Below are 113,361 nucleotides of genomic sequence, written 5' to 3' on the forward strand. Positions count from 1 at the left end.
CGGCGACCCGTCCCTCGCGCACGACCAGGTCGAGGGCTCGGGTGAGGCGCAGCACGGTCACGCCGCGGGTGGCGAGCCGGGCCTCCAGCGCGGCGGCGAGCCGGGCCATGCCGCCGGTGATGGTCCAGGCGTCGAAGCGCTGCTCGAGGTAGGCGTGCAGGCCGGCCCAGGCCGGCACGTTGCGCAGGTCGTGACCGGCGGCGACGAACGGGTGCCCGGCGACCAGCGCGAGCCGGTCGTCGCGGAACGCGCGGCGCAGCCGCTTGTGCAGGGTCTCGCGGCTGTGCAGCCGCGCCGCGACCTGCTTCGGCAGGCGGTCGCGGTCCCACGGGACCTCGAAGTAGCCGCGGCGCAGGACCTCCCAGTCGTCCGCGAAGGAGGCGACGTGGTCGACCCAGGCCTGGCCGAGCCCGGGCCCGAGCTCGTCGAACGCCGCGAGCTGGGCACCGCGGGTGCCCCCGGGCAGCCGCACCGACGTGCCGTCCACGAAGCGGTGCTCGCGGATCACGTCCAGCGGGACCAGGTCGAGCTCCCGCTCGACGGGCCGCCCGGACTTGCGGAACAGGTCGCGGATCACCGCGGGCAGCAGGGTCGCGGTGGCCGCCGCGTCCCAGGTGTAGCCGGCCTCCGACTCGGTCCCGAGCGCGCCGCCCAGGGTGTCGGTGGCCTCGAGCAGGGTCACCTCGTGGCCGAGCTTGGCGAGCCGCGCGGCCGAGGCGAGCCCGCCGTAGCCACCCCCGACCACCACCACCCGCGCCATGCGGCCAACCTACCGACCTAGCGGCGTACCTCGGGGGCGGGCTCGACCGCGCCGAAGCCGGTGCCGTACTCGCGGTCCATCAGGCGCAGCAGCCCGGCCGTCACCGTCGCCAGGCGCTGCCCGCGGACGAGGGCGGCACACGGGTCGACCTTGGCGAACAGCCCGGTCACGGTGTCGGCGGCGACCAAGGTGTGGCCGGTGTCGCCCTCGCCGACCGAGAAGTCCCGGCCGTCCCAGTCGAGTGGCCGCGTGACGCTGCCGCCCACCGTGGCCGGGCCCTCGTGCACCGCGACCGCCTTGCCGGCTCGCGACTCGTCCATCAGCGACACCAGCGACTCGAGGTCCTCGGGGGTGAGCCCGGTGTCGAGGCCCAGCACCAGGTGCGACTGCAGCAGCGTGAAGAGGCCGCGGTCCACCTCGGCGACCAGCGTCGCGCCCGCCGACATCCGGGTGTTGAGCTCGGTGGGCAGGAAGCCGTCGGCGGTGAGCACGCCGTCGACCCCGAACGCGCCGCGGTAGCCGTGGGCCTGCGCGAGGTGCGCGCCCACCCGGCGTACGACGTCGCGCATGGCCTCGCGGTCGTCGTCCGGCGGGTCCCACGTGGTGCCGATGCCGCCGTAGACGAAGCGCCGCGTCGTGGGGTCGCGCAGCGTCGCGATCTCGACCGGCCGGAACGCCGCGGTCCCGCCGGGGAGCACGACGCCGTGGATCGAGCACGGCACCCCTTCGAGGAACGGCATCACCCGCACCCGGTCGCACCGCGGCCGGAAGAACCCCAGCGCCGCCTCCCGGTCGCGCTCGTCGCGCACCCACCGCACGTAGTTGCCCGAGCCGTTGAACCCGTCGCGCGCGTCGCCCGACCACACCGCGCCGAGCGGCCCGGCGAGCGCCTCGGTCGCCGCGGCGAGCGCGGCGCGCTCGTTGACGACCACCGCGTACGGCGCCCGGTCGACGCCGGCCGCGTCCCAGAGGCCGTCGGCGAGCATCTTGTCCTCGAGCGCGAGGTAGGCCGCCGGGCGGCCGTAGAGCACCGGGCGGCCGTCGATCGGCTCGTCGGTCGTGACGAACGGGTTGGCGAACCACGCGCCGCGCCGCTCGGGGTCGAAGCGCTCGACAGCGCTCCGGGCGCCCGGCGGCAGCTCGCGGGCCATCCGGTCCATGAGGCGCAGCTCGTCGGTGACCGAGTCGGCGGCGGGAGCGAGGATCTCCACGAGCCGCGAGTCCTCGAGCTCGGGCACCGTGCCGGCGCCGGTGCCGGTGGAGACGACCAGCACCGGGCAGCCCAACCCGCGCAGCCAGCTGACCGTGGCGGCGACGCCCGCCAGGACGGCGGGGCCCACGACGATCGGCCGGCCGGCGTACAGCGCGGCGAGCCGCTCGGTCACCGCGGCGCGCGTCCGGGGGTCGGCGAGATCCGGCATGCGAGGACGCTAGGCGACCGCGCGCGGACTCGCGACCTGTTTGCCGCGCAGCCGCCGCCACCCGCGGCGGATGAGCCGGGCGGCGAGGAGGAGCACGACCAGCCCGACGGCCAGCAGCACCCCGGCGACCGCGGCGGCCGCGGCGGGGTGCTCGATCGCGAACCACACCAGCGCCAGCACCACCACGTCCTCGGTGATGCTGGCGCCGATGTTGGTGACCGGCTCGGGGGAGGAGTTGATCGCCAGCCGGCTGCCGGCCTTGACCAGGTGCGAGAGGAGCGCCGTGCCGCCGCCGACCGCGCCGTTGACCGCCTGGGCGAGCGAGTCGGCATCTCCGGCGAGGAGCACCCCGATGACGGCACCGGCTGTGGGGCGGATCACCGTGGACACGACGTCCCAGCCGGAGTCGACGAACGGGATCTTGTCGGCCACGAACTCCATCGCGTAGAGGAAGCCCGCGACCGCCAGCACCTCCCACGCCCCAGCACGTCCGGGATCTCGCTCGACCCGCTCACCCTCTCGGCGATGCCGAGCACCAGCACGACCAGGTAGGCGTTGACGCCGCTGGCCCAGCCGCTCGAGAACGCCAGGGGGAGGGACTCCATCCCCGGAGGCTAGCCCGCCGGAGACGGCTCCACGCCCGGCGACATCGGGCCCGTGTCGCCGGCCGGGCCCCCGTCGCCGCCCTCGGCGTCCGGCTCGTCGAAGGTCCCGCAGGTGACGGTGCCCGGCAGCACGAAGCCGGGGCAGCCGCTGGCCGGGTCCGGCTCGGGGGCCGGGATGACCACCTGCGGGTCGGTCCCGAGCTCCGCGAGGTCGGCCTGGGGCACCTGGAACGCCGCCCGCGCCGCCTGCTCCGACGACGCCTTGACCGTCTCGCTCACGTAGGTCACGAAGGTCTCGGACTTGATGACCTTCACCCGCCGCTCGAACCACAGCCGGTCGGGGTCGATCGTCGCCAGCTGGTCGCGCTCGACGGCCATGAACGTGGCGCCGCCGTACGGCCGCAGCGCCCACAGGTTGCTGATGACGACGCTCCCGTCGTCGCGCACGTCGACCGCGCACTCCAGGTAGAAGCCGCCCTCCAGGCTCTCCTCGCAGTACCTCTGTGCGCTGCCCTCGGCCTCGCTCCGGGCATGCGCGAGGTCGACGGAGAGCCGGTGGTCGGAGGTGCCGCCGTAGGAGAGCGTCATCCCGCTCGCGCGGTCCCACCACTTCGGCGGGAGGGCGGCACCCTGGTTGTCGCCGGCGTGGAACGTCGCCTCGCCGAGGTCCTCGACGCTGCGCTCGAACACCGCCCGCGACTCCTCCTCGAGGATCCGCGGCATCTGGGCGGCGTCGTAGTCCTCCAGGAAGGCCGCCGTGGCGGGGTCGACGGCGGTCGAGTGCCCGCGGGCCGTGTCGCCGTCGAGGACCTGGGGCACGGTGATCGCGCCGACGGCGAGGACGGCGAGCGCGGCGCCGCCCGCGGCCAGGCGCCGGTGGCGGACGGTACGGCGCCCGCCCCGCACGACGGTGTCGGGGGAGAGGGCGAAGGGCGGCTCGTCGGAGGCGACGTGGTCGCGGACGAGGGTGGTCAGGTCGTGCTCGGTCATCGGGGCTCCTCGGTGAGGACGAGATCGGGAAGGTGGGTGCGCAGGGTGTCGAGCGCGCGCGAGGTCTGGCTCTTCACGGTGCCCTCGGCGATGGACAGGGTCCGGGCCACGTCGGCGACCGAGAGGTCGTCGAGGAAGCGCAGCGCGACGATCGCGCGCTGCCGCGGCGGCAGGAGCGCCAAGGCCCGGCCCACGTCCAGCGGGCCTTCGCCCGTCGGCTGGACCCGTTCCGGCAGCACCTCGGTGGGGTGCTCCGGGGCGTGGCGGCGCAGGTGGCTCAGGCACTGGTTCACCACGGTCCTGCGGGCGTAGGCCTCGGCCGACTCCCGCCGGATGCGCGGCCAGGCGGCGTACAGCTTCACGAACGCCTGCTGGGTGAGGTCCTCGGCCGTGTGCCAGTCGCGCACGATGAGGTAGGCGGTCCGCCTCAGGGCGGGCCCGCGGGCGAGGAAGAACTCCGAGAAGTCCTGCTCGCGTCGGTCACGTCGCATCGCTGCTCCGTCGGGTCGGTGTCAGGTCACCCTCTCTACGCCGCGCGAGACCTGCGGGGTTCGCACGGCGGCGGAGTTTCTCACTCCGCGGCGATGACCCGCGCCAGCGACTGAGGGTCGCGGCCGACGACGGTGGTGCCGTCGGCGGCGGTGACGATGGGGCGCTGCAGGGCGCGCGGATGGGCGGCGAGCGCCTCGAGCCAGGCGTCGCGGTGGGCCGCCTCGCGCGGCAGGTCGATGCCCTCCTCGGCCGCCTCCTTCGACCGCGCCACGTCCCAGGGCTCCAGGCCGAGCCGGCCCACGACCTCGGCGAGCTCGGCGGCGCTCGGCGGGTCCTCGAGGTAGCGGCGCACGGTGTAGCCGACGCCCGCGGCGTCCAGCTCGGCGACCGCGGTGCGGCACTTCGAGCACGCCGGGTTGAGCCAGATCTCCATCACTCCACCTCCACCGCCGTCGCGCCGGTGAGCGCGACGAGCTCGTCGTAGCTCGTCGAGAAGACCGCGGCCGGGTGGCCGGCGGCGGCCCACACGACGTCGTAGCGCCGCAGCCAGGTGTCGAGGTACGTCGGCACCGGCGCCGGGTGGCCGATCGGGGACACCCCGCCGATCACCTGACCGGTGTGCTCGCGCACGAAGTCCGGCTTCGCCCGCGTCAGCCCGGGCACGCCGATGCGCTCGGCGACCAGTGCGGTGTCCACCCGGTGGGCGCCCGAGGTGAGGATCAGGACCGGGGTGCCGGCCGCGTCGAAGAGCAGGCTGTTGGCGATCGCGCCCACCTCGCATCCCAGGGCCTCGGCGGCGAGTGCGGCGGTGTGCACGGAGTCGGGCAGAATGACGATGTTTCCCGTCCCGCCGCGGTTGGCATGCTCCGTGCGGAACCGGGCGATGCTCGGGTGCTCCGTCGTCATGTCCGCGACCCTAGCGACCACCACCGCCACAGAGAGACCAGGTTTCCCATGGACCACCAGCTGGACGAGCTGCCGGCTGCGCCGCGCTCGGTGAACCTCGTCGTCTGGCTCGTCGTGGTCCTCGTGGTCGTCGGGGCCGCGGTGACCGTGCTGACGGCGCTCGAGCGCGATGCGCTGATCGAGGCCTGGTCCGTGGGTCACCCCGAGGACAGCGCGATCCAGCCGCCGGCGTTCGTGCCGGTGGCGGTCGTCCTGTACGTCGTGTTCGCCGGCCTGCTCCTGGTGCTGCTGCCGTTCCTCAAGACCGCCCACAACTGGGCCCGGTGGTCGTTGGTGTCGCTGGTCGTCGTGATCGTGCTGGCCACCGTGGCCAGCCTGCGCACGGACCCGCCGATGCTGTTCGTCCTGTGCGCCGTGGCCTCGCTGCCGCTCAACGCGGCGATCCTCTACGCCTTGCTGCACCGCGACACGGGCGCGTTCGTGCACGCCGACCACCACGCCCCCGCCCGCCTCTGACGCAGTCCGAGACGTCTCCGGCCGCGCTCTTGACGCGCTGTCGGTGGGCGGGTGTACCTTGAGGGCGTTCGAACATCTGTTCGAACACGTCGGCGGGGACGACCTCGACCCCCGTCCCCGCCGGCACCCGGGGTCACGGTGCGAGGAGGACGAGCGTGAGGCGCTACGACGACCCGGTCGAGGTCCGCAGGGGCGGGGACGGCCCCGAGCAGTTCCTCTGGCACGGCCGGCTCTGGAAGGTCCGTGCGGTGCTCGCGCACTGGGTGGAGACCGGGCCGTGGTGGCAGGGCTCCGTGGCGCGGGCCGCGATCGGCTCCGACGAGCCCGGCTCCGAGCCGACGCCGGTGGGCGACCTCCTGGGCGAGCGTGAGCTGTGGCGGGTCGAGGCGGGTCGCGGTGCGGACGGTGGGCTCGACGGTGGCGGGGTCTTCGACCTCTCCTTCGACTGGGCCGACGGTCGCTGGCAGCTCGTCGGCTGCGAGGACTGAGATGAGCCTCAACCCCTACGCCCTCCCGGCCACCACCCACTCCTACCTCGCCCGCGCCGCCGAGTCGCTGAGCGAGGCGGTCGCCGCCACCGACGTCCCCACCCGCTACGCCGCCGCCCACGTCGCCGCGCTGCGGGCCGCGGCCGCGCTGCTCGCCGCGCGGGCGCGTCCGGCGCCGGCGCGGCGACGTCCCCAGAAGAACGCCTGGGTCCTGCTCGCCGAGGTGGCGCCCGAGCTGGGGGAGTGGGCCACGTTCTTCGCCGCCGGCGCGGCCAAGCGCGCCGCGGCCGAGGCCGGCTCCACCCGTGCGGTCACCGAGCGCGACGCCGACGACCTGGTGCGCGACGCCGACCGGTTCCTCGGTGTCGTGGAGCAGTCCCTCGGCCTGGTGCCGCACGCGCCGCTGGGCCAGACCCTCGCCCAGGCACGGGTCGTCCCGCCTGCGCGCTCGGCTTGACGCGCCAGCGGGGGCCTGTCCTACACTCAACTCGTTCGAACATCTGTTCGAACATCCAGTCAGGGGTCGAGCCGGCTGAGGAGGCTTCGACCGTGTCCGATCCGTTCGTCCATCTGCAGGTGGCCTCGGGCTACTCGCTGCAGTACGGCGCCTCCCACCCGCACGTGCTCGTGGAGCGCGCGGCCGAGCAGGAGATGGACACCCTCGCACTGACCGACCGCGACGGCACCTACGGGGCGGTCAAGTTCGCCCGGGCCTGCGGCCAGGCCGGGATCCGCCCCGTCCTGGGGGTCAACCTCGCCTACCGCACCGGCGGGCTGCCGGCACCGGGGCGGACCAGGACCCCGGTGCGCGGCGGCGCGTTCCGCGACCTCCCGGCCGAGCGGGGCGGCCTGCCCCGGGTGAGCGTGCTGGCCAGCGCGGACACCGGCGGCGGCCGGGCCGGGTGGGCGGCGCTGTGCCGGCTGGTCTCCGCGACCCACCTGTCCGGCGAGCGCGGCAGCCCGGTGCTCGACCTGGACGACCTGCCCGACGAGGTGGTCGGACTGCTCGGCAGCGGCGACCTGACCGTGCTGCTCGGCCCCGGCTCCGCGCTCGGGGTGGCAGCCACCCGGCGCCGCGACGACCTGGCGCTGGCCGCGCTGGCGCCCTGGCGCGCGCTGGTGCCGCGCTCGCACCTCGTGGTGGAGCTGGTCTCCCACCGGCTGCCCGGCGGCGGCCCGGGCTGGGGCCCCGGCACCACCCCCCACGCCGCCCGCCTGGCCGGGGTCGCCCGGCAGGCCGGGCTGACGGCCGTGCTCAGCAACGCCGTGCGCTACGCCGACCGCCGCGACGCGGTCACCGTCGACGTGCTCGACGCCGCGCGCCGGCTGGTCGCGCTCGACCGGCGCCACCTCGACCGCCGCAACGCCGAGGGCTTCTTGAAGTCCGGCAAGCAGATGGCCGAGATCGCCGAGGAGGTCAGCCGCGCCGCCGGGATGAGCGAGCGCGACGCGGCCCGGCTGCTGGCCGACACCCGCAAGGTCGCCGACCGCTGCGCCCTCGACCCGCGCGCGGACCTCGGGCTCGGCGAGGTGCACTTCCCGGAGTTCGAGCTCTCCACCCAGCACGCCAGCGCCGACATCGCCCTGCGTCAGCGCTGCGAGGGCGCGATCGGCGATCGCTACGGCTCCGCTCCGCGGCAGGTGATCTGGAAGCGGCTCGACGACGAGCTGGAGACCATCCGCAGCCTGGGCTACGCGCCGTACTTCCTCACCGTCGGCGACGTCACCGACCTGATCCGGGAGATGGGGGTGCGCTGCGCGGCGCGCGGGTCCGGCGCCGGCAGCCTGGTCAACTACCTGCTCGGGATCTCCGGGGTCGACCCGATTCGCCACGGGCTGCTCATGGAGCGCTTCCTCTCGCCGCTGCGCCGTGCCCTGCCCGACATCGACGTCGACGTCGAGTCCGCGCGCCGGCTGGAGGTCTACGAGGCGATCCTCGACAAGTACGGCGGCGAGCGCTGCGTGTGCGTCTCGATGATGGACACCTACCGGGTGCGCCACGCCGTGCGCGACGTCGGGGCCGCGCTCGGGATGCCGCCGGGGGAGACCGACGCGATCGCCAAGGCGTTCCCGCACATCCGGGCCCGCGACGCGCGGATCGCCCTGCGCGACCTGCCCGAGCTGCGCGCCAGCGGGCTGACCGACCAGCGGCTGGACCTGATGTTCCAGCTCGTGGAGCGCCTCGACGGACTGCCGCGCCACGTCGCGGTCCACCCCTGCGGGGTGCTGCTCTCCGACGTGACCCTGCTGGACCGCACCCCGGTGGAGGCGAGCTTCGCGGGGTTCCCGATGAGCCAGTTCGACAAGGACGACGTCGAGGACCTTGGCCTGCTCAAGCTCGACGTGCTCGGCATCCGCATGCAGTCCTCGATGGCCCACGCGGTCGCCGAGATCGCGCGGGTCGACGGCGTGAACGTCGACCTCGACGACGAGGCGCAGGTGCCCTTCGACGACCCGGCGACCTTCGAGCTGATCAGCAGCGCCAAGACGCTGGGCGTCTTCCAGATCGAGTCGCCCGGCCAGCGCGAGCTGGTCGGCAAGTCCGGCATCGAGACCTTCGGCGACATCATCACCGACATCTCGCTGTTCCGACCCGGACCGGTCAAGAGCGACATGATCACGCCGTACCTCGAGGTCAAGCAGGGCTGGAAGGAGCCGGCCTACCTGCACCCCGACCTGCGCCCGATCCTCGAGGACACCCGCGGCGTGGTCGTCTTCCACGAGCAGGTGATCTTGATGATCGCGGAGTTCACCGGCATCTCCTACGCCGAGGCCGACGAGAGGCGTCGTGCCCTCGGCGACGTCGAGGGCATGGCCGAGACCAAGGTCTGGTTCTTCCCCCGCGCGCTCGCCCGGGGCTACCCGCTCTCGGTCGTCGACCGGCTGTGGCAGGTGATCGAGTCCTTCGCGTCGTTCGGGTTCTGCAAGGCCCACGCCGCGGCGTTCGCGCTGCCGACCTACCAGTCGGCCTGGCTTAAGACGCACTGGCCGGCCCACTTCCTTGCCGGCGTGCTCACCCACGACCCCGGCATGTACCCCAAACGGCTGATCCTCGACGACGTCCGCCAGCTCGGCATCGAGGTGCTCGGCCTGGACGTCAACGCCTCCGAGAAGGAGTACGTCGTGGAGCGTGCGGAGGACGGCGGCTACGGCATCCGGCTGTCCCTCTCGGAGGTCAAGGGGATCAACGAGGCCGAGGTGGAGCGCATCGTCGCCGCCCGGCCGTATGCGTCCCTGAGCGACTTCTGGCAGCGCGCGCGGGTGTCGCGCCCGGTCGTGGAGCGCCTGGTCCTGACCGGCGGGTTCGACGCCGTCTACGGCATCGGCGCGTCCGGCGGGGTGCGCCAGCGCGGCCGGGTCACCCGCCGCGACCTGCTGCTCCAGGTGGCCCAGCTCGAGCGCCACGGCAAGGCCCTCGAGAAGGCCGCACGCGGTCGCGGCCTGGCCTCCCGGCGGCCGGCCGCGACCGCGCGGGCGCGCGCCGACGACGCCGTGGTCCGCAACAGCACCGACTCGCGGGCGCGCGAGCAGGCGGCGCCGCTGGAGCGGCACCCGCTGGGCGAGCAGGGGGTCTGGGCCAAGGCCGCGGCGCAGAGCCGGGCCACCCCGGCGCCGCCGCCGGTCACCTCGGTGCAGCTCGCCCTCGACCTGGGCGACGGCCCCCGCGAGGGCGAGGTGTCCGGGCTGCCGGAGATGACGGCGGCCGAGTCGATGGCCGCCGAGCTGGAGATCCTCGGCCTCGACGTCAGCCGTCACGTCGTGGACGACTACGCCGACTTCCTCGACGAGCTCGGGGTGGTCCGGAGCAAGGACCTGCTGGCGCAGCGCAGCCGCGCCGAGCTGCTGGTCGCCGGGGTCAAGGTCGCCACCCAGACCCCGCCGATCCGGTCGGGGCGCCGGGTGGTCTTCCTGACCCTGGACGACGCGACCGGCCCCGTCGACGCGACGTTCTTCGAGGACGCGCAGGGACCCTACGCCGAGACGGTCTTCCACTCCTGGCTGCTGGTCGTGCGCGGCGAGCTGCGCCGCACCGGCTACCGCGGCGTCTCGCTGCGCGCCACCGGCTGCTGGGAGCTGCCGCTGCTGCACGCGGTCTGGCAGCGCGAGGGCATCGACGCCGTACGCCGCCACCTCGCGACCGTCCCCGACGGGTTCGCCCCGCCGGAGCAGCGCCGCGTGCTGGTGCACTCGAGCGGCTTCCAGATGTCGCCCTACGCCGACATCAAGCCCGCCGGCGAGGACACCAAGGGCGTGGCCCGCAAGCTGTGGCACCGCTCCCCGGGGAGCGCGGGATGACCCGACTAGGGTTGGCGCCATGTCAGCCAGCGAGCGCCGAGGCGCCACCCGGACCGCCGTGGTGTGGGACGTCCTGCGCCCGATCCTGGGCGCCGGCTCCCGCGACGTCCTCGACATCGGCGGCGGCACCGGCGGCTTCGCGGTCAAGGTGGCAGAGCTCGGCCACCGGGTCTCGGTCGTCGACCCCAGTCCCGACGCGCTCGCCGCGCTGTCTCGCCGGGCTCGCGAGGTCGGTGTCGAGGTCGACGCCCAGCAGGGCGACCTGTCCAGCCTGGTCGAGGCCGTGGGGCCCGACAGCGCCGACGTCGTGCTCTGCCACGGCGTGCTCGAGGTCGTCGATGACCCCGCCGCCGCCCTGGCCACGATCCGCGAGGTGCTCCGGCCCGGCGGCACCCTCAGCCTGCTCGTCGCCCAGCGGCACGCCGCGGTGCTGGCCCGCGCCATGGCCGGCCACTTCGGCCAGGCGCTGGCGCTGCTCGACCCCGCACAGGCCCCGACCGGGCGCTCCGGCCACCGGTTCACCGCCGAGGAGACCACCGAGCTGCTCACCGGGGCCGGCTTCGAGATCGCCTCGGTCCACGGCATCCGGGTCTTCGCCGACCTGGTCCCCGGCTCCCTGCTCGAGCTGGAGCCCGGTGCCGCCTCCGCCCTCGTCGAGCTCGAGCGCGCCGTCGCCGAGCGACCCGAGTACCTCCCCCTCGCCACGCAGCTGCACGTCATCGCGACCTGACCTCGGGAGCCGGCCGTGAGCGCCGCTCCCACCACCACCACGCCGATCCTGCACGTCGACATGGACGCCTTCTACGCGTCGGTGGCCACGCGCGAGCGACCGGACCTGCAGGGCGTGCCGGTGATCGTCGGCGGCGGCCACCGCGGGGTGGTGCTGTCGGCCAACTACGTCGCCCGCCAGTACGGCGTTCGGTCGGCGATGACCGGGACCCGGGCCCGGCGGCTGTGCCCGCACGCGGTGGTGCTCGCGCCCGACTACGACACCTTCACCACGGTGTCGACCGCGGTGATGGAGACCTTCCGCCGGGTCACCCCGCTGGTGGAGGCGATGTCGCTGGACGAGGCGTTCCTCGACGTCCGCGGCTCGATGCGCCGGCTCGGCCCGCCCGTGCGGATCGCCGAGGAGCTGCGCGCGCGGATCCACGACGAGCAGGGCATCACCTGCTCGGTCGGGGTGGCCGCGTCGGTGTCGGTGGCCAAGCTGGCCAGTCGCCGGGCCAAGCCCGACGGGGTGGTCGTCGTCCCGCCCGAGCAGATCACCTCCTTCCTGCACCCGCTCGACGTGGGCGAGCTCTACGGCGTGGGGGAGAAGACCCAGGCGATGCTGCACCGGCTGGGACTGGTCCGGGTCGGCGACGTCGCGCACACGCCGCTGCGCACCCTGCAGCGCGCGGTCGGCGACGCGCTCGGCCGGCAGCTGCACGACCTGGCCTGGGGGACCGACCGGCGCGAGATCGTGGCCCGCACCGCGTCGGCGTTCGGCCTCGGCGGCGGGGAGCCCGACAAGTCGATGGGCGCCCAGGAGACGTTCGGGCGTGACACCGACGACCGCGAGGTGGTGCTGCGCGAGGTGCTGAAGCTGACCGCGAAGGTCACCGGGCGGATGCGGGTGGCCAAGGTGGCCGGCCGCACCGTCTCGATCACCGTCCGCTTCGCCGACTTCACGACGATCACCCGCGCCCGCACCCTGGCCGAGGCGACCGACGTGACCCAGGAGGTCTACCGCGCCGCGGTGGGGCTCTACGACGCCCTCGGGCTGCAGCGCGCGCGGATCCGGCTGGTGGGGGTCCGGGTGGAGGGCCTGATGCCGCGCGAGCGCGTCCATCGCCAGCTGGTGCTGGGCGAACGGGAGCGCGGCTGGGCCGACGCCGATCAGGCCGTCGACCGGGCCACACGCCGGTTCGGGGCGTCCGCCGTCCGACCCGCCAGCCTGCTCACCTGACGAAATGTCGAGTGCGCCTACCGCGATCAGGAAGGGCTGCCTAGACTTGGCCCAGGACGACCAGGTTGGAGGACAAGGTGCCACTCTCGGAAGAGGAGTTGCGACTGCTCGAGCAGATGGAACGCGCCCTGGTCGAAGAGGATCCGAAGTTCGCGTCGACTCTGCGCGGCACGTCGCTGCGCCGTAGCGCCCGACGTCGCGCGATCCTCGCCGGCGTCGTGTTCGTGGTCGGCATCGTCGTCCTCATGACCGGCGTCATCAGCCAGGTCATCCCGCTCGGCATCGCCGGGTTCGTGATCATGCTCGTCTCCGCCACCGTCTCGCTGACCGCGATCCGCGGCCAGGCAGCGGTCGCCGCGGAGCCCCGCGCCACCGGCCACCCCTCCGGCTTCGCCGTCATCGACGGTGGCCGCGGCAGCCGTCTTCGCCGCCCCCGCCGCGCGAGCGCCGGCCGGCAGAGCCACGGCTCCTTCATGGAGCGCCTCGAGGAGCGGTGGCGCCGCCGCCGCGAGCAGAACGGCGGCTTCTAGCCCCGTCGAACCGGGCGGCTCCCCGCCGTCAGCCCACGTGCTCGACGACCCCGCCGCCACCGAGGGCCTCGGCGCGGCTGGAGCCGGAGCGCCGCAGCCGACGCGAGCGGCGCAGCAGCGAGCGCGGCCACCAGTGCGCGGTACGCCGCACGCGCGGCGCGGCGCCCTGCTCCAGCGCCGCCAGGCAGAGCGCGGCGTCCTCGGCGAGGGCCGGGTCGGCCGCGCCGTGGTCGCGGGCGTAGCGCAGCCGCTCGAGCCGCAGCACGATCCGGTCCAGGGCCGCGACGGCCTCGGGGGCCTGGTCGGCGCCGCGGGCCGGACGCTCCACCCCGGCCCGGCCGTCCTGGGCCCCACCCATCCGGGCGACCAGCCAGTCGCGGGTCTCGCGCGGTGAGCGCGACCGTGGCCAGGCCAGGCCGAGGTCGATCGCCGTGGCGCGCAGCTCCGCCCATGCCTCCTCGGGCCCGCCAGCCAGGCGGCGCTCGCGCGCCCGGCGGCGCAGCACCCGGGGGCTCAGGGCGGCCGCGGCCAGGACCAGCAGGGCGACGAGCCCGCCCCCGAGGCGCAGCCACGGGAACGCGGCAGCCTCGTCGTCGCCGTTGGCGTCGGCGTCCTCCTCGACCGGCGTCTCGGCGCTCGGCCGGTCCGTGGTGCGGTCGGGCAGGTCGTCGCCGGCGGTGGCCGACGGCGCCACGCTCGGGTCCGGCACGTCGGGGACGTTCTCGGTGGTGTAGTCGGGCGCCGAGCCGGCTCGGTCGGCGGGGGTGGGCTCGAAGCGCACCCAGCCGGCGCCCGGGAAGTACAGCTCCGGCCAGGCGTGCAGGTCGTGCGAGCTGTACTGGTAGACCCCGTCGCCGATGCGGTCCGGCGAGAGGAAGCCCAGCGCGACGCGGGCCGGGATGTCGAGCACGCGGGCCATCGTCGCCATCGCCGCCGCGAACTGCTCGCAGTAGCCCACGCGCCCCTCGTCGGGGTCGAGGAAGGCGGCGAGCTCGTCGCCGCTGCTGCCCTCGTCGGCCTCCTCCAGGTCGTACTCGAAGCCGCCGGTTACGCGGAACCACTGCTGCAGCGCCTGCGCCTTCTCGAAGGTGGAGTCGGCGTTCTCGGTCACGTCCACCGCCAGCTCGCGCACGAGCGGCGGGAGGTCCTCGGGCAGCTCGAGGAAGTCGAGGGTGTCGTTGGTGACGCCGGAGGGCGCCTGAGCCAGCTCCGTGGCCTCGACGTCCAGCTGGACCCCCGTCATCGAGTAGTCCATCCCCGCGGTGGTCAGGTCGTCGTTGCCGGCGTTCCCGGCCAGGAAGTCCATCGTCCGGGGGTCGTAGCGCCAGTCGCCCTCGGCGCGGATGTCCGCGATCGGCGCCTGGGTCGGCAACCAGGTCGACTCGAAGTCGTCGTTGATGCTGACGTCGTACTCGAAGTAGCGGCGCGGCATCTCCGGCCACACCCCCTCCAGCGGCGGCATCTGCCCGTCGGGGACGTTCTCGGTCGGCACCTCGCGGTCACCGGAGCTCCACTCGTTGCCGCTGAAGCGGGTGAGGACGGAGATCCGCAGGTACGACGGGTCGGGGTCGTCGGTCTCCACCTGGATCAGCGGCCGGTCGCTGCCGCGCTTGAGGTCGCGGCGCAGGTCGACCATCGGGTTCTCGATCGAGATCTCGTCGTCGCCGCCGGGGCCGGTGCCGAAGTCGAGCAGGCTCAGGCTCATCGTGGGGATCAGCAGCGGTACGACGATCGCGAGCGCCGTCGCGACCGTGCCGATGGTGCCGGCACTCGCCCGGATCGCGCCGGTGCGGACCCCGAACGTGTCCGCCCCCTCGGCCTGCGGCTGGCCCAACGGGCGCCCCCAGCGAGCGACGAGGTCGCTCTCGTGGAGGAAGAGCATCGTCATGAAGCCGGCCGCGGTGAGGGCGAAGACCCACCAGGAGACGCTGGAGTCCAGGAGGCTGACCGGGACGCTGTAGACGGTGAGCAGCGGCAGTCCGGCCAGGGGCACGCGGCGCAGCGTGCACGCCAGCGCGTCGACGAGCAGCAGGCACAGCAGCCCGCCGCCCACGAGCAGCGGATGCACGCCGGGAGCGGCGTCGGGGACCGGTGCGGCGTACTGGTTGGCGCTGTCGACGGCGTTGCGGAAGGCGCTCTCGAGCTCGACCCACGCCGTGCCCAGGGGGAGTGGGGACCCGGTGAGCATCAGGCACGCGAACATCCCCGAGACCAGCACCTGCAGGGCGATGACGAGCACCGCCGGCACCCGCCACCAGCGGGCGAGGGCGCCGGTGAGCGCCACCGTGGCGCCGAGCAGCAGCAGGGGGACCAGGTAGGTCGCCGAGGTCATCGTGAAGCCGCGCCAGCAGAACGTCGCGATCCAGGTCGTGCCGGCGGCGACGAAGGCGAGCAGCATGCCGGTGCCCAGCCCGGTGCCCCGTCCCGTGCCCCGTCCGGTCCGCTGGGGGGTGCGCGTCATCGGACCACCATCCCCTCGGGTGCGGCGCCGCCGCCGGTGCGGGAGAGCTGGGAGGCGCTGCGCCCGAGCTCCTGCCACACCGCGTCGAGTCGGTCGCCGGGCCGCAGCGGGACCGCGCGCCAGCCCTGCTGGGCGAGGACGGGGGTGGCGCCGCCGGTGCCGGAGGTGGGCGAGGCCCACGCGGCGACGTCGACGGCGATGGCCAGCGCGGAGCTGGTGTGGTGCTGCATGCGGCGCAGGACCGGGATGTCGGTGGCCTCCACGCCGCCCAGGACGGCCACGGTGAGCCCGCCGTGCGACTGCTCGCCCAGCCAGCTGGCGTCCAGTCGGGGCGTGTGCACCGCCTCGATGACGGCGAGGGCCTCGAGCAGGGGCGCGGTGTCGAGGTCGGAGTCGCGGAAGTGCCAGGCGGCGGCCGGGTCCTCGCCGGCGGCGGTGACCAGCCGCACGGAGAAGCCGCGGTGGCTGAGGTGGACCGCCACCGACGCGGCCGCGGAGACCGCGGCCTCCAGCGACGAGGCGATGCCCTGGCCGCGGTGCGCCCGCATCCGGTTGTCCAGGAACAGCGTGGCCCGTGACTGCCAGGGCTGCTCCTCACGCCGCACCATCAGCTCCCCGACGCGGGCCGAGCTGCGCCAGTGCACTCGGCGCAGGTCGTCACCGCGGCGGTACTCACGCACCGTGACGTCCTCCGCCGAGCCGGACGCGAAGGCCCGGGGCCGGTTGTCTCCCGAGCCGGTCCAGCCGCCGCCGAGCGGGATGGCCGGCAGGGGGACGGTACGGGGGGTGACCGTGAGCGGGACCGTCGTACGGAACGAGCGGCCGAGCTCCACGAGCCCGAAGGGGTCGCTCACGCGCACCGCCATCGGGCCGATCTCGAAGCGGCCGCGTACGTCGGAGCGCACCTGGTAGGTCACGTGGCGGCGCCAGCCGTGGCCGATGCCCTCGAGCACGAACCGCGGACGGGTGCCGAGGACGTAGGGGACCTGGTCCTCCAGCAGCAGCACGCCGCTGGGGGTGCGGCCCTCGTTGGTGAGGGTGAGGCTGACCCGTGCCGGCTGCCCCGCCGCCACCAGCTGGGGGCTGACCGTGCGCACGAGCGCCAGGCGGTAGCGGCTGCGGCCGAGGACCACGACGGTGACCAACGGGAGCGCCAGGACCAGGATCCCGACGCGGGTCAGCGCCGGCTGACCGAGGACGACCGCGCAGACGACAGCCGTGACGCCGGCAGCCAGGAACGCCCGTCCGCGGACGGTGAGACCGGCGAGTGCCTCACGCACGGGGCTGGGCGTCGGGCACCGGCACCGAGGCCAGGATGCCGTCGAGGATCACGCTCGTGGACCGCCCGCTCATCGCCGCCTCGACGCTGGGCAGCAGCCGGTGGGCCAGGACCGGGCGGGCGAGGCTACGGACGTCGTCGGGCAGGACGTACTCGCGGCCGTGGATGGCGGCGAACGCCTTGGCCGCGCGGACCAGGTGCAGCGTGGCGCGAGGCGAGGCGCCCAGCGTCAGCTCATCGGTGCGGCGGGTGGCGCCGGTGAGGGCGACCGCGTAGCGCTGGACGGCGGGGGAGACGTAGACCGACGCGACGATCGCGGACAGCTTGCGGATCTCGGCGGCGTCGGTCACCGCCTCCAGGTCGTCGAGCGGGTTGGACTCCGCGCGGGAGTCGAGCATCGCGATCTCGGCGGCCTCCACGGGGTAGCCGATCGAGACCCGGGCCATGAAGCGGTCCCGCTGGGCCTCGGGCAGGGCGTAGGTGCCCTCCATCTCGATGGGGTTCTGGGTCGCGATGACCATGAACGGCGTCTCGAGGTGGTAGGTCGCGTTGTCGACGGTGACCTGGCGCTCCTCCATGCACTCGAGCAGGGCCGACTGGGTCTTGGGGGAGGCGCGGTTGATCTCGTCGCCCACCACGATGTTGGCGAAGATGCCGCCCGGGCGGAACTCGAACTCGCGGGTGTTCTGGTTGAAGATCGAGACGCCCGTGACGTCGGAGGGCAGCAGGTCCGGCGTGAACTGGATCCGCCGCACCGAGCAGTCGATGCTGCGCGCCAGCGCCTTGCTGAGCATCGTCTTGCCGACTCCGGGCACGTCCTCGATCAAGAGGTGACCCTCGGCGAGCAGCACGACCAGCGCCGCCGAGACCACGTCGGGCTTGCCCTCGATGACCCGCTCGATGTTGTGCCGCACCCGCGCGACCACGCGGGACAGGGTCTCGAGGTCGGCGGCCCCCGTGGGCGTCATCGACGACGCGCTGGTCTCCACGTGTGGTCCTTCCGGTCAACGGGCTGCGTGCGAACACCCTAGAACGGCCCGCAAGCCGGCGCGGCCGCCTCGGGGTGGGGCGGCGTGGAAACGCGGGGGGCGATGTGGTTGACGGTGGAGCAAAGTGGGGTAATGTGGAGCGAAGTGGAGGAAGCGACCAGTGCGGTGGGTGTCGGTGGCTGATCTAGGAGGTGCTCCATGCGGTTCATGGGCACCTTCACGCCGAAGCTCGACGAGAAGGGTCGGCTGTTCCTCCCTGCGAAGTTCCGGGACCGACTGGCGGAGGGGGTTGTCGTGACGCAGGGTCAGGAGAACTGCCTGGTCGTGTGGCCGCCGGAGGTCTTCGACCGCGAGGCCGACCGTGCTGCCGAGCGACCGATGACCAGCAAGGCCGCTCGTGGCTACCAGCGCATGTTCTTCAGCGGTGGCGACGAGGTCGTCCCCGACAAGCAGGGCCGCATCGGCATCCCCGCGCCCCTGCGCGAGTACGCCGAGCTCGAGAAGGACGTCGTCGTGATCGGCGTCCGGGACCGGCTCGAGATCTGGAACCCCGCCAGGTGGCAGGAGTACCAGGAGGCCGAGGTCCTCAAGTTCGCCGACCTCGACGAGGACGACGACGAGTAGCTCACCAACTTCACACGATCCGCAGGACGAGGTCTCGGGCCCGCTTCCTGTACTCGCCGAATTCTGGGCACCTTCCCCGGCACCAGAACGCGGCACTTCCCTCGGGAAGCGGGCAGGGACCTGGTCCTGCGGATCACCACTTCCTCAGCACCACACGCGCTTCCTTTCCTAGCGGGGTCGAAACCGATGAGCGTCACACCAGTCACACCGGTCAGGCGGGTTCGCCACCAGGCGCGCGACGCCGCCGCCGTGATGACGTTCTCGGCACTCACCTCGGTGGCGTTCGCGACGGTCTTCCTGCTGCTCGCCCACCTGGGGCGCTGATGCCCTCGCCCACCCACGACCCCGTCCTCGTCGACCGGGTCGTCGCTCTGCTGGCCCCGGCCCTGGACCACAAGGGCGCGGTCCTGGTCGACGCCACGCTCGGCCTCGGCGGTCACACCGAGGCGGTGCTCGCCACCTGCCCGCTGGCCCGCGTGGTGGGCATCGACCGCGACCCGGCGGCCCTCGAGCTGGCCGGGCGCCGACTCGCGCCGTACGGCGAGCGGTTCACCGGCGTCCACGCCGTCTACGACGAGATCCCCGACGTGCTCGCCGACCTCGGGCTGAGCGAGGTCGACGGCGTCCTGTTCGACCTGGGCGTCTCCTCCATGCAGCTGGACGTGCGCGAGCGCGGCTTCGCCTACGCGATCGACGCGCCGCTCGACATGCGCATGGACGGCACCAGCGGCCCGACGGCGGCCGACGTCCTCAACACCTACAGCGCCGCCGACCTGGCCCGGGTGCTGCGCGACTACGGCGAGGAGAAGTTCGCGCGCAAGATCGCCGCCGCCGTCGTGCGCCAGCGCGAGGCCGAGCCGTTCACCACGTCGGCCCGGCTCGTGGAGCTGCTCTACGCCGAGATCCCCGCGCCGGCTCGGCGCACCGGGGGACACCCGGCCAAGCGCACCTTCCAGGCGCTGCGCATGGAGGTCAACGACGAGCTCGCCGTCCTGCGCCGGGCGATCCCGGCGGCCATCGACGCCCTCGCGGTGGGCGGGCGCGTCGTCGTCGAGTCCTACCACTCCCTGGAGGACCGGCTGGTCAAGCAGGCCTTCACCGCCGCGACCAGGTCGCACGTCCCGGTCGACATGCCGTTCGTCCCCGAGGGCCACGAGCCGGAGCTGCGGCTGGTGACCCGCGGCGCCGAGCGGGCCGACGCCGCCGAGATCGCCGCCAACCCCCGAGCCGCCTCCGTCCGGCTGCGCGCCGTCGAACGTGTCCTTCCCCGCACCGGCAAAGGAGCCGCATAGCCATGAGCAGCCCCACCGCCTCGGTCCGGAGCCGACTCTCGTCCCCCGCACGCGGCCTCGCGGAGGCCGCGGTCCAGCGGGCCCGGCTGAGCGTCGTCCCGCGCCGCCGCACGCGCGCCCCCCGGGTGCCGTTCGTGACCCTGGTCAGCCTGCTGCTGCTCGCCGGCGTCGTCGGCCTGCTGCTGTTCAACACCTCGATGCAGCAGGCGGCGTTCACCACCACGGCCCTGGAGCAGCAGGCCACCACGCTCGCCGCGCGCGAGCAGGCGCTGGAGATGGAGCTGGAGAAGCTGCGCGACCCGCAGCGTCTCGGGGAGCGCGCCCAGCGCGCCGGCATGGTCCAGGGCTGCCCCCCGGTGTTCCTCGACCTGTCCACCGGTCGCGTGCGCGGCGAGGCCAAGCCCTGTGACGGCGCCCGGCTGCCGCTGGAGAAGCCGGGGCCCACGCGACCCGCCTTCTTCGACCCGCCGGCCACGCTCGCCCCGGGCACCGGCGCCACCGACGGCGGCCGCCCCGTCGTCTCGCACGGCCAGGGCCAGAACGCGGGCCAGAACACGGGCCAGAACACGGGGCGCGACACGGCCCGCGGCAACGGCGCGAACGCGACCGCGGCCGGTAGAACTGAGAACCAGCCGTAACATCCGCCCCAACTGACCCAGGAGCCCCAACGGTGACCTCGCCCCGACCGCAGCGCCTCCGCTCACGTGGCTCCTCGGAGTTCCGCATGCGCGTCGGGTTCGTGGTGATCGCGATGGTGCTGTCCTTCTTCGGCGCCCGCCTGGTGCAGCTGCAGGGGCTGGACCCCGACCAGTACGCGGAGATGGCGGCGGCGGACGGCACCGTCCGGGTCATCCTCCCGGCCGAGCGTGGCGACATCCTCGACCGCAACGGCGAGCCACTCGCCAACTCCGCGGACGGCCTGATGGTGGTGGCCGATCCCGCGGTGACCGCGGGGCTCGCCCCCGAGCTCGCCAAGTTCCTCTCCACCCGCCTGGCCGTCGACTACTTCTCGACGCTCGAGCGACTCCGCGTGGAGGACAGCCGCTTCCAGTACATCGCCCGCCAGGTCCCGGCCCGCATCGCCTCCGACGTGCTGGACGAGGCCAAGCGCCGTGCCGCGGCCGCCAAGGAGGACGCGGAGCAGGCGAAGGAGGACGGCGACCGCGAGGCGCTCGAAGAGTACGAGGCCATCGCCGACGCGTACGGCGGTCTGGCGACGCGTCGCGACCCGGTGCGGGTCTACCCGGGCCGTGACATCGCGGCCAACCTGGTCGGGTTCCTGGGCACGCCCAACCCCGACGGCACCGCCAAGCCCTCGGCCGGCTTCGAGGCGATGTTCAACGGCTTCCTGGCCGGCAAGGACGGCGAGGCGCGCTACCAGGTGGGCGCCGGGCACAAGATCCCGCTCGGCGACAACACCGTCACCGAGGCCGTGGACGGACACGACCTGCGCACCACGATCGACCGGGACCTGCAGTGGTACACCCAGCGGGTCCTGCACCAGACCCGGCTGAGCTCCGGCGGCGAGTCGGCCATCGCGGTGGTCATGGACAGCCGCACCGGCGACGTCCTCGCGCTGGCCGACGACCCGACGTACGACGCCAGCGAGCCGCTGCAGGCGGACGAGGATGACTTCAAGTCGCGCGCCATGAGCGACGTCTACGAGCCCGGCTCGGTGCAGAAGGTGCTCACGATGGGCGCGCTGATCGACGCGGGCAAGGTCACCGCCCGCACGAAGCTGAAGGTGCCCGGCGTGCTGCGGCGCCAGGACCGGCCGATCGGCGACTGGTTCGACCACGGCCTGATCAAGCTGACCCTGGCCGGCGTCGTCGCCAAGTCCTCCAACATCGGCACGGTGCTGGCCGCCGACCGGTTCCAGGACGGCCAGCTGCGCGACTACCTCACCCGCTTCGGCATCGGCGAGCGCACCGACATCGGCGTCGGCGGGGAGACCGCGGGCCTGCTGCCCGACGGCAGCATGTGGACCAGCCAGACCGAGGACCGGATCGCGTTCGGGCAGTCGCTGTCGGTCAACGCGGTGCAGATGGCGGCGGCGGTCAACACCATCGCCAACGGCGGGGTGCGGGTCGACCCGAGCCTGGTCAAGGGCTCGGCCTCGACGGAGCTGGGCACCGAGGTCGGCACCGACCACACGACGACCCGCCGGGTCATCAGCGAGGACGCCGCCCACCAGACGATGCTGATGATGGAGCGCGTCCTCGACCCCGAGGAGGGGGTCGCGCCGTCCGCGGCCGTGCCGGGCTACCGGGTCGCCGGCAAGACCGGCACCGCGCAGCGCGTGGACCCCGAGTGCAAGTGCTATCGCGGCACCACGGTCTCCTTCGCCGGCTTCGCCCCGGCCGACGACCCCCGCTTCACCGTCTACGTGGTCGTCCAGAACCCCAAGACCGGTGGCGGCGGCTCGGTCGGCGGCCCGGCGTTCGCCAAGCTGATGAGCTTCGCACTGCGCCGCTACGCCGTGCCCCCCACCGGCAGCGAGCCCTCCCGGCTGCCCGTCACGTGGCGATGAGCCATGATCGTCAGGTGGCCATGTCCTCGAGCCGACCCGAGCATCCCCACGTCGTCGCCCTCGCCGAGATCGTCGGCTGGTTGAGCCGGACCCACCGGGTCGAGGTCGTCGGCGACCTGGACGACGTCGAGGTCACGGGGGTCACGCTGAGCTCCCAGCGGGTCTTCCCCGGCGACCTGTACGCCGCCCTTCCGGGGGCCCGCGCCCACGGCATCGCGTTCGCGAAGGCGGCGGTCGAGGCCGGAGCGGTCGCGGTGCTCACCGACGCCGACGGGGCGGCCGCCGCCGACATCGGCGTGCCGCTGGTGGTCGTCGCGCAGCCGCGCGAGGTGCTGGGCCGGCTGGCCGCGTTCGTGTACGGCGAGCCCGCCGCCGCTCTGCGGATGATCGGGGTCACCGGCACTCAGGGCAAGACCACCACGACCCGGCTGGCCGTCGACGGCCTGGAGCGATCGGGGGTGCGGGCCGCCGTGGTCGGCACCGTCGGCACCCGCATCGACGGGGTCGACGTGCGGACCGACCTCACGACCCCGGAGGCGCCGGACCTGCACGGGCTGTTCGCCCTCATGCGCGAGCGTGGCGTCGAGGCCTGCGCCATGGAGGTCTCCAGCCACGCGCTGGTCCTGGGGCGCGTGGACGGCGTCGTCTTCGACGTGGCCGTCTTCCTCAACCTGGGCCGCGACCACCTCGACTTCCACGCCGACGTGGAGGAGTACTACGCGGCCAAGGCCTCGCTGTTCACGCCGGACCACGCCCGGCTCGCGCTGGTCAACGTCGACGACGAGCACGGCCGCCGGCTGGCCGGCGAGGCCGGCGTCCCGGTCCGCACGATGTCCTCGACCGGTCGCGAGGCCGACTGGCAGGCGGTGGACGTGGCCCTGCGCGCCGACGGCTCGTCGTTCACGGTCACGGGGCCGGGCGGGCTCCGGCTCGCCGCGGGCTGCCCCGTGCCGGGAGACTTCAACGTCGCCAACACGCTCGCCGCCGTGGCCGCCTGCGCGGAGGCCGGGTTGGACCCGGCCGCCGTCGCCGAGGGGATCCGCGCCGGCGCAGGCGTCCCGGGCCGCTTCGAACGGGTCGACGAGGGGCAGGACTTCGTGGTGGTGGTCGACTACGCCCACAAGCCGGACGCCGTCCGGGCCGCGATCGCCACGCTGCGGCCGCTGACCGAGGGCCGGGTGATCGTGGTGCTCGGCGCCGGCGGCGACCGCGACCCCGGCAAGCGACCGATCATGGCCGGCATCGCCGCCCGCCTGGCCGACGTGCTCGTCGTCACCGACGACAACCCGCGCACCGAGGACCCCGCCGCCATCCGCGCCGCGATGCTCTCCGGCGTCGAGGCCGGGGGTGCGGAGGTGCTCGAGATCGGGGACCGCCGGGCCGCGATCCACGAGGCCGTGCTCATGGCCCGGCCCGGCGACATCGTGCTGGTCGCCGGCAAGGGGCACGAGACCGGTCAGGAGATCCAGCACGTGGTGCATCCCTTCGACGACCGGGTCGTGGTCCGCGAGGCGCTGGCGGCGCGCCGATGATCCCGCTCACGCTCGCCGAGCTCGCGGCCGTCGTGGGGGGCGAGGTCCACGGCGATCCCGCCCTCGTCGTCACCGGACCGGCGTACGTCGACACGCGCGAGGCGGCGCCCGGAGGGCTGTTCGTCGCGGTGGTGGGGGAGCGGGTCGACGGCCACGACTACGCCGAGGGGGCTCATGCCGTGCTCGGCAGCCGCCCCACCGTCGCTCCGACCGTGGTCGTGCCGGACCCGGTGGTGGCGCTCGGGCGGCTCGCGCGCCACGTCGTCGACACCCTCGGCACCCCGGTGCTCGCGCTCACCGGCTCCCAGGGCAAGACCGGCACGAAGGACTACCTCGCGCACGTGCTCGCGGCGGCGGGGCCGACGGTCGCCACGGCCGCCAACAACAACAACGAGCTGGGGGTCCCGCTCACGGTCCTGCGGGCCGGACCCGAGACCGCCTACCTCGTCGTCGAGATGGGGGCCCGCGGGCTGGGCCACATCGCCTACCTGTGCGACATCGCGCCGCCGACCGTGGCCGCGGTGCTCAACGTCGGCACCGCCCACATCGGCGAGTTCGGCACCCGGGAGGCCATCGCGCAGGCCAAGGGCGAGCTGGTCGAGGCCCTGCCGGCCGAGGGCACCGCGGTGCTCAACGCCGACGACGGGCTCACCGCCGCCATGGCCGCACGCACCCGTGCCGCCACCGTGACCTTCGGGGTGTCCGGCGACGTCGCGTGGCGCGCGGTCGAGCTCGACGAGCTCGGCCGGCCCCGCTTCGAGCTGGGCTACGACGGCGCCTGGCTGCCGGTGACGCTGGCGCAGACGGGGGCGCACCAGGTCGCCAACGCGGCCGCGGCGGTCGCCATGGCCGTGGCCGTCGGCATGCCGTTCGTCGAGGCGGCCGGCGCGCTGGGATCGGCCCGGTCGGCCTCGCGCTGGCGGATGGAGCTGCACGAGCGCGGCGACGGGCTGCTGGTGGTCAACGACGCCTACAACGCCAACCCGGCCTCGATGGTCGCGGCGATCGAGGCCCTCGCCGCCATCGGCGCGCGCGCCGGGCGCCGTACCGTCGCGGTGCTGGGGGAGATGCGCGAGCTCGGTCCGGACGCCCACGCCGCGCACGACGAGGTGGGGCGGGCCGCCGCCGCCGCCGGGCTCGACGTGATCCTCGTCATCGGGGAGGCTGCCTCCGGCATTGCCGAGGGTGCTCGTCAGTCGGCGGGCTGGCAGGGTGACGTCGTCGTCACGGCGGGGCGCACCGAAGCCCTGGCCTGGTTGCGCGAGAATGTGGGCGCCCGGGATGCCGTCCTGGTCAAGGCCTCTCGCGGGGCCGCGCTCGAGGTGGTGGCCGACGGACTGCTGGCCACCGCGGCCGGCGCAGCGGAGCAAGCGGAGGGAGGGGCCACACCATGAGAGCGATCCTGCTCGGCGGCGGCCTGTCCCTGCTGATCTCCCTGCTCGGCACCCGCGTGGCGATCACCTACTTCACCCGCTGGGGCTACGGCCAGGAGATCCGCGACGACGGGCCGACCAGCCACCACACCAAGCGCGGCACGCCCACGATGGGCGGGGTGGTCATCATCCTCGCCACGGTGCTCGCCTACTTCGCCGCGAAGCTGATCACGATGAGCGCGCCGTCGGCGTCCGCGCTGCTGCTGCTCTTCCTCTTCGTCGGGATGGGCCTCGTGGGCTTCGTCGACGACTACATCAAGATCTCGCGCCAGCGCAGCCTGGGGCTGCGCAGCAAGGCCAAGATGGCCGGGCAGACCGTGATCGCCGTGGTCTTCGGGGTGCTGGCGCTCTCGCCGTGGCTCGAGGACGCCAACGGGCGGACGCCGGCGTCGGAGAAGGTGTCGTTCCTGCGCGAGATCGACTGGCTGGCCCTGCCGATGATCGTGGCGATCGCCGTGATCTGGCTGATCGTTACCGCGACCAGCAACGGGGTCAACCTCACCGACGGCCTCGACGGCCTGGCCACCGGCGCGAGTGTGATGGTGTTCGGCGCCTACATGCTGGTCAACATCTGGCAGAACAACCAGTTCTGCCAGGAGGACCCGAGCGGGCAGTGCTACAACGTCCGCGACCCGCTGGACCTGGCGGTCATCGCGGCCGCCATCACCGGGGCCTGCTTCGGCTTCCTGTGGTGGAACGCCGCGCCCGCGGCGATCTTCATGGGCGACACCGGCTCCCTCGCGCTGGGCGGCGCCCTGGCCGGTTTCGCGATCCTGACCCGCACCGAGCTGCTGCTGGTCATCCTCGGCGGCATCTTCGTGCTCGAGACCCTCTCGGTGATGATGCAGGTGACGTGGTTCAAGACCACCAAGCGGCTCACCGGCACCGGGCGACGGATCTTCCGGATCGCCCCGATCCATCACCACTTCGAGATGATGGGCTGGGACCAGGTCACCGTCGTGATCCGGTTCTGGATCATCACCGGGCTGTTCGTGGCCACCGGCCTGGGCGTCTTCTACGCCGAGTGGGTGGCGCGTCTGTGAACGTGGACCACCTCGGTCGGCTGGACTCCTGGGAGGGGGTCCACGCCGTCGTCGCCGGCTTCGGCGTGTCCGGCTTCGCGGCGGCCGACAACCTGACCCACCTCGGTGCCAGCGTCACCGCGCTCGCGGAGGGCGCGCGCAACGCCGAGGAGCTGGAGAAGGCCGAGCTGCTGGAGATCCTCGGCGCGAAGGTCCTGCTCCACGAGGGTGCGACCGCGACCCTGCCTCCCGACGTCGACCTGGTCGTCACCTCGCCCGGCTTCCGCCCCGATGCGCCGCTGCTGGTGCAGGCACAGGAGCGTGGCGTTCCGGTCTGGGGCGAGGTCGAGCTGGCCTGGCGACTGCGCGACCCGGCCCACGACACGCCCTGGCTGTGCGTCACCGGCACCAACGGCAAGACCACCACCGTCCAGATGCTCGACGCGATCCTGCGCGCGGCCGGGCTGCGCAGCCGCGCGGTGGGCAACGTCGGCACCCCGATCGTCGAGGCCGTGATGGACCCCGAGCCCTACGACGTGCTCGCCGTCGAGCTGTCCAGCTTCCAGCTGCACTACACGCACACGATGAGCCCCCAGGCCGCCGCCGTGCTCAACGTCGCGGAGGACCACCTCGACTGGTACGAGTCGATGGACGACTACGTCGCCGACAAGGGACGCATCTACCAGCGCACCCAGCTCGCGTGCGTCTACAACGTGGCCGACCCGGTCACCGAGCAGCTGGTGCGCGAGGCGGACGTCGTCGAGGGCGCCCGCGCGGTCGGGTTCACGCTGGGCATGCCCGCGGTGGGCATGGTGGGCATGGTCGAGGACATCCTCGCCGACCGGGCGTTCGTCGCCCAGCGCGACAGCAGCGCCGCGGAGCTGTGCACGGTGGGGGACCTGGCCTCCGACGCACCCCACTTCGTGCAGAACGCGCTGGCCGCGGCCGCGCTCGCCCGCGCCCACGGTGTGAGCCAGGCCGCCGTACGCGACGGGCTGCGGGAGTTCCGCCCCGACGGTCACCGGATCGCGCTCGTCGCCGAGGCCGACGGGGTGGCCTGGGTCGACGACTCCAAGGCCACCAACCCGCACGCCGCGCAGTCCTCGCTGCAGGCCTACGACCGCGTCGTGTGGGTCGCCGGTGGCCTGGCCAAGGGCGCCCGCTTCGACGACCTCGTGGTGGCCGTGCGCGAGCGGCTCCGGGGAGCCGTGCTCATCGGCCGGGACCGCCAGGTCATCGCCGAGGCGCTTTCGCGACACGCACCCGATGTGCCGGTCTTGACCGTGGACGGCGGCGAGACTGGGACCCAGGACGATGGACGGGCCCTGATGGGGCGTGTCGTGGACGCGGCGGCCGGCCTGGCCGGAGCCGGGGACACGGTGCTCCTCGCGCCGGGATGCGCCTCGATGGACCAGTTCACGAGCTATGCGGCGCGAGGCGACGCCTTCGCCGCGGCAGTCCGGGACCGGCTCGACGACCAGCGCTAGGAGGAGGTGGCACGTGACCACCGCGAACCCCGAGCGCTCCACCCGTCTGCGGCGCAGCCCGTGGCCCTCCGCCTTCGGCACCTGGCGACGCGCCGTCAGCGACGCCCTCGCGCGACCGCTGACGTCGTACTACCTGCTGATGGGCGCCGCCGCGCTGCTGCTGACCATCGGGCTGATCATGGTGCTGAGCGCCTCCAGCGTCTTCTCCTTCCGCGCCACCGGCGACTCGTTCACGATCGTGCGCCGCCAGCTGATGTGGGTGATCCTCGGGCTGCCGGCGGCGTACGTCGTCAGCCGGCTGCCCCCCCGCTGGGTGCGCCGGCTCGCCTACGTCGGCTTCTCCGTCTCGCTGCTGCTGCTCGCGCTGACCGCGAAGTTCGGCGTCGAGCGCAACGGCAACACCAACTGGCTGCCCCTCGGCCCGCTGGTCATCCAGCCCTCGGAGATCGCCAAGCTCGCCCTGGTCATCTGGGCCGCCCACATCTACGCCAACAAGGAGCGCCGCCTCGCGAGCTTCCACCAGATCGTGGTGCCGGTGGTCCCGGGCATGCTGCTCGCGACCGGCCTGGTGATCTTCGGTCGTGACCTGGGCACGGCGCTGATCCTGTTCGCGATCCTGCTCGGGATGCTGTGGGTGGTGGGCGCACCGGCCCGCTTCTTCATCATGTCGTCGCTCATCGTGGGCGTCGGCGTGTTCGCGATGGCGTCGACCAACCCCGAGCGGTTCGCCCGCATCACCACGTTCATCGACCCGTTCAAGGACTTCCACGGCACGGGCTGGCAGCCTGCCCACGGCCTCTACGCCCTCTCCAGCGGCGGCACCTTCGGACAGGGCATCGGCGCCAGCCAGCAGAAGTGGGGGGACCTGCCCGAGGCCCACACCGACTTCATCTTCGCCGTGCTCGGCGAGGAGCTCGGTCTGGTCGGCACCCTCCTGGTCGTCGGGCTGTTCCTCACCATCGCCTACGCCGCGCTGCGCATCGCGCGCGAGACCGTCGACCCGTTCGTGCGCTACTGCAGCTTCGGGATCGTGGTGTGGCTGATCGGCCAGATGATCGTCAACGTCGGCATGGTGCTCGCCCTGCTGCCGGTCATCGGCATCCCGCTCCCGCTCGTGTCCTACGGCGGGTCCAGCCTGCTGCCCACCCTCGTCGCCCTCGGCCTGCTCGTCGGGTTCGCCCGCCGCGAGCCGGAGGCCGCCCGGGCCCTGGCCCAGCGCAAGAGGGTCCGCTCCGCGGGCCTCTCCGCGCGATGAGACGATTCGGCTGATGCGCGTCCTGCTCGCCGGCGGTGGAACCGCCGGCCACACCTCACCCCTGCTCGCCACCGCCGACGCCCTGCGGCGGCTCGACCCGAGCGTGGAGATCACCTGCCTCGGCACGCCCCGCGGCCTGGAGAGCACGGTGGTCCCGGCCGCCGGCTACCCCCTCGAGCTGATCCCCCCGGTGCCGCTGCCCCGGCGCCCCAACGCCGACCTCCTGCGCGTGCCCGGGCGGCTGCGCGGCGCGGTGAAGGAGACCCTTGCGGTCTTCGACCGGGTCCGGCCCGACGTGGTCGTCGGCTACGGCGGCTACGTGTCGATGCCCGCCTACCTCGCCGCCCGCCGGCGCCGGCTGCCGCTCGTGGTCCACGAGCAGAACACCGTGCCGGGCCTGGCCAACAAGGCGGGCGCACGGGTCGCCGCGCGGGTCGCCGTCAGCTTCCCGGACACCCCGCTGCCCCGGGCCGAGTACGTCGGGCTGCCGATCCGCCGGATGATCTCCCAGCTCGACCGGGCCGCGCTGCGCGAGGAGGCCCGCGCCTTCTTCGGCCTCGACCCGGACCGGCCGACGCTCGTGGTCACCGGCGGGTCGCAGGGCGCGCGCCGGCTCAACCAGGCGGTCTCGGGCGCGGCCTCCGCCCTCGGTGACGCCGGGGTCCAGGTGCTGCACGTCGTCGGGCCCAAGGGCGAGGCCACCCCGGCCGCGCCGTCCTCGACGGGAGCGCCGTACGTCGTGGTCGGGTTCGTGGACCGCATGGACCTGGCTCTGGCCGCGGCCGATCTCATGGTGTGCCGGGCCGGTGCGTCCAGCGTCGTCGAGGCCGCGGCCACCGGCGTGCCCGCCATCTTCGTCCCGCTGCCGATCGGCAACGGCGAGCAGGTGCGCAACGCCCAGCCGGTGGTCGACGCCGGGGGAGCGCTGCTGGTCGCCGACGCCGACCTGACGCCTGAGTGGGTGGCCGGCCACGTGCCCGCCCTGGCCACCGACCCCGCGCGGCTCGCCGCCATGAGCGCGGCGGCGACCGCGCTCGTCCCACGCGACGCCGACGAGAGGCTGGCCGCGATCGTGCTCGAGGCGGCCGGCTCGTGAAGGTCCCCGTCCCCGACGTCCTCACCCCCGCGGAGCGGCTCGGCCGCGTCCACTTCGTCGGCATCGGCGGTGCGGGCCTGTCCGGCATCGCCCGGATCATGCTCGCGCGCGAGATGACGGTCAGCGGCAGCGACGGCACCGACTCGCCGACGCTGGAGGCCCTGCGTGGGCTCGGCGCCCGGGTCTGGCTCGGCCACGACGCCGCGCACGTCGCCGACGCCGACACCGTCGTGGTCTCGACCGCGGTGCGCGAGGACAACCCCGAGTACGTCGAGGCCGTACGGCGCGGGCTCCCGGTGCTGCCGCGCTCAGCGGCGGTGGCCGCGGTCATGGCCGGGCGCCGCGTGGTGGCCGTCGCCGGCACCCACGGCAAGACGACCACGACCTCGCTGCTGACCGTGGCCCTGCAGGCCGCCGGTGCGGACCCGACGTACGCGATCGGGGGCGACCTGTCGCAGACCGGCACCAACGCGGCCGAGGGCGGCGGCGAGCTGTTCGTCGCGGAGGCCGACGAGAGCGACGGCGCCTTCCTGGTCTACGAGCCGTACGCCGCGGTGGTCACCAACGTGGAGGCCGACCACCTCGACCAGTGGGGCACCGAGGAGGCCTACCGCGCCGCCTTCGACGAGTTCGCCGGGCGCGTCGACCGCGACGGGTTCCTGGTCTGCATCGTCGACGACCCGGGCGCCGCGCGGCTCGCGGACCTCGCGCGTGCCGGGGGCCTGCGCGTGGTCGGCGTCGGTGAGGGCGCCGGCGACCTGCAGGTGACCGACCTGGCCTTCGAGGGCACCACCTCGTCGTTCACCGTGGTGGACGAGGGGCGTGAGCTGGGCCGCGTCACGCTGCGCATCCCGGGGCGTCACTACGTCCTGGACGCCGCCGCCGCCCTGGCTGCCGGGCTGCGCCTGGGCTACGGCTTCGACGACCTGCGCCGGGGCCTGGAGGGCTTCGGCGGCACCCGCCGCCGCATGGAGGCCAAGGGCGAGGCCGGGGGAGTGCGGGTCTACGACAGCTACGCCCACCACCCCGCCGAGATCGCCGGCGACCTGGCCGCCGCCCGCGCGGTCGCGGGGGACGGCCGCGTCGTGGTGGCCTACCAGCCACACCTGGTCTCCCGCACCCGGATCTTCGGGACCGCGATGGGTCAGGCGCTCGGTGCGGCCGACGAGGTCGTCGTGCTGGACGTCTACCTCGCGCGCGAGGAGGCCGACCCGGACGTCACCGGGGCGCTGGTCGCCGACGCCGTGCCCCTGCCCGCGGAGCGCGTCGCGTTCGTGGCGGACCTGGACGACGCCCCCGCCGAGGTCGTGCGCCGCTCGCGGCCGGGCGACCTCGTGCTCACCCTCGGTGCCGGCACCGTGACCGAGCTCGGGCCCCGCATCCTGGCGCTGCTGGAGGGCACCGATGGCTAGGGGCGGCGGCGCCGGTCTTGACGACGAGGACCGCACTGCCCTGCAGACCCGGCGTCGCTTCGCGCGCCGCCAGTGGCGCCGCCGCTGGCTGGTGTGGAAGTACGTCGTCAGCGCGCTCGCGCTCATGCTCCTGCTCGGCGGCGGGCTCTACACCGTCTACCTCTCCGACGCCCTCGCGGTCGACGGCGTCGAGGTCACCGGCGAGACGACGCTGAGCGACGACGACGTACGCGCCGCGGCGCGCGTGCCGATGGGCGAGCCGCTCGCGCGCGTCGACCTGGACGCGATCCGGGCCCGGCTGGCGGGCCTGGCCGTCGTCCGCTCGGTCGAGGTGTCACGGCAGTGGCCGCACGAGGTGCTGATCGCCATCGAGGAGCGCACCGCCGTCGCCGTGGTGGAGATCGCCGGGTCGCTGCGCGGCCTGGACCGAGACGGCGTGGTCTTCGGCACTCTCGCCAAGGCCCCCGCTGGTCTGCCCCGGGTGCAGACGTCGGCCGAGACCAGCGGGGAGGCGCTGCGCGAGGCCGCCCTGGTCGTCGCCGCCCTGCCCGAGGACCTGGCCGGGCAGGTCGACCACGTCGAGGTGCGCACGGTGGACAGCATCACCCTCCAGCTCCGGGGCGGCCGCGAGGTGCGCTGGGGGAGCTCGGCACAGTCCGAGGACAAGGCGCGCGTCCTCGAGCAGCTCCTGGGCCAGAAGGCCGAGGAGTACTACGACGTCTCGGTTCCCGGCACCCCGACCCTGAAGTAGCGCAAGTCCATCTCCGGCGCGGCGTGTCTGCGCCGCACCCGCCGCCTCGATGCCTAGTGTCTTCTTCACGACGAGGTTGACATAACTATAACCCTCAGCCTGAGGGTCAGGGTTCTCGACCCGCCAACTTCCCCGAGCCGGACCCGTCCCACCCAAGAGCACACACCAGAGCACGTACTTCCGAGAGGTGAAGCCGCCGTGGCAGCTGCACAGAACTACCTGGCCATCATCAAGGTCGTGGGCATCGGTGGGGGCGGTGTCAACGCCGTCAACCGGATGATCGAGGTCGGCCTGAAGGGCGTCGAGTTCATCGCGATCAACACCGACGCCCAGGCACTGCTGATGAGCGACGCCGACGTCAAGCTCGACATCGGCCGTGAGCTCACCCGCGGCCTCGGTGCCGGCGCCAACCCCGACGTCGGGGCCCGCGCCGCCGAGGACCACGCCGACGAGATCGAAGAGGTCATGAAGGGCGCCGACATGGTCTTCGTGACCGCCGGCGAGGGTGGCGGCACCGGCACCGGCGGAGCGCCCGTCGTGGCCCGCATCGCGCGCTCGCTCGGCGCGCTGACCATCGGCGTGGTCACCCGCCCGTTCGCGTTCGAGGGTCGCCGCCGCGCGGGCTCGGCCGACGAGGGCATCGCGCAGCTGCGCGAGGAGGTCGACACCCTCATCGTCATCCCCAACGACCGGCTGCTCTCGATCAGCGACCGCAACGTGTCGGTGCTCGACGCGTTCAAGCAGGCCGACCAGGTCCTGCTCCAGGGCGTCTCGGGCATCACCGACCTGATCACCACCCCCGGCCTGATCAACCTCGACTTCGCCGACGTCAAGTCGGTCATGGCCAACGCCGGCTCCGCCCTCATGGGCATCGGCTCGGCCCGCGGCGAGGACCGTGCGGTCGCCGCCGCGGAGATGGCCGTGTCCAGCCCGCTGCTCGAGGCCTCCATCGACGGCGCCCACGGCGTGCTGCTCTCCATCGCCGGCGGCTCCGACCTCGGCCTGTTCGAGATCAACACCGCGGCCGCCCTCGTCGCCGACGCCGTCCACCCCGAGGCCAACATCATCTTCGGCGCCACGATCGACGACGCGCTCGGCGACGAGGTCCGCGTCACCGTGATCGCCGCGGGCTTCGACGGCGGCACGCCCAAGCGCAAGGAGGAGGGCAACGTCCTGCGCCGCGACCCCAAGCCGCAGCAGACGCAGGCCGAGACCCGCGCCGCGGCCGCCGCGGTCGCCACCCGCCGCAAGGACGAGCCCGTGGAGGCCGACCGGCCCCAGGAGACCGAGCGGGTGCTCGCCAGCGCGCGCACGACCCCGGCCGAGGCGACCACCCCGGCGCCCAAGGCGGCGCCGGCCCCGGTGGTCTACGACGACGACGACCTCGACATCCCGGACTTCCTGAAGTAGCGGCTTGTACGCCTACCGCACTGCCCTCGGCCCCGTCGAGCTGTCGTTCACCGACCGGCTCGGCGGGGTCAGCGGCGTCCCGTTCGACTCGCTCAACCTCGCCCTCGAGGGGGACGACGACCCGCAGGCGTGTGCGCGCAACCTGCGGATCGTGCTCGACGACTTCGCCCCCGGCGACCGGCTCGCCGACCTGCACCAGGTCCACGGCTGCGAGGTGGCGATCCCCGGTGAGGGGGCCGGTGAGGGCGTGCGCCCCGACGCCGACGGGATCGTCACCGACGCCCCCGGCGTGACCCTGATGGTGCGCGCCGCCGACTGCGTGCCGGTGCTCCTGGCCGACCCGGCCGCCGGCGTCGTCGGTGCCGCCCACGCCGGGCGCCCCGGGCTGGCCGCCGGCGTCGTCCCGGCCACGCTCGCGCGGATGTGCGAGCTGGGGGCCTCCGAGGTCACCGCCTGGGTCGGCCCGCACGTGTGCGGCGCCTGCTACGAGGTACCGGCCGAGATGCGCGACGAGGTGGGCACCGTGGTCCCCGAGGCGGTCGCCACCACGTCGTGGGGCACGCCGTCGCTCGACCTCGGGGCCGGGGTCCGTGCCCAGCTCGAGGCCGGCGGGGTCACGGTCGTCGACGCCGCCCGGTGCACCCGCGAGAGCGCGGACCTCTACTCCTACCGCCGTGACGGCCGGAAGGCCGGGCGCCAGGCCGGCCTGGTCAGGCTGCGCCCATGAGCGCCCGCCGCGACGAGCTCGCCGCCAACCTGGCCGTGGTGCGCGGTCGCATCGCCGACGCCTGCGAGAGCGCGGGCCGCGACGCCTCCGACGTACGACTCACGGTCGTGACCAAGTTCTTTGGAGCCTCCGACGTCCGGTTGCTGGCCGAGCTGGGGGTCACGGACGTCGGTGAGAACCGCCACCAGGAGGCGGAGGCGAAGGCCGACGAGTGCGCCGACCTCGGCCTGCGCTGGCACTTCATCGGCGGGCTGCAGAGCAACAAGGCCGCCGCCGTCGCGCGCTATGCCGACGTCGTGGAGTCCCTGGACCGGCCCAAGCTCGTCGCCGGCCTCGACCGCGGCGCGGGGGAGCGCGGCCGCGACGTCGACGTGCTCCTGCAGGTGAGCCTGGACCCGCCCGGCACCGCCCACCGCGCGGGCGCCGATCCGGCCGCGCTGGAGGACCTGGCCGCCGCCGTCGAGGCTGCCGATCACCTGTCGCTGAAGGGGCTGATGGCCGTCGCGCCCCTCGGCGCCGACCCGGCGCAGGCGTTCGCGCGGCTGGCCGAGGTGCGCGCCGACGTGCTCGCGCGCCACCCCTCCGCCACGTGGCTGTCGGCGGGCATGAGCGGCGACCTCGAGCAGGCCGTCGCGGCCGGCGCGACACACGTGCGCATAGGCTCCGCGGTGCTCGGAACCAGGCCGCGGTTCAAGTAGTGTCCAGATCAGAGATGGCGCGCCCCGACGGGGCGCCCGAGCTTCGGAGGCAAACGTCATGAGCGGTGCGATGCGCAGGATCGGTGAGTACCTCGGCCTGCTCGAGGACACCGGGCGATACGACGAGTACGACGGCGACGACTACGACACGCAGCACACGGCGCCGGTCGCGGCCGCGCCCCGCACGCAGCGTCTCAAGGAGACCCGTCCCGCCCCCGTCGCCGACCTCTCCGAGCGTCGCCGGCACGCGCCCGTCCCCTCGGGCGTCTCCGGCGTGGTGGCCGAGCTGTCGCGGATCACGACCCTGCACCCGCGCACCTACAACGAGGCGCGCACGGTCGGGGAGAACTTCCGCGAGGGCGTGCCCGTGATCATGAACCTCTCGGAGATGGACGACGCCGACGCCAAGCGCCTCGTGGACTTCGCCGCCGGGCTCGTGTTTGCGACGCGTGGCACCATCGAGCGCGTCACCAGCAAGGTGTTCCTGCTCTCCCCGCCCAACGTCACGGTCGCCGCCGAGGACAAGCAGCGGATCGCCGAGGGTGGCTTCTTCAACCAGAGCTAGGTATTCGTGGAAACTGTCGGACGGGTCATCGATGTCGTCCTCTGGATCTTCATCGGCATGCTCTGGGTCCGCTTCGTCGTGGACTGGGTGCAGGTCTTCGCACGCTCGTGGTCGCCTCGCGGGCCGATCCTGGTGGTGCTCGAGGTGGTCTACTCGATCACCGACCCGCCCATCCAGGCGCTGCGTCGGGTGATCCCACCGCTGCGGATCGGGAGCTTCGCGCTCGACCTCAGCTTCCTGATCGTGATGATCGGCGCCTACCTTCTGAGGTATCTCAACGCGGCGGTGCTCCTGCAGTAGTGACGCCACGTCACACCAGTCCCACGCAGGCGCTATTGTTTCGACGGACACATACTGCTCGAACCGAACAAGAATTGGGTGAGGTCATGCCGCTGACGCCTGAGGACGTGAGCAACAAGCGATTCACGCCTGTCCGGCTCCGTGAGGGCTACGACATGGGCGAGGTCGACCAGTTCCTCGACGAGGTGGAGGCCGAGCTCGCGCGTCTCACCAAGGAGAACGACGACCTGCGCGCCAAGCTCGCCTCGGCCCAGAGCGGGTCGTCGAGCGGTGCCTCGGCTCCGGCCGAGACCGCTCCGCAGCCGGTCGTGGTCGAGAAGGCTCCCGAGCCCGAGCCCATCCGCGAGGCGCCGGCTCCCGCACCGGCCGCCGTGGCTCCCGCCCCGGAGACCATCCGGATCGAGACCGTGCCTCAGGCCTCCAACGCCGCCGCGCGGCTGCTGGAGATCGCCACGCGCAACGCCGACGAGCTCGTCGAGGACGCCAAGAACCAGGCCGACAAGATCGTCGGCGAGGCTCGCACCAAGGCCGAGCGCCTCGAGCACGAGTCGAAGAGCAAGGCCGACCGCCTCGAGGCCGACGCCCGCACCCGCTCGCAGATGCTCGACGCCGAGACCGCGGAGCGCCGCCAGCAGCTCTTCGGCGACCTCGAGAAGGAGCGCGACAAGCTCAGCCTCGACGTCGAGAACCTGCGCTCCTTCGAGCGCGAGTACCGCTCGCGGCTCAAGAGCTACTTCACCCAGCAGCTCGAGGCGCTCCAGGGCAGCGGCGACTCGGCCGCCCCCTCGGGCGACCAGCCGCCGGCGCCCAAGCGCCTGCGCTCGATCCTGGGCGAGGACGAGGGCTGAGGCTCCTTCCAGCGTGACGAGAACGGCCGGCCCCCTCGGGCCGGCCGTTCTCTCGCATTTGCGGCGGGGCGGTTTGAGCGGCCTGCGCGCACCGGCTACCCTCCGTGCAGCCCGTGGCGTAGATCACGGTGTACCGGTCACAGGAGGCGGCATCCCATGGCTCGCAGCACCAGGAAGTCCCTGGCCGGGCAGGCCGCTTCAGCGGCCCGCAAGGTGATCTCGCGGCGGCCCGCCAAGGCCGCCGCCGCGGCGGTCAAGGCGGCGGCGCCCGCCACGAAGGCGGCACCGCCGACGAAGAAGGCGGCCCCTGCCGCGAAGAAGGCGGCACCGGCGAAGAAGGCCGCGCCCGCCGCGAAGAAGGCGGCCCCTGCCGCGAAGAAGGCGGCGCCGGCGAAGAAGGCGGCACCCGCCGCCAAGAAGGTCGCGCCCGCCGCTCAGAAGACCGCACCCGCGGCGAAGAAGGCCGCGCCGGCGAAGAAGGCCGCGCCCGCGGCGAAGAAGGCCGCGCCTGCGAAGAAGGCCGCGCCCGCCGCCAAGAAGGCGGCCCCTGCTGCGAAGAAGGCCGCGCCCGCGAAGAAGACGGCGCCCGCCAAGAGGACCGCCGCCGATCTGGTGGTCAAGGAGGGCGAGGGTGCCTGGACCAAGGCGGAGCTGAAGGAGGTGCTCGACGAGCTGCATGCCCAGCGCACCCACAGCACTGCGATCGTCGCGACCCAGGAGGAGGAGCTCTCCGATCTGCTGCGCAACGCCGGTGACGGCGCCGGCCAGGACCAGGCCGACATGGGCGCGACCAGCTTCGAGCGCGACCACGAGCTCACCGTGCTCAACAACGAGCGCGACAAGCTCGCGCAGATCGAGCGGGCCGTGGGGCGCATCGACGACGGCACCTACGGTGTCTGCGAGTCGTGCGGCAGCCCCATCGGCAAGATGCGTCTCATGGCATTCCCCCGTGCGACACTGTGCATGCCATGCAAGCAGCGCGAGGAACGTCGCTGAGCGACGACACCACGTCCCAGCCAGCCCACCAGGACCCCCGGCGTCGACGGCGCCTCTGGGCCCGGTTCGCCGCCGTCGTCCTGGTCTTCTATGCCATCGACGTCGTCAGCAAGATCGTGGCCGTGGACCGGCTCACCGGTCGTGAGGACATCCCGGTCGTCGGTGACCTGCTGGTCCTGCACCTGACCCGCAACCCGGGAGCGGCGTTCAGCGCCGGCACCGAGTTCACCGAGGTGCTCAGCTGCATCGCGATCGCGGCGGTCGGCATCGTGCTCTGGCTGAGCCGCCGCATCGGCAGCGCCGGCTGGGCGTTCGGCCTGGGGCTGCTCCTGGCCGGGGTCGCCGGCAACCTGACCGACCGCCTGCTGCGCGAGCCGGGCCCGCTGCGCGGACACGTCATCGACTTCCTGATGCTGCCCAACTGGCCGGTCTTCAACATCGCCGACATGTGCATCAACGTCGCCGCCGGGGTGATCCTCATCCAGGCGTTCCGCGGGGTGCGCATCGACGGCACCCGCGAGTCCCAAGAGCACGACGACGACCCCGAAACCCAGGAGCCCACCGAGTGAGCCAGACCGACCACCGCAGCCTGCAGGTTCCCGACGGGCTGGCCGGTGAGCGTGTGGACGCCGCGATCGCGCAGATGTTCGGGCTGTCGCGCACCCGCGCCGCCGACCTCATCTCGCAGGGCCTGGTCACCGTCGACGGTGGCGGGGTGGCCAAGAGCGACCGGGTGCTGCCCGGGGCGCGGCTGGACGTGACGATCCCGCACGAGCGCGACGCCCTCGCGGTCGTGCCCGAGATCGTCGAGGGCATCAAGATCATCCACGACGACGACTCCATCGTGGTGATCGACAAGCCCGTCGGCGTCGCGGTCCACCCCTCCCCGGGCTGGTCGGGCCCGACGGTCGTCGGGCACCTGGCCGGCGCCGGATTCCGGATCGCGACCAGCGGCGCGCCCGAGCGCCAGGGGATCGTGCAGCGTCTGGACGTGGGGACGTCGGGGGTCATGGTCATCACCAAGTCCGAGCACGCGTACTCGCTGCTCAAGAACGCGTTCCGCCGGCGCACCGTCGACAAGACCTACCACGCGCTCGTCCAGGGCCACCCCGACCCGCACGAGGGCACGATCGACGCCCCGATCGGCCGGCACCCCAAGGCCGACTACAAGTTCGCGGTCATGGCCGACGGCCGGGCCAGCATCACCCACTACTCGACGCTCGAGGCCCACCGCTTCGCCAGCCTGCTCGAGGTGCACCTCGAGACCGGTCGCACGCACCAGATCCGGGTGCACATGGCGGCGCTGAAACACCCCTGCGTCGGCGACATCACCTACGGCGCGGACCCCTCGCTGTCGCGCCGGGTCGGCCTCGAGCGTCAGTGGCTGCACGCCGTACGGCTCGGCTTCGAGCACCCCGACAGTGGCGCCTACGTGGAGTACGAGTCCACCTATCCCGACGACCTCTCGCGTGCGCTCGAGGTCATCCGGAATGCCGACTGAGCTGGTCCTGCGACCGGGCGTCGCGAGCGACGCCGCGGCCCTGGCCCTGGTGCACCTCGAGGCCCGCGCTGCGGCGCCGATGCCGCCGTCGGTGCATCCGGAGCTCGAGGTCCGGGCCTGGCTCTCCGGGCGCCTCACCACCGACGAGGTCTGGGTCGCCGAGTACGCCGGCCGGGTCGCCGGCTACGCGCGGCTGACCGACGCCTGGCTGGACGACCTGTACGTCGCGCCGGGCGATGCGCGCCGCGGCATCGGCTCGGCGCTGCTCGACCTGGCGAAGTCGCGCCGGCCCGGAGGCTTCTGCCTGTGGGTCTTCGAGTCCAACGCCCCGGCACGGGCGTTCTACGCCCGCCACGGGCTCGTGGAGCTGGAGCGCACGGACGGCTCGGCCAACGAGGAGAAGGCGCCCGACCTGCGCCTGGCCTGGCCGGGCGAGGACCCGGTGGCCTTCCTCCGCGGCCTCGCCGATGAGGTCGAGGAGCAGCTCGCGGACCTGCTCGCGCGCCGCGCGGCGCTGGCGCGGGCGCTGCGAGCCGCCACCGGCCCGTGCTGACGGCGGTCGTCCTGACGCTGCTCGGCTCCGTCGCGCACGCGGCGTGGAACCTGCTCGCGAGCCGGGCGCACGCGGAGGACGCCCGGGTGTTCGTGTGGGTCTACTCGATGTTCTCGCTGGTGGCCCTGGCCCCCGCCGCCGCCGTGGCGCTGGCACGCGGCGCGGACCTCTCCTGGACCCTCGTCGCCGCGAGCGCGCTGAGCGCCGTCCTCCACACCGCCTACGCGGTGTCGCTGCAGGCGGCGTACTCGCGCAGCGACCTCAACGTCACCTACCCGGTGGCGCGTGGGCTCGGCCCCGTGCTGGCCTCCGCCTTCGCCGTCGTGGTGCTGCAGGAGCGGCTCAGCCCGGTCGGGTGGGCCGGGATCGCCCTGATCACCGCGGGCGTGGGCGTGGTCTCCACCGGCGCGGCGCCGGCGCACCTGCAGGCGAGGCGGGCGGCCGGCGTGCGATGGGGCGTCCTGATCGCCTTCGCGATCGCCGCCTACACGCTCTGGGACGCGCACGCCGTCGCCGGGCTCGGCGTGGACCCGGTGCTGTACTACGCCGTCGGCGGGGTGTGGATGTGTGGCGTGCTCACCGTCTCCAGCGGCGCCCGGCTGCGCCTGGCCGGCGAGGTCGCCCGGCGGCACTGGCGCACGGGCGCGGCGGTGGCCGTGCTGTCGCCGGTGGCCTACGTCCTGGTGCTCGTGGCGCTGACGATGGCCCCGGTCTCGGTGGTCGCGCCGCTGCGCAGCACCAGCATCGTCATCGGCAGCCTGCTGGCCTGGTGGTGGCTCGGCGAGGCCCACGGCGCACGCCGGCTGGTGGGTGCCGTGGTGGTCACCGCCGGGGTGGCGGCGCTGGTGCTCGGCTGAGCCCGCGATGTCGGTGCGGGGTGCCACCATGCTCGAAGCGGTTCGCGTAGGCTGACGGTCTTCCCCCAGCGAGACGACCGGAGCCTGGTGCCAGCGATGGTGCCGGGATGCCGAGGCCGCTGTCGCATGCCCGATCTCGACCGGCGAGGAGCGCCCCGCAGACCATGACCACCGGCTCCGACTCCTTCGTCCACCTCCACGTCCACACCGAGTACTCCATGCTCGACGGGGCGGCCCGGCTGGGTGCGCTGACGGAGCGGGCGGCGGAGCTCGGGATGCCGGCCGTGGCGATGACCGACCACGGCAACGTCTTCGGCGCCTACGAGTTCTACTCCAAGGCGAAGAAGGCCGGCGTCAAGCCGATCATCGGCATCGAGGCCTACTTCACCCCCAACATCTCCCGCTTCGAGCGCAAGGGCGTCAACTTCTACGGTGGCGGGCCCGACGACGTCTCCGCCCGCGGCGCCTACACCCACATGACGCTGCTCTCGGAGTCGACCGAGGGCATGCACAACCTGTTCCGGCTCTCGACCGGCGCCTGGCGCGACGGCTTCTTCAAGCACCCGCGCATGGACCGTGAGCTGCTCTCGCAGCACGGCAAGGGCATCATCGGCACCACCGGCTGCCCCTCGGGGGAGGTCCAGGTCCACCTGCGCCACGGCAACTACGACGCCGCCCGCACCGTGGCCGGGGAGTTCCAGGACATCCTGGGGCGCGACAACTACTTCCTCGAGCTGATGGACCACGGCCTCGACATCGAGACCCGGGTCAAGGACGGCCTGCTGCGCCTCGCCAAGGACCTCTCGATCCCGCTGCTGGCCACCAACGACTCCCACTACGTGATGCGGGAGGACGCCAAGAGCCAGGAGCACCTGCTCTGCATCAACTCCGGCTCGACGATGGACATCCCCGCCGGCGACGGCCCGGGCCAGCGGTTCGCGTTCAACGGCGACGGCTACTACCTCAAGTCCGCCGCCGAGATGCGCGACACCTGGCGCGACTTCCCCGAGGCCTGCGACAACACCCTGCTCATCGCGGAGCGCTGCGACGTGCAGTTCACCGAGGGCAACGGCACCTTCATGCCGCGCTTCCCCTGCCCGCCGGGGGAGAACGAGGACTCCTGGCTGGTCAAGGAGGTCGAGAAAGGGCTGCGCTTCCGCTACCCCGGCGGCGTGCCCGACAAGGTCCGCAAGCAGGCCGACTTCGAGGTCGGCGTCATCACCCAGATGGGTTTCCCGGGCTACTTCCTGGTGGTCGCCGACTTCATCAACTGGGCCAAGGACAACGGCATCCGGGTCGGGCCGGGCCGTGGCTCCGGCGCCGGCTCGATGGTCGCCTACGCGATGCGCATCACCGACCTCGACCCCCTCGAGCACGGCCTGATCTTCGAGCGCTTCCTCAACCCCGACCGGGTCTCCATGCCCGACTTCGACATCGACTTCGACGAGCGCCGGCGCGGCGAGGTCATCCGCTACGTCTCCGACAAGTACGGCGACGACCGGGTCTCGATGATCGTCACCTACGGCACGATCAAGGCCAAGCAGGCCGTCAAGGACTCCAGCCGCATCCTGGGCTACCCCTTCGCCATGGGCGACCGCATCACCAAGGCCATGCCGGCCTCGGTCATGGGCAAGGACGTCCCGCTCAAGGAGATCTTCGACCCGGCCCACAAGCGCTACGGCGAGGGCGGGGAGTTCCGCAGCCTCTACGACGGCGACGCCGACGTGAAGCGCGTCGTCGACACCGCCATCGGCATCGAGGGCCTCAAGCGCCAGTGGGGCGTGCACGCGGCCGGCGTGATCATGTCCAGCGAGCCGCTGATCGACATCATCCCGATGCTCAAGCGCCCCGCCGACGGCGCGATGATCACCCAGTTCGACTACCCGACGTGCGAGGCGCTCGGGCTGATCAAGATGGACTTCCTGGGGCTGCGCAACCTCACGGTCCTCGACGACGCGGTCAAGAACATCCAGGCCAACCGCGGCGAGACCGTGGTGCTCGAGGAGCTGCCGCTCACCGACGAGGCGACCTACGGGCTGCTCCAGCGCGGCGACACCCTCGGGGTCTTCCAGCTCGACGGCGGGCCGATGCGGGCGCTGCTGCGCTCGATGAAGCCCGACACCTTCGAGGACATCTCGGCCGTCGGCGCGCTCTACCGTCCCGGCCCCATGGGCGCCGACTCGCACAACAAGTACGCCCGCCGCAAGACCGGCCGCGAGCCGGTCGACCCGCTCCACCCCGAGCTGGCCGAGGCGCTCGAGGACATCCTCGGCGAGACCTACGGCCTGATCGTGTACCAGGAGCAGGTCATGGCCATCGCCCAGAAGCTCGCGGGCTACACGCTGGGCCAGGCCGACATCCTGCGTCGCGCGATGGGCAAGAAGAAGAAGGAGGAGCTGGACAAGCAGTTCGCCGGCTTCTCGGCCGGCATGCAGGAGCGCGGCTTCTCGGCCCACGCCATCAAGACCCTGTGGGACACCCTCCTGCCGTTCTCCGACTACGCCTTCAACAAGGCGCACTCGGCGGCCTACGGGCTGGTGTCCTACTGGACGGCCTACCTCAAGGCCAACTACCCCGCCGAGTACATGGCCGCGCTGCTCACGTCCACCAAGGACGACAAGGACAAGTCGGCGATCTACCTCAACGAGTGCCGCCGGATGAAGATCCAGGTGCTCCCGCCCGACGTCAACGAGTCGGCGAGCAACTTCACCCCGGTCGGCCACGACATCCGCTTCGGCCTGACCGCCATCCGCAACGTCGGCGCCAACGTCGTCGACGGGATCGTGGCGGCTCGCGCCGAGCACGGCCGCTACGAGTCCTTCGACGACTTCCTGAGCAAGGTGCCGGCGGTCGTGTGCAACAAGCGGGTGATCGAGTCGCTGATCAAGGCCGGCGCCTTCGACGAGCTCAAGCACCGGCGCCGCGCCCTGGTCGCGATCCACGAGAGCGCCATCGACCAGTACATCGACATCAAGAAGAACGAGGCGATCGGCCAGGACTCGCTCTTCGGGGGCCTGGAGGACGAGGTCGGGGGAGGCTTCGCGATGACGGTCGCGATCCCGGACATCGAGGAGTGGGACAAGACGACCCTGCTGGGCCACGAGCGCGACATGCTCGGGCTCTACGTCTCCGACCACCCGCTGCTCGGCCTCGAGCACGTGCTCTCCAACGGCACCGACTGCACGATCGGCCAGCTGGTCCTCGACGAGGACCGAGCCGACGGGTCCACGGTCACCGTGAGCGGGCTGGTCACCTCCGTGCAGCGCAAGATCACCAAGCGCGGCGACGCCTGGGCGATGGTCAGCCTGGAGGACCTCGAGGGCGCGATCGACGTGCTGCTGTTCCCCAGCTCCTACCAGCTCGCCAGCCCCTACCTCGTCGAGGACGCCATCCTCACGGTCAAGGGCCGGCTCAGCCGCAGCAAGGACCAGCCCGAGCTGCACGGCCAGGAGGTGACCGTCCCCGACCTGTCCGACGGCCCCTCGGGCCCGGTCGTGATCAAGCTGCCGCAGACCCGGGTCAACGGCGACACCGTCGACCGGCTCAAGGACGTGCTCCGCACCCACCCCGGGGTGACCGAGGTGCACCTGAAGGTGCTGATGCGCGAGAAGACGCTGGTGATGCGCATCGGCGACCACCACCGGGTCTCCCCGAGCCCGGCGCTGTTCGCCGACCTCAAGCAGCTGCTCGGGCCCGGATGCCTCGCGGGGTGAGCCACCCGCCCGCCCCGGCCGGTCACGACCGTGCCGCCTGGCGACCGGTCGCCCGGCAGGTCGGTCTGGCGCTCGCGCTGTACGCCGTCGTGGGCGCCGCGGCCGGGTGGGTCTGGTTCCGGCTCTGGGACCCGGTGAGCGGCGTCGTCTACGACGGCACGTGGTACCGCGACTCCGCCGGGCTGCGCGGCGAGTTCACCAGCACCGGCTGGTTCGTGGTGGTGTCGGCGGTCGTGGGGCTGGTGCTCGGCGCGGCCTGCGCCTGGCTGCTCGACCGCTCCGAGCTCGCGACGCTGGTCGCGGTCCTCGTGGGCGCGGTGCTGGCGACCTACCTGATGTGGCGCGTCGGGCTGGCCCTGAGCCCGGCCGACCCCGAGGAGGTGGCGCGCACGGCCGCCGACGGGGACCGGGTCTCCTCGCGCATCGAGGTGTCGGGCGGCAGCCCGTTCCTGGTCCTGCCGCTGGCGTCCCTCGCCGCCCTGGTCGTCGTCTACGTGGGCCTGCCGAAACGCCGCGGCGAGCGCGGTTGAGCGGCCGGCGCCGAGGGTAGGCTCCCGCCGAACCACACGGCCAGGGGGCCCGTCCGGGTCCCTCTCCGCGTGCTCACCGCCTGTCCGCTTCCACCCTGGGGGTCCCCGTGTCCGACAACCTTCCGCCCGCCGGCCCGCCGTCCGGCCCCCCGTGGGGACAGCCTCCGAGCATGCAGCCCCCGCCGTACTCGCCCCCGCCTCCGCCCTACACCCCGCCGGCCGGCCGGCCCGGCGGGCCACCGGCCGGACCGCCCAGCGGCCCGCCGGTCGGACCGCCGCCGCCCGAGTACCTCGAGGCCGGTGGCGGTTACCCGCTGCCGCCGCGCCCCCGGTCGGGCGGCGGTAAGAAGAAGTACATCCTCGGCGGGGTCGGCGTCGTCGCCCTCGGCGCGGTGGGCGTCGGCGCGTGGGCCGCCGTGTCGTTCTTCAGCACCGGTGCTCAGCCCGCGGAGGCGCTCCCCGCGGGCACGATCGGCTACGTCAGCATCGACCTCGACCCGAGCGGTGGGCAGAAGATCGAGGCCATGCGCACGCTGCGCAAGTTCCCCGCGTTCAAGGACAAGGTCGGCCTCGACACCGACGACGACCTGCGCAAGAAGCTCTTCGAGCAGATGCAGGACGACGAGGTCTGCCCCGACATCGACTACGGCGAGGACATCGAGCCCTGGCTCGGCGACCGCGTGGCGGTCGCGGCCGTCGACACCGGCAAGGGCGACGACGGCGAGGACACCCCCTCCCCGGTCCTGGTGGTGCAGGTCAAGGACGCCGATGCTGCCGAGGACGGCCTCGCCAAGCTCCGTGACTGCGCCACGGGCGACAGCGCCGAGGGCTCGTCCGGGGAGGGCGAGGAGACCGAGCAGATCGGCGGCTGGTCCGTCGACGGCGACTGGGCCGTCGTCGCGGAGACGACCGAGATCGCCGAGCAGGTCGCCGACGACGCCGCCGAGAGCAGCCTGGCCGACGACGAGGACTTCCAGCGCTGGACCGACGAGGCCGGCGACCCGGGCATCCTGACGGCGTACGCCGCGCCGGAGGCCGGCAAGGTGTTGGCCGAGTCCGCGAGCGGTCTCGGCGCGCTCGGCGCCACGGTGGCCTGCGAGGCGAACCCCCTCGAGCAGGTCGAGCCCTATGACCCAAGCTCGACCGAGCTGCCCGACTACGACGACTACGACTACGACTACGACAGCGACTCCGAGTGCGAGGACGCCCTGCAGCCCGACGCGGCCGGCGAGGCGACCGACGAGCTGCAGGCGATGTTCGAGGAGTTCCAGGGCGCGGCGCTGACCGTGCGCTTCGACGACGGCTCGCTGGAGATCGAGTCCGCCACGGACACCGGGTTCATCGGCATCGACGCGCTCTACGGCAGCGACCAGGGCGGCGTCGCGATCTCGTCCCTGCCCGAGGACACCGCCGCCGCCTTCGGCGTCGGTTTCGAGGAGGGCTGGGCCGACGAGCTGATCGAGTACCTCGGTCGCTACGCCGGCGAGGAGCTGGACCTGGAGCAGCTGATCGAGCAGGCCGAGCAGGAGACCGGGCTGACGCTGCCCGAGGACGCCGAGACGCTCGCCGGCGAGTCGGCCACGGTCGCGATCGGCAGTGACGTCGACCTCGAGGCCCTCTTCGACTCCGGCGACGCCAGCGACCTGCCGGTGGGGATCAAGATCAAGGGCGACCCCGAGGCGATCGAGGGTGTGCTGGGCGACCTCACCGCCTCGCTGTCCAGCAGCGAGCCGGAGGCTGGCGAGGTGCTCGAGACCGACAGCAACGACGAGTACCTCGTCCTCGGGCCCAGCGCCGACTACCGGGCCCGGCTGCTCGACGAGGGCGGGCTCGGCGATACCGACACCTTCCAGGACGTCGTCCGCGAGGCCGACAAGTCGGGGTCGATCGTGTTCGTCAACTTCGACGCCGGCGACGGCTGGCTGGTCAACGCGGTCAGGGGCATGGGCGACGAGGACGAGCTCGTCGCCAACCTCGAGCCCCTCGAGGGCCTGGGGATCAGCGTCTGGCAGGAGGACGGGGTCGACCACTCGGTGTTCCGCCTGACCACCAACTGAGCCGGGTCAGCCGGCGGGGCGGCCGATCCGGGCGGTCGACGCGTCGGTGAGGCGCACCAGGTCGGCGGGGGCGAGCTCGAGGTCGAGCCCCCGCCGGCCGGCGGAGACGTAGACCGTGGGGTGGGTCAGTGCCGACTCGTCGACCACGGTGGGGAGCGGGCGTCGCTGCCCCAGCGGGGAGATCCCGCCGGCGACGTACCCGGTGGCGCGCTCCGCGTCGCCGCGGTCGGCCAGCTGCGCCCTGCTCCCGCCGACGGCCCGGGCGAGTGCCTTGAGGTCGAGCTGGCCCGAGACCGGCACGACCGCCACCGTGAGCCGTCCGTCCACGGTGGCGACCAGCGTCTTGAGCACCCGCTCCGGCGCCAGCCCCAACGCCTCGGCGGCCTCGAGCCCGAAGGACTCCGCGCGCGGGTCGTGGTCGTAGGCGTGCAGCGTGAACTCGACGCCGGCGTCGCTCAGCGCGACGGTCGCCCGGGTGCCGCCGGGGTTCTTCTTGGCCATGTCGCCATTCTCGTGGGTCGAGGGGCGAGGGCGTTTAGCTACGTGGTCAGCGCTCTGCGCCTCTCACCGGATCTCGACGCGCCCGTTCCGGCTTCGCAGGCTCAGCCGGAGGGCTTGCTCGATCTTCGCCGACCACGCGGCCGAGCTCGTGCCTCGCTCGGTCGCTGTCGGCTCAGTTCGGCGACCATCTGGTTCTGGCGACCTCGGTGGCGGGTAGGGACGGGATGACGTTCATGGCGCGCAGCTCGGCGCGCAGGAGGTCGGTGACCAGGAGCAGGCGCTCCGTGGCGTCGTCGGCCTCCAGCAGCGACTGGCGCTCGGGCATCGGCAGGGGAGCGCACGCCGCGAGGGTCCATGACAGGTAGCCCGGGTCGCGGGGCAGGTTGCCCTCGTAGGGGTCGGCACGGATGTCGGCAAGGGCGGTGCGGTAGGCCGTGAACGTGGCCCGGGCCCGCTCCAGCACGGCCTCGTCGACGCCGGCGTCGGGCTCGGGGAGGTCGACCACGTGGCCGACGGGGAACAGCCCGGTGGTGTCGAGGCGGTCCAGCTTGATCCGGTCCAGCCCCACCGCGACGATGTCGAAGCTGCCGTCGTCGTTGCTCTCGACCTCGCTGAGGTGCACCCGGCAGCCGACCCGGTAGAGCGACTGGGCGCCGTGGTCGCCGACCTCGTAGCCCTCGCGGATGCCGACGGAGCCGAACACCCGCTCGGTCGGGTCGGAGACCCGCAGCAGGTGGTGGACGAGCGCGCGGTAGCGGTCCTCGAACACCCGCAGCGGCACGCTGACCCCGGGGAACAGGACCGCGTTCAGGGGGAACATCGGCAGCGTGTCGGTCACTCCGCCACCGTAACGGGTGTCCCGGCCGTCCCGACGACGTCCTCGCGGGTTTCGCGCGAGCTGTCCACGGTGGGCCGTCGATGTGGGGTCGGCGTCGCGTCCTTCGTAGAATCGACCCATGATCCGCCGCATCGACCTGCGCGGGGCGGCCGACGCCGGCCCCGTGGACTACCGCGCCGCCGTGCCGCGCGCGGACTTCGACGTCGAGGCAGCGATCCCCGCCGTGCATGACATCTGCGAGGCGGTCCGAGTCCGCGGGATCGAGGCGATCCTCGAGATGTCGCAGCAGTACGACGGCGTGACCCAGGACGACATCCGGGTGCCGCGCCAAGCGCTCACCGACGCCCTCGCCGCGCTCGACCCCGACATCCGGGCCGGGCTCGAGGAGTCGGTGCGCCGGCTGCGGGCGACGTGCGAGGCCGAGCTGGAGCACGACGTGGCCACCGACCTGGGCGAGGGAGCCCGCGTGACCCACCGCAAGGTGCCGGTCGGCCGGGTGGGCCTCTACGTGCCCGGCGGCCTCGCGCCCCTGGTCTCGAGCGTCCTCATGAACGTGGTGCCGGCCCAGGTCGCGGGCGTCCGGTCGATCGCGCTCAGCTCGACGCCCCAGAAGGACTTCGGCGGCCTGCCGCACCCGACGATCCTGGCCGCCTGCGAGCTGCTCGGCGTCCACGAGGTGTACGCCGTCGGTGGCGCCCAGGCGATCGCGATGTTCGCCTACGGGGTCGGCCCCTGCGCCCGCGTCGATCTGGTCACCGGCCCCGGCAGCATCTGGACGGTCACCGCCAAGCGGCTGCTCAAGGGCCAGGTGGGGATCGACTCCGAGGCCGGCCCGACCGAGATCGCGATCCTGGCCGACGACACCGCCGAGGCGGCGTTCGTGGCGGCCGACCTGGTGAGCCAGGCCGAGCACGACCCGCTGGCCGCGGCCGTCCTGGTCACCACGTCCGAGCGGCTCGCCGACGACGTCGACGCCGAGCTCGACAAGCAGGTCATCGCGACCAAGCACACCGAGCGCATACGCACCGCCCTGAGCGGTGCGCAGTCGGCGACCGTCCTGGTGGACGACCTCGAGCAGGGTCTCGACGTGGTCAACGCCTACGGCGCCGAGCACCTGGAGATCCAGACCGCCGACGCGGCGGCCTACGCCGCGCGGGTGCAGAACGCCGGCGCCATCTTCGTCGGCCCGCACGCACCGGTGTCGCTGGGCGACTACTGCGCCGGCTCCAACCACGTGCTGCCCACCGGCGGCTGCTCGTGCCACTCCTCGGGGCTCTCGGTGCGGGCGTTCACCAAGTCGGTGCACGTCGTCGACTACAGCCGCGACGCGCTCGCCGAGGTGGCCGGTCACGTCGTCACCCTCGCGGAGGCGGAGGACCTGCCGGGCCACGGCGCCGCGGTCCGCGTGCGGTTCGGGCAGTAGCCATGCCCTTTCCGCCGCTGCGGGAGGACCTGCGCGGCCTCGAGCCGTACGGTGCCCCCCAGCTGGACGTCCCGGTCCAGCTCAACGTCAACGAGAACCCCTACGGTCCTTCGCCGGACTGCGTGGCGGACATCGCGAGCGCGGTCGCCCAGGCCGCGGCGACGCTCAACCGCTACCCGGAGCGCGAGTTCGTCGAGCTCCGCGGCGCGCTGGCGGCCTACCTCTCCCGGGACACGCCGCACGGCATCGTCCCTGCGCAGGTGTGGGCGGCCAACGGCTCCAACGAGGTGATGCTGCAGCTCCTGCAGGCCTTCGGCGGACCGGGCCGCAGCGCGATGAGCTTCGCGCCGACGTACTCGATGTATCCCGAGTACGCCCGCGACTCCAGCACCGCCTGGGTGCAGGGCCGGCGCGAGGACGACTTCTCGATCGACCTCGACGCCGCGGCCGCGCTGATCCGCGAGCAGCGGCCCGCGGTCGTGCTGCTGCCGAGCCCGAACAACCCGACCGGTACCGCGCTGCCGCCGGAGGCGGTCGGGGCCCTGTGTGCGGCGGCCGGGGACGGCCTGGTCGTCGTCGACGAGGCCTACGGGGAGTTCCGCCGCACCGGCGTGCCGAGCGCGCTGGAGCTGCTGCCGAGCCACCGCAACCTGGTCGTCACCCGCACCATGAGCAAGGCCTTCGCGGCGGCCGGTCTGCGGCTGGGCTACCTGGCCGCCGACCCGGCGATCTGCGACGCGCTCCGGCTGGTCCGGCTGCCGTACCACCTCTCGGCGGTCACCCAGGCGGCCGCGCTCGCCGCTCTGCGGCACGCCCCCGAGCTGCTCGGGAAGGTCGACGAGCTGCGCGCCGAGCGGGACGCGACCGTGACCTGGCTGCGCGAGCAGGGACACCGGGTCGCCGACAGCGACGCCAACTTCGCATTGTTCGGGACCTTCGCGGACCGGCATGCTGTGTGGCAGGGCCTCCTGGACCGGGGGGTGCTGATCCGCGAGGTCGGCCCGGAGGGCTGGCTGCGGGTGTCGATCGGCACCGCCGACGAGATGAAGACGTTCAAGCAGGCCTTGACCGAGGTCACGGAGGAGCAGAGATGAGCAGGACCGCACGCATCGAGCGCCAGACGAGCGAGTCGAAGGTGCTCGTCGAGGTCGACCTCGACGGCACCGGCCGACACGACATCTCCACCGGCATCGGCTTCTACGACCACATGCTCACCGCGCTCTCGCGGCACAGCCTGATCGACCTCACGGTGCAGTCCGAGGGCGACCACTGGATCGACGCGCACCACACCACCGAGGACACCGCGATCGCGCTCGGCCAGGCGCTGCGCCAGGCACTGGGGGACAAGGTGGGCATCCGTCGCTTCGGCGATGCGACCGTCCCCCTCGACGAGGCGCTGGTGCAGGCCGTCGTCGACGTGTCCGGGCGGCCCTACTGCGTGCACACCGGCGAGCCGGAGGGCCAGCAGTACGTCCAGCTCGGGGGCAGCACCCCCGCCTACCTGGGCTCGCTGACCCAGCACGTCTTCGAGTCGATCGCGTTCCACGCCCACTTCGCGCTGCACGTGCGGGTGCTGGCCGGCCGCGAGCCGCACCACATCGTGGAGACCCAGTTCAAGGCGTTCGCCCGGGCGCTGCGCGACGCGATCGCGCTCGACCCGCGCGAGACCGGCATCCCCTCGACCAAGGGCGCTCTTTGAGCGCTCAGCCCCGCGTCGCCGTTCTGGACTACGGCTCCGGCAACCTGCGGTCCGCGGTGCGGGCGATCGAGCGCGCCGGCGCGGAGGTCGAGCTCACCTCGGACTTCGACGCCTGCCTGGAGGCCGACGGCCTGCTGGTCCCCGGAGTCGGTGCGTACGCCGCCTGCATGGCCGGCCTGCGCGCCGTCCGGGGTGAGCGGCTGATCGGGCGCCGGCTCGCCGGCGGCCGGCCGGTCCTGGGCATCTGCGTGGGCATGCAGATCCTCTTCGAGCGCGGCGTCGAGCACGGCGTCGAGACCGCGGGCTGTGACGAGTGGCCCGGGGTCGTCGAACGGCTGCAGGCGCCGGTCGTGCCGCACATGGGCTGGAACAACGTCGACGTCCCGGAGGGCTCCAGGCTGTTCTCGGGGATCGAGGGGGAGCGGTTCTACTTCGTGCACTCCTACGGCGTGCGCGACTGGGCCCTGCGCACCAACGACCGCACCCGCGCGCCCCTGGTGACCTGGGCCGAGCACGGCGGTGACCGGTTCGTGGCCGCCGTCGAGAACGGCCCGCTCACCGCCACGCAGTTCCACCCCGAGAAGTCCGGCGACGCCGGCGCCGCGCTGCTGCACAACTGGGTGCGCTCGCTGTGAGCTCCCGATGAGCTCCCCGATGAGCCCCCGATGAGCCCCCGATGAGCTCCCGATGAGCAGGGAGCGCGCCCGCCGCCGCGAGGAGCGCGAGCGCGAGGCGGCCGTGCGCGCCGCGGCTCGCGCGGCCGCGGAGGAGCGCGCGGAGCGCCGTGCCGTCCGCCGGCGCCGAGTCACCTCGGTGCTGCCGCGGCGGCGCCCGCAGGCGACCGGCGTACTCGCCCGGCGCCGGCGCAACCAGACCCTGGCCACGCTCGCCCTGGTGGTGCTGATCAACGTCGTGTCGTTCGCGTTCCTCGAGCACTGGGCGGCACGGCTGCTCGTGATCATCGTGAGCGTGCTCGCCGCCCCCGTCCTGCACACGATGCTGTTCCGCCGCACCTAGAGAGAGATCCCATGTCCTACCTCCAGCTCCTTCCCGCCGTCGACATCACCGAGGGCCGGGCCGTCCAGCTCGCTCAGGGCGTGGCCGGCTCCGAGCGCGTGTACGGCGACCCGGTGGCCGCAGCCCGCCGCTGGCAGGACGCGGGCGCCGAGTGGCTGCACCTGGTCGACCTGGACGCGGCGTTCGGGCGCGGCCACAACCGCGAGCTCCAGGCCGAGATCGTCGGCGCGCTCGACATCCAGGTCGAGATGAGCGGCGGCATCCGCGACGACGAGTCCCTCGAGGCGGCGCTGGCCACCGGCTGCCGCCGGGTCAACATCGGCACCGCCGCTCTGGAGCAGCCCGAGTGGTGCGCGCGGATTATCGCCGAGCACGGCGACCGGATCGCGATCGGCCTCGACGTGCGCGGCACCACGCTGGCGGCCCGTGGCTGGACCAAGGACGGCGGCGACCTCTACGAGACGCTGGCGCGCCTCGACGCCGAGGGCTGCGCCCGCTACGTCGTCACCGACGTCAACAAGGACGGCATGCTCGCCGGCCCCAACCTGCAGCTGCTGCAGGACGTCTGCGCCCGCACCGACCGGCCGGTCATCGCCTCCGGCGGGGTGTCGACGCTCGCCGACATCGAGGCGCTGATGGGCCTGGTCGACAGCGGCGTGGAGGGCGCGATCGCCGGCACCGCGCTCTACGAGGGTCGCTTCACCCTCGAGGACGCGCTCGCCCTGACGAAGGGCGCCCGGGCGTGAGCCTCGCCGTACGGGTGATCCCGTGCCTGGACGTCGACGGCGGCCGGGTGGTCAAAGGCATCAACTTCCAGCGGCTGCGCGACGCCGGCGACCCGGTCGAGCTCGCGAAGGTGTACGACGCCGAGGGCGCCGACGAGCTGACCTTCCTCGACATCTCGGCCTCCCACGAGGGCCGGGCGACGACGATGGAGATCGTGTCGCGCACCGCCGAGCAGGTCTTCATCCCGCTGACCGTCGGCGGCGGCGTGTCCTCGGTCGAGGACGTCGACCGGCTGCTGCGCGCGGGGGCCGACAAGGTCGCGATGAACACCGCCGCCATCCACCGCCCGGAGCTCGTGGCCGAGGTGGCCGACCGGTTCGGCAACCAGGTGCTGGTGCTCTCCGTCGACGCCCGCCGGGCGACGGGCACCGACTCCGGCTTCGAGGTCACCACCCACGGCGGCCGGAAGTCGGCCGGCCTGGACGCGGTCGCCTGGGCGGTCCGCGCGGCCGAGCTGGGTGCGGGGGAGATCCTGCTCAACGCGATGGACGCCGACGGCACCCAGGACGGCTTCGACCTCGAGCTGATCCGCGCCGTACGCCGTGAGGTCACCATCCCGGTCATCGCCTCAGGCGGCGCGGGCGCGACCGAGCACTTCCCCCCGGCCGTCGACGCCGGCGCCGACGCGGTCCTGGCGGCCACCGTCTTCCACTTCGGCACCCTGCGCATCGCCGACGTCAAGAGCGCCCTGGCCGACGCCGGCCACCCCACCCGCTGACCCGTCAGAAACTTTCTGACGGGTCAGCGGTGCCCGGGGTGAGTTTGTGACGGGTCGGTGGGGGAGAGGCTGCTGGGGGTGAGCGACTACGACGTGTACCGGGCTCCCGGCCGCGAGACGCCCGAGTCGGCACCGGACGGGGGACCGGGCCAGCCGTGGAGGGTGCTGGTGGAGTACTCCAATGCGGGCCAGTCGAGGCCGCCGACGGCTTCCTGACCATCGTGCGCGGCGCGGTGTCGACCTTCCACTTCAGCACCCGCGTCGTGCGCTTCGTCGGCGAGGCGGACGCCTAGAGGCCCAGGTCCGCGCCGCGCAGGCGGTCGACCCGCTCGGGCGGGCCGTCGAAGGCGAGGTCGCGCACCGCGTCGCGGCCGAAGAGGAACAGCGCCACCTCGCTGGGCGGGCCCGTGACCGTCACCGGGTCATCCCCGCCGCGCAGGGTGAGCGTCTCGTCGCCTCCGGTGCGCCGGACGCGGACGGGCACCCCGGCGGGCCGGACCAGCACCCGGCCGGCCAGGCGCACCGCGCGCCAGATGCGCTCCTCGTCCTCGGGTGCCAGCGCTCGCGGCTCCCAGCCGGGCTGGCCGCGGCGCAGGTCCTCGTGGTGCACGAAGTACTCCATCGTGTTGGCCAGCCGCTCCACCGGCGGCAGCGCGTACGGCGTGAGGCCGGGGTCGCGCAGCCGCTCGACCAGGACCGCGAAGTCCCGGCGCTCCATGCGGGCCATGGCCCGGTCGGTGAGCCCGGACAGCGCGGGCACCACCAGGCCCGCGGCACCGAGGGGCCGGGTCTCGCGCACCAGCAGGTGCGCGACCAGCTCCCTCGCCGTCCATCCCGCGCAGAGCGTCGGGGCGTCGGCGCCGAGCACCAGCGCGAGGTCGCAGAGGTCGTGGCGCTCGCGCCGGGCGAAGGAGGGGGTGGGCATGGGGCCCAGCCTGCCATGCCTCCGGCTGGGGGAGTGGGCACCGGATTGGGCGATGTCCGTGGTCGGGAATAGCCTGCGAGCCTCGTCGGTTCGGCAGACGAGAAGCAGCGGTCAGGGAGACATGAGCGACGAACGAGCAGACGGACGGGGATCGACCGGAGCCGGGTTCGCCGTACTCCTGGTGGCCATCAAGCGTGAGCCCTGGGTCTTCACCCTCTCCACGCTCGGCAGCGTCCTCTTCGGCGCGCTGACCGTCGCCGACGCCTGGGTGCTGGGGTGGTCCACCGACCACGTCGTGCTGCCGGCCTTCGAGAGCGGAGAGGTCGGCACGGGCTCGCTCGTGGCCATCCTGGCCCTCTTCCTCGGTGTCGCGATCCTGCGCGCGGTGGGCATCGTCGCGCGGCGGCTCGGCGCGGGCATCATGCAGTACCGCATGCAGGCCCACACCCGCCGCGCCGTCACCCGCCAGTACCTCTCCCTGCCCATGGAGTGGCACCAGCGTCACCCCACCGGCGAGCTGCTCTCCAACGCCAACTCCGATGTCGAGGCGGCCTGGGCCCCCATCGCGCCCCTCCCGATGGCGGTCGGCACCGTCGCGATGATGGTGATCGCGGTGGCGCAGATGCTCGCGGCCGACCTGGTGCTCGCCGTGGTCGGGCTGCTGGTCTTCCCCGCGGTGATCGCCGTCAACGTGATCTACCAGCGCCGCGCCCAGGGGTGGATGACCCGCGCCCAGCAGCTGCGCGGCGAGGTCAGCGAGATCGCCCACGAGTCCTTCGACGGCGCGATGGTCGTCAAGACGCTCGGCCGCGAGCCCGAGGAGACCGCGCGGTTCGCCGCCAAGGCCGAGGAGCTGCGCGACGTCAACATCCGCGTCGGCCGCATCCGGGCCGCGTTCGACCCTGCGCTCGCGGCCCTGCCCGGGATCGGGGTCCTGTTCGTCCTCGCCGTGGGCGTCTCGCGCGTGCTCAGCGGCGCCACCGACCCCGGCGACGTCGTCACCGTCGCCTACCTGCTCACCATCGTGTCCTTCCCCATCCGCTCGATCGGCTGGGTGCTCGGCGAGTTCCCGCGCAGCGTCGTGGGCTACCGCCGGGTGACGTCGGTCCTGCGCGCCGACGGCGAGATGCCGCACGGCGACCAGGCGGCCGTCCACGGGCCCGGCGGGGCGCGCCTGGACGTCGAGTCGGTCACCTACCGCTACGAGCCCGAGCAGCCGCTGCTCGAACGCCTCACGTTCTCGGTCGAGCCCGGCCGCACGGTCGCGCTCGTGGGTGCCACCGCGTCGGGCAAGAGCACGCTGACGACCCTGCTCACGCGGCTGGTCGACCCCGACCGCGGCCGCATCTCGCTCGACGGCCTGGATCTGCGCGAGCTGGCTCCCGGCGAGCTGGCCTCCGCGGTGTCGATCGTGCCGCAGACCGCGTTCCTCTTCGACGACACCGTGCGCGGCAACATCACGCTGGGCGCGGACGTCAGCGACGCCGACGTCTGGGCCGCGCTGCGCACCGCGCAGGCCGACGGCTTCGTCGCGGCGCTTCCTGAGGGCCTCGACACCCAGCTCGGCGAGCGCGGGACGTCGCTGTCCGGCGGCCAGCGCCAGCGCATCTCGCTGGCCCGCGCGCTCGTACGCCGCCCGCGGCTGCTGATCCTCGACGACGCCACCTCGGCCGTCGACCCCGAGGTCGAGGCGCGCATCCTCGCCGGTCTGCGCGAGAGCGGCGCGGGCTCCACGCTGGTCGTCGTCGCCTACCGCAAGGCCACGATCGGCCTCGCCGACGAGGTGCTCCACCTCGAGCACGGGCGGGTGGTCGACCGCGGCACGCACGCCGAGCTGCTCGCCCGCAGCCCGTCGTACGCGCGGCTGGTCAACGCCTACGAGCAGGAGGAGGTGGCCATATGAGCACGGTGATGGACTCCGGTGAGGACATCGGCGCGATCGCCACCATCCGGCGCGGGCTGCACTTCTCGCCCGAGCTGAAGGAGGGGGTCTGGGGCACTCTCGCCCTGGCGGTACTCGCCTCGGTGGGGCAGGTGATCGTGCCGATCGCCGTCCAGCAGACCCTCGACCGCGGCCTGGGCCGCTCCGGTGGCCCCGACGTGTCGTTCACGGTGTGGATGGGCCTGGCCGCCGGCGCCGCACTCCTGGTCACGAGCTACGCCTCCTACGCGATGACGCGCCGGCTGTTCACCACCTCCGAGCGAGGCCTGGCGATGCTGCGGATCCGGGCGTTCCGCCACGTGCACGACCTGCCGCTCCTCACGCAGAACACCGAGCGCCGCGGCGCCCTCGTCTCCCGCGTCACCAGCGACGTCGACCAGGTCAGCCAGTTCCTGGTGTTCGGTGGGCTGCTGTTCGTGGTCAGCATCGGGCAGGTCCTCATCGCGACCATCGTGATGGTCTTCTACAGCTGGCAGCTCGCCCTCGTGGTGTGGCTGTGCTTCGCGCCGCTGTTCGTCTCCCTGCGGTTCTTCCAGCGCAAGCTGTCCGACGCCTACGGCACCGTCCGCCGCCAGGTCGGGGTCATGCTCTCGGCGATCTCCGAGCCGGTGGTCGGCGCCGCGGTCGTCCGCTCGTACGCCGTGGAGGCCCGCACCCAGGAGCGCATCGACCAGGCGATCACCCGTCACCAGCGGGCCAGCACCCGCGCCCAGGGCTTCACCGCGTTCTCCTTCTCGTTGGGTGGGATCTCCGCCGGTCTGGCCAACGCCGGCGTCCTCATCGTCGGCATCTGGCTCGGCTTCGCCGGCGACATCACCGCCGGCGAGGTGGTGGCCTTCGCGTTCCTGGTCACCCTGTTCGTCGGGCCGGTCCAGATGGGCACCCAGATCCTCACCGACGCGCAGAACGCCATCGCCGGCTGGCGCCGCGTCATCGGCATCCTCGACACCCCGGCCGACCTGGTCGACCCCGGCCCCGACGGGCAGGTGCTGCCGCGCGGGCCGATCGACGTGCGCTTCGAGGACGTGGAGTTCGCCTACCCCGGCGGGCCGCCGGTGCTGCGCGACATCAACCTCCACATCGATGCCGGCCGCCGGGTCGCGATCGTGGGGGAGACCGGCTCGGGCAAGTCGACCTTCGCCAAGCTGCTGACCCGCCTGATGGACCCCTCGCGGGGCTCGGTCCTGCTCGACGGCGTCGACGTGCGCGAGATCGGGGAGGCCTCGCTGCGCCGCAGCGTGGTGCTGGTGCCGCAGGAGGGTTTCCTCTTCGACGACACGCTGCGCGCGAACGTCCGCTACGGCCGGCTGGACGCCACCGACGCCGAGATCCGGGCCAGCGCCGACGAGCTGGGCCTCTCCGACTGGCTCGACGGGCTGCCCCGCGGCCTCGACACCCAGGTCGGCCAGCGCGGTGAGTCGCTCTCGGCCGGCGAGCGGCAGCTCGTCGCGCTGCTGCGCGCCCATCTCGCCGACCCCGATCTGCTCGTCCTCGACGAGGCCACCAGCGCGGTGGACCCCCAGCTGGAGATGCGGATCGGCCGTGCCCTCGAGCGCCTGATGAGCGGCCGGACGTCGGTCACCATCGCGCACCGGCTCTCCACCGCCGAGTCCGCCGACGAGGTCGTCGTCGTCGACCAGGGCCGCATCGTCCAGCGCGGACCGCACGCGGTCCTCGCCGCCGAGGCCGGCAGCGTCTACGCCGGGCTGCACCGCAGCTGGGTGTCGCAACAGGGCCCCGCCACCTCCTGAGCCACCTCCTGAGCCACCTCGTCGGGCGCCGGTGGTGGGTCCGCGCGATAATGGCTCCCATGCCCCTCGACCCCGCGATCGCCGACCGGCTCAAGCGCTCCGCCGAGGGCCTGGTGCCGGCCGTGGTGCAGCAGCACGACACCGGCGAGGTGCTGATGCTGGGCTGGATGGACGACGAGGCGCTGCAGCGCACGCTGACGACCGGCCGGGCGACGTACTGGAGCCGGTCGCGCCGCGAGTACTGGGTCAAGGGCGACACCTCCGGGCACGTGCAGTGGGTCAAGGAGGTGCGCCTCGACTGCGACGGCGACACCCTGCTGGTCAAGGTCGACCAGGTGGGCGCCGCCTGTCACACCGGCGACCGCACCTGCTTCGACGCCGCCCTGCTCGTCTCCGTGGACGGCCTGCCGGGTGACTAGGAGCGGGTTCGCGCCGCTGGTCGTGCTGGGGCTCGCCTCCGGGGTCGGAGCCGCGGTCGGGGGCAACCAGCTCTGGGTCACCTTCGACGCCGACGAGCAGCAGGACTCCTGGGGCATGGCCTTCGGCCTGTCCGAGAGCGCCAGCGTCCCGCTCGCGACCGCGCTCGGCCTGGTCGTCCTGGCCTGCTGGGGCGTCGTGCTGGTCGCGCGAGGCCGCCCGCGCCGGGTGGTGGCGGCCCTCGGCGCCCTCGCTGCCGTGGGCACGCTCGCGACGTACGTCGTGGGGTTCTTCACGGCCGCCCGGGACCTGGAGGATGAGCTCGCCGGGGTGGGCCTCACCGGCGTCGACGTCGACCACACCAGGTGGTTCTGGTTCGGGCTGGCCTGCGCCGTGGTCTCCGCCGCGGCGGCGGTGCTGGCCGTGCGGCTGGTGCCGCACTGGCCGGAGATCGGGAGCCGCTACGACGCCCCCGGCGACCAGGACCGCCAGGAGCCCGCGGCGGAGCCGTCGAACCTGGACCTGTGGAAGGCCCTCGACGAGGGTGACGATCCCACCAGATGAGCACCTGAATAGACTGGCGCCGCATCGCGCGGACGTAGCGATGCGCCACTGATCGACCACTGATCCACCACTGATTCACATTGCGAGGAGCACCGTATGTCTGACAACCACGGCAACACACCGGCCGCCTGGACGGCCGTGGTCGTCGGACTGCTGGGCTTCGTCGTGGGGGCGATCGGGCTGATGCTCGACCCGATCAACTACACCATCTTCTGGGTGGGCGTGGCGATCACGCTGGCCAGCGGCGTGCTCTTCGTCATCATGGCCAAGATGGGTCTGCACGGTTCCACGCATTGACCCACGACCCGATCGCGCCCGGCGCGCCAGTGCTCGCGCCACCGCCGTCGCGGTGGCAGCGGATGGCCGCGCCCCTGACCACGATCGGGGCCCTGGGGGCCGTCACCCTCGCGCTGCGCCTGCGTGACCCGCACGACCACGCGAGCTGGGGCCTGTGCCCGAGCGCGCTGATGGGTTTCTGGTGCCCGGGCTGCGGTGGCCTGCGGGCGGTCAACGACCTCACCCACCTGCAGCTGGTCGACGCCGCCTCGAGCAACCTGGCGCTCGTCGTCGCGCTGCCGTTCGCCCTGGCCGCACTGGCGCTGTGGACGGCCGACCGCTGGCGCGGCCGCCGTCGGGCGGTGCCGGCGAACGCGGTCGCGTGGACCGCGTTCGCCGCGGTCGCGCTGCTCGTGGTGTTCACGGTGCTGCGCAACCTCTCGGGCTCCTGGCTCGCGCCCTAGGAGCCCGCCTCCCGCCGGTCAGCTCGTGTAGGTGTCGATCTCGACCTGGCCGGTCGCGACCAGGACCCAGAACACGATGCCGAGCGCGATCCCGACGATGCCCAGGATGAAGCCCCACTGGGCCAGGCCGGCGCCCTTCTTCGCGCCGTTGGACTCCCGGATGTCCTTCTTCCCCAGCAGACCGAACACGACGGCGCCGATCCCGAAGACGAACCAGCTGCAGCAGGGGAAGACGCCGATGATGCCCAGCACCAGGCTGGTGATCGCCATCCCCGAGGTCTTCTGGGGCTGGGCGCCGTAGCCCGGGGGAGGTCCGCCGTACTGGGGACCCTCCGGCGGCGGGGGCGGGGGCGGCTGTCCGTAGCTCATGGCATTCCCTTCGATGGATGACCGGTCCAGGAGTCTGACCGATGTCAGGACCCTATGACGTCGCGTGTCAGACTCGAGGGAGCGCATCGCCCTTGAGCGCATGGTGTGCTGGGGCTGCACCGGGCCCCGGTGCCGCCCGAAAGCCTGCCCGAATCCTGCCTGAGTCCTGGAGGAAGTCATGTCCGTGCTCGACGACATCGTCGCCGGCGTGCGGATCGACCTCGCCGAGCGCGAGGCGGGGCTCCCGCTCGCCGACCTGCGCGCCGCGCTCGCCGACGCCGACCCCGTGCGCGACCCGATGCCGCACTTCCGCTCGCTCGGCTCGAGCGTGATCGCCGAGGTCAAGCGCCGCAGTCCCAGCAAGGGCGAGCTGGCCGACATCCCCGACCCGGCCTCGCTCGCCGCCGAGTACGCCGCCGGGGGAGCCGCGGCGATCAGCGTGCTGACCGAGCAGCGCCGCTTCGGCGGCAGCCTGGCCGACCTGCGCGCCGTACGCGCCGCCGTGGACGTCCCCGTGCTGCGCAAGGACTTCGTCGTGACCAGCTACCAGGTCGTCGAGGCCCGCGCGGCCGGCGCGGACCTCGTGCTCCTGATCGTCGCGGCGCTGGACGACGACACCCTGCGCCGCCTCTACGACGAGGCGCGCGAGCTCGGGCTGACCGTGCTGGTCGAGGTGCACGACGAGGCCGAGACCGAGCGGGCGGTGGCGCTGGGCGCCGAGCTCGTCGGGGTCAACGCCCGCAACCTCAAGACCCTCGCGGTCGACAACGACACCTTCTCCCGGCTGGCACCGCTGGTCCCCGACGACCGGGTGCTCGTGGCGGAGTCGGGCATCTCGGGTCCGCAGGACGTCACCCGCTTCGTGGGCGAGGGCGCGCGCGTGGTCCTCGTCGGCGAGGCGCTGGTCAAGGACGGGGCGCCGCGCGAGGCGGTCGCCGCGATGACAGGAGTCGAGGCATGACCCAGCCCGCATCCCAGCCCACCTCCAGGTACGACGCCGACGACCGCGGCTGGTTCGGCGACTTCGGCGGCCGGTTCATGCCGGAGGCGCTGGTCGCCGCGCTCGACGAGCTGACCGAGGCCTGGCAGGGCGCCATGGCCGACCCCGCGTTCGTCGCCTCCTTCGAGGAGATCTGCCGCGAGTACGCCGGCACCCCCAGCCGCCTCTACGAGGCCCGCCGGCTCTCCGACAAGGTCGGCGCCCGGATCCTGCTCAAGCGCGAGGACCTCAACCACACCGGGGCCCACAAGATCCGCAACGTCCTCGGCCAGGCGCTGCTCACCCAGCGGATGGGCAAGAAGCGGGTCATCGCCGAGACCGGTGCCGGCCAGCACGGGGTCGCCAGCGCGACCGCGGCGGCGTACTTCGGCATGGAGTGCACCGTCTACATGGGCGCGGTCGACGTGAAGCGCCAGGCGCTCAACGTCGCCCGGATGAACCTGCTCGGCGCCAAGGTCGTGCCCGTCGACGGCGGCAGCGCCACCCTCAAGGACGCGATCAACGAGGCGCTGCGCGACTGGGTCTCCAGCGTCGACCACACGGCCTACCTCTTCGGGACCGCCGCCGGGCCGCACCCGTTCCCCAGCATGGTGCGCGACTTCGCCCGCGGCATCGGCGACGAGGCGCGGGCCCAGTGCCTCGAGCAGTACGGCGTCCTGCCCGACGCCATCGCCGCCTGCGTGGGCGGCGGCTCCAACGCGATCGGGCTGTTCCAGGCGTTCCTCGACGACGAGGACGTGGCGATCTACGGCTTCGAGCCGGGCGGCGACGGCGTCGAGACCGGGCGCCACGCGGCGACCATCCACGCCGCCGACAGCGGCGTCCTCCACGGCGCGCGCACCTACGTGCTCCAGGACGAGGACGGGCAGACCATCGAGTCCCACTCGATCTCGGCCGGGCTCGACTACCCGGGCGTCGGCCCGCAGCACGCCCACCTGGCCAAGGTCGGCCGGGCGACGTACCTGCCGGTCACCGACGCGGAGGCGATGGACGCGCTGGCCCTGCTCAGCCGCACCGAGGGGATCATCCCGGCCATCGAGTCGGCCCACGCCCTCGCCGGGGCGCTGGAGGTCGCCAAGCGGCTCGGCGCCGAGAAGGGCCCGGAGGCCACCATCTTGGTGAACCTCAGCGGCCGAGGCGACAAGGACATGGAGACCGCCATGGAGTGGTTCGACCTGTGAGCACCCCGACGAACACCAGCGCGACCGCCTTTGAGAAGGCCCGCGCCGACGGCCGAGCCGCGCTGGTGGGCTACCTGCCGGCCGGCTTCCCCGACGTCCAGGGCGGCATCGACTCGCTGCGCTGCCTGGTCGACTCCGGCTGCGACGTGATCGAGATCGGCCTGCCCTACAGCGACCCGGTGATGGACGGTCCCACGATCCAGGCGGCCGCGCAGCGGGCGCTCGAGGGCGGGGTCCGCACCCGCGACGTGCTGCGCACGGTGGAGGCCGTGGCCGCGACCGGCGTACCCACCCTCGTCATGACCTACTGGAACCCCGTCGAGCGCTACGGCGTCCCGCGCTTCGCCGCCGACCTGGCCAGCGCCGGGGGCGCGGGCCTGATCACCCCCGACCTGACCCCCGACAGCGCACCGGAGTGGATCGCGGCTGCCGACGAGCACGGTCTCGACAAGGTGTTCCTGGTCGCGCCGTCCTCCACCGACGCCCGCATCGCCATGACCACCGCCGCGTGCCGCGGCTTCGTCTACGCCACCGCGGTCATGGGCGTCACCGGCACCCGCACCACCACCAGCGACCTCGCCGGCCCGCTCGTGACCCGCACCAGGAGCACGACCGACCTGCCGATCGGGGTGGGGCTCGGGGTCAGCAACGGCGACCAGGCCGCCGAGGTCGCGTCGTACGCCGACGGGGTCATCGTCGGCTCCGCCTTCGTCCGCACCCTGCTCGACCACGACCGGCCGACCGGCCTGCGTGCGCTCGCGGCCCTCACCGAGGACCTCGCCGCCGGAGTGAGGCGTGCGTAGGCTGCTGCTGCCGCTGGTCGCGCTCGTGCTCGTGCTGTCCGGCTGCAGCGACGACGAGCCGCCGGCGTTCTCGGGCACCACCCTGGAGCGCCCCTACCAGGCGCCGGACGTGGCGCTGACCGACACCGACGGACAGCCGTACTCCCTGGCCGCCGACACCGACAAGCGGCTGACGCTGGTCTTCTTCGGCTACTCCCACTGCCCCGACATCTGCCAGCAGGTCATGGGCGCGTTGGCCGGCGCCATGAACCGGCTCGACGCCGAGGACCGCGAGCAGGTCGACGTCGTCTTCGTGACCACCGACCCCGCGCGCGACACCCCGGCGGCCCTGCGCAGCTACCTGGACCGCCTGGACCCGTCGTTCATCGGCCTGACCGGTGACATCGAGTCCATCGTCGAGGCCGGCAAGCCGCTCGCCGTCTACGTCAGCAACGGCAAGGAGCTGCCCAGCGGCGGCTACGATCTGGGCGGGCACAGCACCCAGGTCATCGGCCTCGACAGCGACGACGAGGCTCCGGTCTACTGGGACCAGGAGACCAGCCAGGCGGAGTTCGCCGCCGACATCCACACCCTGCTCGCCAAGGAGGACTGACGTGTCGTTCATGGCGGTCACCGCGCTCTCGATCCCCAGCCCGGACTCGGGGGTGTGGCACCTCGGGTGGCTCCCCATCCGTGGCTACGCCTTGTCGATCATCCTCGGCATCGTGGTCGCCATCTGGATCGGCGAGCGCCGCTGGGTCGCGCGCGGCGGCCGGCCGGGCGACGTGCAGGACCTGGCGATCTGGGCGGTGCCGTTCGGGCTCGTCGGGGCCCGGCTCTACCACGTCGCGACCGACAGCGGCCTGTACTTCGGCGACGGGGAGAACCCGGTCACCGCGCTGTACATCTGGCGCGGTGGCCTCGGCATCTGGGGCGGCGTGGCGATGGGCGCGCTCGGGGTCGTCATCGGCGCCCGGCGCAAGGGGATCCGGCTGCTGCCGGTGCTCGACGCCATGGCCCCGGGCGTCCTCGTGGCGCAGGCGATCGGCCGGTGGGGCAACTGGTTCAACCAGGAGCTCTACGGGCGACCCACCGACCTGCCGTGGGGACTGGAGATCGACCCGGCCAACTGGCCCTCCGGGCTCGCCTTCGCCCCGGGCACGACCTTCCACCCGACGTTCCTCTACGAGTTCGTCTGGAACCTCGCTGCCTTCGCGCTGGTGATCTGGGCCGACCGCCGCTTCCGGCTCGGCCACGGCCGGGTCCTGGCGCTGTACGTGATGGCCTACACGGCCGGGCGCGGCTGGATCGAGTACCTCCGGATCGACACCGTCGAGCTGAACGACGTGGGCGGCCTGCGCTTCAACGTGTGGGTCTCGATCGTGCTGTTCGTGGCCGCGGCGGTCTACTTCGTCATCAGCCTGCGGCGCTGGCCCGGGCGCGAGGAGAGCGTCTGGCGAGACGGGCACGGTCCGAGCGGTGAGACGACCGAGGCCCCCGACGATGTGGCCGACGCCGACCCAGATGTGGGGGAGACCTCCGGCGCCCCGGAGGCCTCCGAGGACGCCACCACCTGACCGTCTCGTGAGACCCCCGGTGGCTGACGCGACCACGTAACCGGATGGTAATCTGACGACTCCGCCGCGTGGGCCAACGTCGTCCCTAGCGCCCAGCAGTGCAGTGGTACTCCAGGGTCACCCCTGCACACGACGACGGGAGAACCCAGTGCCTTACTCGCACGCGTTCCCGCCGCCCCAGGGTCTCTACGACCCTCGCCACGAGAAGGACGCCTGCGGCGTCGCGTTCGTGGCGACTCTCACCGGGGAGGCCAGCCACGACATCGTGGCGAAGGCACTGACCGCCCTTCGCAACCTCGAGCACCGCGGTGCCGCGGGTGCCGAGCCCAACTCCGGCGACGGCGCCGGCATCCTCATGCAGGTGCCCGACGCGTTCCTGCGCGCGGTCGTCGGCTTCGAGCTCCCGCCGGCCAACGCGTACGCCGTCGGCACGGCGTTCCTGCAGGGCGACGACGCGCACGTGGCCCAGACCCGCGCCCGCATCGAGGCGCTCGCCGAGGAGGAGGGCCTCGCGGTCCTCGGGTGGCGCGACGTCCCGACCGACCCCTCGATCCTCGGCGCCACCGCGCTGGGCGTCATGCCGTCGTTCCAGCAGCTCTTCGTCGCCGGCGCCCGCCAGCGGGTCACGGGCATGTCGCTGGAGCGCATGGCCTACTGCCTGCGCAAGCGTGCCGAGCGGGACGCCGACGTCTACTTCCCCTCGCTGTCCTCGCGGACCCTGGCCTACAAGGGCATGCTCACCACCGAGCAGCTCGACGGCTTCTACCCCGACCTGCTCGACGAGCGGGTCGCCTCGGCCCTCGCGGTCGTGCACTCGCGCTTCTCCACCAACACCTTCCCGAGCTGGCCGCTGTCGCACCCGTTCCGGTTCATCGCGCACAACGGCGAGATCAACACGGTCATGGGCAACCGCAACTGGATGCGCGCCCGCGAGGCGCTGCTGTCCTCGGACCTGATCCCCGGCGACCTCGAGCGGATCTTCCCGATCGTGACCACCGGGGCGTCGGACTCGGCCTCCTTCGACGAGGTCCTCGAGCTGCTGCACATGGGCGGTCGCTCGCTGCCGCACTCGGTGCTGATGATGATCCCCGAGGCGTGGGAGAACCACACCGAGATGGACGCCAAGCGGCGCGACTTCTACTCCTTCCACTCCGCCCTCATGGAGCCCTGGGACGGCCCCGCGTGCGTGGTGTTCACCGACGGTGCGCAGATCGGCGCCGTCCTGGACCGCAACGGGCTGCGCCCCTCGCGCTACTGGGTCACCGACGACGGCCTGGTCGTGCTGGCCTCCGAGGTCGGCGTCCTGGACCTCGACCCCGCCAGCATCGTGCGCAAGGGCCGGCTGCAGCCGGGCCGGATGTTCCTCGTCGACACCGACGAGCACCGGATCATCGAGGACGAGGAGATCAAGGCCGAGCTCGCCTCCGAGCACCCCTACGGCGAGTGGCTGCACGCGGGCCTGATCCACCTCAACGACATCCCCGAGCGCGAGCACATCATCCACACCCACGCGTCGGTGACGCGCCGCCAGCAGATCTTCGGCTACACCGAGGAGGAGCTGCGCATCCTGCTGACCCCGATGGCCAACACCGGCGGCGAGCCGCTCGGCTCCATGGGCACCGACACCCCGATCGCGGCGCTGAGCGACAAGCCCCGGCTGCTGTTCGACTACTTCAGCCAGCTCTTCGCGCAGGTCACGAACCCGCCGCTGGACGCGATCCGCGAGGAGCTCGTCACCTCGCTCAACGGCACCATCGGCCCCGAGGCCAACCTCCTGGACCCGACCCCGGCGTCGTGTCGCCAGGTGGTGCTGCCGTTCCCGGTCATCTCCAACGACGACCTGGCCAAGATCCGCCACATCAACCGCGACGGCGACATGCCGGGCTTCATCACCCATGTGTCGCGCGGGCTCTACGAGGTCGAGGGCGGCGGCGGCGCGCTGGCGCACCGGATCGAGGAGATCTGCGCCGAGGTGTCCGCGGCGATCGCCGAGGGCGCACGCATCATCGTGCTCTCCGACCGGCACTCCACCGCCGAGCTGGCGCCGATCCCGTCGCTGCTGCTCACCTCCGCCGTGCACCACCACCTGGTGCGCGAGAAGACCCGCACCCAGGTCGGGCTGCTGGTCGAGGCCGGCGACGTCCGCGAGGTCCACCACGTCGCGCTCCTCGTCGGCTACGGCGCGGCCGCGGTCAACCCCTACCTCGCCATGGAGTCCGTCGAGGACCTCGCCCGCGAGGGCTACTACGTCAAGGTCGAGCCCGAGCAGGCCGTGGCGCACCTGGTCAAGGCCCTGGGCAAGGGCGTCTTGAAGGTGATGTCCAAGATGGGCGTCTCCACCGTCGCGTCCTACACGGGGGCGCAGATCTTCGAGGCCGTCGGCCTGTCGCAGGACCTCGTCGAGCGGTACTTCACCGGGACCACCAGCAAGCTGGGCGGCATCGGGCTCGACACCGTCGCGGAGGAGGTCGCGCGCCGCCACGCCCGCGCCTACCCGCGCGGCGGGATCCTGCCGGGTCACCGCGAGCTCGAGACCGGCGGCGAGTACCAGTGGCGCCGCGACGGCGAGCCGCACCTCTTCGACCCCGAGACCGTCTTCCGGCTCCAGCACGCGACCCGCACCGGCCGCTACGACATCTTCAAGCAGTACACCGCCGCGGTCGACGACCAGTCGAGCCGGCTGATGACGCTGCGCGGGCTGTTCCGCTTCAAGGACGCCGCGAGCACCGGCCGTACGCCGGTCCCCATCGACGAGGTCGAGCCGGTCTCGGAGATCGTCAAGCGCTTCTCGACCGGGGCGATGTCCTACGGCTCGATCAGCAAGGAGGCGCACGAGACCCTCGCGATCGCCATGAACCGGCTGGGCGGCAAGTCCAACACCGGCGAGGGCGGTGAGGACCCCGACCGTCTCTACGACCCGGAGCGGCGCAGCTCGATCAAGCAGGTCGCCTCCGGCCGCTTCGGCGTCACCTCGGAGTACCTCACCAACGCCGATGACATCCAGATCAAGATGGCGCAGGGCGCCAAGCCCGGCGAGGGCGGCCAGCTGCCCGGCAACAAGGTCTACCCCTGGGTGGCCCGGACCCGGCACTCCACGCCGGGGGTCGGCCTGATCAGCCCGCCGCCGCACCACGACATCTACTCGATCGAGGATCTCGCCCAGCTGATCCACGACCTCAAGAACGCCAACCCGGCGGCGCGGGTCCACGTGAAGCTGGTCTCCGAGGTCGGCGTCGGCACGGTCGCGGCGGGCGTCTCCAAGGCGCACGCGGACGTCGTGCTGATCTCCGGTCACGACGGCGGCACCGGCGCGTCGCCGCTGACCTCCCTGAAGCACGCGGGCGGCCCCTGGGAGCTCGGCCTCGCGGAGACCCAGCAGACGCTGCTGCTCAACGGGCTGCGCGACCGGATCGTCGTCCAGACCGACGGCCAGCTCAAGACTGGTCGCGACGTCGTCGTGGCCGCGCTCCTGGGCGCCGAGGAGTTCGGCTTCGCCACCGCGCCGCTCGTGGTGTCGGGCTGCATCCTCATGCGGGTCTGCCACCTCGACACCTGCCCGGTGGGCGTGGCCACGCAGAACCCCGTCCTGCGCGAGCGCTTCTCCGGCAAGGCCGAGTACGTCGTCAACTTCTTCACCTACATCGCCGAGGAGGTCCGCGAGCTCCTCGCTGAGCTGGGCTTCCGCAGCGTGGAGGAGGCGATCGGCCAGGTCGGGGCGCTCGACACGGTCCAGGCGGTCGAGCACTGGAAGGCGTCGGGGCTGGACCTGAGCCCGATCCTGCACGCGCCCGACACCAGCGCCTTCCCCGACCAGGACCTGCGCCACACCAAGGCCCAGGACCACGGTCTGGACCGGTCGCTGGACGTCACCGAGCTGGTGCCGCTGGCGCAGCCGGCGCTCCAGCACGGCGAGCCGGTGCGGGCCCAGGTGGCGATCCGCAACGTCCACCGCACCGTCGGCACGATCCTCGGCCACGAGGTCACCAAGAAGTACGGCGGCGCGGGGCTCCCCGACGGCACCATCGACCTCACCTTCGTGGGCTCGGCCGGCCAGTCCTTCGGCGCCTTCGTGCCGCCGGGCATCACGCTCCGGCTCGAGGGCGACGCCAACGACTACGTCGGCAAGGGGCTCTCGGGCGGGCGGATCGTCGTCCGGCCGGACCGGGCGGCGACGTTCCACAGCAACGAGCAGATCATCGCCGGCAACACCATCGCCTACGGCGCGACCAGTGGCGAGATCTTCCTGCGCGGCGGGGTCGGCGAGCGGTTCGCCGTCCGCAACTCCGGCGCGCGCCTGGTCACCGAGGGTGTGGGCGACCACGGCTGCGAGTACATGACCGGCGGCCGGGTGGTCGTGCTCGGCAAGACCGGTCGCAACTTCGGGGCCGGCATGTCGGGCGGCATCGCCTGGGTGCTGGACCTCAAGGAGTTCCGGGTCAACCGGGAGCTGGTCGAGTTGGGCCCGGTCACGGGCGAGGCTGCGGTCGAGCTCGAGCAGCTGGTGCGCCGGCACCTCGAGGAGACCGGCTCGCCGGTGGCCGAGGAGCTGCTGGCCGACTGGGCCTCCTCGCTGACCAGGTTCACCGAGGTCATGCCCCGCGACTACCGCATCGTGCTCGAGGCCAAGGCGAAGGCCGAGGCCGACGGGCTCGACGAGAACGAGACCGCCCACAAGATGATGGAGGCACTCCATGGCTGACCCCAAAGGGTTCCTCAAGCACGGCCGCGAGGTCGCGGAGCGCCGCCCGGTCGAGGAGCGCGTGCACGACTGGAACGAGGTCTACCCCGGCGGGATGGGCCGCGCGCTGCTGCCGATCATCACCGAGCAGGCCGGCCGCTGCATGGACTGTGGCATCCCGTTCTGCCACCAGGGCTGCCCGCTGGGCAACATCATCCCCGAGTGGAACGACCTGGTCTGGCGCGACGACTGGGAGGGTGCGATCGAGCGCCTGCACGCGACCAACAACTTCCCGGAGTTCACCGGGCGCCTGTGCCCGGCGCCGTGCGAGACCGCGTGCGTCCTGGGCATCAACCAGGACCCGGTGACGATCAAGAACGTCGAGGTCTCGATCATCGACAAGGCGTGGGAGTCCGGCTTCGTCCGCCCGCAGCCGCCGGAGTGGCTCTCGGGCCGCACGGTCGCGGTGATCGGCTCCGGACCGGCCGGCCTCGCGGCCGCCCAGCAGCTGACCCGGGCCGGCCACACCGTGGCCGTCTACGAGCGGGCCGACAAGGTCGGCGGGCTGCTGCGCTACGGCATCCCCGAGTTCAAGATGGAGAAGAAGCACCTCGACCGGCGCGTCGAGCAGATGAAGCGTGAGGGCACCGTCTTCCGGGCCGGTGTCGACGTCGGCGGGGACGTCCTGACCGGCGACTCGCTGCGCGAGCGCTACGACGCCGTGGTGCTGGCCATGGGCTCGACCGAGGCCCGCGACCTGCCGGTCCCCGGCCGCGAGCTGGGCGGCATCCACCAGGCGATGGAGTTCCTCCCGCAGGCCAACCGGGTCGCGCTGGGCGAGCAGGTGGAGGGCCAGATCCGCGCCGACGGCAAGCACGTGGTCATCATCGGCGGCGGCGACACCGGCGCCGACTGCCTCGGCACCTCGACGCGGCAGGGCGCCGCCTCGATCACGCAGCTCGAGATCATGCCTGAGCCGCCCCACGAGCGCCCCGAGGGCCAGCCGTGGCCGACGTACCCGATGACCTTCCGGGTCTCCTCGGCCCACGAGGAGGCGGGGGAGCGGGTCTACGCAGTGTCCACGCAGGAGTTCCTCGGTGACGAGGACGGCAACGTGCGCGCGCTGCGCCTCGTCGACGTGGTCTTCGAAGGCGGCAAGCTGACCGAGATCGAGGGCACCGAGCGGGAGATCCCCGCGGAGCTGGTGCTGTTCGCCATGGGCTTCGTCGGCCCCGAGAAGCCCGGCCTGGTCGAGCAGCTCGGCGTCGACCTCGACGCCCGCGGCAACGTCGCGCGCGACGGCAGCTACATGAGCTCGGTGCCGGGGGTCTTCGTGGCCGGCGACGCCGGGCGCGGTCAGTCGCTGATCGTGTGGGCCATCGCTGAGGGGCGCGCCGCGGCCGCCGCCGTCGACACCTTCCTCACCGGATCCACGGCCCTCCCGGCCCCGATCCCGCCCACCGCCCGCCCCCTCGTCGTCTGACCCACCGCTGACCCGTCAGAAACTTTCTGACGGGTCAGCGGTCGGCGCGAGGGCGGCCCTGGGTGATTCGGGGGTTGGATCGTTCTAATTCCTCGGTAGAGTGGGGGAGTGCGAAGAGCGAAGATCGTGTGCACCCTCGGCCCTGCCACCAACTCAGAACGACGGATCCGCGAGCTCGTCTATGCCGGCATGGACGTCGCGCGGCTGAACATGAGCCACGGCAGTCACGCCGACCACGCCGAGGCCTACCGGCTGGTGCGCGAGGCGGCCGACGCCAGCGGGCACGGGGTCGGTATCTTCGCGGACCTGCAGGGCCCCAAGATCCGCCTGGAGACGTTCGCCGACGGTCCGGTCACGCTGCGCCGCGGCCAGCAGTGGACGATCACCACCCGCGACGTGCCGGGTGACGCGACGATCTGCGGGACGACGTACAAGGGCCTTCCCGGCGACGTGAGCATCGGCGACCCGATCCTCATCGACGACGGCAAGGTCCGGCTCCGGGTCACCGGCGTCGACGACACCGACGTCACCACCGACGTGCTGGTGGGCGGCAAGGTCAGCAACAACAAGGGCATCAACCTGCCCGGGGTGGCGGTCTCGGTGCCGGCACTGTCCGAGAAGGACATCGAGGACCTGCGCTTCGCCCTGGGCCTGAGCGTCGACTTCATCGCCCTCAGTTTCGTACGCAGCGCGGCGGACGTCGAGGACGTGCGGCGCGTCATGGACGAGGTCGGGGTGTGGCTGCCGGTCATCGCCAAGATCGAGAAGCCGCAGGCCATCGACAACCTCGACGAGATCGTGGCCGCCTTCGACGGGTTCATGGTGGCGCGTGGCGACCTGGGCGTGGAGTGTCCGCTCGAGGACGTGCCGTTCCTGCAGAAGCAGATCATCGAGAAGGCCCGCCGCAACGCCAAGCCGGTGATCGTGGCGACCCAGATGCTGGAGTCCATGATCACCAGCCCCTCGCCGACGCGCGCGGAGACCAGCGATGTCGCCAACGCGGTGCTCGACGGGGCGGACGCCGTGATGCTGTCGGGCGAGACGAGCGTGGGGGAGCACCCCATCCACGTCGTGGAGACGATGGCGCGGATCATCACCGCGACCGAGCAGCACGCGCTCGAGCCGCGGCAGTTCGGACAGTTCGAGAAGATCGAGTGGGACCCGCACACCCGTGGCGGGGTCATCGCCAAGGCGGCCGAGGAGGTCGCCGAGCGCGTCGAGGCCAAGTACGTCGTGGCGTTCACGCAGTCGGGCGACTCCGCGCGCCGGATGTCGCGGCTGCGCGGTCCGATCCCGATCCTGGCGTTCACCCCCGAGGCCCGGGTCCGCTCGCAGCTGTCGCTGTCGTGGGGCATCGAGACTTTCAAGACGTCCCGGGTCTCCCACACCGACGAGATGGTGCGCCAGGTCGACGAGCAGCTGCTGCAGATCGGCCGGGTCGAGGAGGGCGACCTGGTGGTCATCATCGCCGGCGCCCCGCCGGGCATCCCCGGCTCCACCAACGCGCTGCGCATCCACCGCATGGGTGACGCGATCAACCGGGTGGCGCCGGCCTACTACAGCCAGGGCTAGCTCGACGGGGAGGAAGGTGCCCCGGGTGGGATTCGAACCCACACTGGATGGTGTTTGAGACCACTGTCTCTGCCGTTGGACTACCGGGGCTGACCGGCGGAAACCCTAGCCGATCGGTCCGGCCCTCCTCGCCCTGGACAAAGTCGATCAACTAACTATAGTTTGGTCACATCGTCGGTCGGTCGGAGGTCGGACATGTGGAAGCCCTGGGAGCTCGGGTTGCGCAGCAACGCCCGCGCGGTGGAGAACGCACGCCTCGCGACCACCCTGTGCAGTCGCCGGCGCCTGGAGCAGGTCGAGGTGGAGCTCTACCTCGCCGCCCGCGTCTCGTCGTACGGCGCTCGGGTCCCCGCGCGAAGCGCGACCGGAGGCTGAGCCGCCGGGTGGGGCCCGGGTGAGGGGCCACTAGCCTGGCGGGGTGACCGAGCCTGACACGAGCCCCACCCGCCGCACCGTCGTGATCGCCGAGGACGAGACGCTGATCCGCATGGACCTCGCGGAGATGTTGACCGAGGAGGGCTACTCCGTGGTCGGCCAGGCCGGTGACGGAGCGCGCGCGATAGAGCTCGCCGAGGAGCACCGACCTGACCTGGTCATCCTCGACGTGAAGATGCCCGTGCTCGACGGGATCGCGGCGGCGGAGGCGATCGCCGGGCGGCGGATCGCGCCGGTGGTCATCCTGACGGCGTTCTCGCAGCGCGACCTGGTGGAGCGCGCCAGGGACGCCGGCGCCATGGCCTACCTGGTCAAGCCGTTCAACAAGTCCGACCTGGTGCCCGCCATCGAGATGGCGGTGAGCCGCTTCGCCGAGCTCAGCCAGCTGGAGACGGAGGTCGCCGACCTCTCCGAGCGGCTCGAGACGCGCAAGGCCGTGGACCGCGCGAAGGGCATCCTGCAGGAGCAGCTGAGCATCTCCGAGCCGGACGCCTTCCGCTGGATCCAGAAGACCGCGATGGATCTTCGCCTCTCGATGCGCCAGGTGGCGGAAGGAGTCGTCGAGCACGGTCCGGGGCTCGATGGGACCGATCGAGGCTGAACACCGCTCCATAACGGATTAGTGATGATTCGGCAGCCATTGGTGAAGTGTCTTACGCATCACTCCCGATCGGTGTACGTTTCCGCACCGGGGGACCGGGACCGTGGGGTCCGCTGCCCCGACACTCTGCGTCTTCGGTAGTCGGCCGGGGACCTGACGAGAGGTAGAAGGTCTTGAGGCGAAACAAGGTAGTCGGGCTGGGGGCTGTGGCTGCGAGCCTGGCGCTGGTCCTGTCGGCGTGCGGGAGCGCGGACACCAACGACGAGGCCGAGGGCGGCGGCGACGAGTGCGCAGGCAAGATCGGCGTGATGGGGGCGCTGTCCGGTCCCAACTCCAGCATCGTCATCCCTTCGGTCAACGGCGCCAAGCTGGCGCTCACGCAGTTCCTCGAGGAGAACGACGACTGCAAGGTCGAGCTGGTCGAGTTCGACAGCGAGGGCGACGCCACCAAGGCGACGCCGCTGGCCAGCCAGATCGCCGACGACCCCGAGTTCCTCGGTGTGATCGGTGGCGCGTTCTCGGGTGAGACCCGCGCGACCAAGGGCATCTTCGACGAGGCCGGCGTGACCATGATCAGCCAGTCCGCCACGGCCACCGACCTCACCACCGAGGACCCGGCCGAGGTGTTCCACCGGGTCGTGGGCTACGACGAGGTGCAGGGCGCCGCGGTGGCGAAGTACCTCTCCGACGCGCTGGGCGGCAAGAAGGTCTTCGTGATCGACAACTCCGAGGCCTACGGCGAGCCGCTGGCCGAGAAGGTCACCGAGGAGCTGGGCGACCTGGTCGCCGGGTCGGACAAGACCCAGGTCGAGCAGACCGAGTTCTCCGCCACGATCTCCAAGATCGAGGGCGCGGGCGCGGACGCCATCTTCTACGCCGGCTACATCGCCGAGGCCGCACCGCTGATCAAGCAGATCCGCGACGCCGGCATCGAGGTCCCCGTGGTCTTCCCCGACGGCGTCTACGGCGCCGACTTCCCGAAGGCGGCCGGTGCCGCGGGCGAGGGTGCCATCGTCACCTGCCCGTGCGTCCCGATCGAGGAGGGCGACACCTTCTACGCCGACTACGAGACGGAGTTCGGTGAGCAGCCCGGCGCGTACGCCGCCGAGGGCTACGACGCCATGACGATCTTCCTCGAGGCGATCAAGGACGGCGCCACCGACCGCGGCGCCGTCGAGGAGTTCGTCGACGGCTACGACGCCGAGGGCCTGACCAAGACCCTGGCGTTCGACGACAAGGGCGACATCGCCGTCGAGAACGTGGTCATCTGGGCCTACAAGGTGCAGGGCGACGCCCTGGTGCCCGACCAGGAGATCTCGCTCGACTGAGTCACGCAGTGACTGACAGGGGCGGCCGAGCACGGCTCGGCCGCCCCCGTCTCTGCCTCGTCGCCCCGGCCCGGCCGGCGGCGTGACCCCTACCAAGGAGCATTCCGTTGCTTGAACAACTCGGTGCCCTGGTGGTGCCGCTGGTGGCGTGGGACAACCTGTTCAGCGACCTGCCGGACCACACGGTCGACGGCCTGACCCGCGGCGCCATCTACGCGCTGGTGGCGCTCGGCTACACGCTGGTCTACGGCGTCATGCGGCTGATCAACTTCGCCCACTCCGAGGTGTTCATGGTGGGCACCTGGGCGGTCCTGGGCGTCTACACGCTCATCGGCGCGGCCGAGGGCGACGGGCTGGGCTTCGTCGTCCTCGCGACGCTGATCGCGCTGATCGGGGCGATGCTGGCCTCCGCCGGCACGGCGCTCGCCGTCGAGCGGATCGCCTACCGCCCGCTGCGCAAGAAGAACGCCCCGCCCCTCATCTTCCTGATCACCGCGATCGGCTGCTCGCTGGTGCTGCTCGAGGTGTTCGGCCAGGTCCTGCACGCCATCTTCGGCGAGCCCTTCGGTCGCAAGACCATCAGCATCCCCTCGCTCGTGAAGACCGAGCAGCTGATCGGCCCGAACGGCAGCCTGCTGACCACCGACGCGATCACGATCACCAACCTGCAGCTGATCATCTTCCTCGGCGCGGTCGGGATGATGGTCGCGCTGGACGTCTTCGTCAACCGCTCCCGGCTGGGTCGCGGCGTCCGGGCGGTCGCCCAGGACCCCGACACCGCCGCCCTCATGGGGGTCAACCAGGACCGGGTCTTCATGCTGGTCTTCATCCTGGGTGGCGCGATGGCCGGCGTGGCCGCGCTGCTCTACACGATGCAGTTCGACATCACGAAGTTCAACGTCGGCTTCCTGATCGGCATCAAGGCCTTCACGGCCGCGGTCCTCGGGGGGATCGGCAACCTGCGCGGAGCGCTCCTGGGCGGGCTGCTCCTCGGGGTGGTCGAGGTCTACGCCTCGACGCTGTTCACCTCCAACTGGGCCGACGTCACCGCGTTCATCCTGCTGATCGCGGTGCTGATGGTCCGGCCGACAGGCATCTTGGGCGAATCGCTGGGGAAGGCGCGCGCATGAACGTACTCACCACAGCCTCCGGCGGCCTGCAGGGCGTCAAGGAGAGGTGGCGCGGGCTGCCGCGCCTCACCCGCGAGGTCACGAAGGCCGTGCTCATCGCGGCCGGCATCGCGTTCCTGGTCTACCTGCCGTTCCTGCAGCTGCTGCCGTTCGCCCAGGTCCGCACCGACCTCACCAGCCGCGGCTCCTCGTGGGACGCCGTGCTGTTCCAGATCGTCATCTACATGATCGTCGCGGTCGGCCTCAACGTCGTGATCGGGCTGGCCGGCCTGCTCGACCTCGGCTACATCGGCTTCTACGCCGTCGGCGCCTACTCGGTGGCCATCTTCGGCTCGCCCTCCTCGCCCGTCACCCAGTGGATGGTCAGGGAGTTCGGGTTCTCCGAGGGCTGGGCCGTGCCGTTCGTGGCCTGCATCCCGATCGCCCTGGCCTTCGCCCTCATGGCCGGGCTGATCCTCGGCGCCCCGACCCTGCGGCTGCGCGGCGACTACCTCGCCATCGTCACGATGGGCTTCGGCGAGATCATCCGGATCGTGCTGCGCAACGTCAGCGACGTCTCGGGCGGCTCGCAGGGCATCGTGCAGATCCCGTCCCCGCCGGGACCGCAGGTGGTCAACGAGTACGGCCGCGAGGTCGACCTGTTCAACCGGCTCGACCACCACTACTGGTACTGGCTGGCCCTCGCGGTGCTGTTCCTGCTGATCATCCTGGTCCGTCGCCTGGAGAACAGCCGCGTCGGCCGCGCCTGGCTGGCGATCCGTGAGGACGAGGACGCGGCGGCGATCATGGGTGTCCCGGCGCTGAAGTACAAGCTGTGGGCCTTCGTCATCGGCGCCATGCTCGGTGCCATCGCGGGCATGCTGTTCGCCAGCCACCAGACCGCCATCACGCCCAACGACTTCCAGCTGAACCTGTCGTTCCTGTTCGTCGCCATGGTCGTCATCGGCGGCTCGGGCAACATGGTCGGGGCGCTGCTGGGCGCCTTCCTGATCACCTACCTCCCGGAGCGCTTCCGCGACTTCCAGGAGTGGCGCCCGTTCGCGTTCGGGCTGGCGCTGGTCCTGGTGATGATCTTCCGGCCCCAGGGCCTGGTCCCCAGTCGCAGACGCGCTGCCGAGTTCCGAGACCGCAAGATCGAGGCAGAGGAGGCGGCCACCGATGCCTGAGCAGACCTGGACCACCCTGGAGCCCGTCGTCGAGCAGGATGTGCTCCTGCACGTCAACCACGTCACCCTGCGCTTCGGCGGTGTGGTGGCGCTCAACGACGTGGACTTCGAGATCCGCCGCGGAGAGATCCTCGGCCTGATCGGACCCAACGGCGCCGGCAAGACCACGTGCTTCAACGTGATGACCGGCGTCTACAAGCCCACGTCGGGGCAGGTCGACTTCGACGGCACCAAGATCTCGGGCATCAAGAGCCACAAGATCAACAAGCTCGGTGTGGCGCGGACGTTCCAGAACATCCGCCTGTTCCCGGAGATGAGCGCCCTCGAGAACGTCATGGTCGGCTGCGACGCGGAGCACAAGACCAGCGTGCTCGGCGCGCTGTTCCGCCTGCGTCGCGTGTTCGGCGCGCCCGAGGAGCTGTACTCCGAGAACCGCGTCAAGCACGCGTGGGAGCGGGCCGCCGGGATCAGCCGGCACATGTACGAGGAGCGCGAGGGCCGGATCAAGGCCATGGACCTGCTGCGCTTCGTCGGCATCGCCGACCGCGCGCACGAGCTCGCCCGCAACCTGCCCTACGGCTACCAGCGGCGCCTCGAGATCGCACGCGCCATGGCCACCGACCCCAAGCTGCTCTGCCTCGACGAGCCGGCGGCCGGGTTCAACCCCGCGGAGAAGGAGGACCTCATGGCCCTCATCCGCCGGATCCGCGACCGCGGGCTGACCGTGCTCCTCATCGAGCACGACATGAAGCTGGTCATGGGGGTCACCGACCGGATCGTGGTGCTGGAGTTCGGCACCAAGATCGCCGACGGCCTGCCCGCCGAGGTGGCCCGCAGCCCCAAGGTCATCGCCGCCTACCTAGGAGAGCCCGACGATGTTGCTTGAGCTGGAGGACGTGGTCCTGGCCTACGGGAAGATCGAGGCCCTCCACGGCCTGAGCCTGCAGGTCGACGAGGGCGAGGTCGTCGCCCTCATCGGCGCCAACGGCGCCGGCAAGACCTCGACCATGCGGGCGGTCTCCGGCGTGCGCGGGATCCAGTCCGGAAGGATCGTCTTCCAAGGCGAGGACATCACCCGGCTCCGCGCGGACCAGCGGGTGCGCAAGGGGCTGTGCCTGGCGCCGGAGGGCCGCGGCATCTTCCCCGGCATGTCCGTGGTCGAGAACCTCGACATGGGCGCCTACACCCGGCGCGACAAGGCCGAGATCGGCAAGGACTTCGAGCGCGTCTTCGGCCTCTTCCCGAGGCTCGACGAGCGCAAGAAGCAGATCGCCGGCACGATGTCGGGGGGCGAGCAGCAGATGCTCGCCATCGGCCGCGCGCTCATGGCCAGGCCCAAGCTGCTGTGCCTCGATGAGCCCTCCATGGGCCTCGCGCCGATGCTGATCCAGCAGATCTTCTCGATCATCAGCGAGATCGCGGAGCAGGGCACGACGATCCTGGTGGTCGAGCAGAACGCCAAGCAGGCGCTGTCGCGTGCCGACCGCGCCTACGTGCTCGAGACCGGCAACATCGTGAAGTCCGGCTCCGGCGCCAGCCTGCTCGACGACCCCAGCATCCGCGAGGCCTACCTGGGCGTCGCCTGAGGCACCGCCCGGCCGTCAGTGCCCCGTCAGTGCCCCGTCAGTGCCCCGTCAGTGCAGGGCGGCGGCCAGGGCCACGAGCGCCGGCGCGACGAGCAGCGCGGGGAGCAGGTCGGCGACCGGGATCTCCCGGATCCGCAGCAGGCGCAGGGCCACGCCGACCAGCAGCAGCCCGCCGGTCGCGGTGATCGCGGCGAGCTCGGCGTCGGGGAGGACGTCGCCGAGCAGCATGCCCACCACGGTCAGCGCACCCTGCACGACGAACACCGTGATCGCCGCGGCCGCCACGCCCCAGCCGAACGCGGAGGCGAAGGCGATGGCCGCGAAGCCGTCCAGGGTGGACTTGAGGAACAGCTGGTCGGCGCCGTTGCCCAGGCCGTCGTTCAACGACCCCAGGATCGTCAGGGGGCCGGTGCAGAAGAGCAGCGAGGCGACGACGAAGCCCTCGATGAAGCGGTGCCGCTCCGCCGAGCCGGTCTCGCCGGACAGCCGGCGCTGCAGCCAGCCGCCGAGCGACTCCACCCGCTGCTCGAGGCGCAGCAGCGACCCGACGATGCCGCCCAGCACCAGGGAGCCCAGCACGATGAGCATCGGGGCGCTGTCGCCGACGCGGACCGACAGGGCCGGGTCGAGCACGGCGACGGCCGAGGTGGCCGCGATCAGCAGCGTGACCAGCCCCAACGCGTCGGTGACCAGGTCGCGGGTGCGCACCGGGAGCCGGTTGCCCAGCAGCCGACCCAGCACCGTGCCGACCAGCACGGTGACGACGTTGACGGCGGTGCCGATTCCAGGGATCACGGGACTCCTCTGTGCAGGTGCGCGGCCTGAGCGTAGTCTTCGGGCTGATCGTGCACGCGGATGGTGGGACGCGCGGTCGCAGTCCAAGGTTTTCCATGGCCCGGGGAGGCGAGACATGAGTCGGTCGTTGGTGTCGCTTCGCGAGGCGGAGCTCCCGGATGCGCCCGTTCTGGTCGAGCTCTGGGCCGACGGACTTCGCCGTGCCGACCGGCAGGATCAGGAGGCCGACCTCGAGCTGATCATCAAGGGCGCGAGCGCCTCGCCCGAGCAGCGCCTGATCGTGGCCGAGTACGACGGTCGGCTCGCGGGGGCGATCCTGCTGCGCGTGGCGCCGCTCTCCGCCCTCAACCTCGAGCAGACCGTGCAGGCCGTCTCGCCGCACGTCTTCCCGCAGTACCGCCGCCACGGCATCGGCCGGGCGCTCATGGAGTGTGCGGTCGGCTTCGCGGAGGAGCTGGGGGTGGCCCACGTCGCGACCGCCGCGACCTCCGGCTCGCGCGACGCCAACCGCTTCATGGCGCGGCTGGCCCTCGGCCCCCATGCCACGCTGCGGCTGGCGCCCACGGCCGCCGTACGAGCCAAGCTCACGGCGCAGCGCCCCGCGCTGGCCGGCAACGGGCGTCAGCTCACCCGCGTGCTCGCCGCGCGCCGCTCGATGCGCCGGGCCCAGGTCTTCGACGCACCCGAGCCGCGCTAGCGCGGACTACCGCCCGAGGCGCTCGGCCGGCACCAGGGCGCAGGTGATGCGCGAGGTGCACACGCGCTTGCCGCGCTCGTCGGTGATGACCACCTCGAAGCACGCCGAGGTGCGCCCCAGGTGGATCGGCGTCGCGACCCCGGTGACCACCCCCGAGGTCGCAGAGCGGTGATGGGTGGCGTTGATGTCGATGCCCACGGCCACCCGGTCGGGGTGGGCGTGGATCGCCGAGCCGATCGAGCCCAGGCTCTCGGCGAGGACCACGGAGGCACCGCCGTGCAGCAGGCCGTAGGGCTGGGTGTTGCCCTCGACCGGCATGGTGGCGACGACGCGCTCGGAGGACACCTCGAGCAGCTCGATGCCCATCCTCTCGTTCAGCGCACCCATGGGCATCTGGGCGAGGAACTCCTCGACAGGCATCTCGGTCGGCTGGTGGTCGCTCATGCGCACATTGTGGCCGACCGCCCGCCGCACCGGGTCGGTGGTCACGGATAGAGTCGCGGGCGTGCCTGACGCTGCCAAGACCGACCGTCCGCGCCTGCTGCTGCTCGACGGCCACTCGTTGGCCTACCGCGCCTTCTTCGCGCTCCCTGTCGAGAACTTCTCGACCACCACCGGGCAGCACACCAACGCCGTCTACGGCTTCACCTCGATGCTCATCAACGTGCTGCGCGACGAGAAGCCGACCCACCTCGCGGTCGCCTTCGACGTCTCGCGCCAGACCTTCCGCCTCGCCGAGTACGCCGACTACAAGGCCGGCCGCAACAAGACGCCCACGGAGTTCAGCAGCCAGCTGCCGCTGATCGAGGAGGTGCTGCAGGCGCTGCGCATCCCGTTCCTGAAGAAGGACGGCTTCGAGGCCGACGACATCATCGCGACGCTCGCCACGCAGGCCCTGGCCGACGGCATGGAGGTCCTCATCCTCACCGGCGACCGCGACTCCATCCAGCTCGTCACCGACGACTCGACCGTGCTCTACCCCATGCGCGGGGTCTCCGACCTCGCCCGCATGACGCCGGCGTGGGTCCAGGACAAGTACGGCGTCCCGCCCGAGCGCTATCCCGAGATCGCGGCGCTGGTGGGGGAGACCTCCGACAACCTGCCCGGCGTGCCGGGCGTCGGCGTGGGCTACGCCGCCAAGTGGATCAACCAGTACGACGGTCTCGACAACGTGATCCTGCACGCCGACGAGATCACCGGCAAGAAGGGCGAGTCGCTGCGCGCGCACCTGGGCGACGTGATGCGCAACCGTCAGCTCAACCGCCTGGTGACCGACCTGGACCTCGAGCTCACCCCGACCGACCTGGCCATCCGCCCGTGGGACCGCACCGAGGTGCACACGCTCTTCGACGGCCTGGAGTTCCGGGTGCTGCGCGACCGGCTCTTCGAGACCCTCGAGTCCGAGGAGGAGGTCGACGGGCCGGGCTTCGACCTGGTCGGCGACGTCCTGGAGCCGGGCGCGGTCGCGCCCTGGCTCGGCGAGCTCGGCACCGACCGGGTGGGCCTGCACGTGCGCGGCGCCTGGGGCGCCGGGACCGGCCGGGTGGAGGGCCTGGCGCTGGCCACCGGCGCCGACAAGGCGGCCTACGTCGACGTCGCCAAGCTGACCCCCGAGGACGACGCGGCGCTGGCCTCGTGGCTGGCCGACCGCGACCGCCCCAAGGTGCTCCACGACGCCAAGGGCCCGGCGCTGGCGTTGGCCGCCCACGGCTGGGAGCTGCACGGCGTCGCCTCCGACACGGCCCTGGCGGCCTACCTGGTGCGCCCCGACCAGCGCTCCTACGACCTCTCCGACCTCACCGTGCGCTACCTGCGCCGCGAGCTGCGCCAGGAGCAGGAGCCCGAGCAGGACGCGCTCTTCGACGACGTCGAGGGCGGTGACGTCGTCGCCACCACCGCGATGCTGCACGCGCGCGCCGTACTCGAGCTCGCCGAGGCGCTCGACGCCGCGATCGAGGAGCACGGCGGCACCCGGCTGCTGGCCGACATGGAGCTGCCGCTGGTCGAGCTGCTCACCCTCATGGAGCAGACCGGGATCGCGGTCGACAACGGTCACCTCGAGGCCCTGCAGAGCGAGTTCGACACCGAGGTGCGCAAGGCCGCGCAGGCGGCCTACGACGCCATCGGCAAGGAGATCAACCTCGGCTCTCCCAAGCAGCTGCAGGTGGTGCTCTTCGACGAGCTCGACATGCCCAAGACCAAGCGCACCAAGACCGGCTACACCACCGACGCCGACGCCCTGCAGGCGCTGTACGTCAAGACCGAGCACCCCTTCCTCGAGCACCTGCTGCGCCACCGCGACGTGATCCGGCTGCGCCAGACCATCGAGGGGCTGCTGAAGACGGTGGCCCCCGACGGGCGGATCCACACCACCTTCAACCAGACGATCGCGGCGACCGGGCGCCTGTCCAGCACCGACCCCAACCTGCAGAACATCCCGGTCCGCACCGAGGAGGGCCGCCGGATCCGGGAGGCGTTCGTCGTCGGCGACGGCTACGAGTGCCTGATGACGGCCGACTACAGCCAGATCGAGATGCGGATCATGGCCCACCTCTCCGAGGACGAGCTCCTCATCGAGGCGTTCCGCTCGGGCCGCGACTTCCACTCGATCACTGCGGCCCGGGTCTTCGACGTGCCCGCCGACGACGTCACGGTCGAGATGCGCGCCAAGATCAAGGCGATGAACTACGGCCTGGCCTACGGGCTCTCGGCCTTCGGGCTCTCCCAGCAGCTGGGCATCGAGCCGGCCGAGGCGCGCGGCCTCATGGATGAGTACTTCGAGACCTTCGGCGGGATCCGCGACTACCTCGGCGGCGTCGTCGACGAGGCCCGCAAGACCGGTTACACCGAGACCATCATGGGCCGCCGCCGCTACCTGCCGGACCTGACCAGCGACAACCGGCAGCGCCGCGAGATGGCCGAGCGCATGGCGCTCAACGCCCCGATCCAGGGCTCGGCCGCCGACCTGATCAAGATCGCGATGCTCAACGTCCAGCGCGCCCTCGAGGCCGACGGGCTGCGCTCCCGGATGCTGCTGCAGGTCCACGACGAGCTCGTCTTCGAGGTCGCCACCGGGGAGCGGGAGCGGCTGGACGCCCTGGTCCGCGAGCAGATGGGCTCGGCGGCCGAGCTCACCGTCCCGCTCGACGTCTCCGTCGGCACCGGCCACAGCTGGCACGAAGCGGCGCACTGATGACCTCAGGATCGCAGCGGCTCGCGAGCCTGACCAGCGACCTGATGGTGGGGGACCTGCCCGACCTCCCTCGCCGGGACGCCGATCTCCTGGGCCGTGCCACCGCACGTCATCTGGCGTCCCTGCCCGACGCCACGCGTGCCGGGGTGCGCCTCGCCCAGACCGTGGTCACGCTCGGGGCCGGCGTCCTCGGGCGGCGACCCTACGGCCGCCTGGGGGCCGACGCGCGCGCCGACGTCGTACGGCGGCTGGCCGCGAGCCGGGTGCCCCTGGTGGCCGAGTACTTCCGCCTGGTGCGCGGCGTGGCGCTGGTCATCCACTTCGAGGACGCGCGATGAGCTACGACGTGGCGATCGTCGGCTCGGGTCCCGGCGGTGCGGTCACGGCCCGCGAGTGCGCGCGCCGCGGGCTGAGCGTGGTCGTCCTGGAGGAGGGCGACCACGTCGAGCCGGGGGAGGTCGCGCCCTACTCGCTGGAGCAGATGCGCCGCCAGTACCGTCACGGCGGCCTCACGGTCGCCCTGGGCCGCCCACCGGTGGCCTACACCGAGGCCTCCTGCGTCGGGGGAGGCAGCGAGGTCAACTCCGGCCTCTACCACCGTCCCGACTCGGGCGTCCTGGACGAGTGGAGCCGGACCAACGCGATCGAGGGCCTCGGCGCCGCCGAGCTCGCGCCGTGGTCCACGCTCGTCGAGGAGCGGCTCTCGGTCGCCACCGCGCCTGGTCCGCTCAGCCCGGCGTCCGAGGTGCTGCGTCGCGGGGCCGAGACGCTCGGCTGGGACGGACTCGACGTCCCTCGGTGGCAGCGCCCCGACGAGGCGGGCGGCAAGGGCGCGCGCCAGACCATGCTGCGCACCTACCTCGCCGACGCGGTCGCGGCAGGCGCGGAGGTGCGACCGCGGGTCCGCGCACTGCGACTGCGCCTCGAGCGGGGACGCGCCACCGGTGTCCATACCGACCGGGGCGTCGTCTCGGCGGACCAGGTGGTCGTGTGCGGCGGCGCCATCCAGACCCCGGCCCTGCTGCTGCGCAGCGGCATCCGGCGCAACGTGGGGCGAGGGCTCTCGGTGCACCCGACGGTGAAGGTGCTCGCCGACTTCGACGCCGAGGTCAACGACCCGGCCGACCTGGCCACCTACCAGGTCAAGGAGTTCGCCCCGGGGCTGACGCTCGGCGGGTCGGCGGGGCGGCCCGGCATGATCGCCCTCGGTCTCTCCGGCACGTGGGAGCGCGATCGGGACCTGCCGGCCGACTGGCCCCGGCAGTCGGTCTACTACGCCTCGATCCGAGGCCAGGGCAGCGGTCGGGTCCGCCTGGTCCCCGGGTTCGAGGACCCGCTCGTGACCTACGCCCTGACCCGCCGTGACCTCGCGGCACTGCGGGCCGGGCTGGGGCGGCTGATGCTCCTGCTCGCCGCGGCGGGCGCCCGGGTCCAGGTGCCGTCGTACGTCGGGGCGCCGCGCGTCCTCGACGCGGACCAGGTGCCCTCCGCGGCAGGGGCGATGACTCGCGGCAACGCCTCGGTGATGACCGTCCACCTGTGCGGCACGGCCGCCATGGGCGAGGACCGGCGGCGCGGCGTGACCGACTCCTTCGGTCGGGTCCACGGCGTGGCCAACCTCCGGGTCAACGACGCCTCGCTGCTGCCGAGTGCGCCCGGCATCAACCCCCAGGGGACGCTCATGGCCATCGCCCACCGCAACGTCGACCAGATGCTGGAAGGTGCAGGATGACGCCGTGGGCACCCGCTGACCTCACCGTGGTGACCGGGGGAGCGGGGTGGTTCGGTCGTGCCTTCCTGGACGCGGTGGCGCGTCCCCGCCCCGAGCACGGCCCGGTGGCCCGCGACGGTCAGGTCCGCGTGCTCGCCGCCTCGCCGGCCGAGGTGCCGCACATCTTGGAGGTCCTGCCGCGCGCCGTCGTGCACGTCGGCGACCTCGCCGATCCGGACGTCGCCGGACGGCTCCTCGCCGACGCCTCCGGGGCCTCGGTCATCCACGCCGCCGGAGTCATCCACCCCGCCCGGGTGGCCGACTTCGAGCGGGTCAACGTCGGCGGCACCCGGGCGCTGCTCGAGGCCGCCACCCACGCCGGGGTCCGCCGGGTGGTCCACCTGTCCTCCAACTCGGCGTTCGGCGTCAACCCGACACCCGACGACCGGTTCCGTCAGCACGAGCCGTACCGCCCTCACCTGGGCTACGGCCGGTCCAAGATGAGGGCCGAGCGGCTCGTCCTCGACGCCGCCGCGAGCCGACGCCTCGACACCGTGGTCGTGCGCCCGCCGTGGTTCTACGGTCCCTTCCAGCCGGCGCGCCAGACCACCTTCTTCGCGATGGTGGCGGCCGGTCGGTTCCCGGTCCTGGGCGACGGCCAGCAGGTCCGGTCGATGGCCTACGTCGACAACCTCGTCCAAGGCGTGGCCCTCGCCGAGCACCACCCCGAGGTCTCGGGACAGGCCTTCTGGGTCGCCGACCGCGAGCCCTACACCATGGAGAGGATCGTCATGACCGTGCAGCGGGTGCTCGAGGAGGAGGGCTACCGCACTCGCGGCCGGCAGCTGCGGCTGCCGGCGCTCCTCGGGCGGCTTGCGGAGCGGGTCGACGGCACGCTCCAGGCCCGCGGCGTCTACCACCAGCAGCTCCACGTCCTGGGGGAGATGGACAAGACCATCGCCTGCGACGTGTCGGCGACCGTCGACGTGCTGGGCTACCGGCCGCAGGTGGACCTGGCCGAGGGCATGCGGCGCGCCGTGCGGTGGTGCGCCGACCACGACCTCCCGGTGGCGCCGAGACGGAGTCCCCGATGAGCCAGGTGGCCCTGGTCACCGGCGGCAGCGGCTACTTCGGCTCGCTCCTGGTCGACCAGCTCCTCCGCGCCGGCCTCGAGGTGCGGGTCCTCGACATCATCGACGCGCCGGATCGTCCCTCCGACGTGCAGCTGTTCCACGGTGACGTCCGCGACGAGCACCTGGTCGGTGCCGCGGTGAGGGGTGCCGACCTGGTCTTCCACAACGTCGCCCAGGTCCCGTTGGCCCGCGACCGCGACCTGTTCGAGTCGGTCAACGTCCGCGGCACCGAGGTGGTCCTGCGCCAGTGCGAGCAGGCGGCGGTCGCCAAGGTGGTGCACACGTCGTCGTCGGCCGTCTTCGGGGTGCCCGAGCGCAACCCCGTCACCCGCGAGACGGTCCCGAGCCCCGTGGAGGCCTACGGTCGGGCGAAGCTGGATGCGGAGCTGCTCTGCCGCGCGGCGGTGACCCGGGGCCTGGACGTCACCGTCGTCAGGCCGCGCACCATCCTGGGTCACGGTCGGCTCGGGATCTTCGGCATCCTCTTCGACTGGATCGCCGACGGTGCGGGGGTGCCCATCCTCGGCGACGGGACCAACGTCTACCAGTTCGTGCACGCGGAGGACCTCGCCTCGGCCTGCCTGCTGGCGGCTCGTCGACCGGGGGCGGCGGTCTACAACATCGGGGCGCAGGAGTTCGGCACGATGGGCGAGGCCGTCGGGCACCTGTGCCAGTACGCCGGCACGGGCGCCCGGGTGCGGCACCTCCCGGTCGGCCCGACGTCCAAGGCCATGGAGTGGTCCGCACGCCTAGGCCTGACCCCGTTCGCTCCCTACCACTGGATCATGTACAGCCGGTCCCTGTGGTTCGACGTCTCCCCGGCGGTCGAGGAGCTCGGCTGGCGCGCGCAGTGGTCCACCGACGCCATGTTCCAGAGCTCCTACGACTGGTTCCTCGAGCACCGAGGCGAGGAGAGCGGCGGGTCGGCGCACCGGCGCTCGGCCAAGCAGGGGCTGCTCCGACTGGCCAAGCAGGTGCTGTGAGCGCGCTTGCGCGCCGGTCCGCGCCCGGACGGGGCGCGGTCGGAGACGGACCGCCCTCGCGATAGGTTGTGCTGTCCTTCGACCCCCGCCCGACCGAGGTAGCACTGGTGCGTTCCACCCCCGCCACGCGTTGCGACCCCTTGGCCCCCTCGGTACGTGAGGCCCGGGAGGTCGTGGGGATGTACGGCGACCCGGACACCACGTGGGGCCTCTGTCTCGAGGCGCGACTCACCCGGCCGCAGCATGCGGGCGAGGTGGCCGAGCGGGTGGCGAGGCTGTGTGCGCGTCGGCCCCACCTCGGGGTCGCGCCCGTCATCACCCGGCATCCCGACTCGGAGTGGGCCGACGCTCGGCGCGACGTCGCTGCCGCGCCCTACGGGCCGACGTCTCCACTGCTGCGCCTCGCCCTGACCGACGACGGCATGGGGATGTTGATCGGCGCCCACCACGGCGCCGTGGACGGCTTGGGCCTGCTCGCCGTGGCGGGTGCGGCGCTGGGACGCGAGCTGCGCAGCAGCGCGCGCGGCATCGGCGAGCGCGCCGCGCCGCACGGCTTCATCGGCTCCAGCGTGCGGCGGCTGGGGGAGGCCCTGGTCGCTCCGCCCGCACGATTCGTGGGTAGCGGTGGAGCGGGTCCCGAGCCGGAGGACCTCAGCGCCGTGACGCGGCCCCGGGTCGGGCGCGGCACGGCCGACCTCGCCGCGGCGGTCCTCGCCCTGCACGCCGACCTGCCCACGGGCTCGCGGCGTCGCCCGGTGCTCGTGATCGGCGCGTCGCGCCGGCCCAGTGGGGTCCCCCAGCCGGACCGGCAGACCGCCTATCTCCGGCTGCGCGTGCGCCCTGGCCGGGAGGGAGCGGACCGGTCCATGCTGGCGCGCACCATCGCGGACCTCCGGCCGGAGCCGGACTTTCCCGAGACCTCCGCGGGGGGAGCCGCGCCGCTGGTCGTCCGCCTGCTCAAGAACCGCCTGGGCGCGACGGCCATGCTCAGCAACCTGGGCGGCGTCGAGGGTGAGGACCTGGCATCCGTGGCGATGTACCCCGCCCTCAGCGGACCGCGCTCGGTGGCGGTGGGTCTGGTCTCGACCGGGAGCGCGACGACCCTGACCCTGCGGACCCGCCGGGAGGAGTTCGACGCCGGGGAGCACGCCCGGCTGATCGCCGGGCTGGCCGACCGGTTCTTCGGCTGACCTCCGGCCCCCAGTACGGCCCAGTGCGGCTCAGTACGGGTCGTACGGCGAGTCGTGCCCGACCAGACGAGCCAGGGGGCGCAGGCGCAGGCGCAGCAGCACCTTGATGCCGACGTTGCGCAGCCACCACGGCAGCTCGCCTACGACCCGCAGCCGGTCCGTGAGCCTAGGACGGCTCGTACGGAACAGCGCCATCGACCCTTCGCGCCGGACGTAGGTGAGGTCGCGGGCGAACAGCACCCGGGCCAGGATGCCCAGGGTCACGCCGATGGACGAGTAGGCGTCGTGCACGAGGATCGCGGCGTCCGGTGGCAGGAAGGCTCGCCAGCGCAGGTCGTCGCTGAAGGTCCAGAAGTCGTGCTTGCCATCGATGTAGAGCAGCTCGAAGCCCTCGGTCCACCCCGGCCGGGCCTGGGTGGAGTAGTCCTCCACGTGCCGGACCGAGTGCTGCACGCCGGCCTCGGCGAGGTGGGAGAGGAACTTGGCCTTGGTCGGCGCGCCGCCGAAGAGGCGACCGTCCACGAACGGGTCGATGGCGATGACGGTGCCGCCGGTGGTGCTGGCCACCTGGCCCAGCACCACCGTGGACCGGCCCTGGTGGCTGCCGATCTCCAGCATGGTCGCGCCCGGCGCGAGGGCCCGCGCCTCGTCGTACAGCAGCCGGGCCTGGGCTCGGGTGAGCCACCCGGGGATCCGGTCGGCGACCGCCCACGCGCTGGCGAAGGACTCATCGTCCACGGTCGTGGTCATCGGCTGCCCGCCGTCGCGGACCGGGCCGGAGAGTCCGTGCTGGGGCGGTGCGTGGGTCCGCACGTGAGACGACACCTTAGGATCACACGCGGCAGGTTACCGGTCGGTCAACGTCGCCGACGGCACGGAGGGGAGTCCACCATCGAACTCGCGCGCTCGCACGGGCTGAGGCTCGACGGACTTCGCGGACGCGGACTCGTCTGGTGGGCCGTGCCCCTGACCTGGCTGTGGTTCCTCGCGATGTCCTTTCTGCAGCGCGTGGGGGCGACGACCTTCGACACCAAGTTCGACCTGACCGCCGACCCCGAGCGGTTCCTGACGCGCAGCCTCTCGCTGTGGAACCAGAACTCCTCGTTCGGTGAGCTGCAGAACCAGGCCTACGGCTACCTGTTCCCGCAGGGCACCTTCTTCCTCGTCGGGGACTGGCTCGGCGTGCCCGACTGGACCGTGCAACGGCTCTGGAGCGGCCTGCTGCTCATCGTGGCCTTCGAGGGCTGCCGCCGACTGTTCCGCGCGCTCCGTCCGGAGGCCTCGCCCTGGGCCGCGTGGTTCGGAGGCGTCGCGTACGCCGTGGCGCCGCGTCTGCTGGGGCTGGCCGGCGTGCTCAGCGCGGAGGTGCTGCCGACCGCGGTGCTGCCGTGGGTCGTGCTCCCCATCGTGCTGGCCCAGCAGGGCCGGATCGGGCCGCGTGCGGGTGCCCTGTGGTCCGGGGCTGCCGTGCTGCTCCTCGGCGGCGTCAACGCCGTCGAGAACCTGGCGGCCCTGCCGCTGCCGCTGTTCGTCGTCCTCGCCACGGTGCGCCGCCCCGGAGGGGCCCTCCTGGCTCGCTGGTGGGTCGGCGCCGTCGTCCTCGCGAGCGCCTGGTGGATGCTGCCGCTGATGGTGCTCGGCCGTTACAGCCCGCCGTTCCTGGACTACATCGAGACCTCGATCGCCGTCGTTCGTCCGCTGGGCTGGACGAACGTCACCCGCGGCGCCGACCACTGGCTGTCGTTCTTCTACGTCGGCGGCCAGCCCTGGTGGCCCGGCTCCTATGCCTTGGCCACCGAGCCGGCGCTGATCGTGGTGACCGCGCTGGTCGCGGCCCTCGGGATGCTCGGGCTGACGCGGCGCGGGATGCCGCTGCGCACCCCGCTGCTCGCCAGCCTGCTGCTGGGGGCCGTGTGCCTGACCATCTCCCGCGAGGGCGCCCTGGCCTCGCCGCTCCACGCGCAGTTCCAGTACCTGCTGGACGGCCCCTTCTCCATGCTCCGCAACGTGCACAAGGTCGATCCGCTGCTGCGGCTGCCGCTGGCGCTGGGGCTCGCGCACGCGACCACCTGGCTCCTCCCCGCGGCCGGTCGCCGGCTGGCGGCGGCACGCACCCTCACGGCGTCGGGCCTGGTCGTGCTGCTGCTCGTCGCGGCCCACCCGCTGTGGAACGGCGACCTGCGCAAGCCCGGCTGGACCGAGGTGCCGGACGCGTGGCAGCAGGCGACCGACTACCTCGCCGACGTCGACGGCACGGGCTCCGCCCTGGTGCTGCCGGGAGTCGGGTTCGGCCAGCAGTGGTGGGGCTGGACCATCGACGAGCCGATGCAGGGACTCGCGACCACCCCGTGGGCGGCGCGGAGCCAGGTCCCGCTGACCCCGGGCGGCACCATCCGCTTCCTCGACGCGATCCAGGAGCGGATCGCCGATGGTCAGGGCTCGCCGGTGCTCGCCGACGTGCTGGCGCGCGCCGGGATCGAGTACGTCGTGGTGCGCCGAGACCTGGACCTGTACTCCAGTGACGCGCCCGACCCGGCCCGGGTCGACCTGGCCCTGAGCCGCAGCCCCGGCCTGACCGAGGTCGGCTCCTTCGGTGAGTCTCCGACCCAGGACCAGGCGATGGTCTCGGTGCTGCGCGTGGACCGTGCGGTGTCGCGCGTGGAGGCCGTCGCGGTCTCCGACGTCGAGACGTTGGCCGGCGGTCCCGAGGACGTGATCAGCGCCGTCGAGGCCGGTGTGCTGGACCCTCGCACCCCCGTCGTGGTGAGGGGGGAGAGGAACTGGGACGCCCGAGTCCCCGACGTCGTGGCCGACGGCTACCGCAAGCGCGAGCGCGCGTTCGGCCGGCTCGAGGACGCGGTGGGCCAGATCATGACGCGGGGCGAGGAGTACCGGACCGCTCGGACCGACCACGACTACCCGGGCCCCGAGGCCAGCCAGCGTGTCTACGCGGAGTACGAGGGGCTGGCCTCCGTCGTGGCGTCCTCCTCGGGCGGCTACTCCGACAACTTCGGCGCCGTGCGCCCGGAGCTCGGGCCCTATGCCGCCGTCGACGGACTCGATGAGACCTTCTGGCAGTCATCGCCGTTGACCGACCCGGAGGAGCAGTGGATCGAGGTCCGCTTCGAGGAGCCGGTGTCCTACCCGAGCGTCAGGCTCTCCGTGGGCGTCGACGGCATCACCGGGCTGCCCGTGCGCGAGGTCAAGGTGACCGCGGGCAAGCAGGAGGTCACGCGGCAGGTCGATCCCGACGTCGGGCTCGTGGAGATCCCGCTGCGCGGTGCCTTCGACTCGTTGCGGGTGGAGGTGGCCGGGGCCGCCGGCACCGAGGGGGTCGTCGCGATCCGCGACATCTCCTTCCCCGGACTGGACGTCCAGCGACGTCTGGTGGTGCCCGAGGCCGGGGCCGGCGCCGAGACCACCTTCGTGCTGCGCTCGCGGGCGCATCGCCGGGGCTGCATCGACGCCGGCCTGGGCACGAACTGCGGGCTGCTCACCAGCCCCCGGCCCTCGGAGGAGGAGTCCGGGATGGTCCGTCAGATCACCGTCGACGAAGGCGGTTCCTGGGACTTCGAGGGCTCCGTAGTCGCACGGGCCACCCCGGCCGCGCAGCGGCTCATGGAGCCGATCATGGGTCAGGCCCGGGTGCGAGCCTCCTCGACCTACCTGGAGGAGCCCGGCGCCGGGCCGCAGCTGGCCTTCGACGCCAATCCGGCCACCTTCTGGGCTGCCGCCGCTCGCGACCCGCGGCCCACGCTGCGCCTGCGCTGGGGCCCGAGGCGCACGGTGGACTCCCTCACCGTCAGCGAGCCTCGAGGAACGGCGGTCGCGCCGACCGGGGGCTGGGTCTCCAGCCCCGGGGAGCCGCGGCAGCGGCTGCGCTTCGACGCCGCGGGGCGGGCGGAGTTCGCGCCGATCACCTCTCGGCACCTGCGGATCACCTTCGACCCCTTGCCCGCGGAGATGGACAGCCCGGTGGGCGTCTCCGAGCTCAGCATCGACGGCCTCGACTCCCTGCGCTACTGGATGGACCGGGACCTGCCCACCGGCTCGATCTGCGGCATCGGGCCGGAGCTGGAGGTCGACGGCCGCATCTACCCCACGCGGGTCACCGGCACGCTCGGACAGGTGATCGACGGGACCGCCATGCCGCTTGAGTCCTGTGAGGGACCACTCCGCCTGGCACCCGGGACCCACGAGGTGCGGATCAGCGCCACGGAGCAGTTCGCCCCCACCCAGCTCACGCTGCGTCCCGCCGAGGGCAGGTCGCCCGAGGCGCCGGAGCGCCGCGACGTGGCGATCGAGTCGTGGGAGTCGAACGAGCGCAGCGTCGAGGTCGGACCCGGCCCCGAGTCTCTCCTCCTGGTCCCGGAGAACGTCAACGACGGATGGGTGGCCGAGCTCGACGGTCGCGAGCTCGAGACGGTGCGCGTCGACGGGTGGAAGCAGGGCTACCTGGTGCCGGAGGGCGAGGGCGGCCGCGTGACCCTGACGTTCGCCCCCAACACCTGGTACCAGGCTGCGCTGGCGCTGGGTGGGCTGCTAGCGCTGCTCGTGGTGGCCGGGGCGGTGCTGGCGACGCGTCGCGAGCGGGCCCGCGTGGTGCTGGCGCTCGACCCGGTCGACGACCCGTGGGGGTGGTCGCGATGGTGGCGCGCCCTCGGCGTCGTGGTCGCTGTGCTCGTGGGCGGTCCGGCCCTGGGCCTCGGCTTCCTGATCGGCGTGGCGGGCGCCCGCCGGCTGGTCGACCCCCCGGCGCTGGGGGCCCTGCTCGTCGCCGCAGGCGGCGTCGCGGCAGGAGTGGTCGCCATCTCCGGGCCCGGACTGCCTCCCACGGTGTGCGATGCCCTCGCCGGCGTCGGTCTGGGGCTGGTCGCCTCCGCGCTCGCGATCGGTGCCGCGAGCCGTGCGGGCCTGCCCTCCGACGGCGTCGCCGACGGTGCCACGGAGAGGGAGGCCCTCCATGGCTGAGAGCAGCTCGATCTGGCGCACCTGGGCCGGACCGTGGCGCTCCGCCGCCGGAGCGGTCGCCCTGGTTCTGATCGCGGGACAGGCGGTCTGGCGCGGTGTCCTGCTGGGCCGAGGGTTCTTCACCCAGGACGACTACCTCATGCTGCGCCTCGGCGCGGAGCCGCTGAGCTGGGGGATGCTGACGCAGGACTACTCGGGGCACTTCTTCCCCGGCGGCTTCCTCTTCGCCTGGGCGCACGCCCACCACGCGCCGCTCGACTGGGGCGTCGTCGTCGTGGAGATCCTGCTCATGCAGGCGGTGGCCGCGGTGCTCCTGTGGATGGTCCTGTGCCGGATGCTCCCGGGATCGTGGGCGCGGGTCCCACTCCTGGCCGTCGGCCTGGCCTGCCCGCTCGCCCTCTGGCCGACCCAGTGGTGGGCGGTCGCGATCCAGTTCCTGCCCATCAGCATCTGCCTGCTGCTGGCGGTGTGGGCGCTGTTGGTGCACCTGCAGGAGGGGCGCCGCTGGGCGCTGCCGGCGGTGCTCGCCGCCACCGCCGCGGGGCTGCTGTTCCAGGAGCGGGCCGCGCTGTTCCCCGTGGTCCTGGGCCTCATCGCCTGCGCCTTCTCTCCCGTGTCCGGGCCGCGGGCGATCGTGGCGGCGCTGAGGTCGCGGCTGCTGACCCTGTGGGCCCCGTTGGCGGTGCTGCTCGGGGGCTACCTCGTGCTGCACCGCGCGACCGCGCCGATCGAGGCGACCTCCGCGGGCTCGACCGGCGGCGGGCTCGAACTCGTGGGCAACTTCGTGTTCCGCAACGCCGTCCCGGGCTTCGTCGGCGGCCCCTGGACCCCGACGGTGCTGGGGGACAGCCTGCTGATGCCGCCGACGTACGCGGTGGTCCTCGCCTGGCTGGTGGTGGGCTCGGCGGTGGTGTGGACCGTGGTCCGCGCCCGGCCCGCTCTCTGGGGCTGGCTGCTGCTGGCGGTCTATGCGCTCATCGACGTGGGACTGCTCTTCGCCGGGCGCTCCATGATGGGCGGGCTCTTCGGACTGATCCCGCGCTATGCCGCCGACATGGTGCCGGTGCTGCCCGTCGCCCTCGCGCTGGTGGTCCGCGCAGTGCTGGCCGCACCCGCTTCGGTCCCGCGTGCCCGTCGCCTCCGGGTGCCCCGGCCGCCGGGGGCGGTCGTGGCCGTCGGGCTCACGCTCGCCTACGTCGCCTCCGCGGCCGTCACGACCGCCGCGGTCGCCTCCTACTCCTACAACGACGAGGACCGGCGCTACGTCGAGACGCTGCGTGCGGAGCTGCGCGACCAGCCAGACGCGGTGATCTTCGACGGCAGGGCGCCGGACGGAGTCATGATCGGGTGGTTCGCCGACGACGCCCGGGTGTCCACCATGGTCGGCATCGCCCCGGAGAGCCCGGTGTTCGACCTGCCGAGCCACCGGATGCGGATGGTCGGCTCCGACGGTCGCCTGCGACCGATCGACCTGGTGGCGTCGGCCAGGTCGGAGCCGACCGACGACGAGGCATGCGGCTACCCCATCACCCGGGACGGCGGTGTGATCCCCTTGGCGGAGCCGATGTCCGGGGAGCGCATGGTCGCCCGCATCAGCTACTACACCGCCGCCAAGGGGATGCTGCGGGTCGCGGCGTCCGGCGACGAGCAGGCTGTCCCGTTGCGCGGTGGTCTCAACGTCGTGGACCTGGTGGTCCGCGGAGACGTCGACGCCCTGGAGATGTCGCTGCTGGACGAGGACGCGGGCGACGAGGTCGGGACGGTGTGCGTGGTGGCCGTGGAGGTGGGCTACCCCGTACCGCGGGACTGAGACGCGGGCGGTGACCGGTCGGTGCGGGCTCGGGGGCCGCCGGCCGGTCAGTCCGTCTGGTCGTGGCGCCGCACGTCGCGCAGCGCCAGGGTGGCGAGGACGATCACCAGTGCCGCGTCGACGACGGCGACCGACACCGCCAGGCCGGTGATGTCCGTCGCGAACACGCCGGCTGTCACGATCGTCGCGACCCCGGCCCAGATCAGGTACGTCGACCGGTGGCTCTCCCGCCCCAGGGCCGAGTAGACCAGCAGCTGGAGCGTTGCCAGCATGATGCCGAGGAGCGCGAAGAGCCACAGTCGCGACTCCACCTCGGCGTACTCGCTGCCTCCCACGAAGACCAGGGCGAGCGGGCTCAGCAGGTAGGCGCCGAGGGTACAGACGGCGCCCGTGCCGGCGAGGACGGCGAGCCCGCCCCTGAGAGCGGAGCGACGAGACGCGTGGGCCGACATCGAGGGGAACAGGACGACGATGACGAACTGTGGGAGGAACAGCACGGCCTTGGTGACGATCAGGCCGCCGGCGTAGAGGCCGGCGGCGTGCTCGTCCAGGGTGCGGCGCGCGATGAGGACGTCGACGTTGGTCAGGACGAGGAAGGCCAGAAGCGCGACCGAGCTCGAGGCCAGCTCGGCCAGCACCCGGCGGGCCGGCTCGGCAGGCAGGCCGGGAGCGGTCGGCCCGGAGTCGGCCCGAGGCCGGCGCAGCGCCCACCAGCCGACGGCTGCCGGAGCCGCCAGCCCCAGGAGCACCGCGAGCATGGCCGCCGTGGTCGTGGGGCTCACCGCGAGGAACACGCAGCCCAGGAGGAGACGGGGAACGCCCATCGCCATGTAGAGCAGACCCAGGGCACGCCAGCGGCGCTCTCCTTGGAGCACCCCGGCCTGTCCGCCCATGACCGTGAGGGGGCCGGCCGAGAGGCCGATCAGGATGGCGGGCCACATGCTGTCCAGCCGGAGCAGGTGGACGACGGCCGGGCTCGCCGCGAGGGCGGCCAGGCTCACCACGAGCGCGACCCGGTAGGAGAGCCGCAGGATCGAGCGCTCGACCGACTTCGCGTGCTGGGCGTCCGCGGCGATGCGACGCGCCGCCGTGGCCTGGAGCCCGAGCTGCGGCACCGACAGGACCAGCAGGAAGGCCATCAGGCTGGCCACGGCGCCGTACTCGACCGGACCGAGCAGCCGCGCCGAGACCATCTGGAACCCGTAGGTGGTCACGTTCATGACGAGCATCGCCACGGCGATGCCGGCACTGCCGCGCAGGCCGGCGCCCCTGGTGGCTGTGGGCATGCTCACCGGAGGACCTTAGGCCATGTGGCTCCGCGCCGCGGCCGCCGGTGCGGGCGCCGGCCGCCGCGCGTGGTTGGATCGCGCCGTGGCCGGAGACCAGCGACGTGGAGGACGAGCGGTCCAGGCGGCGCCGGCCCTGTGGTCGCTGCTGCTCGCGGTGCTGATGCTCGGCCCGGCCCTGGGCAGGGGCTTCGTGCTCAGCTACGACATGGTCTGGGTGCCGGACCTCGCCCTGCGTGCGGACTTCCTCGGCATCGCGAGCGGGCTGCCCCGCGCGGTCCCGAGCGACGCCGTGGTGGCGATCCTGGACGAGGTGGTGCCTGGCGAGCTGCTGCAGAAGCTGGTGCTGATGGGCGCCCTCGTCGGGGCCGGGATCGGTGCCGCGCGGCTGGTCGGCGAGGTGCCGCTGCCCGCCCGGCTCATGGCGGTCTCGGTCTACCAGTGGAACCCGCTGGTGGTGGAGCGGCTGCTGATCGGCCACTGGCCGGTGCTCCTGGGCTACGCCGCGCTGCCGTGGGTGATCCTCGGCGCGCGTCGGTGGCGTGAGACCAGCAGTCTTCCCCCCGGCTTGTGCCTGCTCATGCCCGTCGCCTCACTGAGCGCGAGCGCCGGAGTGGCCACCGCCCTCGTGCTCGTCCTCTGTGCGGCCACCCGCCGGCCGGCGCACCTGCTCCGGGTCGCCGCGCTCGCCGCCGCGGCGAACGCGCCGTGGCTCGTGGCGGGGCTCCTGCACGCCGCAAGCGCCACCACCGCCGGGGCCGGCGCACGGGCGTTCGCCCTCGCCGACGAGGGGAGCCTTCCGGGACCGGTCGCCGCCCTCACGCTGGGGGGGATCTGGAACTCCGAGGTGGTGCCGGACGCCAGGGCCGGGCTGCTGGGCTGGGTCGCCACCGTGCTCCTGGTCCTGCTCGCTGCGGCCGGCGCACGACGCTGGTGGCGGGGCGCCGATCGGCGCGACGCCGTCGCCCTGCTGGTGATGTGGGGCGTCGGCTTCACCCTGGCCGTGGCGACGTGGGTGGCGCCGGAGTCGGCCGGCTGGCTCTTCAGCACCGTGCCCGGTGCGGGCCTCTTCCGTGACGGTGCCCGGGTCCTGGTGCTCTGTGCCCCGCTCCTCGCGATCCTGGTCGCGCACGGCACCGAGCCCGCCCTCCGGCTGGTGGCACCCGAGGCGGGGTCGCGCCTCGTCTTCGCGCCGGTGCTGGTCGCCCTTCCCGTCCTGGTGCTTCCCGGGGCGCTGTGGGGCGCGGGCGGCAGCCTGGGGGCGGTGGCCTACCCCGAGTCGTACGTCGCGGCCCGCGGCGTCCTCGACCGCGAGGGCCCGAGCGCCGGTGACCTGGTGAGCCTGCCGCTGTCGAGCTATCGCCAGCCGGCCTGGAACGACGACCGCAAGGTGCTGGACCCCCTGTGGCGTTATCTGCCCTACGACTATGTCGCCAGCGACGAGCTGGTCGTCGGCGGGACGACGCTGCCGGGGGAGGACCCGCGGGTCGCCGAGGTCGCCGAGGCCCTCGCGCTCGGCACTCCCGAGGCCAGGGCGAGCGCTCTGGCGGCGGCGGGGATCGGCGTCGTGGTCGTCGACACCACGGCGGTCGGCACCGCCCCGGACGTGGCCGGGAGGGTCCTCCTCGACGGTGACCTGCGGGTGGTGGCCCTCGAGGACCCCGCCCGACCGGAGCGCCACACCTCGTGGACCATCGCGATGGTGGCCGCGTGGGCGGGGTTCCTGGGCTGCCTGGCCACGGCCGTGCTGCAGGCGGCTCGCGCACGACGCCGCGACCGGATCGAGCGCTAACCCGACGTTGGCGCTCGGCGCTGCTACGGTGTACTCCCTACCAGGAGGGCAACACGTGCTTACCAACAGCTTGGTCACTCTGATCGCGACGATGGTCGTGGGCGGCGCCGTGGGCGCGGCCGCGATCGTGGGCCTTGTCAGCAGCCAGACGGCCGCACCCGACAAGTCTCCCGCGAGCGTCGAGAAGCCCGTCATCCAGTACGGCGAGTAGCCCCCTTCTGGACGCTCAGGTCCCCTCGTCGGGGTCCTGAGCGTCGATGCGTCGTCCCTCGCAGGCCGCCAGGACCACGACGGCGAACGACTCCTGGGCATGCTCCCAGGTGTAGGAGTGGCTCATCATCAGCGCGCCCGCGCCCAGCCGGTCCCGGAGCTCCTGGTCACAGAGCAGGCGGCGAACGGCCGCGGTGAACTCGTCCTGGTCGGCCACCAGGAGTCCGGTCATCCCGTCGCGGACCGACTCCCGGGTCCCGCCGGCGGAGGCGTAGGCGACGGTGGGCGTGGCGTGCATCGCCGCCTCGCCGATCACCAGTCCCCACCCCTCCTTGATGGAGGGCAGGGCCAGCAGCCACGCCCGGGCGTAGATCTCGTGCTTGGTCAGCTCGTCCACGTGGCCGTGGAAGGTGACGATGTCCGAGGCGTCCTTCTCGACGGCGTAGGCCCGCAGGTTGGCCTCCCACCACCCGGACCCCACCGCCTGGAGGCGGATGCCCGGGAAGTCGTGGCGCAGGGCGACGACGGCGTCGATCGCGTGCTCGACCTGCTTGTGTGGGACGAGCCTGCCCACGACGGCGATCGTCGGGTAGGGCGCCTTGGTCTCGTCGACCCGCACGACACGGTCGGTCCCGTTGTGGACGATGGCGATGCGGTCGAGGTCGACCCCGAGCTCCCGCAGCTCGCCCCGGGTCGCGTGCGACACCGCCACGTACTGGGAGTGCCGGTAGAGCCACGGCGCGAAGCTGCGCTCGATCCACCAGCCCAGCCGCGCCAGTGCGGGTCCGAACAGGACGCCCCACTGCTCGCGATGGACATGGTGCACCAGCACGACCACCGGAGCGCGGGTGACGAGGCGCGAGAAGAACGGGAGCCCGTTCTGGACGTCGACGACGACGTCCACGTGACCGAGCCGGCCCAGGGCCAGCGCCAGCATGCCGCGCAGGTAGACGGTGAGCTTGGAGCCCCGTCGCACGTACTTGACCCCGTCCACGGTCTCGTCGGGCGGGGCGGCTGCATGGGCGGCGCAGAGGATCGTCACGCGGCAGCCCAGCTCGGCCAGGCCGCCGGCGACCTTCTCGAGGTAGCGCTCGGCCCCACCGCCCTCGGGGTTGCGGGTGTCGCGCCAGCTGAGGAAGACGACGTGCTTGCCTGCGAGGTCATGGAGCCGGTGCATCCGCGACACGCTAGGGCACCCGCTAGTGTGCCGCGCGTGAAGGGCATACCTCGGCGCGCCAGGTCCAGGTCGAGGAGCCGGGCCACGCTCGCGAGGTCGGTCGCGCTGCTGCGGGCGTTCCGCTACGAGCAGCCGGACCCGCCTCGCTTCTACACCGCGCTGGCCCGTGACTCGGTGGAGCAGCTGGGGGAGTACGCCGATCTCGACGGCGCGCTCCTGCTCGACGTGGGTGGTGGGCCCGGCTACTTCCGGGACGCGTTCACCGCCGCCGGAGCGCACTACCTCGCGCTCGACGCCGACGTGGGAGAGCTGTCCGGGCTCGGCGAGCTGCCGCCGGGCACCCTGCTGGGCAGCGGGATGGCCCTGCCGTTTCGCGACGGCAGCGTCGATGTCTGCTACTCCTCCAACGTCCTGGAGCACGTGAGCGACCCGTGGCTGATGGCGCAGGAGATGCTGCGGGTCACTCGACCCGGTGGCACGGTGTTCCTCAGCTACACGGTGTGGTTCGGTCCCTGGGGCGGTCACGAGACCGCTCCCTGGCACTTCCTCGGTGGCCATCGAGCACGCGCGAGGTATCGGCGCACCCATGGCCACGAGCCCAAGAACCGCTACGGCGAGTCGCTGTTCAAGGTCACGGTCGGTCAGGCGCTGCGCTGGGCCCGGAGCCAGGACCAGGCCGACGTGGTCGAGATCCTGCCCCGCTACAACCCGGCGTGGTCGTGGTGGCTGCTGCGGGTGCCTCTCGTGCGCGAGGTGGCCACCTGGAATCTCGCCGTCGTCCTGCGCAAGCGCTAGACCACCCACCGGCATGCCGGTGCGACACCCCGGCGTGGGGTGCGCTACCGTGCACCGGATTTCATTGTGACGTTCATGACGTGAGGAGACAGGTGCGCACCGTAGTTGCTCGAGTGCTGATCGCGCTCGGAGGTTTCTTGCTGGTGGCGGGCCTGGTGGCCCTCGTCTGGGCGCCGGGGGTCGTCAAGAAGACCCCCCTCGACGTGGACTCGGTGACTCACCTGTCCGGCGTCGGCGGGAAGGTCGACCTCGCCAGCGGCGAGATCGACTCGGGCCCGGTGCGGGCGTCGAGCATCACCAAGGCCGACACCGACGCCTCCGACGACGACACGGCCGTGTTCGTGAACCACTCGTGCCTGATGAAGGACGAAGGGGAGGTCCCCGACTGCCTCGACGGCGACGACGAGCGGCTCCTGAGCGCCTCCACCAGCCTGTTCGCCACGGACCGCGAGACCGCGCTGTCGGTCGACAACGGCGATTACCTCCCCGAGGACGCCGAGCAGCCCGAGGGGCTGCAGAACAAGTGGCCCTTCGACGCCGAGAAGAAGGACTACCCCTACTGGGACGGCGTTGCCGGCAAGGCCGTCGACGCGGTCTACGACCGGACCGCGGAGGTGCACGGGCTCGAGACGTACGTCTACCACGTGGTCGTGGACGAGGCACCGATCGAGGTGGCCGAGGGCGTCGAGGGTACGTACAGCAGTGACAAGGAGATCTACATCGACCCGGTCACCGGTGCCATCATCCACCAGACCGACAATCAGCAGCGCTACATCGACGGAGGCCCGCAGGCCCTGGAGCTCGAGCTCGCCTTCACCGAGGAGCAGCAGAAGACCAACGTCGACGACGCCAAGAGCAACCAGCGGACGCTGAGCCTGGTGACCGTCTGGGTGCCGATCGTGGGCATCTTCGGCGGGCTGCTGGCGCTGCTCGTCGGTGCGCTGCTCCTGCGGACCGGGCGCCGCACCGAGACCGCCTAGCAGCACCTGGCCGGGCCGCTCTTTCGCGGCAAGCCCGGTTGAGCGAACGAGAACCTCCGAGCGGGAGGTGGCCTCCGGCCACCCCGGCCCGGAGGTTCTCGCGTGCTACGCCCCTCCAGGCAGCGCCACCGGCTGCGGCTCGGAGCCGGTCAGCCGTAGATGGCGAGGACGATCATCGCCGCCCAGATCACCGCGAAGGACTGCAGGACCCGGTCCGAGAGGGCGATCTCCTCGGGCTCGCCTGCCACTCCCGCGTCGACGTCGACGGCGTAGCGGAGGACGGCCAGCACGAACGGGGCCATCGAGAGCTCGGTCCACGGGATCGGTCCGGGGACGGAGATCTCGAAGGCCCAGAGGCTGTAGGACATGATCAGGAGCGCCGCGGACGTGGACCACACGAAGCGGAGATAGGTCGCGGAGTACCTGCTGAGCGACGGCCGGGTCACCGAGCCCTCCTCGACCTCCAGGTGCAGCTCGGCGTACCTCTTGCCCGCGGCCATGTACAGCGACCCGAACGACGCGATCAGCAGGAACCACTGCGAGAGGTCGATCCCGCAGGCGACCCCACCGGCCACGGCCCGCAGCAGGAACCCGAGGGCGATGACGGCGATGTCGATCACCGGCTCGTCCTTCAGCACGAGGGAGTAGGCGACGTTGACCAGGCAGTAGGAAGCCACCACCACCGCCAGCTGCCACGACAGCGCCAAGGAGAGGCCGGTCGCCACGATCATGAGGAGGACGGCCACCCCCACCGCGATCCGTGGCGCGAGCCGGCCGGCCGCGATCGGGCGCAGCCGCTTCGTCGGGTGTGCCCGGTCCTCGACCACGTCGAGCACGTCGTTGACGAGGTAGACCGCCGAGGCCGCGAACGTGAACAGGACCACGGTGAGCAGCGTGCGCACCACCGAGTCGATGTTGTCCAGCTCGCCGGCGAACGCGGGGGCCGCGAGAACGACCAGGTTCTTGGTCCACTGCCGAGGGCGGACCGCCTGGGCGAGCGCGGGGCCGGCTGCGGGGAGCGAGGTCACGCGCGGACTATCCCACACGCCCCTGCCGCGCGTCGGGCGGCCCGACCCGCCCCACCCGATCAAACTGAAACACGTTCCAATTGGGTGTGACCTGCATTACTATGCGGCGACTGCATGTCCTTGGGAGGGGAACGCTGTGCGCAAATTTCTTGCCCCGATTCTGCTCGGTCTCGGTTGTCTGCTCCTGGTGGTGGGGCTCATGTGCCTCGCGTGGGCGCCAGGCCAAGTGAAGAAGCTGCCACTGGACGTGGTCAGCGTGACCAACCTCAGCGGCACCGTCTCGAAGCAGGGTGCGCCGGAGAGCCCCGTCAAGGTGGAGAGCATCACCAAGGTGGACTCGAGCGCCTCGGACGACGAGACCGCGGCCTGGGTGAACACCTCGTGCGTGGTGATCGACCGAGACGATCCTCCGAGCTGTGTCGACGGTGACGACGAGCGCCTGGTCAGCGCCAGCACCGACGTGTTCGCCTCCGATCGGGTCACCGCGCTGGCCGTCTCGGACTTCGAGGGTCTGCCGGAGGCCACCGAGCACGAGGGGCTGATCAACAAGTGGCCCTTCGGCGCCGAGAAGAAGGACTACGAGTACTGGGACGGGACCGCCGGGGCGGCCTTCCCGGCCGTCTACGACCGCACCGAGGACGTCGAGGGGGTCGAGTGCTACGTCTACCAGGTGGACATCAGCGACGAGGAGATCGAGGTCGCCGAGGGCGTGCCGGGCACCTACGACCAGGCGGTCGAGATCTGGGTCGAGCCGACCACCGGTGCGATCCTGCAGCAGACGCAGGACCAGCAGCGCTTCCTCGAGGACGGCACCCAGGTGCTGGATCTGAAGATCGCGTTCACCGAGGACCAGGTGAAGGAGAGCTCCTCGGACGCCAAGGACAACGTGGCCCGGCTGAACCTCATCACCAAGACGGTGCCGATCGTCGGGCTCAGTGCCGGCGCGATCCTGATCCTCGCCGGGATCCTGTTGCTCCTGGGCGCCCGCCGCGGCCGGGGCGCCTCGGCGCACACGCGGTCGGCGTGACGGCAGGCTAACCGTCGGCGCGGGCCGTCAGGTCCGCGCCGATGATCGCCGTCCCGGGCGTGAGCCGGCCGCGGACCGCGGACCAGCCGCCCCACAGGCGGTCGTGGCCCTCGGGCCACTCCGGCTCGAGCAGGGTCGTGATCGAGAAGCCGCGCCCGGCCAGGAGCGCCACCCAGTCGCCGAGCGTGCGGTGGTGCTCGACGTAGGCCACCTCGCCGGTGGCCTCGTCGACCTCGACGTACGGCGTGCGGTCCCAGTAGGACTGGCTCGCGACGAGGCCGGCCTCGGTCGGGTCGTCGGGGAACATCCACCGCGTCGGGTGGGTGATCGAGAACGCGAAGCGCCCGCCCGGTCGCAGGACCCGTGCCGTCTCGGCGACGGCGAGGTCGATCTCGCTGACGAACTGCAGCGCGCCGAACGAGCAGAACACCACGTCGAACGAGGCGTCGCGAAACGGCAGGGACGTGGCCGTGCCCAGCACCGAGGGCACCGCGATGCCCGTCTGCTCGTCGAGGCGCCGCGAGTGCTGGAGCTGGCGGTGGGAGAGGTCGAGGCCGAAGGAGCGTCCGCCCTGGCAGCGGACCCAGCGCGAGCACTGGCCGGCACCGGAGCCCACCTCGAGCACGTCCTTGCCGGAGACGTCGCCGAGGACTCTCGCCTGCTCCTCGGTGAGGCCCTCGGGGCCCCAGACGAAGCCGGCGTCGCCGAGGAACTCGCCGTGCGTCGCTTGGTACTCGTCGGCATAGCGGTCCCAGTCGGGGCCGTTGGCCGCCCGGGACTCCGCCTCGCCGACGGGCCGGCGCTCCACGCGCACCAGAGGGTGCGGCCAGTGTTCCTGCACGCCCTCACGCTATCCCCTCGGCCCCTGCGACCATGGCCGGGTGGACTCGCCTCGCTGACACCGCTGGAAGGGGGCTGGTCGGGGGAGACCTTCCTGGCCGAGGCTGCGGGGGAGCGCCAGGTCGTGCGGGTCTACGCCCGCCCGCGCCCCGGTCGCGAGCACGCCCACGAGGTGGACGCCTCCCTGCTCCGCCTGGTGCGTGGTCTGCTCCCGGTCGCCGACGTCCTCGAGGCGCGCCGCGCCGATCCCGCCTCGGGGATGCCGGCGCTGCTCGTCACCAGCATGCTGCCGGGTGAGCGGGGCGACCTGGTCCTGCCGCGCCTGGACGACGAGGGCCTGGCGCGGCTCGGGCGGGCGGTGGGCGAGGTGGTGGCGACGCTGGGCGGCATCGCGATGCTGCGCCCGGGCGCCTTCGTCGACGGCGACCTCACCCTGGGTGACCTGGGGGCGCCCGACGGGCTCCCCGAGTGGGTCGCCGCCCACGAGGACGCGCTGGCGCACTGGCCCCAGCGGGAGCTGCAGGGGCTGCGGGAGGTGGCCCTCGATGCCCAGGCGCTGTTGGACACGGTCGCCCGCACCTGCCTCGTGCACGGCGACCTCAACCCCAAGAACCTGCTCGTCGATCCTGGGTCGCTCGCCGTGACGGGGGTGGTGGATTGGGAGTACGCCCACGCGGGCCATCCGTTCACCGACCTGGGCAACGTGCTCCGGTTCGACCGGCAGCCGGCGTACGTCGAGGCCGTGCTGGGCGTCTACACCGACCGGCTCGGAGCTGCGCCGCACGCCGCGCTCGCGCTGGCGCGGGCGGCCGACCTCTGGGCCCTCGTCGATCTCGCGGGACGGCGCGCGGAGAACCCCGTCGCCGCGCGAGCCGAGCGCCTGCTGCGCGCCGTCGCCCGGAGCGGGGACCTGCACGCCGAGGCCGGCGGGCGCGAGGAGTGAAGCAGGTGCAGGTGCTCGAGCGGGCCGGCCTGGTGCTCACGCGCAAGGTCGGTCGGCAGCGGCTCTGCTACCTCAACCCCGTGCCGTTGCTCGACCTGGCCCGGCAGTGGACCACGGACTTCTCGGCCGGCTGGGCGCACCAGCTCATCGGCCTACGCGACCAGACCGAAACCATCGAGAGGAACCCCACCATGACCGACTCCAGCGCAAGCGCACCCGACTTCGTCCAGCAGGTCGTGATCCACGCCCCCGTCCAGCGGGTGTGGGACGCGATCACGACCGCCGACGCCCACCAGTGGTACTTCGGCTCCCGGCTGTCCACCACCGAGCAGGGCGCCGACTACACCATGGACGACACCGACGGCCGCACCCACATCCGCGGCACCAACCTCGAGGTGGACCCGCCCCGGCTGCTCGTCCAGACCTTCGACGCCCGCTGGGACGAGGGGGTCAGCGCGGACGAGCCCAGCCACCTGACCTGGAGGCTGGAGGAGCGCGGTCCACTGACCTTCGTGATCGTCGAGCACCGCGGCGTCGCCGGCACCGAGACCGGACGCCAGTCCGTCGGCGGCTGGCCCTACCTGCTCAGCAACCTCAAGACCTACGTCGAGACCGGCTCCCCGCTTCCGGTCGGCCTGGCCGGCTGAGGCGGACTCCGTCGCACGAGGCCCCGCGGCGCTCAGCCGCGCGGGCGCGGGTGGCGCGGGGTGGACCGGGCGTCGCTCGGGTCGGCCCCTGCCCTCACCTCGGTGCCGTCGCGCACCCCACCGCGATCGGTGTCCCAGTGGGTCGGGTCGGAGCGGTGCCGCTGGAAGCGGGCGTTGGCCGAGCCCGTGACCTCCTGCCGGTCGCGCAGCCCGTCGCCGTCGGTGTCCTTGCGCAGCGGGTTGGTCCGCACGGTCCGGATCACGTAGGTCTGGCCCTTCGGGACGCGGACCCGCTGGCGCACGGCGATGCCGCGCACCTCGCGGCGGTCGGCGAGGCCGTCGCCGTCGGTGTCCTTGCGCAGTGGGTCGGTCCGCACCCTCCCGATCGTCGAGGAGCGCTGCGGGCCCGTCCGCACCCGTTGGCGGACCACCACGCCACGCACCTCGGCGCCGTCACTCAGACCGTCGCCGTCGGTGTCGCCCTGGGTGGGGTCGGTGGCCCGCCGGCCGTGGGCGCGGTTGGCCTCGCCGCTGGTCTCCTCGCCGTCGCCGAGCCCGTCGTCGTCGGTGTCGGGGTCGCGCGGGTCGGTCGCGACGTTGCCGAAGCCGTCGTTGCTGACGCCGCTGGTCTCCTGGGAGTCGGTCAGCCCGTCACCGTCGGCGTCGATCGGCGCGCCCGGGTCCCGCGCGTCGGCGGGGTCGGTGCCGTCCTCCACCTCCTCGCCGTCGCCGGCCAGGTCGCCGTCGGTGTCGGCGGAGTTGGGGTCGCTCGGCACGCCGGGGTTGGCGTGGTTCCGCGAGCCGGTCACCTCCTCGAGGTCGGTCAGGCCGTCTCCGTCGCTGTCTCGCTGCTCGGGGTCGGTGGGCTCGTTGCCGAACGCGTCGTTGGCCGAGCCCGTCGTCTCCTCGGTGTCGCTCAGGCCGTCACCATCGGTGTCGGCGTCACCGGCCACGGTGCCGCAGGAGACCCCTCCGGCCGGAGCGGTGGCGTGCGCCGTCATCGGGAACAGGTCGACCTCGGCCACGTCCACGACGCCGTTGAGGGTGACCTTCACGTGCAGCAGGGAGACCCGTGCGGTCACACCGAGGCCGTCGGCGCTCGTGGTGACGGTGGGCTCGGCCAGGCTCAGCTCGAGCAGCACCCCGGCGCCCGCCGGCACCGACGCGGGGGTGCCCGGCACGAGCGGCTCCCCGGCGACCTCCACCACCGGGGTGGAGTACGTCGCCCTGGTGCCGGCCACGGTCCCGTCGGCGCGCGCCGTCAGGACCGGCGCGGAGGTCACCTCGACGAGCTCGCCACCGGCCAGCTCCAGCGAGACCGTGCTGCCGGTGACGCTGCTGACCACGTCGCGCCCGTCGTCCGGCCGCCCGTTGGGCTCCAGCACCGTGGACTGTGAGACCGACGCGGTGCCGGGCAGGCCGAGGAGCCGGCCCACGCCGGGGACCTCCAGGGCGCTGACATCGGCGGTGGAGACACTCGACCGGCTCACCGGCGTCGAGCCCGGCAGACAGCTCCCGTCGGCCCTGAACCTGGCATGCGCGGACGTCGTGGACGCCCCGAGGTCGAGCAGGTCCGGCACCTCCCCGTCCGCGACGTCGTCGGTGTCGGGGGCGGCGTTGTCCGGCGCCGCCGACTGCGCGGAGTCGGCGAGCAGGTCGAGGGGGATCGTCGACAGCAGGGCGCCGTCGAGGTTGCGCGCGGCCGCCTCGGCGCGGGGGTGGGTCGCGTCGAGCGACCCCTCCGCCCTGCCGACCGCGACGTCGGCCACCGCCGTGCCGAGCGCCGGGACCTCGAGCGCCGTGACGTGCAGGATCTCGCCGGTCGCGGTCGAGGTCGCCCCGGAGGGCACGGTCCGGGCGGCGGCCTGGGCCGGCGCCGGGACGACGAGCAGTGAGTAGAGGGCGAGTGTCGACAGACCGAGTGTCGCCCCGAGGGGACGGATGCATCTCATGCGCTTCTCTCCTGAGCTCAGGTGGAGCGGGCGCGCCTGCCGCGGACACGCAGGGGCGGGAGCACGACCCGAGGACGGGGGCGCGGCCACCTGTGGTGCGGTCGGGGGACAGGAGGGAGCGTCAGTGCGATGACTGCGCCTTACCATGCCCCGCTTACCCCATGCCCCCCGCCCCTAATCACCCCAGATCACAAAGCTTGGGAGAGGCCGGTTGGACTCGCGTGCGCGAGCGAGCGTAAACTCGCGAGTTGCGCCTGTTGTCTGCCTGGGTTCCATACGGAGCGGACTCTCGCTCGCTATCACCGCCTGGTCCCGCATCGCGGGGAGCCGGGGCTCACATCGGTAGTGAAACCGGACCTCGGGCGTGCCCGCACGACATCTGCCCACCAAGGAATCACCTCCCTTATGACGAGCACCCTGATCCAGCCGGACTACGACGCGCCCCAGGTGGCGATCAACGACATCGGGTCCGAAGCAGACTTCCTCGCCGCCATCGACGCGACCATCAAGTACTTCAATGACGGCGACATCGTCTCCGGCATCATCGTCAAGGTCGACCGCGACGAGGTCCTCCTCGACATCGGCTACAAGACCGAGGGTGTGATCCCCTCCCGCGAGCTGTCGATCAAGCACGACGTCGACCCCAACGAGGTCGTCGCCGTCGGCGACGAGGTCGAGGCCCTGGTCCTCCAGAAGGAGGACAAGGAAGGCCGCCTGATCCTGTCCAAGAAGCGCGCCCAGTACGAGCGCGCCTGGGGCACCATCGAGCAGGTCAAGGAGGAGGACGGCGTCGTCGAGGGCACCGTCATCGAGGTCGTCAAGGGCGGCCTCATCATCGACATCGGCCTGCGCGGCTTCCTGCCCGCCTCGCTGGTCGAGATGCGCCGCGTGCGCGACCTGCAGCCGTACGTCGGCCAGGTGCTCGAGGCCAAGATCATCGAGCTCGACAAGAACCGCAACAACGTGGTCCTGTCGCGCCGTGCCTGGCTCGAGCAGACCCAGTCCGAGGTGCGCCACGGCTTCCTGACCCAGCTCCAGAAGGGCCAGATCCGCAAGGGTGTCGTGTCCTCCATCGTCAACTTCGGTGCCTTCGTGGACCTGGGCGGCGTCGACGGCCTGGTGCACGTCTCCGAGCTGTCGTGGAAGCACATCGACCACCCCTCCGAGGTCGTCACGGTCGGCGACGAGGTCACCGTCGAGGTGCTCGACGTGGACATGGACCGCGAGCGCGTCTCGCTGTCGCTCAAGGCCACGCAGGAGGACCCCTGGCAGCACTTCGCCCGCACCCACCAGATGGGTCAGATCGTGCCGGGCAAGGTCACCAAGCTGGTGCCCTTCGGCTCGTTCGTGCGGGTCGAGGAGGGCATCGAGGGCCTGGTGCACATCTCCGAGCTGGCCGAGCGCCACGTGGAGATCCCCGAGCAGGTCGTCCAGGTCAACGACGACGTCATGGTCAAGATCATCGACATCGACCTGGAGCGTCGCCGGATCTCGCTGTCGCTCAAGCAGGCCAACGAGACCGCGACCGCGGCCGACGTCGAGGAGTTCGACCCCACGCTCTACGGCATGGCGGCGACCTACGACGAGCAGGGCAACTACGTCTACCCCGAGGGCTTCGACCCCGAGACCGGCGAGTGGCTCGAGGGCTTCGACGAGCAGCGTGCGATCTGGGAGGAGCAGTACGCCAAGGCGCACGCTCGCTGGGAGGCGCACGTCAAGCAGCAGGCCGAGGCCAAGCAGGCCGACGTCGAGGCCGGCGAGGCCACGACGTACTCCTCGGGCGGTGACGCCGACGTCGAGACCGGCGGCTCCGCCGAGGGCGGCTCGCTCGCCTCGGACGAGGCGCTGCAGGCGCTGCGCGAGAAGCTCACGGGCGGCCAGGCCTGATCGGCCGAACCACCCCCGCACGACACTGAAGGGCGCCCACCGCGAGGTGGGCGCCCTTCGGCGTTGTCGGAGGGGTGGCGTGGGGCAGGTGAGCGGGCGTCAGACGACGCGGCCGCGCAGGGCGAGCGACCCGAGCTCGTCGTGCTTCTCGGCGGTGTTGGCGGGACCGGCGAAGTGGTCGTGACGCGCGTAGCTCACGAGGGCGGCGAAGCCGGCGATCAGGACGAGGAGGATCAGTACGGTGGTCATGGCAGCAATCATGCGCTGATCCGATTCGTGCCACGAGTGGCAGAGAAGCCGTACTCCGTCGATTTGCTGCCAACTCTCTGCCATGATGGCGGGATGCTGACCAACGTCGCCACCCTCGTCTACGACGGGGTCGCCCCGTTCGAGCTGGGCGTGCTCTGCGAGGCCTTCGGGATCGACCGCCGAGACGACGGTGTGCCCTCCCTGGACTTCGCCGTCTGCGGTCCGGTGGTGGGCGCGGTGCCGACCACCATGGGCTTCTCGATCAACGTCGATCGAGGGCTGGACCGACTGGAGGAGGCGGACCTGATCGCGGTGCCGGCGATGCCGCGCGGCGGCATCGTGCCCGACGGGGTCGTGACCGCGCTGCGGCGCGCCCACGAGCGCGGCGCGCGCATCCTGTCGGTGTGCTCGGGCGCGTTCACGCTCGGGGCGGCCGGGCTGCTGGACGGGCGCGACTGCACCACGCACTGGCGCTACACCGAGGAGCTGGCGCGGCGCTTCCCGCTGGCCAGGGTCGTCCCCGAGGTCCTCTACGTCGACTCCGGCGACGTGGTCACCAGCGCCGGCTCGGCGGCCGGGCTGGACGCCGCGCTGCACGTGTGGCGCCAGGAGTACGGCGCCGCGGTGGCCAGCGCCGTGGCCCGCCGCATGGTCGTCCCACCGCAGCGCGAGGGCGGCCAGGCGCAGTACATCGTGCGCGCCGTGCCGGAGTGCCGGGCCGAGACGCTGGGCCCCGTGCTGCAGTGGATCGCCGAGCACCTCGACGACGACCTCGGCGTCGACGCGCTGGCCCGGCGCGCCCACATGTCCCCGCGGACCTTCGCCCGGCGCTTCCGCGACGAGACCGGCACCACCCCACACAGCTGGGTCACCGCCCAGCGGGTGCAGGCCGCCGAGGAGCTGCTCGAGCGCAGCGACGCCTCGGTGGACCGGATCGCGGCCGAGGTCGGCTTCGGCAACGCCGCCACGCTGCGCCACCACTTCACCCGGGTCCGGGGGGTCAGTCCGCAGCAGTACCGCCGCCAGTTCGCCTGCTGAGGCGGGTCCGTCTCCGGCGCGCCGGCCTGCGCGAGTTTCACCGGGTGCCCGGTGAAACTCGTGCAACCCGCATGAACCTTCGTACCGGAGCCGTGAGTTTCCTACACCCCGTGAGACGCCCGTGACGGCGGCGCTACCGTGACGCTATGCGGGTGGGACTCACGGGCGGCATCGCCTCGGGCAAGAGCACGGTCGCGGCGATCCTGGCCGAGCTCGGCGCGGTCGTCATCGACGCCGACAAGCTGGCCCGGGAGGTCGTGGAGCGCGGGACTCCCGGCCTCGCGGAGGTCGTGGAGGCCTTCGGTGAGGCGCTGCTGACCCCGGACGGCGACCTGGACCGCCCGGCCATGGGGACCGTCGTCTTCGGCGACGAGGCCAAGCGCCGGACGCTGGAGCAGATCGTCCACCCGCTGGTCTTCGAGCGGATCGTCGCGCTCGAGGAGGCGGCGCCCGAGGGCGCGGTCGTGGTCCACGACATCCCCCTGCTCGCCGAGTCCGGTCGGGCGGACACCTTCGACGCGGTCCTCGTCGTGGACGTGCCTCCCGAGACGCAGGTCGAGCGGATGCTGCGCGACCGGGGCTGGACGCGCGAGGACGCGCAGGCGCGGATCTCGTCCCAGGCGACCCGCGAGGACCGGCTGGCGGTGGCGACCCACGTCATCGACAACACCGGCTCGCTCGAGGAGCTGCGCCAGCGGGTCGAGGAGGTCTACGCCGGGCTCACGGACCCAGCGCGAGCGTCATGAACGTGCTGGCGGGGTCGGGGCGGTAGCCGCCGAACGGTGCGCACTCGGTGAACCCGTGGCGCGCGTAGAGCGCCCGGGCCGGGGCGAAGAAGTCAAAGGACCCGGTCTCGAGGCTGACCCGCTCGTAGCCCGCCGCGCGCGCCTCCTCCAGGACCCTCGCCAGGAGGGCGCTCGCCACGCCCCTCCGGGTATGCCGCGTGGCCGTGCGCATCGACTTGAGCTCGGCGTGCTCGGGCGTGAGCTCCTGGAGCGCGGCGCAGCCGAGCAGCTCGCCGTCCTCGCCCACGGCCGTCCAGAAGGACACCCCGGGCGCCCGCAGCCCGTCCAGGTGCAGGGCGTGGCTGCTGCCCGGCGGGCTGACGGCTCGCAGCTCGGCGACGTGCTCGGACAGGAACGCGACGACCTCCGCACTGCGGAGGTCGTCGCGTTCGATGCGCAGGCGCTGGATGCTCAGGCGGCCAGGTCCGGGTCGCCGAGGCGCCGCAGCTTCTGCAGCGCCTCCCGCTCGAGCTGGCGGACCCGCTCGGCGGAGATGCCGTGCTTGACGCCGATGTCGGCGAGCTTGTGCTGACGCCCGTCGACCAGGCCGTAGCGCGACCGGATGATGTCGGCGGCGCGGTCGTCGAGCTGTCCGACCAGGCGGTTGAGCCGCTCGCGGGACTCGACGTCCACGACGGTGAGATCGGGTCCGGGGGCCGTCTCCTGGGCCATCAGGTCACCCAGGGAGGTGTCGCCGTCGGCGTCGACGGGGGAGTCGAGGCTGACGTGCTCGCGGCCCCATGACATCAGGTCGAGGACCCGGTCGACGTCCATGCCCAGCTCGTCGGCGATCTCCCTCGGGTCCGGGTCGCGGCCCAGCTGGCGCTCGAGCGTGCGGCGCGCGCCGCCCACCTGGTTGAGCTCCTCCACGACGTGGACGGGGAGCCGCACGACGCGGGCCTGCTGGGCGATGCCGCGGGTGATGGCCTGGCGCACCCACCAGGTGGCGTACGTGGAGAACTTGTAGCCCTTGGTGTAGTCGAACTTCTCGACCGCGCGGATCAGGCCGGTGTTGCCCTCCTGGATCAGGTCGAGCATCGGCATCTGGGCGCGGCCGTACTTGCGCGCGATGGAGACGACCAGACGCAGGTTGGCCGAGATGAAGAGGTCCACGGCCTTGCGGCCCTCCTCGGCGAGCCACTCGAGCTCCTCGGCGGTGG

106 protein-coding genes and 1 tRNA gene (2 of these 107 cut by a window edge) are annotated in these 113,361 nt (G+C 72.6%); 81 read left to right on the forward strand and 26 right to left on the reverse strand.

Translation table 11 applies throughout. The features are described from left to right. The 7 genes from LQ940_RS08170 to LQ940_RS08200 form a co-directional block, all read right to left on the reverse strand. Positions 1-760 carry the 5' portion of a phytoene desaturase family protein gene (locus tag LQ940_RS08170; RefSeq protein WP_231244034.1) on the reverse strand. 542 nt of this gene lie to the left of the window's left edge, so only the first 760 of its 1,302 coding nucleotides appear in the window; its start codon is at positions 758-760; its stop codon lies off the left edge, out of view. Between the two features lie 17 nt (positions 761-777). Beyond that, on the reverse strand, positions 778-2,181 hold the full coding sequence (locus LQ940_RS08175; protein ID WP_231244035.1) for a hypothetical protein: 1,404 nt from the start codon (positions 2,179-2,181) through the stop codon (positions 778-780). Between the two features lie 9 nt (positions 2,182-2,190). After that, entirely contained in the window at positions 2,191-2,652 is a 462-nt protein-coding gene (locus tag LQ940_RS08180; protein WP_231244036.1) for a DUF4126 domain-containing protein, read from the reverse strand. Positions 2,653-2,795: 143 nt separating this feature from the next. Further along, on the reverse strand, positions 2,796-3,776 hold the full coding sequence (locus tag LQ940_RS08185; protein WP_231244037.1) for a hypothetical protein: 981 nt from the start codon (positions 3,774-3,776) through the stop codon (positions 2,796-2,798). After that, positions 3,773-4,267, reverse strand: coding sequence for a SigE family RNA polymerase sigma factor (locus LQ940_RS08190; protein ID WP_231244038.1), 495 nt, complete (start codon positions 4,265-4,267; stop codon positions 3,773-3,775). Before LQ940_RS08190 ends, LQ940_RS08185 begins: the two co-directional genes overlap by 4 nt. Positions 4,268-4,347: 80 nt before the next feature. After that, positions 4,348-4,701: an ArsC/Spx/MgsR family protein gene (locus LQ940_RS08195; protein ID WP_231244039.1), complete on the reverse strand. Its 354-nt coding sequence runs from the start codon at positions 4,699-4,701 to the stop codon at positions 4,348-4,350. Further along, positions 4,701-5,174: a YbaK/EbsC family protein gene (locus LQ940_RS08200; protein ID WP_231244040.1), complete on the reverse strand. Its 474-nt coding sequence runs from the start codon at positions 5,172-5,174 to the stop codon at positions 4,701-4,703. The genes LQ940_RS08195 and LQ940_RS08200 overlap by 1 nt, the downstream gene beginning before the upstream one ends. A 48-nt stretch (positions 5,175-5,222) precedes the next feature. Here LQ940_RS08200 and LQ940_RS08205 point away from each other — a divergent pair, with 48 nt between their 5' ends. The 7 genes from LQ940_RS08205 (at position 5,223) to LQ940_RS08235 (ending at position 12,955) form a co-directional block, all read left to right on the forward strand. Then, positions 5,223-5,690 (forward strand): hypothetical protein, encoded by a 468-nt coding sequence (locus LQ940_RS08205; protein WP_231244041.1) that lies wholly within the window; start codon positions 5,223-5,225, stop codon positions 5,688-5,690. Between the two features lie 155 nt (positions 5,691-5,845). Then, a complete protein-coding gene (locus LQ940_RS08210) occupies positions 5,846-6,178 on the forward strand; it encodes a DUF6504 family protein (RefSeq protein ID WP_231244042.1) in 333 nt (110 codons plus the stop codon). A gap of 1 nt (position 6,179) precedes the next feature. Continuing rightward, positions 6,180-6,635, forward strand: a complete 456-nt coding sequence (locus LQ940_RS08215; protein ID WP_231244043.1) for an SAV_6107 family HEPN domain-containing protein — start codon at positions 6,180-6,182, stop codon at positions 6,633-6,635. A 92-nt stretch (positions 6,636-6,727) separates the two neighbouring features. Next, complete coding sequence (locus LQ940_RS08220; RefSeq protein ID WP_231244044.1) at positions 6,728-10,474, forward strand: DNA polymerase III subunit alpha; 3,747 nt, start codon at positions 6,728-6,730, stop codon at positions 10,472-10,474. Positions 10,475-10,493: 19 nt separating this feature from the next. Beyond that, complete coding sequence (locus LQ940_RS08225) at positions 10,494-11,204, forward strand: methyltransferase domain-containing protein (protein WP_231244045.1); 711 nt, start codon at positions 10,494-10,496, stop codon at positions 11,202-11,204. A gap of 15 nt (positions 11,205-11,219) precedes the next feature. Beyond that, entirely contained in the window at positions 11,220-12,425 is a 1,206-nt protein-coding gene (gene dinB / locus LQ940_RS08230) for a DNA polymerase IV (protein WP_231244046.1), read from the forward strand. A gap of 77 nt (positions 12,426-12,502) precedes the next feature. Continuing rightward, positions 12,503-12,955, forward strand: coding sequence for a DUF3040 domain-containing protein (locus LQ940_RS08235; RefSeq protein WP_231244047.1), 453 nt, complete (start codon positions 12,503-12,505; stop codon positions 12,953-12,955). A gap of 28 nt (positions 12,956-12,983) precedes the next feature. Here the strand turns inward: LQ940_RS08235 and LQ940_RS08240 are convergent, their stop codons facing one another. Genes LQ940_RS08240 through LQ940_RS08250 form a run of 3 tightly spaced genes read right to left on the reverse strand, consistent with a single transcriptional unit; the run spans position 12,984 to position 17,663 of the window. Beyond that, on the reverse strand, positions 12,984-15,416 hold the full coding sequence (locus LQ940_RS08240) for a transglutaminase family protein (protein ID WP_231244048.1): 2,433 nt from the start codon (positions 15,414-15,416) through the stop codon (positions 12,984-12,986). Next, complete coding sequence (locus LQ940_RS08245) at positions 15,413-16,696, reverse strand: DUF58 domain-containing protein (protein ID WP_231244049.1); 1,284 nt, start codon at positions 16,694-16,696, stop codon at positions 15,413-15,415. Before LQ940_RS08245 ends, LQ940_RS08240 begins: the two co-directional genes overlap by 4 nt. Next, complete coding sequence (locus tag LQ940_RS08250; RefSeq protein WP_231244128.1) at positions 16,689-17,663, reverse strand: AAA family ATPase; 975 nt, start codon at positions 17,661-17,663, stop codon at positions 16,689-16,691. The genes LQ940_RS08245 and LQ940_RS08250 overlap by 8 nt, the downstream gene beginning before the upstream one ends. 219 nt (positions 17,664-17,882) lie before the next feature. On the opposite strand from LQ940_RS08250, the gene mraZ reads away from it, so the two are divergent. From mraZ to LQ940_RS08385, 27 genes are all read left to right on the forward strand, one after another. Further along, the gene (mraZ, locus tag LQ940_RS08255; protein ID WP_231244050.1) at positions 17,883-18,308 is read left to right on the forward strand and encodes a division/cell wall cluster transcriptional repressor MraZ; all 426 of its coding nucleotides are present in this window, start codon (positions 17,883-17,885) and stop codon (positions 18,306-18,308) included. A 186-nt stretch (positions 18,309-18,494) separates the two neighbouring features. Further along, the gene (locus LQ940_RS08260; protein ID WP_231244051.1) at positions 18,495-18,632 is read left to right on the forward strand and encodes a hypothetical protein; all 138 of its coding nucleotides are present in this window, start codon (positions 18,495-18,497) and stop codon (positions 18,630-18,632) included. Further along, complete coding sequence (rsmH, locus tag LQ940_RS08265) at positions 18,632-19,600, forward strand: 16S rRNA (cytosine(1402)-N(4))-methyltransferase RsmH (protein ID WP_231244052.1); 969 nt, start codon at positions 18,632-18,634, stop codon at positions 19,598-19,600. Before LQ940_RS08260 ends, rsmH begins: the two co-directional genes overlap by 1 nt. A gap of 2 nt (positions 19,601-19,602) precedes the next feature. Next, a complete protein-coding gene (locus LQ940_RS08270) occupies positions 19,603-20,238 on the forward strand; it encodes a hypothetical protein (RefSeq protein ID WP_231244053.1) in 636 nt (211 codons plus the stop codon). A gap of 32 nt (positions 20,239-20,270) precedes the next feature. After that, on the forward strand, positions 20,271-22,130 hold the full coding sequence (locus LQ940_RS08275) for a peptidoglycan D,D-transpeptidase FtsI family protein (protein ID WP_231244054.1): 1,860 nt from the start codon (positions 20,271-20,273) through the stop codon (positions 22,128-22,130). 20 nt (positions 22,131-22,150) lie between these two features. Continuing rightward, positions 22,151-23,662, forward strand: a complete 1,512-nt coding sequence (locus tag LQ940_RS08280) for a UDP-N-acetylmuramoyl-L-alanyl-D-glutamate--2,6-diaminopimelate ligase (RefSeq protein ID WP_231244129.1) — start codon at positions 22,151-22,153, stop codon at positions 23,660-23,662. Beyond that, positions 23,659-25,056, forward strand: coding sequence for a UDP-N-acetylmuramoyl-tripeptide--D-alanyl-D-alanine ligase (locus LQ940_RS08285; protein ID WP_231244055.1), 1,398 nt, complete (start codon positions 23,659-23,661; stop codon positions 25,054-25,056). Before LQ940_RS08280 ends, LQ940_RS08285 begins: the two co-directional genes overlap by 4 nt. After that, complete coding sequence (mraY, locus tag LQ940_RS08290; protein WP_231244056.1) at positions 25,053-26,138, forward strand: phospho-N-acetylmuramoyl-pentapeptide-transferase; 1,086 nt, start codon at positions 25,053-25,055, stop codon at positions 26,136-26,138. Before LQ940_RS08285 ends, mraY begins: the two co-directional genes overlap by 4 nt. Then, complete coding sequence (gene murD / locus LQ940_RS08295) at positions 26,135-27,604, forward strand: UDP-N-acetylmuramoyl-L-alanine--D-glutamate ligase (RefSeq protein ID WP_231244057.1); 1,470 nt, start codon at positions 26,135-26,137, stop codon at positions 27,602-27,604. Before mraY ends, murD begins: the two co-directional genes overlap by 4 nt. Positions 27,605-27,617: 13 nt before the next feature. Continuing rightward, entirely contained in the window at positions 27,618-28,859 is a 1,242-nt protein-coding gene (gene ftsW, locus LQ940_RS08300) for a putative lipid II flippase FtsW (protein ID WP_231244058.1), read from the forward strand. Positions 28,860-28,872: 13 nt separating this feature from the next. Further along, positions 28,873-29,955: an undecaprenyldiphospho-muramoylpentapeptide beta-N-acetylglucosaminyltransferase gene (gene murG / locus LQ940_RS08305; protein WP_231244059.1), complete on the forward strand. Its 1,083-nt coding sequence runs from the start codon at positions 28,873-28,875 to the stop codon at positions 29,953-29,955. After that, on the forward strand, positions 29,952-31,367 hold the full coding sequence (gene murC / locus LQ940_RS08310; RefSeq protein ID WP_231244060.1) for a UDP-N-acetylmuramate--L-alanine ligase: 1,416 nt from the start codon (positions 29,952-29,954) through the stop codon (positions 31,365-31,367). Before murG ends, murC begins: the two co-directional genes overlap by 4 nt. Continuing rightward, positions 31,360-32,118, forward strand: a complete 759-nt coding sequence (locus LQ940_RS08315) for a cell division protein FtsQ/DivIB (protein WP_231244061.1) — start codon at positions 31,360-31,362, stop codon at positions 32,116-32,118. The genes murC and LQ940_RS08315 overlap by 8 nt, the downstream gene beginning before the upstream one ends. Positions 32,119-32,316: 198 nt before the next feature. Further along, positions 32,317-33,528, forward strand: coding sequence for a cell division protein FtsZ (ftsZ, locus tag LQ940_RS08320; RefSeq protein WP_231244062.1), 1,212 nt, complete (start codon positions 32,317-32,319; stop codon positions 33,526-33,528). 4 nt (positions 33,529-33,532) lie between these two features. Then, on the forward strand, positions 33,533-34,255 hold the full coding sequence (pgeF, locus tag LQ940_RS08325) for a peptidoglycan editing factor PgeF (RefSeq protein ID WP_231244063.1): 723 nt from the start codon (positions 33,533-33,535) through the stop codon (positions 34,253-34,255). Beyond that, positions 34,252-34,953, forward strand: a complete 702-nt coding sequence (locus LQ940_RS08330) for a YggS family pyridoxal phosphate-dependent enzyme (protein ID WP_231244064.1) — start codon at positions 34,252-34,254, stop codon at positions 34,951-34,953. Before pgeF ends, LQ940_RS08330 begins: the two co-directional genes overlap by 4 nt. Before the next feature lie 58 nt (positions 34,954-35,011). Then, complete coding sequence (locus tag LQ940_RS08335; protein WP_231244065.1) at positions 35,012-35,518, forward strand: cell division protein SepF; 507 nt, start codon at positions 35,012-35,014, stop codon at positions 35,516-35,518. A gap of 6 nt (positions 35,519-35,524) precedes the next feature. Further along, positions 35,525-35,818, forward strand: a complete 294-nt coding sequence (locus tag LQ940_RS08340; protein ID WP_231244066.1) for a YggT family protein — start codon at positions 35,525-35,527, stop codon at positions 35,816-35,818. An 86-nt stretch (positions 35,819-35,904) separates the two neighbouring features. Then, positions 35,905-36,666, forward strand: a complete 762-nt coding sequence (locus LQ940_RS08345) for a DivIVA domain-containing protein (protein WP_231244067.1) — start codon at positions 35,905-35,907, stop codon at positions 36,664-36,666. A gap of 156 nt (positions 36,667-36,822) precedes the next feature. Further along, on the forward strand, positions 36,823-37,662 hold the full coding sequence (locus LQ940_RS08350; RefSeq protein WP_231244068.1) for a TraR/DksA family transcriptional regulator: 840 nt from the start codon (positions 36,823-36,825) through the stop codon (positions 37,660-37,662). Further along, positions 37,635-38,231, forward strand: coding sequence for a signal peptidase II (locus tag LQ940_RS08355; RefSeq protein WP_231244069.1), 597 nt, complete (start codon positions 37,635-37,637; stop codon positions 38,229-38,231). The genes LQ940_RS08350 and LQ940_RS08355 overlap by 28 nt, the downstream gene beginning before the upstream one ends. Further along, complete coding sequence (locus tag LQ940_RS08360; protein ID WP_269217238.1) at positions 38,228-39,163, forward strand: RluA family pseudouridine synthase; 936 nt, start codon at positions 38,228-38,230, stop codon at positions 39,161-39,163. The genes LQ940_RS08355 and LQ940_RS08360 overlap by 4 nt, the downstream gene beginning before the upstream one ends. Next, the gene (locus LQ940_RS08365) at positions 39,153-39,716 is read left to right on the forward strand and encodes a GNAT family N-acetyltransferase (protein WP_231244070.1); all 564 of its coding nucleotides are present in this window, start codon (positions 39,153-39,155) and stop codon (positions 39,714-39,716) included. The genes LQ940_RS08360 and LQ940_RS08365 overlap by 11 nt, the downstream gene beginning before the upstream one ends. Continuing rightward, the gene (locus LQ940_RS08370; protein ID WP_231244071.1) at positions 39,710-40,573 is read left to right on the forward strand and encodes a DMT family transporter; all 864 of its coding nucleotides are present in this window, start codon (positions 39,710-39,712) and stop codon (positions 40,571-40,573) included. The genes LQ940_RS08365 and LQ940_RS08370 overlap by 7 nt, the downstream gene beginning before the upstream one ends. A gap of 164 nt (positions 40,574-40,737) precedes the next feature. Then, on the forward strand, positions 40,738-44,286 hold the full coding sequence (gene dnaE, locus LQ940_RS08375) for a DNA polymerase III subunit alpha (protein WP_231244072.1): 3,549 nt from the start codon (positions 40,738-40,740) through the stop codon (positions 44,284-44,286). Beyond that, the gene (locus LQ940_RS08380; RefSeq protein ID WP_231244073.1) at positions 44,283-44,816 is read left to right on the forward strand and encodes a hypothetical protein; all 534 of its coding nucleotides are present in this window, start codon (positions 44,283-44,285) and stop codon (positions 44,814-44,816) included. The genes dnaE and LQ940_RS08380 overlap by 4 nt, the downstream gene beginning before the upstream one ends. Positions 44,817-44,986: 170 nt before the next feature. Next, on the forward strand, positions 44,987-46,873 hold the full coding sequence (locus LQ940_RS08385; protein ID WP_231244074.1) for a DUF3352 domain-containing protein: 1,887 nt from the start codon (positions 44,987-44,989) through the stop codon (positions 46,871-46,873). 6 nt (positions 46,874-46,879) lie between these two features. Here the strand turns inward: LQ940_RS08385 and ybaK are convergent, their stop codons facing one another. After that, on the reverse strand, positions 46,880-47,374 hold the full coding sequence (gene ybaK / locus LQ940_RS08390; protein WP_231244075.1) for a Cys-tRNA(Pro) deacylase: 495 nt from the start codon (positions 47,372-47,374) through the stop codon (positions 46,880-46,882). A 172-nt stretch (positions 47,375-47,546) separates the two neighbouring features. Further along, positions 47,547-48,212 carry an LON peptidase substrate-binding domain-containing protein gene (locus tag LQ940_RS08395; RefSeq protein WP_231244076.1) on the reverse strand — a complete coding sequence of 222 codons (666 nt, stop codon included), beginning with the start codon at positions 48,210-48,212 and terminating at the stop codon, positions 47,547-47,549. Between the two features lie 118 nt (positions 48,213-48,330). Between LQ940_RS08395 and hisD the strand changes: the two genes are divergently transcribed. Genes hisD through hisF form a run of 7 tightly spaced genes read left to right on the forward strand, consistent with a single transcriptional unit; the run spans position 48,331 to position 53,855 of the window. Further along, complete coding sequence (gene hisD / locus LQ940_RS08400; RefSeq protein ID WP_231244077.1) at positions 48,331-49,635, forward strand: histidinol dehydrogenase; 1,305 nt, start codon at positions 48,331-48,333, stop codon at positions 49,633-49,635. A gap of 2 nt (positions 49,636-49,637) precedes the next feature. After that, the gene (locus LQ940_RS08405; protein ID WP_231244078.1) at positions 49,638-50,729 is read left to right on the forward strand and encodes a histidinol-phosphate transaminase; all 1,092 of its coding nucleotides are present in this window, start codon (positions 49,638-49,640) and stop codon (positions 50,727-50,729) included. Further along, positions 50,726-51,334 (forward strand): imidazoleglycerol-phosphate dehydratase HisB, encoded by a 609-nt coding sequence (gene hisB, locus LQ940_RS08410; protein ID WP_231244079.1) that lies wholly within the window; start codon positions 50,726-50,728, stop codon positions 51,332-51,334. The genes LQ940_RS08405 and hisB overlap by 4 nt, the downstream gene beginning before the upstream one ends. Further along, positions 51,331-51,969, forward strand: coding sequence for an imidazole glycerol phosphate synthase subunit HisH (gene hisH, locus LQ940_RS08415; RefSeq protein ID WP_231244080.1), 639 nt, complete (start codon positions 51,331-51,333; stop codon positions 51,967-51,969). Before hisB ends, hisH begins: the two co-directional genes overlap by 4 nt. 52 nt (positions 51,970-52,021) lie before the next feature. Beyond that, on the forward strand, positions 52,022-52,351 hold the full coding sequence (locus LQ940_RS08420; RefSeq protein WP_231244081.1) for a hypothetical protein: 330 nt from the start codon (positions 52,022-52,024) through the stop codon (positions 52,349-52,351). 11 nt (positions 52,352-52,362) lie between these two features. Continuing rightward, entirely contained in the window at positions 52,363-53,097 is a 735-nt protein-coding gene (gene priA / locus LQ940_RS08425) for a bifunctional 1-(5-phosphoribosyl)-5-((5-phosphoribosylamino)methylideneamino)imidazole-4-carboxamide isomerase/phosphoribosylanthranilate isomerase PriA (RefSeq protein WP_231244082.1), read from the forward strand. Continuing rightward, positions 53,094-53,855, forward strand: coding sequence for an imidazole glycerol phosphate synthase subunit HisF (gene hisF, locus LQ940_RS08430; protein WP_231244083.1), 762 nt, complete (start codon positions 53,094-53,096; stop codon positions 53,853-53,855). The genes priA and hisF overlap by 4 nt, the downstream gene beginning before the upstream one ends. Positions 53,856-54,144: 289 nt before the next feature. Here hisF and LQ940_RS08435 read toward each other — a convergent pair whose 3' ends face one another. After that, on the reverse strand, positions 54,145-54,780 hold the full coding sequence (locus LQ940_RS08435; protein WP_231244084.1) for a TIGR03085 family metal-binding protein: 636 nt from the start codon (positions 54,778-54,780) through the stop codon (positions 54,145-54,147). A 121-nt stretch (positions 54,781-54,901) separates the two neighbouring features. On the opposite strand from LQ940_RS08435, the gene LQ940_RS08440 reads away from it, so the two are divergent. The 6 genes from LQ940_RS08440 (at position 54,902) to LQ940_RS08465 (ending at position 60,194) form a co-directional block, all read left to right on the forward strand. Then, positions 54,902-56,683 (forward strand): ABC transporter ATP-binding protein, encoded by a 1,782-nt coding sequence (locus tag LQ940_RS08440; RefSeq protein ID WP_231244085.1) that lies wholly within the window; start codon positions 54,902-54,904, stop codon positions 56,681-56,683. Further along, a complete protein-coding gene (locus tag LQ940_RS08445; protein ID WP_231244086.1) occupies positions 56,680-58,473 on the forward strand; it encodes an ABC transporter ATP-binding protein in 1,794 nt (597 codons plus the stop codon). The genes LQ940_RS08440 and LQ940_RS08445 overlap by 4 nt, the downstream gene beginning before the upstream one ends. A 59-nt stretch (positions 58,474-58,532) precedes the next feature. Further along, on the forward strand, positions 58,533-58,892 hold the full coding sequence (gene hisI / locus LQ940_RS08450; protein WP_231244087.1) for a phosphoribosyl-AMP cyclohydrolase: 360 nt from the start codon (positions 58,533-58,535) through the stop codon (positions 58,890-58,892). After that, positions 58,885-59,454, forward strand: coding sequence for a Trp biosynthesis-associated membrane protein (locus LQ940_RS08455; protein WP_231244088.1), 570 nt, complete (start codon positions 58,885-58,887; stop codon positions 59,452-59,454). The genes hisI and LQ940_RS08455 overlap by 8 nt, the downstream gene beginning before the upstream one ends. 96 nt (positions 59,455-59,550) lie before the next feature. After that, on the forward strand, positions 59,551-59,751 hold the full coding sequence (locus LQ940_RS08460; protein ID WP_231244089.1) for an HGxxPAAW family protein: 201 nt from the start codon (positions 59,551-59,553) through the stop codon (positions 59,749-59,751). Positions 59,752-59,813: 62 nt separating this feature from the next. After that, positions 59,814-60,194: a DUF2752 domain-containing protein gene (locus LQ940_RS08465; RefSeq protein ID WP_231244090.1), complete on the forward strand. Its 381-nt coding sequence runs from the start codon at positions 59,814-59,816 to the stop codon at positions 60,192-60,194. A gap of 18 nt (positions 60,195-60,212) precedes the next feature. Here LQ940_RS08465 and LQ940_RS08470 read toward each other — a convergent pair whose 3' ends face one another. Then, positions 60,213-60,563, reverse strand: coding sequence for a DUF4190 domain-containing protein (locus tag LQ940_RS08470; RefSeq protein ID WP_231244091.1), 351 nt, complete (start codon positions 60,561-60,563; stop codon positions 60,213-60,215). Positions 60,564-60,741: 178 nt separating this feature from the next. Between LQ940_RS08470 and trpC the strand changes: the two genes are divergently transcribed. The 8 genes from trpC to pyk all read left to right on the forward strand — a co-directional run bounded on the left by trpC (position 60,742) and on the right by pyk (position 72,836). Continuing rightward, complete coding sequence (gene trpC, locus LQ940_RS08475; protein ID WP_231244092.1) at positions 60,742-61,524, forward strand: indole-3-glycerol phosphate synthase TrpC; 783 nt, start codon at positions 60,742-60,744, stop codon at positions 61,522-61,524. Continuing rightward, the gene (gene trpB / locus LQ940_RS08480) at positions 61,521-62,744 is read left to right on the forward strand and encodes a tryptophan synthase subunit beta (RefSeq protein ID WP_231244093.1); all 1,224 of its coding nucleotides are present in this window, start codon (positions 61,521-61,523) and stop codon (positions 62,742-62,744) included. The genes trpC and trpB overlap by 4 nt, the downstream gene beginning before the upstream one ends. Beyond that, entirely contained in the window at positions 62,741-63,547 is an 807-nt protein-coding gene (gene trpA / locus LQ940_RS08485; protein ID WP_231244094.1) for a tryptophan synthase subunit alpha, read from the forward strand. The genes trpB and trpA overlap by 4 nt, the downstream gene beginning before the upstream one ends. Then, complete coding sequence (locus LQ940_RS08490; RefSeq protein WP_231244095.1) at positions 63,540-64,139, forward strand: SCO family protein; 600 nt, start codon at positions 63,540-63,542, stop codon at positions 64,137-64,139. Before trpA ends, LQ940_RS08490 begins: the two co-directional genes overlap by 8 nt. A 10-nt stretch (positions 64,140-64,149) precedes the next feature. Further along, positions 64,150-65,103 carry a prolipoprotein diacylglyceryl transferase gene (gene lgt / locus LQ940_RS08495; protein WP_231244131.1) on the forward strand — a complete coding sequence of 318 codons (954 nt, stop codon included), beginning with the start codon at positions 64,150-64,152 and terminating at the stop codon, positions 65,101-65,103. A 148-nt stretch (positions 65,104-65,251) separates the two neighbouring features. After that, positions 65,252-69,802 carry a glutamate synthase large subunit gene (gene gltB / locus LQ940_RS08500; RefSeq protein WP_231244096.1) on the forward strand — a complete coding sequence of 1,517 codons (4,551 nt, stop codon included), beginning with the start codon at positions 65,252-65,254 and terminating at the stop codon, positions 69,800-69,802. Then, positions 69,795-71,264: a glutamate synthase subunit beta gene (locus LQ940_RS08505; RefSeq protein WP_231244097.1), complete on the forward strand. Its 1,470-nt coding sequence runs from the start codon at positions 69,795-69,797 to the stop codon at positions 71,262-71,264. Before gltB ends, LQ940_RS08505 begins: the two co-directional genes overlap by 8 nt. Positions 71,265-71,372: 108 nt before the next feature. Further along, positions 71,373-72,836, forward strand: coding sequence for a pyruvate kinase (gene pyk, locus LQ940_RS08510; RefSeq protein ID WP_231244098.1), 1,464 nt, complete (start codon positions 71,373-71,375; stop codon positions 72,834-72,836). A 17-nt stretch (positions 72,837-72,853) separates the two neighbouring features. Here pyk and LQ940_RS08515 read toward each other — a convergent pair. Then, positions 72,854-72,926 (reverse strand) — tRNA-Leu (locus tag LQ940_RS08515). A 105-nt stretch (positions 72,927-73,031) separates the two neighbouring features. Here LQ940_RS08515 and LQ940_RS08520 point away from each other — a divergent pair. From LQ940_RS08520 to LQ940_RS08550, 7 genes are all read left to right on the forward strand, one after another. Further along, positions 73,032-73,211 (forward strand): hypothetical protein, encoded by a 180-nt coding sequence (locus tag LQ940_RS08520; RefSeq protein WP_231244099.1) that lies wholly within the window; start codon positions 73,032-73,034, stop codon positions 73,209-73,211. Positions 73,212-73,254: 43 nt separating this feature from the next. Then, positions 73,255-73,872, forward strand: coding sequence for an ANTAR domain-containing response regulator (locus LQ940_RS08525; protein ID WP_269217239.1), 618 nt, complete (start codon positions 73,255-73,257; stop codon positions 73,870-73,872). 206 nt (positions 73,873-74,078) lie between these two features. Continuing rightward, on the forward strand, positions 74,079-75,200 hold the full coding sequence (locus tag LQ940_RS08530; RefSeq protein WP_231244100.1) for a branched-chain amino acid ABC transporter substrate-binding protein: 1,122 nt from the start codon (positions 74,079-74,081) through the stop codon (positions 75,198-75,200). A gap of 107 nt (positions 75,201-75,307) precedes the next feature. Beyond that, positions 75,308-76,330 carry a branched-chain amino acid ABC transporter permease gene (locus LQ940_RS08535; protein WP_231244101.1) on the forward strand — a complete coding sequence of 341 codons (1,023 nt, stop codon included), beginning with the start codon at positions 75,308-75,310 and terminating at the stop codon, positions 76,328-76,330. After that, a complete protein-coding gene (locus LQ940_RS08540; protein ID WP_231244102.1) occupies positions 76,327-77,496 on the forward strand; it encodes a branched-chain amino acid ABC transporter permease in 1,170 nt (389 codons plus the stop codon). The genes LQ940_RS08535 and LQ940_RS08540 overlap by 4 nt, the downstream gene beginning before the upstream one ends. Further along, a complete protein-coding gene (locus LQ940_RS08545) occupies positions 77,489-78,382 on the forward strand; it encodes an ABC transporter ATP-binding protein (protein ID WP_231244103.1) in 894 nt (297 codons plus the stop codon). Before LQ940_RS08540 ends, LQ940_RS08545 begins: the two co-directional genes overlap by 8 nt. After that, positions 78,372-79,082, forward strand: a complete 711-nt coding sequence (locus LQ940_RS08550; RefSeq protein WP_231244104.1) for an ABC transporter ATP-binding protein — start codon at positions 78,372-78,374, stop codon at positions 79,080-79,082. Before LQ940_RS08545 ends, LQ940_RS08550 begins: the two co-directional genes overlap by 11 nt. A gap of 48 nt (positions 79,083-79,130) precedes the next feature. On the opposite strand, the gene LQ940_RS08555 is transcribed toward LQ940_RS08550, so the two are convergent. Further along, complete coding sequence (locus LQ940_RS08555) at positions 79,131-79,877, reverse strand: DUF554 domain-containing protein (protein WP_231244105.1); 747 nt, start codon at positions 79,875-79,877, stop codon at positions 79,131-79,133. A gap of 115 nt (positions 79,878-79,992) precedes the next feature. Here LQ940_RS08555 and LQ940_RS08560 point away from each other — a divergent pair, with 115 nt between their 5' ends. Beyond that, complete coding sequence (locus LQ940_RS08560) at positions 79,993-80,574, forward strand: GNAT family N-acetyltransferase (RefSeq protein ID WP_231244106.1); 582 nt, start codon at positions 79,993-79,995, stop codon at positions 80,572-80,574. Between the two features lie 6 nt (positions 80,575-80,580). Here LQ940_RS08560 and LQ940_RS08565 read toward each other — a convergent pair whose 3' ends face one another. Next, positions 80,581-81,018, reverse strand: coding sequence for a PaaI family thioesterase (locus tag LQ940_RS08565; RefSeq protein ID WP_231244107.1), 438 nt, complete (start codon positions 81,016-81,018; stop codon positions 80,581-80,583). 61 nt (positions 81,019-81,079) lie between these two features. Between LQ940_RS08565 and polA the strand changes: the two genes are divergently transcribed. The 6 genes from polA (at position 81,080) to LQ940_RS08595 (ending at position 88,784) form a co-directional block, all read left to right on the forward strand. Then, positions 81,080-83,767, forward strand: a complete 2,688-nt coding sequence (polA, locus tag LQ940_RS08570; RefSeq protein WP_231244108.1) for a DNA polymerase I — start codon at positions 81,080-81,082, stop codon at positions 83,765-83,767. Continuing rightward, positions 83,767-84,105 (forward strand): hypothetical protein, encoded by a 339-nt coding sequence (locus LQ940_RS08575; protein WP_231244109.1) that lies wholly within the window; start codon positions 83,767-83,769, stop codon positions 84,103-84,105. The genes polA and LQ940_RS08575 overlap by 1 nt, the downstream gene beginning before the upstream one ends. After that, a complete protein-coding gene (locus LQ940_RS08580; protein WP_231244110.1) occupies positions 84,102-85,499 on the forward strand; it encodes an FAD-dependent oxidoreductase in 1,398 nt (465 codons plus the stop codon). Before LQ940_RS08575 ends, LQ940_RS08580 begins: the two co-directional genes overlap by 4 nt. Continuing rightward, positions 85,496-86,572 carry an NAD-dependent epimerase/dehydratase family protein gene (locus tag LQ940_RS08585; protein ID WP_231244111.1) on the forward strand — a complete coding sequence of 359 codons (1,077 nt, stop codon included), beginning with the start codon at positions 85,496-85,498 and terminating at the stop codon, positions 86,570-86,572. Before LQ940_RS08580 ends, LQ940_RS08585 begins: the two co-directional genes overlap by 4 nt. Further along, on the forward strand, positions 86,569-87,594 hold the full coding sequence (locus LQ940_RS08590; RefSeq protein ID WP_231244112.1) for an NAD-dependent epimerase/dehydratase family protein: 1,026 nt from the start codon (positions 86,569-86,571) through the stop codon (positions 87,592-87,594). The genes LQ940_RS08585 and LQ940_RS08590 overlap by 4 nt, the downstream gene beginning before the upstream one ends. Before the next feature lie 107 nt (positions 87,595-87,701). Beyond that, on the forward strand, positions 87,702-88,784 hold the full coding sequence (locus LQ940_RS08595) for a hypothetical protein (RefSeq protein WP_231244113.1): 1,083 nt from the start codon (positions 87,702-87,704) through the stop codon (positions 88,782-88,784). A 30-nt stretch (positions 88,785-88,814) separates the two neighbouring features. Here the strand turns inward: LQ940_RS08595 and LQ940_RS08600 are convergent, their stop codons facing one another. After that, positions 88,815-89,597 carry a class I SAM-dependent methyltransferase gene (locus tag LQ940_RS08600; RefSeq protein WP_231244114.1) on the reverse strand — a complete coding sequence of 261 codons (783 nt, stop codon included), beginning with the start codon at positions 89,595-89,597 and terminating at the stop codon, positions 88,815-88,817. Positions 89,598-89,744: 147 nt separating this feature from the next. Here LQ940_RS08600 and LQ940_RS08605 point away from each other — a divergent pair, with 147 nt between their 5' ends. Together LQ940_RS08605 and LQ940_RS08610 are read left to right on the forward strand one after the other, a co-directional pair. Further along, positions 89,745-93,755 (forward strand): alpha-(1->3)-arabinofuranosyltransferase domain-containing protein, encoded by a 4,011-nt coding sequence (locus tag LQ940_RS08605; RefSeq protein ID WP_231244115.1) that lies wholly within the window; start codon positions 89,745-89,747, stop codon positions 93,753-93,755. After that, positions 93,748-95,565: a hypothetical protein gene (locus tag LQ940_RS08610; RefSeq protein WP_231244116.1), complete on the forward strand. Its 1,818-nt coding sequence runs from the start codon at positions 93,748-93,750 to the stop codon at positions 95,563-95,565. Before LQ940_RS08605 ends, LQ940_RS08610 begins: the two co-directional genes overlap by 8 nt. Positions 95,566-95,612: 47 nt before the next feature. On the opposite strand, the gene LQ940_RS08615 is transcribed toward LQ940_RS08610, so the two are convergent. Further along, positions 95,613-96,851: a lipopolysaccharide biosynthesis protein gene (locus LQ940_RS08615; protein ID WP_231244133.1), complete on the reverse strand. Its 1,239-nt coding sequence runs from the start codon at positions 96,849-96,851 to the stop codon at positions 95,613-95,615. Positions 96,852-96,873: 22 nt separating this feature from the next. On the opposite strand from LQ940_RS08615, the gene LQ940_RS08620 reads away from it, so the two are divergent. Beyond that, positions 96,874-98,643 (forward strand): hypothetical protein, encoded by a 1,770-nt coding sequence (locus tag LQ940_RS08620; RefSeq protein ID WP_231244117.1) that lies wholly within the window; start codon positions 96,874-96,876, stop codon positions 98,641-98,643. 55 nt (positions 98,644-98,698) lie between these two features. Continuing rightward, positions 98,699-98,854 carry a hypothetical protein gene (locus LQ940_RS08625; protein ID WP_231244118.1) on the forward strand — a complete coding sequence of 52 codons (156 nt, stop codon included), beginning with the start codon at positions 98,699-98,701 and terminating at the stop codon, positions 98,852-98,854. A gap of 15 nt (positions 98,855-98,869) precedes the next feature. On the opposite strand, the gene LQ940_RS08630 is transcribed toward LQ940_RS08625, so the two are convergent. Continuing rightward, positions 98,870-100,030, reverse strand: a complete 1,161-nt coding sequence (locus tag LQ940_RS08630; RefSeq protein ID WP_231244119.1) for a glycosyltransferase family 4 protein — start codon at positions 100,028-100,030, stop codon at positions 98,870-98,872. A gap of 36 nt (positions 100,031-100,066) precedes the next feature. Between LQ940_RS08630 and LQ940_RS08635 the strand changes: the two genes are divergently transcribed. Then, positions 100,067-100,825, forward strand: coding sequence for a class I SAM-dependent methyltransferase (locus tag LQ940_RS08635; RefSeq protein ID WP_231244120.1), 759 nt, complete (start codon positions 100,067-100,069; stop codon positions 100,823-100,825). Positions 100,826-100,938: 113 nt separating this feature from the next. Beyond that, positions 100,939-101,805: a DUF3068 domain-containing protein gene (locus tag LQ940_RS08640; RefSeq protein WP_269217247.1), complete on the forward strand. Its 867-nt coding sequence runs from the start codon at positions 100,939-100,941 to the stop codon at positions 101,803-101,805. Positions 101,806-101,954: 149 nt separating this feature from the next. On the opposite strand, the gene LQ940_RS08645 is transcribed toward LQ940_RS08640, so the two are convergent. Continuing rightward, positions 101,955-102,833 (reverse strand): decaprenyl-phosphate phosphoribosyltransferase, encoded by an 879-nt coding sequence (locus LQ940_RS08645; RefSeq protein ID WP_231244122.1) that lies wholly within the window; start codon positions 102,831-102,833, stop codon positions 101,955-101,957. On the opposite strand from LQ940_RS08645, the gene LQ940_RS08650 reads away from it, so the two are divergent. After that, the gene (locus LQ940_RS08650; RefSeq protein ID WP_269217248.1) at positions 102,718-103,860 is read left to right on the forward strand and encodes a DUF3068 domain-containing protein; all 1,143 of its coding nucleotides are present in this window, start codon (positions 102,718-102,720) and stop codon (positions 103,858-103,860) included. The two genes, LQ940_RS08645 and LQ940_RS08650, sit on opposite strands and share 116 nt — an antisense overlap. Before the next feature lie 7 nt (positions 103,861-103,867). Here the strand turns inward: LQ940_RS08650 and LQ940_RS08655 are convergent, their stop codons facing one another. Further along, positions 103,868-104,701 carry a class I SAM-dependent methyltransferase gene (locus LQ940_RS08655; RefSeq protein ID WP_231244123.1) on the reverse strand — a complete coding sequence of 278 codons (834 nt, stop codon included), beginning with the start codon at positions 104,699-104,701 and terminating at the stop codon, positions 103,868-103,870. Between LQ940_RS08655 and LQ940_RS08660 the strand changes: the two genes are divergently transcribed. Both LQ940_RS08660 and LQ940_RS08665 read left to right on the forward strand, forming a co-directional pair. Continuing rightward, positions 104,690-105,643: a phosphotransferase family protein gene (locus LQ940_RS08660; protein ID WP_231244124.1), complete on the forward strand. Its 954-nt coding sequence runs from the start codon at positions 104,690-104,692 to the stop codon at positions 105,641-105,643. The two genes, LQ940_RS08655 and LQ940_RS08660, sit on opposite strands and share 12 nt — an antisense overlap. Continuing rightward, entirely contained in the window at positions 105,640-106,290 is a 651-nt protein-coding gene (locus LQ940_RS08665; RefSeq protein WP_231244125.1) for an SRPBCC domain-containing protein, read from the forward strand. Before LQ940_RS08660 ends, LQ940_RS08665 begins: the two co-directional genes overlap by 4 nt. A gap of 32 nt (positions 106,291-106,322) precedes the next feature. Here LQ940_RS08665 and LQ940_RS08670 read toward each other — a convergent pair whose 3' ends face one another. Further along, positions 106,323-108,242 (reverse strand): binary toxin-like calcium binding domain-containing protein, encoded by a 1,920-nt coding sequence (locus LQ940_RS08670; protein ID WP_231244126.1) that lies wholly within the window; start codon positions 108,240-108,242, stop codon positions 106,323-106,325. Between the two features lie 405 nt (positions 108,243-108,647). Here LQ940_RS08670 and rpsA point away from each other — a divergent pair, with 405 nt between their 5' ends. Next, positions 108,648-110,129, forward strand: coding sequence for a 30S ribosomal protein S1 (gene rpsA, locus LQ940_RS08675; protein ID WP_231244127.1), 1,482 nt, complete (start codon positions 108,648-108,650; stop codon positions 110,127-110,129). Between the two features lie 99 nt (positions 110,130-110,228). On the opposite strand, the gene LQ940_RS08680 is transcribed toward rpsA, so the two are convergent. Next, positions 110,229-110,378 carry a hypothetical protein gene (locus LQ940_RS08680; protein WP_231245015.1) on the reverse strand — a complete coding sequence of 50 codons (150 nt, stop codon included), beginning with the start codon at positions 110,376-110,378 and terminating at the stop codon, positions 110,229-110,231. A 93-nt stretch (positions 110,379-110,471) separates the two neighbouring features. Between LQ940_RS08680 and LQ940_RS08685 the strand changes: the two genes are divergently transcribed. Both LQ940_RS08685 and coaE read left to right on the forward strand, forming a co-directional pair. Next, positions 110,472-111,416 carry a helix-turn-helix domain-containing protein gene (locus tag LQ940_RS08685; protein WP_231245016.1) on the forward strand — a complete coding sequence of 315 codons (945 nt, stop codon included), beginning with the start codon at positions 110,472-110,474 and terminating at the stop codon, positions 111,414-111,416. A 146-nt stretch (positions 111,417-111,562) separates the two neighbouring features. Further along, complete coding sequence (gene coaE / locus LQ940_RS08690; protein WP_231245017.1) at positions 111,563-112,162, forward strand: dephospho-CoA kinase; 600 nt, start codon at positions 111,563-111,565, stop codon at positions 112,160-112,162. Here the strand turns inward: coaE and LQ940_RS08695 are convergent. Next, a complete protein-coding gene (locus tag LQ940_RS08695; protein ID WP_308217444.1) occupies positions 112,137-112,616 on the reverse strand; it encodes a GNAT family N-acetyltransferase in 480 nt (159 codons plus the stop codon). The two genes, coaE and LQ940_RS08695, sit on opposite strands and share 26 nt — an antisense overlap. Then, on the reverse strand, positions 112,613-113,361 hold the 3' portion of the coding sequence (locus tag LQ940_RS08700; protein WP_231245019.1) for a sigma-70 family RNA polymerase sigma factor. It continues 205 nt past the right edge of the window; 749 of the gene's 954 nt are visible here — the last part of the coding sequence; the start codon falls outside the window, past its right edge; its stop codon occupies positions 112,613-112,615. The genes LQ940_RS08695 and LQ940_RS08700 overlap by 4 nt, the downstream gene beginning before the upstream one ends.

Origin of the sequence: Nocardioides sp. cx-173 (assembly GCF_021117365.1) — a bacterium.
Lineage (GTDB): Bacteria > Actinomycetota > Actinomycetes > Propionibacteriales > Nocardioidaceae > Nocardioides.

What these genes read in the sequence shown, in the direction of transcription:
- trpC (WP_231244092.1), top strand. Translation starts at nt 60,742, where the DNA reads ATGTCCGTGCTCGACGACATCGTCGCCGGCGTGCGGATCGACCTCGCC.
- LQ940_RS08250 (WP_231244128.1), bottom strand. Translation starts at nt 17,663, where the DNA reads ATGACGCCCACGGGGGCCGCCGACCTCGAGACCCTGTCCCGCGTGGTC.
- LQ940_RS08350 (WP_231244068.1), top strand. Translation starts at nt 36,823, where the DNA reads ATGGCTCGCAGCACCAGGAAGTCCCTGGCCGGGCAGGCCGCTTCAGCG.
- LQ940_RS08590 (WP_231244112.1), top strand. Translation starts at nt 86,569, where the DNA reads ATGAGCCAGGTGGCCCTGGTCACCGGCGGCAGCGGCTACTTCGGCTCG.
- LQ940_RS08215 (WP_231244043.1), top strand. Translation starts at nt 6,180, where the DNA reads ATGAGCCTCAACCCCTACGCCCTCCCGGCCACCACCCACTCCTACCTC.
- LQ940_RS08260 (WP_231244051.1), top strand. Translation starts at nt 18,495, where the DNA reads ATGAGCGTCACACCAGTCACACCGGTCAGGCGGGTTCGCCACCAGGCG.
- LQ940_RS08420 (WP_231244081.1), top strand. Translation starts at nt 52,022, where the DNA reads ATGAGCAGGGAGCGCGCCCGCCGCCGCGAGGAGCGCGAGCGCGAGGCG.
- LQ940_RS08650 (WP_269217248.1), top strand. Translation starts at nt 102,718, where the DNA reads ATGTTGTCCAGCTCGCCGGCGAACGCGGGGGCCGCGAGAACGACCAGG.
- LQ940_RS08565 (WP_231244107.1), bottom strand. Translation starts at nt 81,018, where the DNA reads ATGAGCGACCACCAGCCGACCGAGATGCCTGTCGAGGAGTTCCTCGCC.
- LQ940_RS08670 (WP_231244126.1), bottom strand. Translation starts at nt 108,242, where the DNA reads ATGAGATGCATCCGTCCCCTCGGGGCGACACTCGGTCTGTCGACACTC.
- LQ940_RS08330 (WP_231244064.1), top strand. Translation starts at nt 34,252, where the DNA reads ATGAGCGCCCGCCGCGACGAGCTCGCCGCCAACCTGGCCGTGGTGCGC.
- LQ940_RS08345 (WP_231244067.1), top strand. Translation starts at nt 35,905, where the DNA reads ATGCCGCTGACGCCTGAGGACGTGAGCAACAAGCGATTCACGCCTGTC.
- murG (WP_231244059.1), top strand. Translation starts at nt 28,873, where the DNA reads ATGCGCGTCCTGCTCGCCGGCGGTGGAACCGCCGGCCACACCTCACCC.
- LQ940_RS08615 (WP_231244133.1), bottom strand. Translation starts at nt 96,851, where the DNA reads ATGCCCACAGCCACCAGGGGCGCCGGCCTGCGCGGCAGTGCCGGCATC.
- LQ940_RS08680 (WP_231245015.1), bottom strand. Translation starts at nt 110,378, where the DNA reads ATGACCACCGTACTGATCCTCCTCGTCCTGATCGCCGGCTTCGCCGCC.
- LQ940_RS08460 (WP_231244089.1), top strand. Translation starts at nt 59,551, where the DNA reads ATGTCTGACAACCACGGCAACACACCGGCCGCCTGGACGGCCGTGGTC.
- LQ940_RS08520 (WP_231244099.1), top strand. Translation starts at nt 73,032, where the DNA reads ATGTGGAAGCCCTGGGAGCTCGGGTTGCGCAGCAACGCCCGCGCGGTG.
- LQ940_RS08315 (WP_231244061.1), top strand. Translation starts at nt 31,360, where the DNA reads ATGGCTAGGGGCGGCGGCGCCGGTCTTGACGACGAGGACCGCACTGCC.
- LQ940_RS08270 (WP_231244053.1), top strand. Translation starts at nt 19,603, where the DNA reads ATGAGCAGCCCCACCGCCTCGGTCCGGAGCCGACTCTCGTCCCCCGCA.
- LQ940_RS08545 (WP_231244103.1), top strand. Translation starts at nt 77,489, where the DNA reads ATGCCTGAGCAGACCTGGACCACCCTGGAGCCCGTCGTCGAGCAGGAT.
- LQ940_RS08285 (WP_231244055.1), top strand. Translation starts at nt 23,659, where the DNA reads ATGATCCCGCTCACGCTCGCCGAGCTCGCGGCCGTCGTGGGGGGCGAG.
- dnaE (WP_231244072.1), top strand. Translation starts at nt 40,738, where the DNA reads ATGACCACCGGCTCCGACTCCTTCGTCCACCTCCACGTCCACACCGAG.
- trpB (WP_231244093.1), top strand. Translation starts at nt 61,521, where the DNA reads ATGACCCAGCCCGCATCCCAGCCCACCTCCAGGTACGACGCCGACGAC.
- LQ940_RS08505 (WP_231244097.1), top strand. Translation starts at nt 69,795, where the DNA reads ATGGCTGACCCCAAAGGGTTCCTCAAGCACGGCCGCGAGGTCGCGGAG.
- LQ940_RS08335 (WP_231244065.1), top strand. Translation starts at nt 35,012, where the DNA reads ATGAGCGGTGCGATGCGCAGGATCGGTGAGTACCTCGGCCTGCTCGAG.
- LQ940_RS08195 (WP_231244039.1), bottom strand. Translation starts at nt 4,701, where the DNA reads ATGGAGATCTGGCTCAACCCGGCGTGCTCGAAGTGCCGCACCGCGGTC.
- LQ940_RS08175 (WP_231244035.1), bottom strand. Translation starts at nt 2,181, where the DNA reads ATGCCGGATCTCGCCGACCCCCGGACGCGCGCCGCGGTGACCGAGCGG.
- LQ940_RS08685 (WP_231245016.1), top strand. Translation starts at nt 110,472, where the DNA reads ATGCTGACCAACGTCGCCACCCTCGTCTACGACGGGGTCGCCCCGTTC.
- LQ940_RS08585 (WP_231244111.1), top strand. Translation starts at nt 85,496, where the DNA reads ATGACGCCGTGGGCACCCGCTGACCTCACCGTGGTGACCGGGGGAGCG.
- LQ940_RS08620 (WP_231244117.1), top strand. Translation starts at nt 96,874, where the DNA reads ATGTGGCTCCGCGCCGCGGCCGCCGGTGCGGGCGCCGGCCGCCGCGCG.
- LQ940_RS08240 (WP_231244048.1), bottom strand. Translation starts at nt 15,416, where the DNA reads ATGACGCGCACCCCCCAGCGGACCGGACGGGGCACGGGACGGGGCACC.
- LQ940_RS08470 (WP_231244091.1), bottom strand. Translation starts at nt 60,563, where the DNA reads ATGAGCTACGGACAGCCGCCCCCGCCCCCGCCGCCGGAGGGTCCCCAG.
- LQ940_RS08225 (WP_231244045.1), top strand. Translation starts at nt 10,494, where the DNA reads ATGTCAGCCAGCGAGCGCCGAGGCGCCACCCGGACCGCCGTGGTGTGG.
- LQ940_RS08405 (WP_231244078.1), top strand. Translation starts at nt 49,638, where the DNA reads ATGCCCTTTCCGCCGCTGCGGGAGGACCTGCGCGGCCTCGAGCCGTAC.
- LQ940_RS08200 (WP_231244040.1), bottom strand. Translation starts at nt 5,174, where the DNA reads ATGACGACGGAGCACCCGAGCATCGCCCGGTTCCGCACGGAGCATGCC.
- LQ940_RS08365 (WP_231244070.1), top strand. Translation starts at nt 39,153, where the DNA reads ATGCCGACTGAGCTGGTCCTGCGACCGGGCGTCGCGAGCGACGCCGCG.
- hisB (WP_231244079.1), top strand. Translation starts at nt 50,726, where the DNA reads ATGAGCAGGACCGCACGCATCGAGCGCCAGACGAGCGAGTCGAAGGTG.
- LQ940_RS08610 (WP_231244116.1), top strand. Translation starts at nt 93,748, where the DNA reads ATGGCTGAGAGCAGCTCGATCTGGCGCACCTGGGCCGGACCGTGGCGC.
- rpsA (WP_231244127.1), top strand. Translation starts at nt 108,648, where the DNA reads ATGACGAGCACCCTGATCCAGCCGGACTACGACGCGCCCCAGGTGGCG.
- hisD (WP_231244077.1), top strand. Translation starts at nt 48,331, where the DNA reads ATGATCCGCCGCATCGACCTGCGCGGGGCGGCCGACGCCGGCCCCGTG.
- LQ940_RS08435 (WP_231244084.1), bottom strand. Translation starts at nt 54,780, where the DNA reads ATGCCCACCCCCTCCTTCGCCCGGCGCGAGCGCCACGACCTCTGCGAC.
- LQ940_RS08465 (WP_231244090.1), top strand. Translation starts at nt 59,814, where the DNA reads ATGGCCGCGCCCCTGACCACGATCGGGGCCCTGGGGGCCGTCACCCTC.
- hisI (WP_231244087.1), top strand. Translation starts at nt 58,533, where the DNA reads ATGCCCCTCGACCCCGCGATCGCCGACCGGCTCAAGCGCTCCGCCGAG.
- LQ940_RS08280 (WP_231244129.1), top strand. Translation starts at nt 22,151, where the DNA reads ATGTCCTCGAGCCGACCCGAGCATCCCCACGTCGTCGCCCTCGCCGAG.
- coaE (WP_231245017.1), top strand. Translation starts at nt 111,563, where the DNA reads ATGCGGGTGGGACTCACGGGCGGCATCGCCTCGGGCAAGAGCACGGTC.
- LQ940_RS08190 (WP_231244038.1), bottom strand. Translation starts at nt 4,267, where the DNA reads ATGCGACGTGACCGACGCGAGCAGGACTTCTCGGAGTTCTTCCTCGCC.
- LQ940_RS08540 (WP_231244102.1), top strand. Translation starts at nt 76,327, where the DNA reads ATGAACGTACTCACCACAGCCTCCGGCGGCCTGCAGGGCGTCAAGGAG.
- LQ940_RS08355 (WP_231244069.1), top strand. Translation starts at nt 37,635, where the DNA reads ATGCAAGCAGCGCGAGGAACGTCGCTGAGCGACGACACCACGTCCCAG.
- ybaK (WP_231244075.1), bottom strand. Translation starts at nt 47,374, where the DNA reads ATGGCCAAGAAGAACCCCGGCGGCACCCGGGCGACCGTCGCGCTGAGC.
- mraY (WP_231244056.1), top strand. Translation starts at nt 25,053, where the DNA reads ATGAGAGCGATCCTGCTCGGCGGCGGCCTGTCCCTGCTGATCTCCCTG.
- lgt (WP_231244131.1), top strand. Translation starts at nt 64,150, where the DNA reads ATGGCGGTCACCGCGCTCTCGATCCCCAGCCCGGACTCGGGGGTGTGG.
- LQ940_RS08440 (WP_231244085.1), top strand. Translation starts at nt 54,902, where the DNA reads ATGAGCGACGAACGAGCAGACGGACGGGGATCGACCGGAGCCGGGTTC.
- mraZ (WP_231244050.1), top strand. Translation starts at nt 17,883, where the DNA reads ATGCGGTTCATGGGCACCTTCACGCCGAAGCTCGACGAGAAGGGTCGG.
- rsmH (WP_231244052.1), top strand. Translation starts at nt 18,632, where the DNA reads ATGCCCTCGCCCACCCACGACCCCGTCCTCGTCGACCGGGTCGTCGCT.
- LQ940_RS08550 (WP_231244104.1), top strand. Translation starts at nt 78,372, where the DNA reads ATGTTGCTTGAGCTGGAGGACGTGGTCCTGGCCTACGGGAAGATCGAG.
- LQ940_RS08630 (WP_231244119.1), bottom strand. Translation starts at nt 100,030, where the DNA reads ATGCACCGGCTCCATGACCTCGCAGGCAAGCACGTCGTCTTCCTCAGC.
- LQ940_RS08575 (WP_231244109.1), top strand. Translation starts at nt 83,767, where the DNA reads ATGACCTCAGGATCGCAGCGGCTCGCGAGCCTGACCAGCGACCTGATG.
- LQ940_RS08205 (WP_231244041.1), top strand. Translation starts at nt 5,223, where the DNA reads ATGGACCACCAGCTGGACGAGCTGCCGGCTGCGCCGCGCTCGGTGAAC.
- priA (WP_231244082.1), top strand. Translation starts at nt 52,363, where the DNA reads ATGTCCTACCTCCAGCTCCTTCCCGCCGTCGACATCACCGAGGGCCGG.
- LQ940_RS08580 (WP_231244110.1), top strand. Translation starts at nt 84,102, where the DNA reads ATGAGCTACGACGTGGCGATCGTCGGCTCGGGTCCCGGCGGTGCGGTC.
- LQ940_RS08385 (WP_231244074.1), top strand. Translation starts at nt 44,987, where the DNA reads ATGCAGCCCCCGCCGTACTCGCCCCCGCCTCCGCCCTACACCCCGCCG.
- LQ940_RS08560 (WP_231244106.1), top strand. Translation starts at nt 79,993, where the DNA reads ATGAGTCGGTCGTTGGTGTCGCTTCGCGAGGCGGAGCTCCCGGATGCG.
- LQ940_RS08445 (WP_231244086.1), top strand. Translation starts at nt 56,680, where the DNA reads ATGAGCACGGTGATGGACTCCGGTGAGGACATCGGCGCGATCGCCACC.
- LQ940_RS08185 (WP_231244037.1), bottom strand. Translation starts at nt 3,776, where the DNA reads ATGACCGAGCACGACCTGACCACCCTCGTCCGCGACCACGTCGCCTCC.